Raw genomic sequence first — 115,343 nt, 5'->3', positions numbered from 1 at the left:
AGATGGTTGAAACTGACGTCAGCGGGCGCACCCTAAGGGTTGTTGATAAAATTAATCCCCGCTCGGGAGCAAAACTTTATTTAAGTATTGATGTCAGACTACAAAAGGCAGCATATGAAGCCCTCAAAGATAAACGAGGAGCTGTTGTCATGATTAATTCTAAAAATGGAGAGGTTTTGGCTATGGTAAGCTCTCCAAGTTTTGATCCCAATATTTTTGTAGGGGGAGTAAGTGCCAAAGAATATAAAAAACTATCCAATACCTTACAAAGACCTCTATTTAACCGGGCAGTAAGAGGTGTATATCCACCCGCATCCACAATTAAACCTTTTGTGGGGTTAGCTGGTTTGGATAAAGGTTTTGTCACCACAGCAACAACAATTTATGATCCAGGCAGATACAAACTGCCTACGGCCAGCCACATCTACAGAGACTGGAAAAAAACTGGTCATGGAATGATTAATTTTAAAAGGGCAATCACTGTTTCTTGCGATACTTATTTTTATCAATTAGGAAATAAAATGGGTATTTCCAATATTGAAGACATGCTGGTCAAATTTGGCTTGGGTCATTTAAGCCATATTGATCTGTATGAAGAAGCTTCGGGTATCGTACCCAGTTTACGATGGAAAAAACAAACTAAAGGGGTTCCCTGGTATCCCGGAGATACTCTAATCTCTTCCATAGGTCAGGGTTTTATGCTTGCCACCCCACTACAAATGGCTAATGCAACAGCCTCTTTGAGCCAACATGGCCGACGGTTTAGGCCGCACTTATTAACGAAAACCGTAAACAGCGACAGCGGTGAAATTAACCACTACAAGCCTATTGAAGAGTATCCCATTTATCTGAAAGAGGAAGCAAATTGGGACATTGTTGCAGATGCAATGCATAACGTATTAATCAGTAATGAAGGTACCGGTTATCGGTTTGGACGCAACCCTCCTTACCCGGTTGCAGGAAAAACAGGTACTGCACAGGTATTTAGCGGCAGACAATACGAAAAAACAAAATATGAGGACATTCCGGAAGCATTACGCGATAACTCATTGTTTATTGCATTTACTCCGGTTGAGGAACCGGAAATTGCGCTTGCAGTTGTTGTTGAGAATGATGTTGCCGCATCCATGGTCGCCCGCAAAGTGCTCGATACTTACTATCAACTTTATCCGCTGAAATCTTATGAACAGAAGACACACTAAACCCGTTTATCGCTTTACCGCAAAATCGCTTCATCTGGATTATCCTTTGCTGGGATTATTGCTTGTGCTAATCAGCTTTGGCCTTTTGATATTGTATAGTGCCTCCAACGCAAATTCCGGTATGATTTTACGTCAATCGATGAGACTTGTTTTTGCATCGTTTATTATGATTGTCCTGGGCTTTATTCCACCCCATAAATATAAAATATGGACTCCCTGGATATATACCGTTGGATTAACTCTGTTAATTGCGGTAATGCTTATGGGAAAGATCGGGAAAGGAGCCCAACGTTGGCTTGAACTGGGTTTATTTCGCTTCCAACCTTCCGAAATCATGAAATTGGCGGTCCCCATGATGGCCGCCTGGTACTTTGATCGACAAGCCCGCCCCAGTAGTTTTAAATCTTTGGCTACCGCAGGACTCATTATCTGCGTCCCTGCCCTGCTTATTGCCAAACAACCCGATTTGGGGACGGCCATTATGGTGGCTGCTGCTGGACTTTGCGTTGTATTTTTAGCCGGGATCCGTTTTAAGGTTATTCTATTACTCATACTGCTGGTAGGAGCTGCGATTCCAGTTGTGTGGCATGGAATGCATGATTATCAAAAGCAACGTGTCTACACATTGCTTGATCCGGAACAAGACCCCTTAGGGGCTGGATATCATATTATCCAATCTAAAATAGCTATTGGTTCAGGTGGTCTTTCCGGAAAAGGTTGGTTACAAGGAAGCCAATCCCATCTCAACTTTTTACCCGAACATGCTACTGATTTCATCTTTGCCGTGACCAGTGAAGAATTTGGGTTTGCCGGGGGATTCACCATTATCATGCTCATTGTCCTAATTTCTTTAAGAAGTTTAAACATCGCCTCAAACGCCCAAACTACTTATACTCGCCTCCTGGCTGCAAGTCTTGCCATGTCTTTCTTTATGTCCGGCTTTGTTAATATTGGGATGGTTATGGGGATTATTCCTGTTGTGGGGATTCCTTTGCCTTTAGTGAGTTATGGCGGTACGGCAATGGTTACCTTTTTGGCGAGCTTTGGTATCTTGATGTCCATCAGCTCACACAAGATTCTATTCAACAGTTTATATTAGATTTGGGGCGCAACGCCCCTTCCGGCATATAGCCTGGATGCACATGCTCCCGCTATATGATTCAAGCTACAGCAAGGTTGCTACCTGCTCAAAACTTCGCCGATGAATCATGCAAGGACCAAGTCGATTTAAAGCTTCCCGATGCGCAACTGTCGAATATCCTTTATGTTCTGCAAAACCGTATCCGGGGTAAATCGCATCAAGTGCCCTCATTTCTGCATCCCTGAAAACTTTTGCAAGAATTGAAGCGGCACTAATTTCAGGAATCAAATCATCTCCTTGAACAATTGCCTGACAGGGAATATTCAATTTGGGTAAATGTAAACCATCCACCAGGACTTGGTCAGGCTTGATTGATAAAGCCTCAACTGCTCGTTTCATCGCCAACAAAGTGGCATGATGGATATTCAAGGTATCGATTTCTTCAACCTCTGCCCTGCCAAAAGCATAAGCTATTGCCTGTTCTTTGATTTGAGCAGATAAAATTTCGCGTTTTTTTGGGGTTAACTTTTTTGAGTCTGCAAGACCCTCAATTGGCGATTTTAAAATAACTGCTGCAGTAATCACAGCACCTGCCAACGGACCACGTCCTACTTCATCTACTCCGGCAATAATCATGATAATGTCTCTTTATTAAAATCAGTATAGTCATGGGCTTTAATGTTGGCTAATAATACTCTTTTAAAATTGATTTATCATCCAGAAAATGCGATCATTCGCACAAAAAATTAGCATATAAAGATAATGAGTAAAATTCGTTGCGCAGTAATTGGTGTAGGGTATTTAGGAAGATTTCATGCTCAAAAATATAAACTTCTTCCAAATGCAGAGTTAATTGGGGTCTGCGATCTCAATCAGAAGGCATTGGAAGGTGTATCCCAAGAGTTGGGGGTTCCCGGTTATAGTGATTTTCGTGAGCTTTTTGGAAAGGTAGATGCAGTAAGTATTGCAGCTACTACCAACAAACATTTCGATATTGCAAAGGCTTTTTTAGAGCAAGGAATTCATGTATTAATAGAAAAACCAATCACAGAAACTATAACTCAGGCAGAAGAATTAATTCAGCTCGCCCGGGAGAACCAGGTAAAATTACAAGTAGGACACCTTGAACGTTTTAATTCTGCACGCCTGGCTCTAGATGAATACCTGGATAATCCTTTATTTATTCAATCAGAACGCCTTGCCCCTTTTAATCCTCGCGGTGCAGATGTGAATGTGATCCTTGATATTATGATCCATGACATCGATTTAATCCAAAACATCGTAAAGTGCCCAATTGCCTCAATTCAGGCCCAGGGAACTCCAGTAATTACTGATGCAATCGACATTGCCAATGTCCATATTACCTTTACCAATCAATGTGTTGCCAACCTCACAGCAAGTCGGGTAAGCTTTAAAACAGAAAGGAAGACGCGAATATTTCAACCCAATTCATATCTTTCAATTGATTACCAAAACAAGAAGTTTGCGGTATTTAAAAAAGGAAATGGCGAACTGTTTCCCGGTATCCCTGATATCATTCGTGACGAAAAAGAATTTGAAAAAGGAGATGCTTTATTTGAAGAAATAAAGTCATTTATCAAATGCATTGAAGAAAACAGCACGCCCCTGGTTAGCGGAGAGGATGGACGTCTCGCCCTCGAAACCGCCGAAACCATAACGAAACTGATTCAGAATAACTTAATTGAACGTCATGCAAAAATCTAAACATGTTGTCATTATTGCCGGGGAAGAGTCAGGTGATGTTCATGCCTCAGTTTTAATTCGTCAATTAAAAACCACCTATCCTGATATAGAGATTAGTGGGATTGGCGGCCAACATATGCAAGCAGCCGGAGCCCAGATAATATCGGATTTGGCCCGCTTTGGTGTAACGGGTCTTACAGCCGTTATCCGCCACCTCAATGTTATTCGCAAAGCATTTTTAGCGGTTAAAAAACATTTAAATCAAAACAAACCGGATTTACTTATTTTGGTTGATTACCCAGGCTTTAATTTACGGCTTGCCAAATATGCAAAGCAAAAATTAGGGATTAAAATCCTTTATTACATAAGTCCTCAAATTTGGGCCTGGAAAGCAAATCGCATTCATCTAATAAAAAAATGCGTTGACCAAATGGCAGTTATTCTACCCTTCGAAAAGCCTCTATACGAAAAAGCTCAGGTTCCAGTGAATTTTGTGGGGCATCCTCTAGTAGAAAAAATTACCACCGTAGAGACGAGCCAATCCCAACGTGCAGCACTGGGGCTTCCTCAGGAAGCAAATATTTTTGCTCTTCTTCCGGGAAGCCGTAGCAATGAAATCAAATACCATATGCCTATCCTGCGTGATACTGCGCACATCTTGCAGCAGCGCTACCCCAATGTGCATTTTGTAATTCCTATTGCAGATACAATCAATCCTGACACCATTAAAAATTATTTTTCTAGTGTCAACGTGCCTGTAAGCTTTGTACAGGGAAAAGCGATCAACTGTATGGCTGCTGCAGATTTTATCATAGTTGCTTCTGGTACCGCCTCTCTGGAGTGTGCTTTACTGGAAAAACCCATGTGCATTATTTATAAATCTTCTTTTCTTTCCTACATATTGGCAATGCGATTTATTAAAGTAAAGTTTTTTGGCCTTTGTAATCTTTTGGCCAATAAAATGATCGTTCCGGAATTTTTGCAATATGATTGCAATGCCCATGAATTAACCCGCTACATTGATTATTTTTATACTGATCCTGATCAACCCCAAAAAATGATTTCACAATTGACCCGGATAAAAAAGTCATTGTCTTCAGAAAAATCCGATCGCTCATTATTTAGTCTGGTGGTGAATGAATTGCTCGAAAAAAATGCATAGTTTTCTCTTAAAAATATAGAATATCAATTATCCTTCATGTACAATTAATTTTGCTTTCATTTTAAATGTTAGCAATTGGAATGTGTGATTTAATTAATAATAAGGAAGTTAAGATGACTGTCATTGAAACACCTGATACTACTCAAAGCATGACTAAACAGGACCAAGGTCTACAAGATTTAGTCTACAATTTAGTCACTCGTTTTCTTGCTGAAAACAAAAATAAAAACATTGATGATCTTTACGATATGATATTATCTGAAGTTGAGCCACCTTTACTGCAAGCAGTAATGGAAAAACGCCGTGGCAATCAACTTCAAGCTGCTAAAATGCTGGGTATCAGCCGTGGCACCATTAGGAAAAAACTCCAAAGATATTTTGGAACCAAATATTTTCGTTTAACTGACGAATAATATTTAATTCGGAAAGCATGGGCAGTAAACAATTTGATAGATAGTCAAAATGGCGTAGGTTCTAGAATCAACGATGCAACATACATGAAGTATGTGAATCTCGAAAATTAAATGCTATTTTGGTTAATACTTGAATTGGAAACACCCTACTTCTGTTTAAAGGCTCGAATATCGGGCCTTTTTTTTGCCACTCTTTTCCATAGAATAGCTCCCAAGGAATTTGTAATGAAAAAAATAAGATATCTAACTCCTCTAATAGGCCTGTTGCTCGTCTCCTGTGTCACTGATAAACCTGATGTCATTGCCGATGATGCAGGTAACTTACATTATACAACGCCCTATCAGGATGATACGCGCGGACGCAATGTATTTCCTATGAAGCAAGACGTTCATGGGAAAAAACTTTTTATTTTTGACCCCAAAGCTTATGCATGGGCTGCGTATGATGCCCAGGGAAACAGGGTCATGACTGGCAGCGCTTCGGGTGGGATGGATTATTGTCAGGATATTCACGAATCGTGCAGAACGGTTACCGGAACATACCACGTATTTAATAAAAAAGGGGCAGACTGTAAATCTAACGAATATCCAATTGCTCGTGATGGGCATGTAGTTGGTGGCGCCAAAATGCCTTATTGCATGCATTTCCACGATGGTTATGCGATTCATGCGGCTTATGAAGTACCCAAGTACAATAGCAGCCATGGCTGTATTCGTGTTTTACCTGGGGCAGCAAAATGGCTAAATGAGCATTTTATTGATGTAGGAACCACTGTATTGGTACTTCCATACTCCTAATCGAGGGTACTTAAACTTACATTTTAAAAAGTCCCTTTCAGGATCGTTTTTGTACTAAAAGATACAGGGGTGTAACCAGGAAAATTTAAGAGAAAGAGCCAATGAAACCTGGCTGCAAGCAGCCAGGTTTAAAGAGATCTAATTTACACTGCAGATGAAACGAGAAGCTTATTGACGCGATTTACAAAATCAGCTGGATTATCCAATTGACCGCCTTCAGCTAAAACTGCTTGTTCAAACAACATAGTTACCCATAAGTTAAACAAGTCATCATCTTGAATATCATGCAAGCGTTTAATTAAAGCATGATCCGGATTTATTTCAAAAACAGGCTTGCTCACAGGGACTTGCTGGCCTGCTGCTTGCAGAATACGTTGCATTTCCAATCCCATATCCTGCTCATCAGCGACAACACATGCAGGTGAATCAGTAAGTCTATTTGTTACCAATACATCTTTAACCCGGATATCCAAAACTTTTTTAATGTGTTTCAACAAAGGTTCAAGTGTTTTTTCCTGTTCCTTGATTTGCTCAGAAGACTCCTCATCCAATTCTACTTTACCCTTGGAAATAGATTGGAGCTTCTTGCCTGCATATTCACTCAAATAACTAACTAACCACTCATCAACTTTGTCACTGAGTAACAATACCTCTATTCCTTTTTTCTTGAAAATTTCTAAATGAGGACTATTTTTAGCTGCATTATAACTAGATGCTGTAATGTAATAAATTTTATCTTGCCCTTCTTTCATGCGGCTGATGTACTCATCTAAAGTAGCTTCTTGTTTCTCCGAATCAGTCGCTGTCGTAGCAAACCGCAGTAATTTTGCAATTGCCTCTTTATTTGTGAAATCTTCAATTGGACCTTCTTTTAAAACGAGACCAAATTCATTCCAGAATTTCTGATAAGTTTCTTTATCTTGGGTGCTCATTTTTTCAAGCATGGATAAAACCCGCTTTGTACAGGCTGCACGAATGCTCTCCACTTGCTTGTTGTCTTGTAAAATTTCCCGTGACACATTAAGCGGCAAATCACTTGCATCAACAATACCTTTTACAAAACGTAAATAACGAGGTAAAAACTGGGTCGCATCATCCATAATAAAAACACGTTTCACATAAAGTTTTAAGCCGTGTTTCACTTCCTGTTGCCATAAATCGAACGGTGCATGAGCCGGTATATAAAGTAATGATATATAATCATTTTTACCTTCAACATGATTATGTGACCAAATAAGGGGATCCTGAAAATCATGAGAAATATGTTTGTAGAGCTGGGTGTACTCTTCATCACTAATCTCTGATTTTTGCATCGTCCATAAAGCAGTTGCCTTATTCACTGTTTCATAGTCGTTGGATTCTTTGTCATCCTGAGACATTTTCTTCATTACAATAGGCCAGCAAATATGATCGGAATATTTGCTGACAATACTTCTGAGACGCCAATTACTAAGAAATTCATCATTATCATCTTTGATGTGCAAAGTAATTTCAGTCCCGCGGCTCGGTTTATTTTCAAAGCCAATAGTAAATTCACCTTCACCATTAGATTCCCAAACAATCCCTTCTTCAGGCTTCATTCCGGCACGTCGACTTTTGACAGTTACTTTATCAGCAACAATAAATGCTGAGTAAAAGCCCACACCAAATTGGCCAATTAGTTGGGAGTCTTTGGCGTTTTCACCCGTTAAATGGCTCATAAATTCTTTAGTACCTGATTTGGCAATTGTTCCCAGATTTTCAACAGCCTCATCTCTGCTTAACCCGATGCCATTATCTTTAATGGTTATGGTTTTTAATTTCTCATTGACATCAATAGTAATCTTTAAGTCAGAATCATTTTCATAAAGTTCGCTGTTGGATAACGCCAAGAATCTCAATTTGTCTAAGGCATCGGAAGCATTGGAAATTAACTCACGTAGAAATATTTCCTTGTTGCTATAAAGCGAATGCACTACCAAATGCAACATTTGCTTTACTTCGGTTTGGAAGCCCATAGTTTGTTGCTTATTCGACATTTACCAAATCTCCTATTCGTATTTTTGATTATGTTTGTCATATAGGGTTTGCCTTAGCGAATTTCAAGGGGAGAATGAAGGAAATTATGATTTAATCTATTGATAGCTAAATCCTGGCATTGTTAAGGTACCCCCGGAATGAATAATTAGGGCATTGCCCTTCAATTGGTGCGTATTGATGTATTTCCTTGCTTCATAGAACAGTTTTGCAGCATATATGGGATCGGCCAGGATGCCTTCTTCCCTGGCCATACGTTTGACTTCATTTTTAATAGTTTGGTTCACAGAACCAAAAGCTCTTGCTGTGGTTGGATAGAGGCAAATAAAATTTTGTGGAATAAATCCAAGCCATTGCGTTAATTTGTTACGGAATATAAGCTCGTTCTCAGCGAGTAGGACCACGTAAACTTGCGCCCGATGATTTAACTGAGTCAACCCCTTGATAAGAGCAGAGGCAGAAAACCCCGTACCTGAATCGATAAAAATATGTTGAAACGAAAATCCTAGAGTCTGTTCATTTATCATGATGTCATTAGCAAGAGATATCGCGCCGCTCATAGCCTCGGGAACACTCGCCCCTTCCTGTAAAACAAACCCGGGTTCTTTTAAAGTCAGCAGATGGGTGTGGGCCAATTCATTTACGTTTTGCCATTGATCCCGGCTAACCCATACAATTTCATGCTCTTCAAGAAATAAACGACTCAATTTATAATTTCCTTGTAACTCCAATTTCCAGGGTTCAATTAAAAAAGCGGTCACTTTCAATTGAAACTCACGAGCCAATTGCAAGGCGGCTAGCAAATTATTCGATTGTGGTCCGGCAATAATAATCAGGTGTTGAATTCCCTGCTCTATCAAATAAGGAAAAAGACTCGCATATTTACGTAATTTTGAACCGCTAATGCCGCATCCTAATTCATCGTCTCGTTTAACGAAACAATTCACCCCGGCATCCGGGAAATGGTTTAAGCGATGTACACGACTGGATAAATTCCACATAAAATATAACTACAATTGCATCTACTTTGGACAATACATGTTGACGCTAACGGCTATCTCTTACAAAATCAACGTGAGTTTCAGTTGAGGTTGACTCTTGGAATTCATAGCCTAATTCTTTAAATTGCTTCAGATTTTTTACATCATCAATTTGATTTTGCATGAGAAATTTAGCCATTGTTCCACGTGCTTTTTTAGCATGGATACCAACCATTTTTAATTGCTCATTTTTCTTCTCATAAAAATTGATGGTAATGACCGGATATTTTAAATTTTTTTCGTTAACTACTTTAAAGTATTCCGTAGAAGCAAGATTAACTAATATTGGATTTTTCTGGACTGCCAATTGTTCGTTAAGTGATTGAGTCACTATTTCTTGCCAAAAATCATACAAGTTTTTGCCAGAAGGATTTTCCAGGCGGACGCCCATCTCAAGCCTGTAAGGTTGGATGTAATCAAGGGGTTTCAGTAAACCATAAAGCCCTGATAATATCCGTAGGTGATTTTGAGAATAATCTACCGTCTTTTGATCCCAGTTTGCAGCGTTCAAACCCTGGTACACATCCCCTTGAAATAAAAATAAAGCCGGATAGGAATGCGAAGATCCTTTTTTATTTAAATCAAAAGTTTGATAACGGTGATAATTTAATTCAGCAAGATCTTTGGATAAATCCATCAGTGAAGCTATATCGTTAACTGATTTTGTTTTCATCAGCTTCGCAAGAATATTGGCCTGATCGACTAATAATGGTTGAGATGGAGTTCTGGTATAGGGCTTGGTAATTTCCAATAATTTTTTAGCTGGCGATAATACAATTAACATTATTATTTTCCCCTGAAAACTTAATGCGGTTTAGTACCAGGAACCATACCTACCCGGGGTCTAAAAACATAAATAGTTATAGGCTCACTTGTTTCGAGAACATTTTCATCTGCATCCACAATTTGTACCGCAAAGGTATGCGATCCCCGATACATTCCATTTACTTCAAATAGAGGATTTGTTTGGGGCTTTCCCAGAGGAGCGTTATCATAGATTAATTGCAATTGATCCCCTGGAAATAATTCAGGTTCTACTTCTACAGAGATTTCTACAAAACCCTGATTATTACGGATTGTAGCCCCTGGTTTAGGCTGAGCAATCTCAATTTTCGTATAAGTATGCTTTAACTTTACTGGTTGCTCATCCTCCTCTTTGGGTGTAGAAGTAGATGATGGATTTGGTGATGAATAGCTTTGTTCCTCGGGAATAGTTATGATTTCCGCCCCCTCATGAGGAGTATCGCTGAAATGAACATTTCCCTGACTATCAGTCCACTTGTAAATTTGCGCATAAGAAATGCAGATGCACATCATCAATGATAGTGAAACCAAAAATTTATTCATCACCATTTATCCCTAAAGGCTATAATATAACTCAAACTCGTAAGGGTGAGTCAGGCTCCTGATTTTACTGATTTCTTCTTCTTTCATGCTGATGTAGTTATTGATGAAATCCTGGCTGAATACATCCCCTTGTAACAGGAAGTCATGATCCATCTTCAGGTGCTCCATGGATTGCTCCAGTGAGGCACATACTGTAGGTACATCAACAAGCTCTTCTGGTGGTAAATCATAAAGATCTTTATCCATTGCATGACCTGGATGTATTTTTCTTTGAATGCCATCCAAACCGGCCATCATCATGGCAGCGAAGGCCAAGTAGGGGTTTGCTGTGGGGTCAGGGAATCGTACCTCAATACGTCGCGCCTTGGGATTATTTACATGAGGAATACGAATTGCAGCCGAACGATTTCTTGCTGAGTAAGCCAACAGTACTGGAGCCTCAAATCCAGGTACTAACCGCTTGTAACTATTGGTTGAAGGGTTAGTGAATGCATTTAAAGCACGCGCATGCTTGATGATTCCACCTATATAATAAAGGGCGGTTTCTGAAAGACCGGCGTATTGATCCCCAGAAAATAAATTCACACCATCTTTAATTAAGGATTGATGGCAATGCATTCCACTTCCATTGTCACCAACCAGGGGTTTAGGCATGAAAGTAGCTGTTTTGCCATAATTATGTGCTACGTTATGAACGATGTATTTTAAAATCTGCATCTCATCGGCTTTTTTGGTCAATGTATTAAAGCGGGTAGCAATTTCACATTGGTTTGCCGTGGCCACTTCATGATGGTGTGCCTCAACTACAATTCCTAATGACTCCAGGGTCAAGCTCATAGCAGAACGCATATCATGGGAAGAATCCACTGGAGGAACAGGGAAATATCCGCCTTTTACTGGAGGGCGATGTCCAATGTTCCCCCCTTCCAATTCTTTTCCTGAATACCATTGCGCTTCTTCAGAATCGATTTTATAAAAAGCACCGCCAATACTTGTTTCCCACTGCACGCTGTCAAAAACAAAAAATTCTGGCTCAGGTCCAAAAAGAGCAGTATCTGCAATACCTGTAGATTGTAAATAAGCTTCAGCACGTAACGCCAGGGATCTGGGACAACGCTCATATCCCATCATGGTTTTTGGGTCAACTACATTGCATCGAATGAATAAAGTATTATCTTGAAAAAACGGATCCAGTTTGGTTGTTTCCAAATCAGGCATTAGAGCCAGATCAGATTGATGTATTTTTTGCCAACCCTTAAAGGAAGATCCATCAATCATTTTTCCATTTTCAATAAAATCATTATCCACAGCTGAAACTGGAATCGTTATATGCTGCTCTTTACCACGAATGTCGGTAAAACGCAGATCAATTAATTTGGCATCATGTTCCTTAATCGCCTCAAGTACTGTATTTTTGCTCATTATTGCTCTCCAGGATAGTCTGGTTGTATAGTGTACCTTAAGTGACTTATTAAACCCAATAGATTAAACTACATGTTTTCACATAAACCATAAAAATTATGGGTGCTTATCAATATCAGGCGCTGCAAAAAAATGGCAATGCAACCAAAGGTGTATTGGAAGCAGATTCTGAACGCCAGGCCCGTCAACTTTTGCGTGATCAGGGTTTAATTCCAACTCAAATTCGCGTGCTCACCCAGCAACGATCAGGTAATCATGCCAAAAGTAAAATTTCTGCAGCAGATCTCGCCCTGTTCACACGACAATTGGCCACATTACTTGCAGCAGGCATTCCAGTTGAAGAATCTTTACGGGGAGTCAGTGAGCAAACTGAAAAAGATAAAGTAAGGGAATTGATTATTGGGGTGCGGGCAAAAGTTCTCGAAGGCTATGGGTTAGCGCAAGCCATGGGACAATTTCCCTATGCATTCCCTGAATTATATCGGGCCACAGTAGGTTCGGGAGAACAAACGGGACACCTTGATGTGGTATTGGAGAAATTGGCAGATTATACAGAGAACCAACAGCAAACCCGACAAAAAGTTCAGCAGGCATTGATTTACCCCCTCATCATGATCCTTGTTTCAATTGCCATCATTAGCTTTTTGCTGAGTTTTGTTGTTCCCAAAATTATCGAAGTATTCACCAGTGGAGGCCAAACCCTGCCTGAAATGACGCTTTTACTAATTAATATCAGTCATTTCGTTAAAGATTATGGGCTGTATACCTTGATTGGCCTTATTTTGTTGATTATCAGCTTTCGAAAAAGCCTTGCCAATGAAAAAATTAAATTATTCTGGCATCGCCTGTTATTGAAATTACCCATAATTTCTTACCTGGTCAAAACAATTAATGTTTCACGTTACATCCATACTTTTGGTATACTTTTCGCCGCAGGTGTAAGCGTTTTGGAAACAATGAGGGTAGCAGCAAGCCTGGTAACCAATGTCGTTATGAAACAAACCTTCGACGCAGCTACCATCAAGGTAAGGGAAGGATGTGGTATTAATGAGGCTTTAAAAGACACGGGTTATATTAGTCCTATGGCTATCCACTTAATTGCTAGTGGTGAGAAAAGTGGCCAATTGTCAAATATGATGGAGCGTGCCGCGGTCCACCTCGATAGTGAAGTCAAGCGCTTAATTGATACTTCATTGACCTTGCTGGAGCCCATGGTGATTTTGCTTATGGGTGCAATTGTTTTGTTTATTGTGCTCGCTACTTTATTACCTATTTTCTCAATGGAGCAATTAATTACTTAAAGGGAAAAAACTGTAGTCTGTTGAAACAAAGAATTCCCTGTGTCATCTTATTCAGCCTACGTTTAATTGGAGTTAAAATGAATAGACAAAAAGGTTTCTCATTAATTGAAATCATGGTAGTAGTCGTGATTTTAGGTATTCTGGCCTCTATTGTTGTGCCTAAAATTATGGGTCGTCCAGATGAGGCGCGAAAAGTAAAGGCCAAACAAGATGTGCTTGCAATTCAAAATGCTTTGGATTTATACAAACTTGATAATGGGAATTACCCAACCACCGATCAAGGATTGATGGCGCTGGTTGAAAAACCCTCATCCAATCCGGTACCAAATAATTGGAAACAATATCTTAAATCGTTACCTAAAGATCCCTGGGGCCGGGACTACCTTTATCTAAATCCCGGGCAACACGGTGATGTAGATGTATTTACCTACGGTGCTGAAGGCCAACCTGGCGGTACCGGCATTAATGCCGAAATTGGTAACTGGGATGAGAAAAAATAATCAAGGTTTTACTTTAATTGAAATCTTAATTGTTTTGGTGATTATTGGCATAACCTTTGGTTTTGCCTTAATTGCATTTGGTGATTTTGGAGAAAGCCGGCGCATCCTGTTTTCCGCAGAACAATTGGTAAATACGCTGCGACTAGCACAACAGCAGGCTATTTTAGAAACCAGTACTCTTGGTTTACGTATTGATAATACCAGTTATCAAATTCTCCAACTCAGTAATTCCCAATGGAAACCCCTTTCCGAAAAAGGGGTATTTAAAAGGACTTATTTTCCTCAGGACACACAAATTACCATGAAGACCAGTTATCCCACTTCTACTGGCGCTCCCGCTGTTATTATTTCTGCATCCGGGGGCATGACCCCTTTTGCGATGAATTTTGGCAGCAAGCAGGAGCACAATCTGGTTTTGCTTGTTGGGAAGCGGAATGGGGAATTGCAACTGAATCGGGTACATGCGAAATGAGCGCTCGATATAATAAATCAGGATTTACTCTAATTGAGGTATTATTGGCACTTTCTGTAATCGCGATTGCTTTAACTGCTTTGCTTAAAGCCATATCACAGAATGTAGAAACAACTCGCCGAGTTAAAGAAAAAACAGTGAGTCATTGGGTAGCTATGCAAGGTGTAGCAATGATTCAACTTAATTTATTACAAATTAATCAAAGTCAGGAAACAACCCAGGATACAACCATGCTGAATGAACACTGGTATTGGCGAGCAAAAGTAAGCTCTACTCCCCAAAAAAACATCCAAAAAATAGTTATTTCAGTCAGCACTGAAAAATCAGGTCCCTTTAGAGAGGAGCTGCAAGCATTCCGGTATATCCCATGAATAAAAAAATAATCAATGCGCCTTTTAATGGATTTACCCTGATTGAGATTCTCATTGCACTTGCAGTTTTTGCGATTTTGGCAACAATCACTACCTCCGTCTTGTATAATGCATTCACCACCCGCTCTCGTGTGAATGAACAAAGTGAACGTTTAAGTGAACTTCAACTTGCAATCAGTCTTATCCAACAAGATACCAGTCAAACAGTCGAGCGTCCTATACGCAGTAATGATATGCAATTACTGTCTGCTTTTATAGGACAAACGCATTATGTGGAATTTACCCGTGATGGGGATGTAAACCCGGGCAGTATTGAAAAACGCAGCACGTTAAAACGTGTTGCCTATTCTTGTGAGCAAGGAACTCTAATCCGTAGAACCTGGAATACTCTTGATAGAATCAATCAAAAGGATTATGAAGATAAGATTCTGTTAAATCATATTGCAGAATGTCATTTCGGTTATTTGAATCAAAATTTACAAGTATTACCTGAATGGAGAGAACAAGCCGTAGCGCTAAACCAACGAAGAGAGCCTTTTCCCAAAGCCATACAAGTGAATATGGTTTTACAAGACCAAGGCAAAATAAATTTGCTTTTTATTCTACCAGGCGCACTTTATGTTACGGGCTAAGATCATGAAAGGCAGCGCCCTGCTCACCGCCCTCTTTATTATGACACTGGTTGCCATTGTAGCCACTGCCATGAGTACCAAGGTCCAATTAGATATTTACCGAACAAGACTTATACTCACTCATGACAAGCTCTATTTTGCTTCCCAAGCAGTTACCTTTTGGTCTATGGGCCAATTAGCAGATAAAAAAAATAAATTTACCAAGGCAACGCCTCAAGGTATCGTAGGTCTCTTTCCTTCCAATATGGAACGTATTGACAATAACTTAATCCTTAAAGGCGCACTCTATGATTTACAGGCACAGTACAATCTTAATAACTTACAAAATAAAAAAGCATTGATAGGTTTTATAAACCTCATCGGTACAGCCTTCCCTCAAAATGCCGAGTCCGAAAAAACAAAATTAACCTTGGCGATTAATGATTGGATCTCGCCCTATGATTTGGCGCGAGGTAAAGACAATTATTTATCCTACTATATGAGCCAAAAACCCCCTTACTATCCCAGCCACCAACTGATGAGCAGCAAGTCCGAATTACGTTTGGTCAAAGATGTGAGTTCACCTCTTTATATGGCGCTGGAGCCTTTGATTACTGCATTACCTGAGTCAACGCCAATCAATATTAATACAGCCTCCATTAAAGTATTAAAATCGCTAAGCAGCGCAATGAAGGAAGACCAGCTGAAAGAATTACTTCAAGCGAGAAAGGAAAACGGAATCAAAAATCTGGAAAAAATTGCAGAACTTCTCAAAAAACTTGATATTGCAAACGATCAAATAACATTGGAAAGTACTTACTTTCTGAGTGTAGCGACTGCTGCCAGTGAGAATCTTAATTTCACAGTGTTTACCTTATTGAAACGAAGTAAGGATAAAAATGAAAAGATTTCCGTTAGTGTAATTCGAGAAAGTTTTAACATATTTTGATATCAATGTATCTAACCTGAAAAATCCTTATTGATCAAAGACATTACTCTTCATTTTGAGGTACTTTAAAGTTATTGTTTTGAATGATCTCTTTAGCCAATTCATTGCCTGCCTTTATATCGTCTTCAGAAAGTTTGGCTTTTAACATCTTAAGCTGTTTTGCCGCTTCCTGGTTTTTATTCTGCGCAGCAATTTTAAACAGTGCATAAGCTTTGACCCAATCTTTTTCTACCCCTAAACCGGCAAGATACATATAGCCTAATTTGCCCTGACCTATAGGATTTCCCTGCGCAGCTGATTTGGTAAACCAATATGCGGCCTGCTCGTAGTCCTTATCTACTCCATTTCCTGTGAGGAGTAATTGTCCAATCTCTGCTTGTGCCTCAGATTGCCCGCTAAGCGCTGCGGCTTGATACCAATAAGCGGCTTTTTCAGGATTTGCTTCAACCCCATACCCTTTGAGATAATAATAGGCCAAATAAGTTTCTGCTTTGACGTGGCCTTGATTGGCTGCTTGCGAAAACCAATAAAAGGCCAGTTTATCATCTTGCGCTACACCGGGTTGTTGACCAGTATACAAGAGACCCAAGCTATACTGTGCTCGTACATCACCTTGATCTGCTGCTTTTTGATACCAGTACAATGCTTGATTAACATCTTTGGAGGTTCCTTCACCCATAATATAGTCATAGGCGAGATTCACTTGAGCTTTACTGTATCCTTGTTTTGCAGATTTTTCGAACCATTCGAATGCTGTTTTTTTATTTTCTTTTACTCCATCACCGGCCACATACATAAGACCAATGTTTCTTTGCGCAATTGCATTACCTTGCTTGGCTGATTTCATATACCATTTAAACGCTTCTGGAAAATTTTGCTTCACTCCCTTTCCGAGGTCATACATGAACCCCAAACTCAGTTGTGCCAGTGGATTATTTTTATCTGCAGATTTTTGATACCAATTGATTGCTTCGGTATAATTTTTAGTTACACCCTCGCCATACTGGAACATTCGGCCGATCAAATACATCGCCTCGGGATTTCCCTCTCTTGCCGATTTCATTAAATAAGGGTAGGCAGTAGAGTAATCTCCATTTTGATATGCTGCAAAACCTACGATCTCATCGCCTGCAAAAGCAGTATTCGCTACCAGCAATGCTGCCAAAATAACCCTGCGCATGCCGACTCCAGTTCAATCCCCTTACCTAAAGATTAGAATAAAGAATCAACAAAGCAAGTGAAGCGCTTTAGCTCAAGGGGTATGAAATCCCTTAAGTTTTAGAAAAAAAAGAATAGAATAGTTTAACACTAGCCCCTCCCTGCTTAGCAGGGAGGTCTTCATTATTTTCCTGCAACCATCATCTTTTCAATTAATACAGAACCGCAACGGGTTGCAATATTTGGATTAATATCATTGCCTACGGCAAGAATGCCTTTGAACATATCCTTTAAATTCCCCGCAATAGTGATTTCATCAACAGGATACTGGATTTTACCTCCCTCCACCCAATAACCGCTAGCACCACGGGAATAATCGCCGGTTACTCCATTTATTCCTTGGCCCATTAATTCCGTAACCAATAATCCTTTATCAATTCCTTTTAATAAATCAGCTAAATCACCTGCTGTCGGCTCAATTGTTAAATTATGAACCCCATCAGCATTTGCTGTGGTTTTTAAACCCATGCGGCGCGCAGAATAGCTGCCCAATACATATTGCATCACCCGTCCTTTTTCGACAAGGATATTGGCTCGTGTTGGTACTCCTTCACTATCAAAAGGTGAACTGCCCAAAGCTCCTAATAAATGCGGTTGCTCATAAACACGAATAAATTCAGGGAAAACTTGCTGGCCTATAGAATCTAATAAAAAAGTGTTTCTTCTATATAAGTTGGAACCACTTATTGCATTGATAAAACTTGAAAATAAGCCGCTCGAAATACGTGATGAGAAAATAACAGCGGTTTCCTGGGTAGCAATCTGCTGTGCTCCCAAACGGCTTACTGCCCGCTCTACAGCATTTTTAGCAATTACATGAAAATCAATTAACTCACGGGGATTGCGAGCTGTTGTGTAGTCATAATCCCGTTGCATTTCCTCGCCATCCTTAGCAATTAAAGAACAGCTTAAACCATGACGTGTACTGTGAATAAACCCTGATCCGCCATTGGTATTCGCAAATCCATGATGCGATTCATATGAAGACACATTTACCCCATCTGAATTGATTATCCTTTTATCCAGGGATAATGCGTATTTTTCACAATCCAAGGCCATTTCAATAGCTTGTTGGGGATTTATATCCCACAGATGGAATAGATCCAAGTCCGGATGATTTGGAGACATCAGCTCTTTGTCAGCCAATCCAAAACATGGATCTTCAGCACTAACCCGCGCTATATCGCACGCCGCTTTTACCATGGCCTCCAAGGCAGCAGGAGAAGTATCTGTACTGCTTGCCCCCCCTTTGCGCTGACCAATATAAACAGTCAAACCTACTCCCTTATCTTCGCTAAAAGCAACAGTTTCTACCTCCCCCATACGTACATCGACAGAAAATCCTTTGTCATTATTTACTGCCACCATTGCGTCAGTTGCACCCTCTTTTTTGGCAAGTTGAAGTACATCATTCATCAATTGTGTTAAATCTGTTGTTGACTTATGTACTTCACTATTGTTATTTTGCGTTTTAATTTGCATAAGAGATTCCGTGGTATTGAATGATGTACATAAGGATACAATAACATGTCTTCACAAACCAATGTTTATCCTGCAAACAAATCTTATTTGCTCCATTTATTATTTGTTCTTTGCATCATGTTTATGCCATTCCATTCTTCTTATGCTGAAGGGTATTGGCGTAGATTAAGTTCGGGAATTGACTACCAGGATCTTTCCGGAGGTATTCTTTCGCCCTGGGCCCATATTTATGCATTTCGTATTGACCTCAATAAAAACAAACTCGCTCTGATCAATGCAAAAAAACTATCATTAAAAAACGCCTCTGCAGATCAATTTGCCGAACACAGTAAAGCTCTATTAAGCATAAATGGTGGTTTTTTTGATCATGAATTCAATCCCCTTGGCCTTCGGATTAACAATAAAAAATTGATAAATCCTTTAAAACGTATTAGCTGGTGGGGAATTTTTTATGTAAAAAATAACAAAGCCTACATTTCAAGTTTGAATCATTTTCAACATGATAATGATATTGATTTTGCCATTCAAAGCGGACCACGGTTACTCATAAAAGGAAGAATCCCATCGCTTAAACCAGGCATCGCGGACCGCTCCGCCCTTGGAATCACTGCCGATGGGAGAATCATCATTCTGGTTTCGACTAATGCAGCGATGACTACCAACAAACTTGCTCAATTACTCCGTTCCCCACCCTTATCCTGTATTGATGCAATAAATCTGGATGGAGGGAGCTCAAGTCAGCTTTATGCTCATATAGGTTCTTTTCTATTAAATGTGCATGGATTTTCCAATGTCAGCGATGCAATTATTGTGAAGAAACGAATATAGCTTTCCGGCAAAACTGTGGAAACTGTGTCTGGATAACCCGTTTTCTGGGGTATTTCCTCCCCCAGTCTGCACTATTGTAAGCAACCCACAAGTTATCCACAAAATACTCCCATTTTATTCTATTGACCATAAGCCAAAAACACATTATCTTGTTATGTGACGACGAGAAAAACCCAATATATTGTGCTATAATATGTTTAACAGTGAATAATTTTAACTGACTGTTAATAATAAATAATAATAAAATGCGTGGAGGAAAAATGTCCGCAATTCTTGATCCGGTAAATGATGTGCCGCAAACCAGTCAACTGGAATTGACCGCTAATGCCCCTGGTTTATTAAAAACCATTAAGCGCAATGGTAAAGTAGTAAATTATGATGATACCAAAATTAAAGTAGCAATTACTAAAGCATTCATTGCTGACGAAGGTGGTACAGCCTCTACCTCAGATCGTATTCATCAACAAATTGAAGAACTTACACGCCAAATAACCCAAGTATTTAGACGTCGCTTACCCAGTGGGGGTGCGGTTCATATTGAAGATATTCAGGATCAGGTAGAGTTAGCACTCATGCGAAGCGGCCACTACAAAGTTGCTCGCGCTTATGTGTTATATCGGGAAGAGCACCGTAAAGCACGCGAAAACGAATTAAAACAACAAGCAAGTGATAACAAAATCCTGTTAATTACTATGCCGGATGGTGAATTAAAGCCATTAGATACAGAACGGATGAATACAATTGTTAACGAAGCCTGTCGTGATCTAGAACATGTTCAAGCGGAACCTGTGATTAAGGACGCGATGCGCAATCTGTACAATCAAGCCAAATTTGAAGATGTGCATAAAGCATTGATTATGGCTGCACGTACATTAGTTGAAAAGGAGCCAAATTATACCTATGTCAGCGCCCGCCTGTTATTAGACAGCTTGCGTATGGAAGCATTATCTAAATTGGAAATCCAAAGCGATGCAACCTTTGATGAAATGAGTGCTCTTTACCCTTCTTATTTCAAATTATATATAGCCCATGGCATTAAACAGGGAATGCTGGATGCAAAAATGGCCGATTTTGATTTGGAAAAACTGGGCAAAGCATTATTGCCTGAGCGGGATATGAAGTTTAGCTATTTGAGCTTGCAAACCTTATATGATCGTTATTTCATTCATGAGCATGGTGTCCGCTATGAATTGCCCCAGGCTTTTTTCATGCGTGTTGCTATGGGATTGGCTTTGCGTGAAAAAGATAAAGAAGATAAAGCCATTGAGTTTTATCAATTGCTGTCTTCTTTTGATTACATGTCCTCCACACCGACACTGTTTAATTCAGGCACCATCAGGCCGCAATTATCCAGTTGTTATTTAACCACTGTTCCTGATCATTTGGATGGAATTTACAGTGCCATTAAAGACAATGCCCTGCTTTCCAAATATGCCGGCGGTTTGGGTAATGACTGGACCCCAGTCCGTGCAATGGGTTCCCATATAAAGGGCACCAATGGTAAATCGCAAGGGGTAGTTCCCTTCTTGAATGTTGCTGATGCTACCGCTGTTGCAGTAAATCAGGGCGGTAAACGCAAAGGCGCTGTGTGTGCTTATCTGGAATGCTGGCATAAAGATGTGGAAGAGTTCCTCGAGTTAAGAAAAAATACCGGGGATGATCGACGCCGTACACATGATATGAATACCGCATTATGGATACCCGATTTATTTATGGTACGTGTACGCGAAAATGGCGACTGGACTTTATTCTCCCCAGATGAAGTGCCGGACTTACATGATCAATACGGAAAGGCATTTGAAACACTCTATCGCGAGTATGAAGAAAAAGCGCATCAGGGCCTCATTAAAAATGCAAAAACCGTATCTGCAGTTAAACTGTGGCGTAAAATGTTATCCATGCTTTTTGAAACCGGCCATCCATGGATGACATTTAAAGATCCATGTAATTTACGTTCACCACAGCAACATACGGGTGTAGTCCACAGCTCCAACTTGTGCACAGAAATTACCCTAAATACTTCAGAAGAAGAGATTGCAGTATGTAACCTGGGTAGTATCAATCTGCCTGCCCATATCAAAAAGGGTAAGCTGGACACTGATAAATTAAGACGCACTATCAAAACGGCTATTCGCATGCTGGATAATGTGATTGATATTAATTACTACTCAGTTCCTCAAGCCCGTAATTCCAACTTGAAACATCGACCTATCGGTCTTGGCTTAATGGGTTTTCAAGATGCATTGTATGAATTAAAAATTGACTATGCTTCCCCGGAAGCCGTGGAGTTTGCTGATTCATCTATGGAGTTAATAAGTTATTACGCAATTGAAGCTTCTTGTGATTTGGCTAAAGAACGCGGCAGCTATTCCACCTACGAAGGTTCTTTATGGAGCAAAGGCATACTACCTATTGATTCAATCAGCCTGTTACAGCAAGCACGTGACAAATATCTGGAACAAGATCGTTCACAGCGCCTGGATTGGGAAAGTTTGCGCATTAAAGTCCGTACACAAGGAATGCGTAATTCCAATGTAATGGCCATAGCCCCTACAGCGACTATTTCCAATATATGTGGCGTCTCCCAATCCATTGAACCTACATACCAGAACTTGTATGTCAAATCCAATTTGTCAGGCGAATTCACTGTGGTCAATCCTTATTTGGTTGCGGATTTAAAAGCCTTGAACCTTTGGGATGAAGTAATGGTCAATGATTTGAAATACTTTAACGGCAGTGTACAGCCAATAAGCCGTATCCCTGCTGAATTGAAGCAACGTTATGCCACTTCATTCGAAATTGATCCAATTTGGTTGGTTGATGCAGCTTCCCGTCGCCAAAAATGGATTGACCAGGCACAATCGTTGAACATCTATATGGCTCAACCATCAGGCAAAAAACTCGATCAGCTTTACATGCATGCATGGATGCGCGGGTTAAAAACAACTTATTATTTGCGCAGTTTGGGTGCATCAAATGCTGAGAAATCTACAGTAACTGATGGTGCACTTAATGCAGTTAAAATAATATTGGATGAACCCAAAGTATGTTCCATTCTCGATCCAGACTGTGAAGCGTGCCAATAATCAGGAGTATTAAAATGTCAGAAATCATACAACAACAAAATATAGTTCAAACTGGTGCGACTGGTTATGAGCCTCTTGAAATGGGAGCTGCACGCATCCATGTTGATGATAAACGTATCATTAACTGCCGGGCTGACTTAAACCAACTCGTTCCATTTAAGTATAAATGGGCTTGGGACAAGTATTTAACTGCTTGTGCAAACCATTGGATGCCTAATGAAATAAATATGAGTGCCGACGTGGCACTCTGGAAAGATCCAAATGGACTTACAGAAGCTGAGCGAATGATTATCAAACGTAATTTGGGATTTTTCTCAACAGCAGATTCATTGGTTGCCAATAATCTTGTGCTTGCTGTTTACAGGCACATCACAAATCCTGAATGCAGACAGTATTTACTGCGTCAGGCATTTGAGGAAGCACTGCATACCCATGCTTACCAATACGTTATTGAGAGTTTAGGGCTTGATGAAGCAGAAGTGTTCAATATGTACCGGGAGATTCCATCCGTAGCGACCAAAGCAGCCTGGGCCTTACCTTTTACTCAAAGTTTGGGTGATGAAACTTTCCATACAGGTACATTAGAAAATGATCAGCGTTTATTGCGCGACTTAATTGCATTCTATGTAATCTTTGAAGGCATCTTTTTCTACGTTGGTTTTACCCAAATACTTTCGATGGGTCGCCGCAATAAAATGGTAGGTACATCTGAGCAGTTTCAATATATTTTACGTGATGAATCCATGCATATGAATTTTGGTATTGATGTCATCAACCAAATTAAAATTGAGAATCCGCATTTATGGACACCTGAATTTAAAGAAGAAATGATTCAATTGATTCGTCAAGGAGTTGAGCTGGAATATCAATATGCCAAGGACACCATGCCTCAAGGTATTCTAGGGATGAATGCTGAAATGTTTGAGGAATACTTGCATTTCATTGCCAATCGCCGTTTAAACCAGATTGGACTTCCAGATCAATATCCAGGTGCTACAAACCCATTTCCCTGGATGAGTGAAATGATGGATTTGAAAAAAGAGAAGAACTTCTTTGAAACGCGCGTGATTGAGTATCAAGCAGGCGGTACCCTAAGCTGGGATGAATAATCTGCTGAGTAAGCCATTATTCAAAAAATCCCTAGCACTCTCCGGACCATATGTTGGAATATCTCCTCCAACATATGGTTGATAATTAATTGGACCTGTGATTTCGCTGCAATTTGCCCTGAAAAAAATAATCTAAGTTATACTATAACCACCAAAAATGACACAAATTGTCGAAAAATAACCATTTCACACCATTGTAATTGATCTCTTAATGTACACATAATAATTATTTCGTACAATATTAATAATAGATAATCTTTTTTCTATTGGAGAATGTTATGCCATTGACATTAACTGAATGGTGGAAAAAACTTGACGACGAAACTCGAAGCCTTGCAGGGGTATTTGGAGATATTAATTATCCAGCTTCTTTGACTGTTCCTTACACGAACGTCAAAGCAGATAAAGATATGACTCCTTGGGAAGCTGTACATGCCATGGCAAGCCTTGGCTCAGCGATTGAAACAAATGTGATGAGTGGTCAGGGTATTGCAAGTAATATAGCTACTGCCGCAAAAAACCTTGGTGATCCTATACCCAACTCTCCTCGCCATCTCCCAGCAATTACAGATGAAAAAAGCTTACTGCTCGCTTTGGTATATTATCGGGCACAATGCCGTTTTCAAGAAATTCAATCAAGTAGTAGCCTGGTTCAAAATGGTGCTATGGGCAAACCTGGAGTTCAAAAGAACAAGGAAGGGGTTGCAAAAGAAGCAGAGGTTTTAAGAGTAAAAATAAAAAATTATTGCGCAAGCAATCAAGAAATAGCAGCTGCTGCTGAGTTAAAATTCAAACAACTTTTTCCCCAGGAAAATGAAGTAGGCAGTGAATTCTTTAAAGCAAAAAATTTTATGGACTCCTATACAGATTTTGCTAGCCAATTAATAGGTTCTCTTGTAGAAGACATCAATGAAGAATCCCATACCGAGCTCCACAATAAAACTCTGGAAAAAACCCAGGCGATTATAAAGACCTTAGAGGAGATAGAAGAAGAATTACAATACTTGTATTTATGTAAAAAACTGCAGGAATTCTTGACAGACAATGTTAAAAAATCCTCTGAAGCAACTTTCGAGCGGTTTAAGAGCAGTCTTCCTGCATCATACCAAACAAGTGAAGTAGCCAAACAATTATGGGATGCAGCAGAGCTGCAAGCAAATCAAGGAAAAAAATATTTAGAAATGGCCGCCGAGGGGTGGAACAACCGTATGCCTAATTTGGTTCAAAATTTCATGAATTCACGGTATAACCCCATGGCCTATATTCCCGGCGCATTGGGGGTCGATGAAAATGCTCGTTTTGAACGGTTTAGAGGGCAATTCAGCGCGTTTGTCAGCAGCAAAATCGATGCCTCAAGCCAAACTTTATATGAAAAAACCGGAATAAGTACAGATGATTTTAAGACGGCAAGCTCTCAAAATATCTTAGACTCAATTGAGATGAATCATAAATTAATCCTGGAAATAGAAAGACTTAAAACATCACTCCAATCTTATGTGCAAGAAACCAGCAAGGATAATATCGTTAAATTTTCAACATCCATTTTTTTCGGTTGGCTTACCAAATGGTTTGCCGAATCTAAATTAACCAAAAGTCTGGTGTATGACAATATCCATTATATGAATCTCGCACAAAAATATGCTCAACAATTAGATAAAATTAAAGAAATAAAAGACGAAAAAACTCAAGGCGAAGCGCTTGGGAAGCTCAAAGAAACGATGCATCAGGAAATTGATAACGTTAGAGATGAAAGCCGTTATTTGTTCTTTAAAGAAGATCGGAAATTAGCCCATAAAAAATTAAGTAACATTGTTGACGGTATAAAAAATGAGGATGACATTAGCACCATACAACCTGTGCGTAAGTAATCTCAGAAATTGGTAACGCGTAGTATTTGCACCCACTCTGCTATTTGAAAAAATTAGGATGATCTTTTTCTCTTCTATAGTAGAATCTTAAAACAGTTGAAATGTCTTTTCGACTGCTGCATCACAAAAAAACTCAGGCTAATCTGGTTCAATCACAGGAGGTGACGTATGGCTAAGAAAAATAAGCGACAGGCAGAAGATACCAATTATAGTTTTTTGTTTCAATGCATGGCAGCATTAACCACAGCAGCTATAGTTACGGCAGGGATTATCGCCGCGGCTACATTAAAATCAGCTGCAGTATCTGCAATAGCAGCACAAACACTCCTTGCATCAGCTTTTGTGTTCACACCTGTTTTCCCAATGGCGCTCATTGCGATTAGCCTGGTTTTTGTCTTACCCTTTCTCTTTGGTTGCAACAATAATACTTCCACCGTAGCGAGGACAACCAGGTCTTCAAACTATACCGATAATGGAAATTTTACTTTTTATACTTCTCCCTCTGTTTATACCCCCTATCCTGGTTACCCCATACCCGCCTCTGGCAGTTCTGTATACATAAATGATAACCATTCCCACAGGCATCCTTCCTCCCAAGGTACAGTTCATGGACATGGGGGCGCGAATACCGATAGACATGATGGTGCAATTAATAGACATGGGCATGGACATTTTTAATTAACTTACCCCCAAAAGGGGGAAAAACCAAACAGCAACTCTTTTTATTTAACAAAAATAAAGCATAAAGTCTTTTTTTTAGAATCCATGTGCTATATTTAACCCTTGAAGAAGCATTTTTATGGAAAAATGAAAGAAAAGGAGGGATTTAAAATGCAAAAAACTTTATTAACAGTGCTACTGCTATCATGTGCTACAGCTGCTCTAGCTGATAATGTCATAATCACAGAAACCAAGACCTGGAAAAGCGTTCCCATTACTGTGGATGATCAAGCTCATACTTATACCATCGAAGGAAACGCCACATTACCCGAAGGTGATTTTTATTATACCTATCCAGGTTATCGTTGTTTAAAAGAGAAAAAAGATATTGTCGGAGTAAATGCACTCATATTCCATGCAGGTATTGCAGGTGGAAGCGATATATATTGTTATCCCGAGTAAAATCCCGCTCTAGCAATAACGCATAGCCGGCTGCTGTTTAAAAACCGGTTATGCGTTTTTACCCTTTTTCTGATTCACCTGAACCTGTTCCCTTTGCATTTTATATAACCATTCCATTTACCTGGCTGTCCCAAAGCCTTTTAAAGTAACTTCGCTCATTAGTTACCAACTCATTAAACGATCCCTCTTCAATTATCGCCCCGCCCTCCATAACTACAATTCGATCCATGTGGCGGATAGTAGACAACCGATGAGCAATTGCTATAACAGTAGCATTATTTTGCTCGAGCATGTCATTAATGGACTGTTGAATTTCTTGTTCTGAAAGCGAGTCCAGACTTGAAGTCGCTTCATCCAGAATCACAAGGGATGCATTTTTCAAAAATGCCCGCGCGATTGCAATCCGCTGGCGCTGACCACCCGAAAGTTTTACCCCACGCTCCCCGACCAAAGTCGCATATTTTTCCGGAAACGACTCAATAAAATCATCTATATTAGCCATTGCAGCTGCGCGTTTAATCTCTTCAAGCGTTGCATTTTCTTTTGCATAGCCAATATTCTCTCCAATAGAGCGATGAAAAAGCATAATATCCTGTGGAATTAGGGCTATTTGTCGGCGCAGGGAATCGGAAGTAATCTCCGAGATAGGCTTGTTATCAATAAAAATATCTCCTGAATCAGGTTTAAAATTCTTTAGCAACAAAGAAATCAATGTAGACTTTCCTGCCCCCGAGTGACCAACCAAACCAATCTTTTCCCCAGGTTTAATTAATAAATTCAGATCAGTAAAAACGGGGGCTTTTTCGGCATACCCAAAGGATAGATTTCTGAACTCAATTTTACCGTGTCGGATAGAGTATGCTTGGGCATATGGCGCGTCTACTTCATCATGGGGCATCGATAAAATACCAAAAGATGATTTAAAATCTCCAATTTCTTTTAAAAAAGTACAAAGACTGCTCATAAGCGTCCACAAATCAAAAGAAATGGTAATGGCAGTGAGCATGACAAACAGGAAATCCCCAGTAGAAATTTTCTCATGGGTTCGAAGAAAAATCATAAATAGAAAAACTGTAATCAGCATAAACCAGTAAAGCACCGAACCAACGGTATTAAACTTAAAATCATACTGATAAAGCTCAATTTGCCTGGGGATAAAATCGTTTGACATCAACTGATTAACTCGTTGATGTTCAGCTCGTCGTTTTGCAAAATAAAAAAGAGAAAAGATGTTGGTAATGTTATCTGAAAAAGAACCTATAACCTGGTGTTTGCTCTCAGCCACGTCTTTGGAGAGCTTATTCAATTTAAGTGCCATAGGAAGCATCACGGCCATAACTAACACACACCAGGCCAGCATGAAACAAAATACACTGAAATTAACAATCAGCAGGACAAAAACAGAAACTACCACAATACAAAAATGTTTGCCTACGATATGATGAAGATTAGCAAAAACGCTATCATATCCATCAAGTATCCCCTTCAACTTACTAATTACCATACCGCTTGGGGTATTTTGAAAGAATTGATAAGAATGATGTTGCACGTAATTGTATGCAGAAGATAACAATCTTTGCCGGGCGTAGGGTTCAGCCTTCCACTCAGCAAAATCACTAATACGCCAAACAACATCCAGTACAATTTGCGCAGTAATAAAAAGCACAATTGGAAACACTAATTGAGAATAGGAAGTAATTGTTTGATTAGAAAACGCATCAACCAGTAGTTTAAAGGAATAATTGTTGGCAAATATGTAAAACGCAGTGAGCACTGGCGCCTGCAACATCAAGAGATACCACCAGCGATAAGGCTTAATGACTTGCCATAAAAAATCCCAGGCTGAATGAAATGGATATTTTAAATCTGAAGTGTCCATCAATGCGCACGCCTAACCAAATGATCGCTTGAGTATACCATAATGATCGGTCAGAATGCTCATAATAAGTTCTTTTTTCAGCCTATTAAAAGAGAATACTTTTCATTTAAAGTTGTTATTTTTAAAGGATAACGTTAGACTTACGACGTCAATCAAAGTCCCGGTGGCACAGCTGGATAGCGCAGCCCCCTCCTAAGGGGCAGGTCGGAGGTTCAAATCCTCTCCGGGACGCCAGCAACATAAAGTTAAATTCCCAGTGATATTCCCCACTAGACGAACTTATAAAAAGTTTAAGTATTTTAATGCCCGCTTGATATAAATAAATTATACTGCGTATTTTTTAACTACTAAGTATTAATATGATTCGATACAAATTATATACAGCAGAAGAAATTACTAATTTAGATATAGAAACCTTTAACCAGTGGCTTTCTTTTCTTTATAAATACCCTACCCAAAACAAAAGCCCTTATAACGGGGCACTTCAACCAAGTCCTGATTGGTTACATGAATGTTGGTGTATTAGAACGCAAGCACATTCTCGCGCTTCTTTTTCCAACATTCGTGCTAAATATGAAGAACGCATTTTAAGTGCGGTACAAAGTAATGATAAAAAATCGACCATTCGTTTATTAAGCCTGGGAAGTGGGGGTTTATTTCAAGATCTGATGATTCTTTTAAAGCTTTATTATAATGGTTATAAAGATATTGAGTTGGATTGTATCGAAAACGTTGCGAATCAGGAACAGCAAAAAATTTTAAACGCAATCATTGATCGATTAAATCAAAATGATGCCAATATTCGAGTCCGTCATTTTTCCACTGTAGATGAAAGAAATGAGAATACGGACAGTTCTCAAGTAGAATGCGATGTAGTGTATGCAATCGATTTTGATGATATCGGAAAAGTTTTAGGTAAGGATTTTTCTGAAAGGCAATTGGAAGCCAGGGCGGAAAATAGTTACTCCGATGCGCTTTGTCCTCTTTTTCTGGGTGCTTATGCGCAATTAAGGAAGTCTGCCTCCTCTTTGTTTCTATTGACATTTGGAAAAAATTACATTTCTCACCATGGGGAAAAAGCAGATATTTATTGTAATGAGCTTGATTATCAATTCGAAAAAAGAATTCCTTCTTATGTTTATCATGACTATTACTATATTAATGCAAATATTTTTTCTCTTTTATTGCATCTCCCCTTTATAAAAGCAAAAAACAAAACCCTGCTTATTAATGAGGAAATTTTGAATGAAAGCACTTCAGAATCAATAAAAAAAATATTGGACCAACATAATATTTCTTATTTTATTGCTTCGGCTGATGAAATTGGAAAAAAACTTGATGCGGAAGCAGCTACTGTACTCGTAATTGATGATTCCATATGTAATAGAAAGAACCCAGGAGAAGAATATCTTGATGCAAGTTTTAAACATGGCCATGCACAAGTTACACGTTACGACTTGGATGTCAGGAAAAAGCCGCGCAATGATGTGTTCTTTTCTTTTCATGAAATTAAAGCAAATCAGTTTACCCAAAGAGTTGGGCAATTATCTGCAGATGAATGTGTAGAAAAAGTAAATGAAGGCATCATCAATTATTTAGAATGGTGCAAAAAAAATGCATCGGGAACACGCGGCATAACGCGTTTTTCACATTGGTTTCATGGTGAAAGCGGAATTTTAAGAGCCAAAGGTTTGCAAAAAGCTCTCAGTGAATCCCCTGATGTGGGAAAAGATGAACTTTTGTCTCTCTTAAACAAGCATTTGCAAGGATCTGGAAATACCCATCATTCATTGACTCGTTTTATTCACTCAGCTTTGAGCCGGGACAACGAACTTGAAAACTTACCTGATGCTGATTATAAAGAGGTACGATCTAAAGTCAGAGTAGGATAATAGTATGGATTTACTTTTATAAATTCATTCTTTTTTTAGGACCGTTTTCAATCGCGTACATTAGGTATTTGAAGTCCTGACCCCGATTAGAATAATACCCTTAGTATTTTTTAAGGGGGGCCTTTTCCACTTTTGGGTGCACTCATCACCACATCTTCCAGAGTTTCTTTAGGTTGTGGTAATGGCTGTGCTGATGAGGATTTGAGCGTTGCTAAATGTGTTTTGTAACTTGCTGTATTCTCCGACTTACACATCTTTTTAAGAAAATCGGCTTCAGTATCTTTCGCGATATAAACTGTATTCCCTTTTTGAAATAATAAAGTTTTATTTTGGTAACCCATTGCATCACTAAACGCGCGGGCCTCTTCTTTACTCGCAAAGGTCAGTTGCATAGAGTAGTCTATTACCCCGCGGGTATCTTGACGTATTTTAGTATTTTCATATTTAAGGGTGGGTGCAGATGCTTGAACTCCTTTAACTGCTTTTATTTGGTCCACACATTTTTGCTGTAATTCTTCAATCCTTTGTTTGGAAAGTTTTTCATCGTGATGTCCCTGCATCACATGAGTAAATGCGAGTTTGGGTTGATTGATATTAAGGGTTAAGATCTTGGCTACTGCCCCCTGGGATAAATAAATTTCATTTTCATTTTGGAATAAATTCTTTTTGTCTCTTAAAGAAACATGATTGGTAAATTGCCGCGCTTGTCGGGAATCTTGAAAAATTATCTTTACTGGAAAATCCTGTTGGGTATCTTGCTTAATTTTTTGCCTATAATTACCCGTATGCACCGCTGCGGTTGTAAAAGCAGGACTGTTTTTAAGATTTTTTTGTAGATCAGCTGCTGGTTTGCTTTTTTCTTGTTGCGCTAATTGTTCCTTTTCTTTCTTGCTTTTGTCAAATTGTTCCAGAAATGCTTTATCACAGGTATTCATTTTACGTTGAATTTGAAGCGGGATACTTTTTTCTGTTGAGAAAACAGCATCTACAGCTATACTGGTTCCATCTTTTTTAATAGCCGAACTTTGAACGCTATGCTGATAGCTAAAAGTGGGATTTGTCAGAATATGAGGCATCTCTTTTGGTAAGCCCTTAGGCCCATTATTCATATCCCCAGCCATAACAATATCCAAATCCGGATGCTTTTTTCTGAATTGCTCAAGATCCTTCATTACTCCATTGAGGTCAACACGAGGCGTCTGGTTTAGTGAATCGTTTTTTGGTTTCGTTGACGCATGAACATTAACCAAAAGCCGTTTTTTTCCCTGTTCATCCTCGACTAATGTAACTAAAACCTGCCCTTTTGCTGCGCCTGACTCTTCATATTTTCGTTGTAAATTCTTGATGTCTTGATTTAATGCGTTATCAGGGACAGGCGCGGGATTGCAACTGAATGTGAGATTACCGAAAAGACGTGTACCATTTTGATTATACCTCATGCTCAATTTTTGCTTGGGATCTAAGTACTTCTCAATATTAGCTATTAATTGATTTTGAGAACCGTGGGGGACTTCCTGCAACATACCACTGGTTATTTTTCCTGCATTAATTTGCTGTGCAATAGCATAAGCTTTCATTTCCAAATCATCATTGACATTGTCTTTATCAATGTTCCAGATTAAGGTTTTACCAAATAATTGGGGATGATGATCTGAGTGAAGATTTTGCTCTTTAGTAGTTATCGTTGCGCCTGCTTTAAATTTTATTTTTAGTTTTTTAGCCATGCGTATATCTACCTCTTATCGAAAGACTGACTCTGCAAAAAAGAGTAATAAAAATGGATTACACAACCAGAGACAAAATAAAAATGATTTTTTGCCATTTTTATACTCTCATAATTGAGTTTAGCAGAAGCTACAAAAAGTATGGGGGCAGCTCCATGGTGCTTAGCAGTATTACCTGCCCAATTGATTTGGAATAACAGTCATTAAAAATATTAAGTGGAGACGTTGATAATTTACAACAGAAGAAAAATATAAAAAAAATTATTCAATTATTCTTAAAATAAAATGAAGACAAACAGGGTTATCCTGAAATACTGAATTATTTTGTTATCTAGATAAACTCCTTGCAGTTATTGTTTTATTTGGCATCATTAAAATTTAAAGCTCCAGGTTAACAGGAAGTCATAATGTCCTCTTCACAAAGTACTATTGATTTTATTCTTGATCAAATCTCAGACAGAAATTGGGTCCATGCAAAAAAGATGTTTGGAGACTATGCAATCTACTATCATGACAAAGTTGTAGCTTTAGTTTGTGATGATCAACTATTCCTTAAGCCCACTTCAGCAGGTAAAGCATATCTCAATAACTTTATCGAGGGTGTTCCTTATCTAGGTGCACAACCCTACTTACTCGTATCGGGTGATTTGCTTGAGGACAGCGAATGGTTTACAGATCTCATTAGACTTACTGCATCAGAACTTCCTGAGCCCCATAAGAAGAAGAAGAAAAAATAATCTGGATCAAGGAAACAACAATACACCCTGCTTTAAATCACCAAAGCATAGTTGGATGCCCCAGCCTCAACCTAAGTCATTTGGATTACCAAGATCTGTTGAAGAATAAAGACCATCCTCTTATCCCCAAGCCAGATTTTTCATGCATCATTCTGCTATAATTTAGTCACCATGTGTCAAATTGAATAATTATGGCTACCGATAAGTACGAGAAAAACCTGAACCTTAATAAAAGTAAACTATTTCTTAAATCTGTTTTATTGCCTGCTTTGGAATACAAAAGTTGTATTGAAAATCAAATGATTCTTGAGCAAGTGTTAATTCAGTACGACCCTACCAACTGTGATTCTGAAGAAGACGACATTGAAGTAAGCTCACCTGTCATACCTACCTCAGTAACTGAGGATATATTTTCCAAATCAAAACAAGCCCGCCAGAGCAATTATTTTGTCTGTTTAAATATGGTTGGTATGTACCTTGGAGCAGAGGACATCCCTCCTTATTTCCTGACTATTATTTCCAGAAATAATAAGGCTCATTTAGCTTTAGATCATGAGTTGGATGAAATTGCAACAGATAATAACTACCAATGCGAATTTGAACACGATTTGGAAAGCTATGCTGGGTTCGAATTTCAAAATTGGGTGAGTAAAATTCCCTTAGACAGTAAACATCTCAAATTTCTAAAAGATCTGTTTACTGAGAATGAAGGGGCTCTTGAGTTAATTAATACGGTAGAAGCCAATCTTCTTGCTTATAATGCACGTAATTATGGGTATCAAACATTAATATCTCTTTTAGAAAGGTTGAAAGAAACAAACTCAGTGGCAGTACTTCAAGAGACAGCCTCCTCTAAGAATGTAATTTATTTTGGTTATCCTCCATTAATCGATGTCGAAAAACTAACAGCGAAGGATTTGGTAAACATTCTATCTGAAATGACCTATGCCTATATCAGTATGTCTCAGACAGAGTATGATTTATTAAATCATTATTTTTCGACAATGCGTCGTTCCAGTTCGATTCGGGTCGCGCAAGAAAATCCGCTTGTAGTTGGAATAAAATTTGCCAATGTAAATGAAGCAGGTGAAGTAGTTTGTGATCCTCTGTTTGTGGAAGATGTGAGTTATCTCGATCCCGTTATAAAAGCCACGATTAATAGACAAATTCAGGAATTAAAATTTATTTTTACCCGCTTTTATGAGAGTTATTTTTTAAAATTACAGGAACATTACAAGAATCAATCACTACAGGGAAACGACACCTATATTTTAAGTACTTGTCAAAAGCCGCTAGCGTTCAAAGAAGGATTCCAAAGCAGGGTTACCTTGTATAAAGAACAGTGTAAGATTGGCTTTTTTATTGCGGATCAATTAAAACTTGGGGCAAAAGAAAATATTCAAAAATGTGCTGCACCGATTGACCTCCCTGCCTCTCTGTTCCTGGAACATGGTGATACCATTCTCGCCAATATGCTTGGTGGTAACTCCTCATCAAGAGAAATGCGCCTTATTGACGAAAACCTGTCCATTTATATGGGTTGGGAATATGGGTTAAAATTTACGGATTTGAATCCTGATTTAAAGAAAATTTATTGTGATCGAGGTGAAGATCTTGAAACTGACAACCTTGCATTAGTCATTCCATTAGTCAATTTAACCCTTTATTTTATGTTGCGGTATTTAGAGCAACTTGAAAAAAACAGCCAACCTGAAATTTTTAGGAATACTCTGCAATACACTGCTCAGTTCATTATAGATAACCAACTTGCTCTGCCTGAAAAATATCAATCTATGTTTTACAACTCTAATAATCTTTTCCCAAAAACCAAAGATGCAATTCGTGAAATTTACGATCTACTTTTCCTGGAACAACTGAATACCCGCAAAGAATGCATGGATTTGGAACAAAAACTGGACGAGGACAATGTGGTTTATTTAATTAGTGATGAAGAGGAAGACGAAAAAGTAGTGGAAGAAGAGGTAAAGGAACCACTAAGACGCAGCGGCAGTTATAATTTTTTTGATAGGAAACTCACTGACCAAAATTCAAATCTCCAGGATCAGGAATTATTAAAACCGGATGATATGACACCTCATTGAATGTGCTTTCAAGATCAAAGTACTTACCTAATTTCATTCATAACTCATTGCCTCATGAGAATACGGCGATCTTCGACTAAGTTAATGCAGAAGGCTAATTTATCCATCCTGGATTATGAATTGTGGCAGGTAACAGTAAATCCCTTATCATTAATGCTTTTCTCAATTGCTGCAATTCGTGCCATCTTAATTCTAATTGAGATTTCATGTCCCGTATAATGCAAAGCAAACTCTTTGGTATTTATGGTTTTTGCAGCCTGATAGGCTTGCTGAATCCTTTCTACGAAGGATGGCTCCTGGATACAAAGTTCAAATAGGTGCAAACACTCATTCAAGCGTTCTTTACTGTAAAAAGCCCCAATATTTGTTAATAAATCCAGTAGCTTTTCCGCATCAAGTTCGGGAGCTTGTTTGAATTGAAGCAAATATCTGTTGGTTAGTAATGCCAAATCACGGTATGGGTTGGGTACATTAAATTGCTTGCAGAACTTGAGTATTTCTTCTTTGGTCAGGCCGTGCATCAACACAGCAAAACGTACAGGAGCGGGATCTTTATGATCTGCAGACCGTTGGAGGGCCTCAATAGCAAACCCTGGGAATTTAATAAAGGGGTATAAAGCTGAATCTGCCCCGCATTTATTAAGTGCAGCAAAAAAATTCTCTGGGTAAGCGCCCATAAGTGCACGCTCAAATTCCTTCCATATCCGCTCCATACTGAGCTCATTGAGTTTCTTGTCCGCAACCATTTGCTCCATTAGCGTCATTGTTTCCTCTGCTATTTGAAATCCTAAACAAGCAGCAAAACGGGCTGTACGAATTAAACGAAGAGGATCTTCAACAAATGCAGGGGTTATATGTCGTAATATCTTTTTATCCAAATCCGTTTTGCCATTAAAAGGATCAATTAATTCCCCCAGTTTTCCATCTTCCAGAGGTAAAGCTATGGCATTAATGGTTAAATCTCGTCTTTTTAAATCCTCCGTTATCGTAATCGTAGGAGAAATATCGAACACAAATCCAGTATGGCCCTGTCCTATTCGTTGTTCACTTCGTGCCAGTGCATGCTCTTCTTTGGTTTCTGGATGTAAGAAAACAGGAATATCTTTTGCATGTTCGCTAGTGAGAATAGGCTTGAAACCCTGTTTTATCATTTCCTCTTGAGTTCCTCCAACAACAACCCAATCGTTGTCTTTTGGGTGGATGCCTAGCAATTTATCACGTACTGCGCCACCTACTAAGTATATTTTCATAATTCTAGGATTGATATTAATTTACAAAATGGCTATTTTAAATTCATATAGATAAGATAACAACAATTATGGCCATATTTAAACCTTTTATCGCTTTAATTAAAGCTAATACCTTGAAAAAATGGTCCTTTTGGGTAAGGATTAAAGAAAAGGACTTAACTCTAAAATGAATTTATATGCCGCTGTAGTTGAAAATATTCCAGTAAAAACAGAGGTGGTCCAAACACCTTCACCTTTCTTTGCCTCAGTTTTTATTTATGTGGAAATTTTAAGTATAACCATTGGAGTTGTTCTTCTGTTCGTTGCTTTTTATATGTTGCGCCCAAGAGAAGAAGAGCAAAGACGTATTCAGGATCAATTTCTGTTTTATTTAATCCTGGGCCTTTTTTTAATTTTTTTTCCGTTTGTATTTGAGTATTTTTTTAGTTGAGTATTTTCTACTCTAAAAAAACAATAGAGAAACTCCAGATGTTCAATAAAATTCATCCTAACTTGCATTAAACATTCATTGTGCTTGTGCTCTGCACGCTGATCTATAATTTATTAATAGGCCATTGAAAGGAGCATTTCCATGTTAAGCTCATCCATTAAAAACTACATGAAAAGTCATAACATTCCATATAAAACAATCAGCCACCCCAGAGCATATACTGCTTCCCAATGTGCCCAGGGTGCCCATATTAAAGGAGACCATTTTGCCAAATCAGTAGTTGTCAAACGGGATGGGAAATTTGTTCTTGTGGCAATTCCTGCAAATATACGGCTGAATTTGGAACATTTTAAACAAAAAACCCATGCAAAACACATTGAAATTCCACAAGAATGGGAATTTCAAAACCAGTTTATTGACTGTGAAATCGGCGCTATACCCCTTCTCGGGGAGCTCTATAGTATGGATGTCTATCTTGATGACAGTCTTGCGCATCAGGAATGGTTGGTCTTTAATGCAGGGAATCACAATCAATTACTAAAAGTCAAAAATAAAGATTTTTTAAATCTGGTCCATCCAAAAATTTTTTCTCAATGCTAAGAGTCATTGCAGCAAATGCCATCTCACCGTCAAAAGGGGTGAGCGATTATAAGTTCAAAGAAACTTCCTGAAATGCTATTTCGTCCTCAAAAAACTGGTGAGGAATCTTCCTCACTCTGGACCTGTCCAAAGGTCCTTTTGAATAATCTTCAAGAAATTCTTTAACAAGCAGAGCTATTAATGAGAAAAAGAATGAGGTTAGGAGAAAATTACTGTAATACATGTCCAATTTAAATGCCAAAATTGATGCCAAGAGTACACCCATGCCGCAAGCAACAACGTTTCTAATAGTTTTATTCCAAAAAAATGAGGCATTTTTTTCATGTTGCAATTTTTGTTCATTTCGTAATTGATTTATTTTTTTTTCTTTATAAGCGTGATAATCCGAGGCCTTCTTTCTTACCTTTTTATATTTATGAGGGGAAAAAATACAATTGGCATTTCCGCTCAGTGAATTAAAACGTTTGCAACTTAATGCGACAGAAGTCATATCTTTGGGTGTAAGAATAGACCTCTGATTTTTATTACACGTATTAAAAATTTCTAAAACCATTTCACTGGCAAGTTTATCAAAAGGATTTTGATTTTGTTGATTGGGATTGTGCATCTGCAGCTTCCTTTGTATTACAGATTCTTCCTCTTAAGGATTTCAAAGGTATCCTTTTAAAGGAGTGTTGAATAGCAAGTCTTTAATTTTAAGGAACTTAAGCTCACTTCATATACTATTATTTAGCAAAAATCACAAGACCCCTTCTCATATTCCTGAATAAGAGGAAGACAACTCTTTGACGATTTTTGTTTGCTCTTGTGATAAGTTAATGCTTTTGGCTTATTATTCCAAGTAGGCGTTTTCTATGGACGGTAATGAACTGATTTATGGGGTAAATGACAAACCCCCTTTGCTAAAATTGATTTTACTTGGACTGCAACATACTTTGTTAATGTCAGTCTATTTGGTTCTAATTATTATTGTAGTAAGAACTTCGAAGCTTACAGATGAGATTGCTGTAGATGCTGTCAGAGTAGGTATGATTGCCCTTGCAATGGCTACTACCTTACAAGCTTTAAAACCACCCTTTGGATCAGGGTTTTTAGCAGCGCCGGTGGTATCCGCTATTTATTTCAAAGCCTCTTTATTAGCCGCAGAGTTGGGAGGATTACCTTTAGTATTGGGAATGACTGTATTTGCTGGTTTGTTAGAAATTCTTTTTTCCCGACTGTTATATCATTTGCGAGTAATATTTCCCCCAGGGATTTCAGGGTTCATTATCGTGATTGTTGGGATTGAATTAGGTCTTGAAGGGCTCAGGCAATTTCTAGGGGTTGCAAAAGTAGGAACCCATCACTTCGACATCCATTTTTTTATTGGTTTGTTTACCTTATCCACGATGATTGGACTGAGTATATGGTGGCGAGGAATTATAAAGCTTATATGCTCTTTCATAGGTTTAGTTTCTGGATTTATCGTCGCTTTTTTATTGGGAGCCATTAATCCTGAAAAAATTGCCCTACTTAAAACCATCCCTTATTTCGCTTTACCTAATTTCTCATTTGTTTCCTATCAATTTTCACCAGCACTCATTTTACCTTTTTTTATAGCCAGCATTGCAGCAGCCCTCCGCACAATCGGGGTTATTACCACCTGCCAGAAAATTAATGATCCCAACTGGAAAAATCCGGATTTGAAATCGATTAAAAGTGGTGTCTTTGCCGATGGAGTGGGTTCGGTTATTGCAGGATTATTTGGAATTCCTGGGATCAGTACTGGTCCTAGTTTAGTGGGTATTTCGAGCGCCGCGGGAGCAACAAGCCGTTATATTGCTTTTACAACAAGCATTATTTTACTCATTTTATCTTTATGTCCCAAATTCGTTTCTATTTTATTGATTATTCCTCTATCTGTAGTGGGTCCTGCATTAATGTTTACCGCAAGTTTTATGATTGTTGGCGGATTTCAGGTTATGACCTCCAGAAATATAGATGCCAGAATGACTTATGTTATTGGTTTTGCTCTTTTATTTGGGCTCAGTAAAGAAATTTACCCTAAATTTTATGCTTCCCTGCCTCATGCCCTACAATCCATTGCGAGTACATCGCTTTCCCTTTCCGTATTTGTTGCTCTTGTGCTGCATCTAATTTTTCGACTGGGCATTCGTAAAGATGCAGTGATTACTTTTGAAAAAGAAAAAGACTTATCCAAAGACGAACTGAACTACTTTATCTATCAAAATGGTAAAAACTGGAGTATCAACACCACAATAATGGATCGCATTGCGCTCACCACTGGTGAAGTTGTACAACATCTTCGCCGTACTCATTTAGCAGAGGACGCTGTTGATGTTAGATTAAGTTATGATCAAGTAGACTTTATTGTGCATATCAAATATTTGGGTGACTTACTGTTGCTGCCCTTTGTTAACCAGGGGAAAAAAATCTTTCTTGAAGAGGAATCTTTTTCTTACGGGTTAACCGATTTCTTAACAGGGGTATATCCTGATAAATTTGAACGGTTCATGGTAAAAAATGAAGCACATATCAAGCTTTATTTTATTATCTAAATTTTCTTTTTCATCAGTAAGAACTGGAAGTTTAGGTGATTTTTAATTTTTTTTATAATGCAGTATCTGTTATTTTATACCCCAAAAATTTCCGGCATTTTATTAAAATAGAGAATTTTCCCGAAAAAATGTAAAAAATGCTCGAAATAAATAAGCTAAGTGTAGTAAAATTGATCAAGTTTTTAATGTGCAGGATATATCGTTGAAATCAGTTAATGTTGAAAAAAGCTTACAGGCACTGGAAACTCGCGTGTCCACAGTTGAAAAAATTATTAACAGTGTTTTCCCCATAAAACATTCTAAATCAACTCAAGAAAAAAAAAGTAATACCAGGCAAAAGTCTATTCAAAAACCGATGTCAGGAAATTGGTTAGGATTTGTTGCTGCTGTTTGCTTTATTTTGACTGCTTGTTTCATTGTGAAATTATCTATTGTATCCGGATGGCTAACTCATGAAAAACAACTGGGTGTAGCCACCCTGTTTGGAATGGCCTTATTTACCGGCGGCCTTGTTATTTCAAATGCGGATAGAATGTATGCCTGTTTTCTACCCGCCGCCGGGGCTACAGTACTTTATTTTACCGGTTTTGCAGCCTTTCAATATTACCTTCTTATTTCCTTTCAAACGGTGATTGCTATTACCACGGTTGTCTCGGGAATTTCAATTTGGTTTTATTTGCGTTTTAAGCATGATATTTATGCGATTATAGCTGCATTGGGTGCCTACATTGCTCCCATTGTTGCAGGGGTTGAAAATAATGCCATTTTTTCCTTGTATTATTTTACTATTTGTTCGTTGAATTTCGCGACTCTGGCGATTTGGGTGGAGTCTCGCACCCTAACATTGATTTCAGCATATTTAGCAATCTCCATAACAGCAATAATTGGATTAAAAATTCATCAAGATGTATTGATTGCTGCGGTTCTGGCCATTAATTTTTTGATCTATTCCATTGGTACCTTATTTCATACACAAATCACCAAACAGCAACTTACTGAAAAGGAATCCTGGAGCCTTTTCCCAGTGCTGCTTATCTTTTATGCAATGGAATATTATTTTCTTAGTTGTATCGATCAAACTTTCGCCTCATGTGCTTCATTAGCTGCAGCTGCCCTTTTAGTAAGTTTATATAATTCTGCGAAAAGATGGTCTCCAGGACGTCGCTTCAATAGTAGAAATGTAATTTTAACCTTTGTAACACTTGTATGCTTTCATTCGATCTATCTTGGACTTTTGCCTTTAAGCTTAAGACCCTGGCTTTTTCCACTGATTGTTTCAGGATATACCTTATTTCGGGCCCGACTTAGCTCAATTCAATGGAGCATACCCTTTTTAATACCTTTTGTAGCCCTTTCTGCCATTTTAGGTATTGAATACATCAGTATGTTAAGCCACTTGCTTAGCGGAAGAGAATTATCATGGTCTGCTGTTGCCTGGGTATCCTTTGCCAGCATTTGGCACTTTTTAATTCAAAATCGCAAGGAGTTGGGCGATAAGGAAGAATATTGTTATGTTCTACTCGCAGCCGCCCATCTTCTTGCAATAATGAGCCTTTATCAGATTACTACTGAATATGGAACTTTGGCCGTATCTGCATCTTGGCTTACCTATGTGTTAATCCTTCTTCAGGTTTCAACATTAAGAAATGATGTGCTTATTGCAAAATCAGTCATTATCGTATTATTTTTTGCTGCAGGTAAGGCACTACTTTATGATGCATCATCTACGCCAACACTGATTCGGGCCTTATCACTAATTTTGACTGGTGTTGTATTGTATGCTTCTGGACTTGTAATTAGGAAAAAAACCAACTGGCAAAGTAAGTCAAGCAAGGATATATGTTCTGAGAATGGCAGCAAAATAGTTTAATGCTGTTCAATACAAGCCTGAATGGCGCTTTTATGCGCCATTATCCCAATTCACTACACTGTCGTGTGCAAATCACTAAAACCTCATTTATCCAATAAGAAAAACAGGATGATTTGCATCTCTTGATTGAGCAATATATAATCATATTGATGTATTTTCATCTGAGTAACGAAAAGGAGTTTTAAATGAAGATTAATTCATCAGTAGCAGGATTGATGATTGCTATCGGTATGATTGCAGTTGTAGGAACAACCCAGGCTTCATGCTACAAGCATCAGCCAGGATGGCATATGGTTTCAAAAAAATGTCCTATCAAACCCGCTGATAACTGGCAAGAATACACTAGCGGAGTCTATACTCAGCCAGTAACTGGAAAAAGTCTATTCCAAATGAATCGATAAATCAGTTTTATTTTAATTAATCAATGGGATTTTAATAAGCTAAATCCCATTGATTCAGAGACGAAAACTTAAATAATATTTTAAGAGTCCAAACCTACACTACTTTTCAGGTTTATTAGCTGCCTTCGCTTTTACTTTTGAAATTGTGTGAACAACTCTAAAGTTTTTTCCTTGGATATCTGTCCCACGGTACTTAAATGAGTCATGGCATTTCCTTGTTTATCATAAAAAATCATAGTAGGTATACCATAAACATGAAACGCCTGGCGAATTCTGGCTACTGCGCCTGTTCGTTCGCTTATATCCACACGAAGATTTAATGAGCGCCGCATGGCATTGATGACTTCCGGTTGGTTAAAGACATGCTTATCCATCGCTTGGCAATCACTGCACCAGCCAGCAAAAAACTCAATAAAAACGCGTTGTTTTTTTGCTCTGGCTTCAGCCAATTTTAAATTTACCTCCTCAAGCGTATGAACCTTAACGAAGGGAGTGCGGATTACGGCTTGCGCTGCAGGAGCAGGAGTAAATGCTTGGTAAGCCAAGGCACCGGCTCCCATCATGGATAATAAAGCCAAGCCTTGCAGCAGTTGGCCTATCCAATGATGCTCTTTACGGAAAGCCCCAAAAACCCAGGCATTGACCAGCAAGACAGCAACCCAAAGGACATCGACCCAAACCCGGGATAGCACCCGACTCAGGATCCAGACAGCCATAGCAAACATCATTACTGCAAATAATTGTTTGATACGAATCATCCACGGCCCAGAGTGAGGCAAGAAACGGCCATATCCAGCTCCTACAAATAATAAAGGCATCCCCATACCTAATGCTAAAACAAAGAGCAATAAACCACCTTGAGCTACATGATTGCTCTGAGCTATGTAGGTTAAAATGCCAATTAAGGGGGCGGTTACACAAGGAGAGACCACTAATGTAGATAAAGATCCCATCAAAGTAGCTGAGATAATACCATGTTGGCGTGATCTGCCCAGGGTAAACCGAGCAAACATTGGAAGTCTCAATTCGAAAATCCCTAACAACCATAATCCCATCAGAGTAAATAAAATAGCAAAGCCCCCGATAATCATCGGCTGCTGCATTAGGGTCTGAACGGTTGATCCAAACCAGGCTGCAAGCATTCCGGCAATAGCATAAGTAATCGCCATTCCCATCACATACCCTAATGATAATTTAAAAGCCTGCCGCCCATTACTTGCACCCTGGCCTGTAATAATACTTGAGAGAATAGGAACCATAGGTAAAACACAGGGTGTAAATGCCAACAGCACACCCAGTCCAAAAAATGCCGTTAAATAAAAAAGAGGACTATGATTTTGAATAAACAACATGGCATCCGCAGGATTTGCACTACCAATGCCTTCTGCAAAAACAGAAAACGAGAACAATGTCATCAATAATGACAATATAAGTTTTTTCATTTTGATTCCTTAATAAATAATTTGAATTTTAATAAACGCTGGAATCAAATGGGGGGACGATAAATTTCGTCCATTGGGGAGTTATATTTAGAGTAAATAAGCAAAAAAGCTAATATGCCAATGAGGCTTCGTACACTCCATAATGAACCCAGATGAAATTCATCCTGAATCCAGTAAGAGGCAGAAAAACAGCTGTTATTCATAACTTGCTGCACGGAGCAAGGGGTTAGTGCAACAGAAACAGCAGCCGGAATAGTAACATTTTGTTTTGGGCAAGATGGTAATTTGAGTGGCGCAAGAAACAAGGCACTCATAAGAAACAAAAGGATTAGCGAACGATATTTGTGCATTTGATAACCTTAGCATAAAGATCATCAAGAAATCAATGAGAACGACAGGTCAAAATAAATCATTAATAAATAGTTACGCCCGAAGCAGAAATCCTCTTTCCTTAAATATGTTTCGATTTGTTTTTAATATTTGATTAAACATCGGGCAATTAAAAATTGAGTGAGCTGGTTTTAGTGTACTAATGTTAAAATGCTTTTAGCACTTTTTGAGTCATTTGTTCATTCAAATGAATTACCTAGGTAGAACAAACAGCTAGTAATTCTTCTGAACCCAAATTGATGAGGTTGATTTGGGTACCTACTTCTGCACTTACTGCAACACTGCTGTTATTTTTAATATGAATCAGAGTTCCCTGGCCCACGGAAAGTTTTTTACCATTAACAACACCACTATTTTTAATCACATTAATTTTGATTTTGTTATCTGTTTGATGGCTACTTTGCACAACACATGTAGCATTAAGTGTCCAGAGTGTATTATTTGAAAGAAGTTTCGTTTCATTAGGGCTAAGCTTAATTGTTTTTTGCGCATTCGATTGCGAGCAGTAAAATCCGATAATAATAAAAAGAGAAAAGGTCATGAGTTTTTTCACATTGCATCCTTAATGGCGTTATCACGCATAATGTCTAATCATTGATTATTGAGTTCATATTTTATACACAAAAGCTTAAGGTTTTATTAAGAATAAACTGATGTCTCATGTCTTTGTTTTAATTAACGACTGGAATATATTTTTTTGGAGTTCCCTATACTTCGGCAAACTCATAAATACTATTCTGTTATCAATTGCTTAAATCGAAATAATTGATTTTCCGTATACAGAGGCCTTGAGCGGAGCGTGCGGTGGCTGAAATCTTTAGCGGTAAATTAGCCATGAGTAAAGTACCGCCTTGAGCTTTTTTTGCAAGAGCTCAAGGCGTTGATAATTAAATAAAGTAAACCAGGTTTCGTAAAAGACAAGATAAGGCTTATGCTTGTTGACCTTGACGAACAGCCACATTTGTAATCATACCGGCATCGCTGGAGACTGATTGTGTTTCCTTACACATTCTCACGTATTCTTTATGGGTAATTAATAAATAAAACAAAGCGGATATCACAAGGATATAATATATATTGTGATAAAAATAAATTAACCATAAGTAAGTCATAAAAGGTGTCGATAACACGAGTAATGTACTTGCTTTCATCCGTCGTGTAAGTTGTATCCCTCCATAAATGATCATTAAAATTAATAATGACAGATTCATCTTGAGAAAATCATCAGCTGGCAAAGTACTCATCATCACACCAAGGATACAAAAAACAATAAGCCCAAATATCTTTGTCTTGGGTTTTACTGCACCCATGCTAATCGGAGCGGCCATATAGCCAATTAAATGATAACCGGTAACAATCACCATGAGTGAAGCCCAACTATCAGAATTCCAGAGAAAAATTGCGGTGAGGACAAAATTAATGAGTAATGAACGGCGACATAGATTGTATTTAGGGTGTAATTTGGTAATCGAGCGGCTGGGCATTTGTCCTTCTTTGGCCATGGCATAAAACATCCTGGAAGCACCGCCTAAATATGAATATCCTGTGCCTGAGGGACTAACTATACTGTCTGCAATCAAAAGCATCGCTAAAAAGTGCACTCCCATCAGCATCGCTAAATTAATCAAGGGAGACTGAAAATTAAGGCTGCTCCAGCCTCCTGTCAACATATCATGGGGGACAGCTCCCATAAATGATAGTTGCAGCAGCATATAAACACACATTACGATAACAATAGACAGAATGATGGATAAGGGAATATTCCGTTTGGGATTTTCCATCTCGCTAGCGAAAGCAACTGCCAACTGGAATCCATTGTAAGAATAGATTAATCCAGCCGAGATAATAGCGGTGATTGCTGAGCCAATTCCATATTGGGTGTTAGTGTCTAGACTAAAGTTGCTCGTGTCAAAATGTATGATCAAGAAGATAATAATGGTAAAAATGGGGCTGAGAATTTTTACAACCGTAATGGTGTTATTGATCTTCGTTAATAATTTGATGCCAAAGTAATTAATGAATAAGTAAATGACCAAAATACCCAATGCAAACAATTTACCATAAATAGTGAGAACATTTCCCATCATCAAGGTATCGCTTTTGATTGTAGCTGCTAAATATTGAGTAGTTGCCTGGGCCTCTGTACCAATAGTTACCATCAATCCAAACCAGTTTGCAAACGCAAAAGGCATTCCAAAAATGCTGTTGTGTGACAATGCACTGGAACGTGCTGTAGCTCCTCGGACTGGGAAAATTGAGACCACTTGAGCAAGGCATAGGCCTACAGCCATTACCAGTAATGCTGCTAAAATCCATGCAAGAAAAGCGTAATTTCCTGCAATCTTAGCGTTTAATTGGGCGCTAAAGAGCCAACCTGAGCCAACCATGGCAGTAGCAGAAAGCGCTGTTGCACTAAACAATGAAATTTTTGCATGGTTAGAAGTTGAACTCATAATACAATACCTTAGACGCTACATCTTTAGAATAAGTGAAAATAAAATATTTATTTTGCATATTTTTCGGTCAGCGTCAATAGATCTAATACAAAATGAGTTTAAAAAAATAGGATAAAAATGGGAACTCAAGAGCAAAAATCCCTCACACTTCCATGAAATGAATAGCTTATGTTCTTACTCAAGTTACGGCTTTAATTTGATATTTACGCTAAGTTCGCTTAGCTAAAGCTCTTGATCTACAATTTGATAATGAAATAGGAAGTAGTGATTCAATTGAGACAAAAAAATGAAAACAACACGATTAGAGGCATTTAGTGATGGTGTACTGGCTATTATTATTACAATTATGGTGTTGGAGATTAAAATTCCACACGGTAATACGTTCTCCAGTCTCAGTCCGCTAATACCAATTTTTTCAAGTTACGTACTCAGTTTCATATATATTGGTATTTACTGGAATAATCACCACCATTTGTTTACGGTCACCAAAAGTATTTCTGGCAAAGTTCTTTGGGCAAATTTAAACCTTTTATTCTGGATCTCCCTTTTTCCCTTTGCAACAGGATGGATGGGTGAAAATCACTTTACTGCCACGCCTACTTCATTTTATGGCATAGTGCTTTTAATGGCTTCGATTTCCTATTCGATTCTCGTACATACTCTCATTTCCCATGAAGGTAAAGAATCATTGGTGGCGCAAGCTATTGGAAATGACTTTAAGGGAACCAGTTCTATCCTGCTTTATGCATTTGCCATTCCCCTAGCATACGTTTATGTATGGGTAGCCCAGATCCTTTATGTCATTGTGGCCATAGTTTGGATCATTCCAGACAAGCGAATTGAGAATAAAATAACATAGCTCCATAGCTTAACTAACAAAAAAAGCTGGAGTTCTGGGAATGGTTTGAATTGGGTCTAAAGAGGCAGTTTGAGAAAATTCTTGCTTTAATTTTAAAATATAGACTTCATTGACCATATCTGGTTTTTGACTGCGTACTAATTGGATTAACCAGTTTCCACCAGTATGCATCTCTATTTTACCTTCAGATAACTCTGTGAGTAATTTTCTAACCTGCATGCTTGAAGTTATTGCAGCTTTAACACGGTAATTATAGCGACTCATTTTAACGGTATAATTCAAAAATTCATTTTTTATGTCAGGATATACGTTAGCTAACTCCCGGCTAAAATTTCTAAGCGCTTCATTGTTTTCCTTTTCATCGCAGTTTTGAAGCAAAGCAATTCCCAAATAATAGATACTTTTAAGCAAAGTCTGAGGAAAACCTTGTTTTTTGGAAGAATGAATCGCTGCTTTCTCCTTCAATAATTCATGGGATAGCAAATTTTTTTTTGCACCTTCGCTAAATTCTTTTTGAGTATGCATATTAATAAAAAAGTTTTGTTCAGGTAACGCATTCAACTCTTCAACGTCAAAAGCATATTCATCCAATATTAGAAGCCGATGAGCAGGTATATCTTCAATATGGGTGCCATAAGCAAATGTTTCTTGATTTTTTATTTTTTTAATCGATTTTTTATAATTATTTTTCCAACTGGATTTAATTTTCATTATCCAATAATTCCTATAATCAATTTACTTATCAAAACTTTAGACAGAAAAAGTATAGTGGTTTTAAGACTAACAAAAAAGTTCTTTTTTCCTCCTTACACCTAAACTTTCTAAAATTAATGCTGTAACTCGCATCAAGTTTCTTTGATGCAATAAACGAGTAATCTTATTGATGGGACCCACTGTCAGAGTAACATGAATATAATTAGGATGAGGAGTTTTGTCCGACTTAAGGGATACAGTACCCCAGTAGCTGTGATAGCTCCCCAAAAGAATAAAAATTCGGTGCAAGGCACCGAATTTAAAATGCTCTTATTGTGCAGATTTAGTTTGCTGTTCACAAGTAATCTTTGTACAGTCACGGCAATTTTTCAGGGCAAACTCAAATGCTGAAGTTCCGTTGGCGGCATTATTAGCCATTGTCTTATCAGCTTGATCTTCGGGTGAACCAGAACTCGCACTGCTTGCGTTGGTTGTACATATCCACATACCTGCATTCATATCTGCTTGTTGAGCAGAAGAAGATGTAGAGGAAGTAGTGGAAGTAGTGGAAGATGGGGATGCGGTAGCGTCACTCCCTGCAGCCATTACCTGATTGAACATCAAAAACATACTGCTGCTTAAAATGGCAGCTTTTACTATCCTTTTCATAATTTTCTCCTTATCAGATAATTTTGAGTACCCGTAAAACACAAAAAGTACTCTCAAGCTCATCACTCAAAAATAAGAAATTTAAGTATGATGGCTCCAATTATAGCTTGCTTTTTACTTATGCAATTTAAAGGTTTTCCTTAATCAATCCTCCGAAATCATCGAATTCCCTCACCTACTTCTTGCTTTGAATTTTAATTTTTAATTGTCAACGTCTATACTCAATTCAACACTCATCATGAGTCTGCAGAAGTTATTGCTAAGGAGGGTAATATGTTGGGTTGGGCTCTATTTTTCTTTATCATTGCTATTATCGCAGCAGCTCTTGGATTTGGAGGCATTGCAGGAGCAGCAGTGGGTATTGCAAAAATCCTTTTTTTTCTGTTCATCGTTTTATTTATTATTTTCCTTGTTCTTGGTCGAAGGGGCCCTCCTCCGCCAGTTTAAGGGACTGTGATTTGATTAATCGCTCTTTTATATAAGAGCGATTAAAATTCTTTACCCCACTAAACTAGGAACATCTGCAAAAATTCACACTTTTCTTTTTAATTCATTAAATACGACCAGCTTGTTTTAAATATGACCCAATTGCCTTTTCTTTGCCTCGATGATAGAATGCGGGTGCCTTCATGATTGTTATTACAAATGGAACTCTCCTAGGGATATACTCCAATCACCTTATGTAAAGAAGCTTATGAATATTTTAAATCCTTTTAAAAATCTTATTGAAACCAAACAATATCCCCATGCCAGAACATACCGAACCACATTTTGGGGAAAAGTAGCAGATACCTTTCTCGTATTTTCCGGTCATTTATTTCCTAACTATAGGGAAAAAGAACCTTTCAAAAAAATTCATTTTGGAATTTTTGATTATTTCACTTTAGGTATTCACTTCCTCCTCACTACGTCACTTCTCAGCGCGTTGAGGGGAGCGTCATTGCCCTTGTTAATTCCTGCAGGCATACTCACTTTTCTATTTAATACTCCTCGTCTCCTCTTTGCTGCGGCCATGACCTTCATCTCTCTGCCTTTTGTTTCAATAGCCTGGGCGGTCACCAAAGAAAAAGGGAACAAGATAAAACAAGACATTCTTTCCTATGAGGTGCAAACAACCGATTATATGTTATATTTTGCCCCTTCTACTCTCCCTACAGAACTCAAGAATTATAAAGATTGCTTTTTTTTCATTGAAGGAACAAATCAACTGTATTACATTGATTTTGCCTGTAAGCCCCATACCTGTTCTATTAAGGACATCGATATTTTTCGTAAGGAAATAGGAGTTGATAAACTGATAACATTTATTAAGTTTGGTTTTGGGTATCAGCATAAAATGATAAAACAAGAAACCTTAAAGAGCTTAACGACAGCAGTCCCTACTTTGGGCAGCTACCACTCATTAGGCGAAATTTTAAAAGCTCAAAAAGTAGATTTGGAAGATATAGCCCACGCAACAATTGAGTTGGAAAATGATGCCATTAAGATCTCTTTAACTGGTGAAAAAAAACAACCCCTGGTCAATTTCTCCTTATCCACTCCGAAATCAACAGACTTAACGCTGTTCAAAAATATGAGATGCTTAAACATCGGCGGTATTGAGGAACTCGTAGAAGAAAAAGAAGAATTCTCCCAATTAGTAACCCCCTGATGTGAGATTATTTCCGTATTAGTAAATATAATACGGAAATAATCGGCTTCCTTTTTTAAAAAGTTCTCAATTTTCCAAATTAATACCTATAATTGATAGAAATGGAGGATACAAGGAGGTCTTTATGAAAATTTTTCAAGGATTATTTTTATTCTCTATGTTCATTTGTCAAAATATTTACGCACTCACTTCCCTCTCTGAACCGAGCGGCCCCTCTCAATGTGGGGAAGCCTATGAGAATGCAGGTGAGATTAAAACAATCAATAATGTTTTTAGCACCTTATCCAGTGCATGCCATGATGCTGGGGGAATGAGATTAACTCATCAAATATTATTATCGGAAAATAACAATCAACCGACGGGAGTTTTATTTACCTGTACAGGAACTGATCCCGACTTTGTTGTTCTTTCTTGTGTATTCACAGCAAGTTCAGCAGGTTTATACAATTAGGCTGCCTAAAATTTTATTCGTAACTACCCAATAGTGGGAAAAGATTTGGTATTTTCCCAGTAGAGAATTATTTAAGCTGTATTGCCCAACCCGGTCCTATAATATAAAACCCTAATAAAGTTGGAAGACTTTTTGAATCGACACACAGAACATGAAATGTTAAAATAATACACAGTTTCTACTAAAGTGTGACTATGGATTCGCTCACGATTACCAGTATTTTTATTTATTCTGTGTTTTTTTTAATAAGTGCCGTTATTGAATCAATGTCATTTAATGCCCTGGAGACACTGCACCAAGACATTGTCTCTCATCGAAAAAAGCTTCCCTTTATGACTGATATAACCAGTATAATTAAAGTATTTTTCTTTTCATGCGTGATAATCTACATCTCTCCTTGGGAGATGCGCTATAAAACTTACTTATATCATAATACCCAGGAACTCATTTTTCTTTATCAGGTTTTAATGGTCTTTTCTGTTGTTGCCCTTGTTCCTATAATCAAACATCTCCAAAATGACATAAGAAACGCCTGCTTACCTCAATGGTATCTCAAAAATGTATTAATAGGCGATTATCTCCATTTATGGGGTATTTTACTTGCCTGTTATACATCTATCCCAGATTTTTAGCCTTTTGTTACAGTTTATTCCTCAGCTCTTTATGTGACTGTGCTAAGGGCTCTTCCTCCTCTTTTACAAGGTTAGAAACCCCCGGGAAAAAGCTTAGCCCACTTTGGCGGCTATTTTCCTGGACATTAGTTGATGTTATTGGCATTTTTCTTGGTTTAATTTTTAGCAACCCTAATCCACCATTTCTTTGTAAGGGTTTTTCATAATGAAACCGCAATTCCAAATGATCTTCTTCTGACAGTTCGAATTTGTAGATGGCAAGCATGCGAAATAAAGCCATTATTTCCGTTATTGCAATTCGTAATCCGGGACATCTTCGAGCACCCGTCTTAAAGGTTAATAATCCCCCTTCTTTCTCCATTTTTCCAGGTGAATAAAATGTGGGGGGGACAGAAAAGAAATGCGCGTTATATGGTTCCAGGTTACTTTTTAGAGGTCCCCAACGTTCGGGAAAAATATCATGGGCACTGATCACCTTTTTACCTAGTACTTCCTGTCCTTCTCTGGAAAGAACTATATCGGGAACATGTTTTGCATGAGTGTGTACCCCCTGCATGGGAATAAAAACAAGGGCTCCCTTTGGTAAGGTCAGTACAGTACCATCAAGATCCAGGTGGATTGCTTCATGGATAATTTCAGGGACAATTGGCGCAGGTGGTGATAACCGTAACGCTTCCAGTAAAATAGCCTCTATATAGGAGAGTCCCCCTTTGTCTGCCCTGGAATCCCATAGAGAGTTTAATTCAAAAGGTTCGCCGGTTGAATGTTTTTGCTGAATTTCCTGTTTCATCAAGGTATAGATGCGCTTATCCTGAAGAGCAATTTTTAAAGTGGCAATCAAAGCTGTAGCTGTGGCATCAAACCCCAACAAAGGAATGAACAGGCTTTCATTGATCACATCTCTTATAAGAGCGGATAATTTGGTAGTGTCTCCGTTTTCTATTGCATGCTTCATCAAAAGCTCACATTGATCTGCGGGCAGGTGATCCATTGATGTGATACCCAATTGTTGCAGTTCACTCTCCAGATATGGATTTTTTAATACTCTGGTGACCAATAGAAAATTAAGCCAACTTTGTTCCTGTGTTAATAGTTTTGTAACTTCCTCTGCAGAAAATAAAATTTGACATCCGAGATTGAAAATTTTACTTCTTATAAGGAGCAGATTTTCCCCCTCCTCCTTTTTAATGGGTTCCAAACCAAACAAGCATTCAATTAATTCTTTTGTTAAATTTGGGTCATAATAGGTTTCGAAAGGATTGATAATTTTTTGCCCAAAATAAGTAGTCAATAAAACTCTTCGAGAAAGCATATCCATCACGTCGCCAAGAGGCATCCCATGTTCCCCCTGCTTTGACTCATACTCTTTGAAAAAATCTGCGACCATCCCGATTACTTGAGGTCTGTTTTTTTCATTACGTGACAGTATGGCAGGGCGGATTGTGGAATGTGTTTCTGAACCCAGAACTGAGGACATCAAATTATCAGGACCTAGTATTACTTCTAGGCGCTTAAAAAATTGTTGCTGTCCAAATTTACTTTCATTTTGTTTGGCATAGAGCTGCTGAATCAAGGACTTATTTGATAATACAAATACAGAAGTTAAATTGGGTAATCTGAAATAACCAACACCAGAACCTTGCTCATCAAGTGAACGCGCCCCCAAATCAGCTACAAATGTCATAAAGCGATTTTGTAATTGGGCTTTTGCAGAAGGGTCTGCTTTTAAAAGAGTAAGATCCTTTACTAAGGAAAGATAGCTCGTTGCTGAAGGATACGTAATGTTTTGAATTTGAGCCTGTTGGTATATTTGATATATGCGCACAATCACACCAGCAACTAAAACAAACAAAACATAAAAAAGCATATCTATTCCTCTTAAGAAAGGTATCTTTAACGTGTGCGATTATATAATGAACTCCTGGGTGAAAATAGACCAAACACCCAGGACTCGTTTTGAAAAGATCTAAATACTTAAGAATATGCCTATCAAACTATAAGAGGAATAATTTTATATGGAACCAATTCACAATATTTTTTCCAGTCAGGCCCATATTTTGCAGAACAGCGTTTATCATCACGAAATGCCCTATCAAACAAAAGCACCGTTAAAAAACAAAGATAAAAATAAGGTGCAAAATTATCGAACAATGCAGGTACTGACCAAAAAAATGTCCCGGCAAGCTCTGGAATATAATGAAAATGTCTGGCTATTCCCCACCATCCAGAAGCCAGCAATATGGTTTGTTTTTTATCTCCCTTTGTTGTCTGATATTGGGCAAGCACGGTAACGGGTTTTTTACCCCAAACCTTACATTCGCCTTGTGTAGCCCGGGCAATTAGTCGTTGCTTGTCAGCAAAATAATTAATCATAATACTTGCAAAACCCAAGCCTAAAATAAGAGTTGCCCATACGAAAGATAGATGGATAGGATGAAGAACAAGATACATGCTTGGCGAGGTATACACACACGGTACCCAGACCATACACCCCCAGCAAATATAAAATCCAGCGCGATCATGCATGATATCCAAGGATCGTAAATAACCTTTTTCCCACATGTAAAATTTTGTGAGATAGACAAATTGCAAAATTACGGAAATTAACATCGAATTGGACAAATCACCTAATTCTGCTTGTTTTGCACAATAAGAAATAAGAAATAACCCCCAACTCATCATTCCAAAACGGCAGGTGATAAATTTTTTAATGCTCCATCCTAAAACTTGAGGATAAAGCTCAGTTCCCCAGTAATAGTCGAACAAAATATTATTTGTTATCCCGGAGTCAGTCGATGAAGGAGAGAAGCGGCCTTTGAGATATAAAAACACACAGACAATAAGACTAAACACATTGAGTGCGCCAAAGAGAGCCCCTAGATTGTCATAAAGAATAGACGCCGAAAATAAATTGAAACCAAAAGAGGCAATGCAAAAAGTCGCCATCGTAACAATAAATGCCAAAACGCCATTATCTTTATAAACAGGCACGTTCCCTTTTGGAGTAATGGGCCCATTAAATGTCTTTCCTGGTAAAATGCGCATTAAAGCCAGTTCAAAAACAGTAAAAACTAAAATAATTTTCCAGGCTACTGCAGAACCCCAGAAATAAGGCTGCCATATTGTCAGCACAGTTTGAAAAAAACCATTTTGAATTATTAACTCTCCAAGGGCTGATAAAGATCCTTGAAGTTGGGTGTTGGTATACCAAAACATCATCACAAAAATCGGGCATGTAAGAATAAGAAACAAGGGCCCTAATGTATTCCTGAGATTGAAATTCATAATGCTTCCTTACATTTAAAGAGACTGGTCGGGGATTATGATACAGTAATTTTAAGTATTTGGTATCTATTAATTTATGGGTTTGATTAAAATAAAAATAGGAATTGATGTTTCCTATTTACCCAATAAAAATAGAGGCTTACATTTGCTTTAGCTTCTACTTTACACTTTAATTTATATATGCAGGAACACTCAAAAAGGGAATATCATGCCCCCATACCTTATCGAACGCATGACGCTTGACGAAGTTTCAACTGCGATAGAATGGGCCCGCAAAGAGGGTTGGAATCCAGGCTTAAACGATGCTGAGTGTTTTTATCAAGCAGACCCCCAAGGTTTTTTTGCTGGAAAACTAAACGGACAAATCATTGCTGTTGGCTCTGCAGTAATATATGACGATTATTTTGCATTTTGCGGCTTTTATATCGTAGAAGAAAAATACCGTGCTCAAGGTTATGGGATGGAATTAACCCGTGCACGTTTAGCTTATATTGGCAACCGAAATGCAGGTATTGATGGTGTATTGGATATGGTTGATAATTATGCCAGGATTGGCTATCAATTTGCCCATAGTAATGCACGCTACGCCTTAAAGAACTCCCCTATTACCGCGAAACCAGATTCCCATTTAGTTAATCTAAAAAATGTTTCACTGGATCAGATATGCGAATATGACCGCAGCTATTTTCCAGCACCCAGAGAAAAATTTCTGGCAGCATGGATAAATCAAAATACAGCATTAGCAATAGGTTATATTAAGGAAAACAAAATAGAGGGTTATGGTGTAATTCGAAAATGTTTCGACGGGTATAAAATAGGACCCTTGTTTGCGGATAATCCCTTTATTGCTGAACGATTATTTGAATGTCTGGTTGAACATGCCTATAGTGAGGCAGTTTATCTGGATATTCCCGAAAATAATCCCCTTGCAGCTGATTTAGTTAAGAAATTCGGTATGACTAAAGTATTCGCCACTGCAAGAATGTATTTAGAAGGAGCTCCAAAACTGTCGAACGAAGGGATTTATGGGATTACCACATTTGAATTAGGATGAATATGCGTGATTTAGTGGGTTATGGCCCAGAAGAAAAAAATCTCTTCTGGCCTAATAAGGCCAAGCTAGCCATTAATTTCGTTATTAATTATGAAGAAGGAGCTGAATTAAGTCCTCTCTATGGTGATGCACATGCAGAAACAAGTGGTGCAGACTTTCCATTTGCCCCAAAGGCCAAGGGAAAAAGAAATCTGAGCATGGAATCCTTTTATGAATACGGCAGTCGCGTGGGGATATGGCGTCTTCTACGCTTGTTTGATCCTTATAACATACCGCTTACTTTTTTTGTTACGGGGCAAGCTTTAGTGCTAAACCCTGTATTTGCCGATTATCTTGCTCAACAAAATCATGAGGTGGCAGGACACGCCTGGCGATGGCTCAATTATACCAATATACCCAAGAAAGTGGAGAAGAAACACATGCTTTTATGTGTGGAAACACTAGAAAAACTGACTGGCCGTAAACCCAAGGGTTGGTATACTGGTCGACGCAGCGAAAATACTCGGGAGTTATTGCTAGAACTTGGTGGCTTTTTGTATGACTCGGACAGCTATGCTGATGAATTACCCTATTACATCAATAACCATCTTGTAATTCCGTATTCTTTGGACTGTAATGATTTTCGATTCACTACTTCTCCAGGCTTTCAGGATCCCAGAGATTTTTATGAACGGCTAATGAATACATTTTGCTATCTTTATCAAGAAAAACGCCTTGCCATCATGACCATAGGTTTGCATCCACGCTTGAGTGGGAAACCTGATCGTTGTTTTATCTTAAAACAATTTCTGGATCATTTAACTCAGTACCAGGATATTTGGATAACCAGACGAATGGATATAGCGAAATTTTGGTTGCAAACAGTTCCCCATGGTATGTAATAACTTAGCTTCTGGGGGGCATTTGCAACCAGCATTTAAACTAGATGAAATTAAAAAGTGACAAACCCTGTATCAGTACAAAACTTTGCTGTGCAATTTCTAAATTGTATAACTCCTGTTTGTATTCGGAGGCAGCAACTAAAGGATCAACCTCTTGTAATCGCTTTAGAGTGATTCTACTTTGTTCAATTAAATCAGCGTTTGCTGTATCGGCATGCTCCAATTGATTTAATCTTGACCCCAAATTAGCACGAGCATCTAAAATTGTGGTTAATGCACTTTCTATTTGAGCCAAAATTTGGTTATTCAATGTGGTTGCAGCTGCTTTTTCGGAAGCAGTTGAAAATGGTTGGTTCAGGTTATTAATCATCTCCTGTATTGTTGCAAAAACCGATTCATTTTGCGAAGGAGTAATAGAAAATGCATCACCGGGGGCCGGAGTACCTGAGACAGTCATTTCCATACCGTTAAAATTGACCGTCATCCCCTCTTGATATAAAGGAGCATCATCTGGTAGTCCAGTTGGCGGAATGACGTTTCCGGTTACTGCTCCACTGACCATAACTACCAAATTCCCCTGGGAATTCAGTGTAAAGCTCAACGTGTAATTATCTGCCACATAAGCTGAGGGATTTGATATGGAACCTGGATCTAGTGATGCCGTACCGGTATTGGGTGTTCCTGTTTGTCTAATTGCAAAACTGCCATTTCCGTTAGGTATGCGCATAAAAAGACCATCTCCAGGATCATTGATAGCCATTTGTAAACTACTTCCGACAAGCTGGAAACGCTGCGTATTATCTCCATTATAGACATATTGTCCCAAGGTATTTATTGTAAAGGGTAATGTAGAGGTTTGTCCCCCACCGAACATGTAATCACCGTTAATATCTTTCGTATTGGCGTAATTAAGCAATTCATTCAAAATAATATTTGCCTCAATCGCTAACGCTTTGCGATCTCCTTCTGACAGCGTCGCATTGCCTGCTTTAACCTGAATGTCTCGTAACCTTTGCAAACTGGTTGTGCAATCATTCAGAACGGATTCTTCCATACTTAAAGCATTGTCAGCGCTTTCCCGATTTTTTTGTAAAAGCTCGGTGAAACTGATGCGTTGATTCATGAGCTCAATTTGTGAAAATGCAATGGGATCATCAGATGAATAACGCACTTTAACAAAATTTTCATCGATTCTCTCCTGCAGTTTTGCCACTTGTTCTTGCTTGAGTAATAACCTATTTATGCTATTTTGATAAATTTGATTTGTTGAAATACGCATTTATCACCTCATTATTTCGAAAAGAATATTCATCATTTGATTGGCAATTTCCATGAGCTTTCCCGCAGCTTCATAGGCTTGCTTGAATTGTAACAAGTTCTCCGCTTCTTCATCCAAATTCACCCCACTGATACTTTCCTGGTAATCAACAGATTGCTTATACAAAACTTGAAATGCATCCGCACGATTTTTTGCTTCATTGGTTTGGCTTCCTGTATCGGAAAGCAAATCCGAATAAATATCAAAGAGAGTTTCATTACCGTTAGAAAAAATATCCTTTTGTTGAATTCCAGCTAAAAGTAAGCCGTTACGGTTATCCCCATAGCCTCCTTGATTGTATTGTGCAGTAAATTGATCTCCTGCATTGGGCGCACCCGATAAGGTAATAGAGTATGAAGGATTCACCGCATCAGGAATTTGCACCACATTATCGGTATTAGGTACAAACGTGAGTGGGCCTGTTGTAATTCCATCGGTCACATTGATAAGGTTAAACTGCGTTGGAGAAATAAAATCAATAGTGTATTGTTTGCTAACCTCAGTTGTATTCAAAATGGGTCCCAAAGCGATTTGGCCTTGCCCTGTATTATTCAAAGATGCATTGGTTTGCACTGGTGACGCGAGGGCTAGCTGACGTGGGTCAGTCATGAGCAAGGAAAATTTTGCTGCTGCTCCCCGGGTTGGCATAATTGTAAAAGAATCATTATCAGCCAAATTAGAGAGGTTATCTACAGTAATGGTCATGCCATCTACTACAATTTGTCCTGCAGGCGGAGTTGGTGGATTGCTAGTCCAGTTTAAAGTGACGGCTGAACCGTCAGAGTCTCGAATGAGTGTTACTTGATTTGCCCCTGCATTGGTGACAACTAATTGATAATCACTGGCTTTGACTTGTGAAATATCAGAAATATTGATCGATAATACTCCAGTACCTGCATTGGTTGCTGCTGCAAATGACCGATCCAGCTGCATTGCCAAAGTGTTGTAATCAGTAAAAATATTCTGTCCCAGTTGATTGTTTAAGTCCATTCCCAAGCTGTTCTGGGCATTGAACGTTTGTGCCAAACCGATTGCCATCTGTCCTATGATTTGACTTGATTTAGACAAAATATTTCTTTCATAGTCCAGTAAGCCTCCCAACGTCCCACTTGTGAGTTGATTGGTGATTTCGGTTTTATCCGAATCCGTTCCCAATAAAACCTGAGTACCCTGACCCGTTAAATGATTATAATTAACAGTCAAGGTTCTTTGAGTTGCTCCGATTACCAGCATCTGCCCGCTACCTATCCCTACATTCACCATACCGTTATCTTGTTCCACGACAGTCAGATCAGAAAATTCGGATAACTCCTTAAGTAATTCATCCCGTTGATCCAGTAAATCGGGAGAATTAGGAGAGTTCATTATTTGCGCATTCACTGCTGCAAGATTGGAGGTAATTTGGTTTATTTTATTCGCAGTTTCTTTAATCTGGGATGTTGAGGTTTCTTGATACTGATCAAGATTTTGTTGTAAGAATAAAAATTGACTTGCTAATAATTGACTTTGACTCATTACCACATTACGGGAAGCCACATTGTCTGGTGAATTATTTAATTGGCCTAAGGAATCAAAAAAAGACTGCAAAGAGGCCGAGAGGCTACTACCATCTTGAGAAAGCAATTTATTTATTTGCAGGGCTTGTTGATAAAAAGTATCGTATTGAGATTTAATACTTAAGGTACTGCGCACCTGGGCATTGGCAAATTGATCCGCATTGCGGTAGACGTTATTCACAGCGACTCCGGTGCCAATGAAAGAGCCCGCAAATTGACGTGTTGGGGTTGGGGCAAATTGAATACTTTGTCTTGAATAACCTCGGGTTTTAACATTTGCGATATTGTTCGCTGTAACACTCAATGCATTTTGAAAAGCATTCATCCCTGAATAACCAATACTTAGTATTGACATGGTTTTGTTCCCTCGCCTGATATTCCAATGTCCTCAATAATTTCTCTTCAAAAACTATCGATTGCGATCGCTATTCTTTAAGCTTGCTCTGTTAACTCACACTGTTGTATTGCCTGATTTAATTCATCACCATGATAGATGGATAAAATTTTTGTTCCATACTCTGGATCAGTGGCGTATCCAGCTTTGTGTAATTCATTGATATAAACCTCAGGGTTTCCCACACTGGCCAAAGCATTCTGATATCGTTCCCCATCTTTGATTAGAGAAATATAATCATTAAAACTGTCCTCAATAGATGGGTATTTTCTGAACGATGCATTAACCTTTATCGGAGTATCTGCAATGTATTCTGTAGTTTTAACAGTTACAGAATCATATTGGCCTCTGTCATTGGATTTGATGTTGAACAGGTTATTACTGCTGGTACCCTCGGAATCTTTAGTAATATATTTGCCCCAACCTGTTTCCAAAGCAGCTTGCGCTATTAATATCTTCGGATCCAAACCAATCACCGATGCAGCCTGTTTTGCTTTAGGCCAAATCGATTTTACAAACTCATCAATGGGTGTACTTGGTTTATCGTCTTTGGATTGTTTTGTTTGAACAGCGGGCACAGAAGATGGGCTCGCCATTTTGGCCGCTGCTGTTTTTTGCGGCTGTTCTGTTGTTGATAGATTATGTTCCATTTGCCGGGTGAGCATATCGCCTAAGCCAATTCCTTTCGAATTAGCAATAACACTTGCATATTGGGCATCTAGCATGTCCTGAAATGTTTCGCGATCTTTGCCTCGAAAGGGACTGGATTCTTCAAGAAAATGCTGGCCCATACGCATGCTTTTCAGCATGGCTTGCAGGAATATTCCTTCAAACTGTTTCGCTGCTTCCGGCAATGCTTCTTTTTCATTATTTTGAGCTTTAACTTTCAGCTCATTTAATGCATTAAAATCACTGGTAGCAATTCCATGTACACTCATTTCAATCCTTTTTCTACTGGATTAATCCTTTCAAATCTAAATCCGGATACATCACCTATATCACGATTAAGGTAGCATTTAAAGCACCTGCTTGCTGGAGTGCCTCAAGTATTGCAATCACATCGGCGGGTGTTGCCCCAACTGCATTGATGCCTCTCACAATATCCTTCAAAGTGACCCCAGGAGGTAAAACAAAAGCATGGTTATTTTTTTGTTCAATTGAAACCTGAGATTGCTGGGTTGAAACGGTTCGACCCTGAGCAAATGCATTAGGCTGGCTGATAACTGGGGTTTCCGTCACACTAACCACCAAATTGCCATGGGAAACAGCAGCCGATTTGACAACAACGTTATTAGAAATCACCACCGTTCCTGTACGTGCATTGATAATTATTTTTGCTATTGCTTCAGCGGGTTTAAACTCTATGTTTTCCAAAACGGAAACATAGTCTACCCGTTGCGACATTTTTTTAGGTGCTGTCACAACCACTGAAGTGGCATCCAAGGCTCGAGCAGTACCGGGTCCCATCATTTCATTAATGGCGTCACTCATACGTTTTGCTGTAGTAAAATCCGGTGTATGTAAATTAAACGTCAAATCTTTTGAATAATAAAAAGGATTAGGAATATCAACCTCTATAGTTGCTCCGTTAGGGATTCGTCCTCCACTGGGTACATTTACGGTGACGCTCGTACCGTCACTTCCGCCCGCACTCACACCCGACACAATCACATTTCCCTGGGCTATTGCATAGACCCGTCCATCTGCTCCTTTTAAAGGGGTCAGCAACAAAGTACCACCCAGCAAGCTTTTTGAATCCCCAATCGATGAAATATTAATATCCATGGATTGGCCTTTTTTCATAAAAGAAGATAAGCTCGCAGTCACCATTACTGCGGCCATATTTTTTGAATTGAGTTTGGTTCCTGGCATGATGTTCACTCCCAACTGAGTCAACATGTTTGCAAAAGTGTCTTCTGTATATCTTGTGCCGTTTTTATCACCAGTCCCATTTAATCCTACCACCAAACCATAACCAACCAATTGGTTGGTACGGACGCCTGCCAAAGTAGCAATGTCTTTAATGCGTTCTGCATAAACCTGGTTTGAAATAAGGTTTATCATCACCATCCATGTAATTATCAGCAATCGCCGCATTACAATTCCTCAATTAACAACGTTATTAAAAGGACAGGCCCCGATTTTCAGCTTCTCATGCAGGTTAGGTTGGGAATAAAGGCCCCCACATGAATCGTGCCAACCAGCCTTGAGCATTGGTATTATTTACTTGTCCTGTACCACCGTAAGCTATACGGGCATTGGCCAGACGATCGGAGGTAATGGAATTATCCGCCTTGACGTCTTGTGGGCGTATAATACCTGACAAGCGTACGTACTCTTCGCCTTGATCGATCTTCACCCATTTTTCACCCTGAACGACCATATTGCCATTCGCTAAAACCTGCGACACGGTAACGGAAATGCTCCCCGCCAATTTATTGTTTTGTACGGCCTGTGCGGAGCCATTAAACTGGCGTTGATTATTTAAATCAAAATCCATGCTGTACCCACTGCCAAAAGATATTGGCCTACCTAAAAAAAGTTTATTCTTGACTACATTTGTATCTGTTTTCATCTGTTGCAAGGTTGCATTTTTTGATGCGTTAGTGCTTTCCACCAAAAAAACGGTAATTATATCTCCTGGGTGCCTTGCTCGTGGTGTTTCAAAAAGAGGTAAGGCAGTTTCAGCACTATAGATTGCCCCGGACTCCTTTCTTAACTCCTTTGGATCGGGAGTTGTCGGGTATGTGGGTGCATATTCTGGATCTTTGCCGCGTTGCGGTGGATTTAAAAGTTCGCATCCACTCAAAAAAATGGCAGCCAGACCTAAAACAAGCGAATTAAATAATTTCATTCGTTGAGTCTTCTTAAACAGTTTGATTTAAGTATTGCAACATGTTATCCACAGTCTGGATACCTTTTGCGGTAATCTCATAGCTTCTTTGTGCTTGAATCATATTGACTAATTCTTCAACCACATTCACATTTGAAGCTTCTAAAGAACCCTGTAACAACGTACCAACCCCTGATGTTCCTGGATTGTTCAAAGTTGCTGCGCCACTTGAAGCTGTTTCTATAAAAAGGTTTTGTCCTACAGGTTGAAGTCCGGTCGGATTGGTAAAATTAGCTAACTGAATGTTTCCGAGTACTGTAGGGGTGGTACTTCCAACTACAGTAGCACTTACAACTCCATCAGTACTAATCGTTACCCCCAGGGTTTGGGAAGGAACATTGATGGCGGGCTGCAATGGATAACCATTCATATCTACAAGTTGTCCCGTGTTATCTACTGTGAACGTCCCATCACGGGTATAGGCTTGTGTTCCATCGGGCATCAAAATTGTAAAAAATCCTTGTCCCTGAATCATTAAATCATAAGGATTGCGTGTGTTTTGTACGCTCCCCTGTTCAAATATTTTTTCGGTAGCAACTAAATGCACACCTGTTCCTGCATTAATTCCTGTTGGGATCAAAGAGTTCTCTGATGATTGCGCCCCAGCCTGGCTTGTATTTTGATAAAGCAAATCCTGAAATACAGCTCTATCTTTTTTAAAACCCGTGGTATTGACGTTTGCTAAATTGTTAGCGATCGTAGCAATATGTTTTTCTTGTGCTTCCAAGCCAGATTTGCTTATCCATAATGCTGGTTCCATGGAGACTCCTCCGCAATTATTTCATAAATATTTAACTTAAACGGTTATCATTCGTGCAATACTTGTGCCAATTTCATGAAGTTATCTTCAACTGTAGACATTACTTTCATGTGGGCATCATATTCACGTCCTGAAGTAATCATTTCCACCATCTGATCCACTGCATTTACATTCGAGCTTTCAATTGCCCCGCTTCTTATTTTAACCGTACCATTCGCGGGAGTTGCAGCGGCATTATTTTTTAATTGGAACAACCCCTCTGAGTTCTTGACGATATTATTTTTATCCAGGGTAACCAACTTAATTCTATCCAATATAGCTGCACTGTTAGGATCCCCTCCCAAGGGTACAACGGTTATGGTTCCATCATCTCCGATATTGACTGATTGGGCGGGGGGAATTGAAATAGGCCCCCCATTACCCAAAACAGGGTGACCAGAAGCCGTAGTTAACATGCCATTAGCATCCAAACGTAAATTTCCGGCTTTCGTATAAGCCTCCTTCCCTTGAGTACTACTTACCGCGAACCAGCCATTACCTTCAATGGCAATGTCGAGATTACGTCCAGTTGTGATAATATCTCCCGGGCTTAAATCAAGGGAATTAGAATTTTGAATGGTAAAGGATGTTTTATCGTTTGATCCTCCCATATTTGCATACAAGGTTTGCGCTTGATATAAATCAGCCTTAAACCCTGGAGTATTCACATTCGCCAAATTATTGGCGATTATCTCCTGGCGTTTGAAACCTATTCGCCCACCCCCCGCAGCATTATATAAGATAGGATCCATAAGTTACCTCCTAACGCATATTAATAATTGTTTGTGTGATCGCATCACCCGCGCGAATAGATTGTGCATTTGCCTGGAAGTCACGTTGGGCGCCGATTAAATCAACCAATTCACTGGTTAAATCCACATTAGATTCCTCCAGCATACCGGATTTGATGGCACCAAATCCACCGGATGCACCCACACCCACTAAAGGTTGCCCTGAGGCTGATGTTTGCACCCAAGAAACATTTCCTACATTCTGTAGCCCCGTTGGGTCAGCAAAATTAGCCAATTGAATTTGCCCCATAGCCATTGACTGTCCATTGCTATAAATACCCAAAATAAGACCGCTATCATCAATATTTAAACTGGCAAGACTGCCGGTTGTATACCCATTTGATGAGGTGGATTGCACAGCAAAGGGACTGCCAAACTGGGTGCTGTCTGTTAAATCAACATTTAAACTTATTGGGTCAGCGCCATTATTCAGATTTAGCGATAGCGGGATCAGATTATCCGTTACCGGCACGCCGCCTGGGCCCGCCACACTGACAAAAGTTCCATCAGTATTGAAATTAACCTCATACAGGTTTGAGGAGTTATCCGTCCCCAAATTAGGGGGAACATTTTGATTGTCAATTTGGAAGGCAACATACCATTGATTCTCTGTACCTGCAGGTGTAGAAGCATTAGGTTGACCCGATGCAGCAGCAGAATTTGCTTTAATAAAGTACATACTCAAGACATGGGAGTTACCCAAACTATCGTAAATGGTCAACGATGTTGGATTATTATAAGAACTGCTAAGCGGCGCTGTTCCGCCAATCCAATCCACTGCTGGGGGAGTGCTTTGCGAATTCAAATTCACGCCCGTTTTAACAGTAGTGCTTGCCTGGGGGCTAATATTCGCGGTATTAATCTGTAAGTTTCCTGAAGTTCCCGTAATATTTCCTTTGCCATCTGCAAGTAAACCAGTAAGGTATTGTCCATTGACATTGGTAATATAATTTTGATTATCCAGATTAAACTGCCCTGCTCGTGTGTAAACTGCTCCGCCTCCTGGATTATTTAAAATGAAAAATCCGGATCCGTTTACTGCCAGGTCCAGACTGTTGGTACTGCTCGATAAATTTCCAGACGCAAAGGATTGTTGAACCTTAGTCAACATCACTCCACTACCAATAGAGGTACCGCCGGCACCAAAACTTCCATAACCGCCAAAGGAATATATATCACCAAAATCAGCGCGGGATCCCTTAAATCCTACAGTTGAAGAGTTTGCGATATTATTACCAATAACATCCAAATTGCTTGTTGCTGCTTTAAGTCCACTAAGTGCTGCGTCAAAAATCATATTAGCCTCCTGCTCTTACACTGATATTTGTCTTACCTGATCCAATGATATTGGCCCAATCCCTGCCACATTTAATTTCAAACCCTCACCATTTTGCCCGAGACTTACGCTATCAACATTTGCTGAGGTCATTGTCTTTAAAGAAACCTCTTTACCTCCATAAACTGCATGCACCTCGACTTTGTATTTACCTTCTTTCAAGCGATTGCTATCCGCTCCGGTACCATCCCAACTGAACTGAAAAAATCCGGGTTCGGGCTGACCTAAAGGAATTGTTTTTATTAACTCCCCGGCTTCTGAATAAATAGAAGCATTTAAATTACTAAGACCTGGCGGAATATCCACAGCGGCCTTTACATCGCCCTCTGTACCTAATTGAAGAGCATTACTGTTTACCAAAACTTTGCGTCCCACCAGTGCCGAAGCCTGTAAAGCCTGATTTGATTGGAGAGAAGTTGCCATCTGTTGTAGTGATTCCTGCATTTTAGCCACACCATCATTGGTACTAAATTGGGCTAACTGTGACAAAAATTCGCCATTTACCTGGGGCTGCATCGGGTCCTGATTTTGAATTTGGGCGACCATTAACCGCAGGAAGTCCTGTTGACCCAAATTTTTTTTTACCGAAGAATCGATTTGATTATATGATAGATTGGATGTGTTTGTTCCATTAACTGAATTCGCTGCCATTCCCTTTCCCCCATTATTCACCTAGTTCCAAGGTGCGTTGCATCAGCTGTTTTGTTGTATTAATCAATTCAACATCTATTTGATATGACCTTGAGGCAGAAATCACATTTGCCATTTCCTCTACATAATTTACATTCGGCGTATATACAAATCCATCTTTATCCGCTATGGGATTATCAGGTGCATAACGTTTTACGGGATCTGAAGAGCTCTCAAAAGTACCCTTGAGTTGGACGCCTCCTGATATTTGCTCTCCCATCCACTGATTTGCATGTTCCTGAACCGCTTTGAAAATCGGATACTTTGCTTTATAAACTTCACTCGCATTCCCAGACTCTACATTAGCATTACTCATGTTCTCAGCACTAGTCGATAAACGTGCTGTTTCAGCAGTTAATGCCGAGCCTGCAATATTAAAAATTGCTTTTAATGACATAGTCACTCCCCTTTTAGCGCAAGCATCATGGATTTGATTTTACCATCAAGAAAACTTAGGCTGGCTCTGTAATTAAGTGAATTTTGTGCAAATTCAGTAGTCTCCAAATCTTTATCTACCGTGTTTCCATCTAATGACATTTGCGAGGTAACCCGATATTTTAAATTCGCAGTAAAATCAGCATTTGTATTAATATGATTGGGAGAGGTAACTTCCATTTTTTGTGCACCGCCAGCCATACTCGCTGCTAAAAATTCGTTAAAATCGATATCTTGAGCTTTATAATTTGGGGTATTGGCATTCGCCAGGTTATTGGCCAATTGTGAGGCTCTTTGGTCCCGTGCTACCAAAGCTTTAGCATGTATTCCAAAATAAGAATCCAAATCCAGCGCCATATTTCCCTCCTAAAATAAGTACAACAATAAAAGCAAACATTGTGCCAATTTCAAATAAATGAGAAAATAAGTCAGTTAAAAACTGGGGAGCTCCGCCATGTTAAAGAACCACACTCTTCCTGAAAACGCCATAGAACAAGTTAAAACCTACCTACTCCAATTACAAAATTCAATTTGTTCGAGACTTGAAAATCTGGATGGTACAGCTCAATTTGTCGAAGATGCCTGGGAACGCCCCAGTGGTGGTGGCGGAATGACCCGTGTTTTGGCACAAGGCTCTGTCTTCGCAAAAGCAGGCGTCAATTTTTCTCATGTATCCGGCACTCATCTTCCTGCCTCAGCGAGCGCGCATCGTCCTGAACTGGCAGGCAGAAATTTCAATGCCCTAGGTGTATCCCTGGTAATTCACCCCGATAATCCCTATGTACCTACATCCCATGCAAATGTACGCTTTTTCCTGGCAGAAAAAGAAGATGCTGAGCCGGTTTGGTGGTTTGGCGGAGGATTTGATTTAACCCCCTATTATGGATTTGAAGAAGATTGCATCCATTGGCATCAAACCGCTTTGAATGCCTGCCAACCTTTTGGCGAAGGAATCTACCCCAAATTCAAACAATGGTGTGATGATTATTTTTTCATCAAACATCGAAATGAAGCACGGGGGATTGGAGGCTTGTTTTTTGATGATTACAATGAAATAAGTTTTGAGCATAGTTTTGCGCTGATGCAAAGTATAGGCAATCACTATATTGAAGCTTATGCACCCATAGTGGCTCGTCGTAAATCCCACCCTTTTGGGGAACGAGAAAAAGCGTTTCAAAATTATCGAAGAGGACGCTATGTGGAATTCAACCTGGTATACGATCGGGGTACTTTATTCGGGTTACAGTCGAACGGCAGAACAGAATCCATTTTAATGTCCTTACCCCCCGAGGTTACCTGGGAATACAATTGGCACCCTGACGCCCAGAGTGCAGAAGCTAAGTTATATACTGATTTTCTGCCCCCACGCAATTGGTTAGAGTAAGCAGTTATCTTGTTGCCTTGATTAACCTGCCGCCTGGTGCCATGAAGCCCAGGCTTTAGGCAGCGTTTATTTTTCAGGCAATGCCACTTTCTTTAAGTAAAGTCTCGCGAACACCGCAACCACAGCATTTAATGCGCTTAAAATCAAAAAAATTTGGGGAATTTCGACATTAATATCTAATAAACCGATAACCATAAAGGTTCCTGCTACCATAAATAGAGAATTATAAATATTATTGGTTGCAATAATTTGAGCTCTGGTATGAGGCGGACTCATTACTTGTAAATAAGTATACAAAGGAACAATAAACAAACCTGAGCTAAACGCCACCATAAACAAATCAAAAGCAATCCGCCAATGGTTTGCCTCAGTGAAAAAATTTCCTAAAGAAACTAATATATCAGGTCTCTCTATCAGAGGTGTAGCCCAATACAAATCCAGCGAAAAGCAGGTAAATGCAAACATGGCCCAAGGGACCATAAAAAGATTAATTCGTCCTTTAAAAATAAAATTAACGGTTAATGAACCCAACGCAATACCCATAGAAAACAATGCAAGAAATAATGCGAAGACACTATTGTTTGCTCCTAAAACATAGTTTGTGTAATCAGGCAGCTTTGTCAAAATAACGGTACCTAGCAACCAAAACCAGGATAAAATTAGAATAGACAAAAACATTCCAAAATGATTCTTTGCATCCTTCAACAATTTATAGGTTCCGCGCCATATCTGAGGATCCACTTTAATGGATGCAGATGTATAACCTCTTGGGATAAACAAACTGGCAGTCAAACCTGCAACTGCTATAAAAACAGTTAAAAACACGGCGATATAAGGCTTGGTATTAGTTGCTCCAATGGATAAGGTACCCATTGTAGTACCTAACAAAATAGCAATAAAAGTACTTGCATCAATTAAGCCTGTAGCACCCAATAAATCTTTCTTGGGTAAATGATCAGGTAGTATGGCGTATTTTATAGGACCAAAAAAAGTTGAGTGTACACCCAAGCCAGTCAGAGTCACCATCATTAGAAAAATATTACCCCAATATAAGGAAAAGCTGCCTATTATCATTAACACTAACTCTAATGCTTTAATGACTCGCGTTACTATGGCTTTATCGTATTTATCCGCTATTTGACCAGCTGTTGCTGAAAGCAGGAAAAAAGGGATTATAAATAATGCACCTGCGACCGCCTGGTAGAACTCGGATTGAGTCTGGTCGTGTGTCAAATGGTAACTAATCAAGGTAAGCATTGCCAGTTTGAATGCATTATCATTAAAAGCACCAAAAAATTGAGTAAGAAAAAAAGGCAGGAAAACACGTTTCTTTAAAAGGTAAAAAGCACCAATACCCATCAGATAAACTCCATAGAGCAAGTAATAACCGTTCATTAATATCTTCAAGGATGAATACTACACTGAACGGTTATTTAAATCTGCATACAGGATGATTAATAAATAACTTGCAAGCCCAAACGGCTTGTCCTTAATGCCGAGGGAAGAAAGTGATTATATTTTAAAATTAAGTCTTCAAGATTATCATGGGCTTCTGCCTCTCGCACAAGCTGAGACAGGCCTGTATCGGAAATTTTATTATCTGATAAATCAACATATTTTAAATTAATATTCGTCTTTAATGATTGGGCAATAAGCTCAGCGCCCATATCTCCAATCTTGTTACTTCTGAGATTCAAATGGGTCAATGACCGTGATTCAGTAATCATTGCAGAAATTTCTTCTGCACATTGTTCATTGAGGTTGTTATAAGAAATATCCAAAATTTTTAATGAAGGATGACTCAAAACAAAATGATGCAAGGCTTTCATTCCTTTCAAACCAAAGTCATTACAACTGAGTACTAACTCACTTAACTCCATATTGTGCTCCAGAGCATCGAGTAACCTTTGCACGCCAATATCACGCAACCAATTCAATGAGAAATCCAGAACCCGAAGTTTTTTATTTTGCAAAAACGAAAAAAAATCAGGTGAAATTTTATCTCCAATCCAGTTATCTATGAAACTGATTCTATTAAGGTTTTTATTGGGCAAAGAATCAAATAAATAAGTAACTTGATTCGCTTCAATATGATTGGCATAAAAAGAAATTTCATTCACTTTTGACGATAATTTCAGAATATCGTGGAGGGCAATAAAATCTTTTTCATTTAAACTGGAATGACTCACACTTATTCTTTTAATGAGCTTGCAATGTTTTGAACCTTTTACCTGCAAATAATGTTTGAGGCGAGAAATCGCCAAGTGATGTTGTAACTGAAATAGCTCTATTGCCTCTAACTTTCCTTGTGCATGTTTGAGTCTGATCGTCATCTTACATCCTTTGTAAATTGAACCGTTATTTAAGTGTAGATGATATTTTTCTTTTGATGTAAAGAATTGAAATTTCATTTACTTACAAGAGGTTCCATTTCCAATATGAGATGATTGAACTGTATGCCCCTCTAATTTAAGAAGGGCTAGCAATCAGATTTTTCCTGACATGAGGAGACATTCTTGTCTGCCCAATAAACAAGGTTTATTTTTAAAATTGCATAAAAAAAGGAAGTTTTATGCAACATTGGGTTTCAGAGTTTTATTAAATTTGTGCAGCCAAACGAGTCAGAACATTTCCTGGTCCCACTTCGATGAACACTGTTTCGCCCTGGTTCTTCAAATAACGGATTGTTTCAGTCCAACGAACAGGATGGGTAATTTGTTTCACTAAATTATCCTTAACCATCGGATCACTATAAGGTTCTGCTGTAACATTCGCAATCACTGGCGCTTGGAGGGCTGAGAATTGGAAGGGAGCTATGAATTTAGCAAACTCATCAGCGGCTGACTGCATGTAGCGGGAATGGAAAGCCCCGCTGACTTTTAAAGGCACACACATTAGGGCCTCACAAGCAAGCAATTCATTTGCTTTGCCAATATCAGCAGCAGGTCCTGAAAGAACAATCTGTTTCGGCGAGTTGAAATTGGCAAAATCTACTGAATCCAACCCATTGGCTCTCAGCAGATATTTAATTCGCTCCTCAGTTAAATTAATTACAGCGAGCATTCCACCGCCACTTGCTTGAGCCATCAATTCACCGCGTTTTTGCACCAGTTTCAACCCTGTGCCAAAATCAAACACTCCAGCTGCAAATAAAGCGGCGTACTCTCCCAAGCTATGTCCAACCAGACATTGGGGCATGGGCTCCTCTTTGGCCCTGGCTAAGAAAGAAAGTGCCTCAATAACATATAAAGCTGGCTGGGTGTATTCGGTATTACTGAGCTGCTGTTTTGGATCATCCAAACATAATTCTTTAACAGAGTATCCCAGAATCTCATCAGCTTGTTCCATTTGCTCAGGGAAATATGAAAATAATTCGATTCCCATTCCTTTTGCCTGGGAACCTTGCCCAGGAAACATATAGACAGTCATAGAGCTCCTTTTCAGCATGTATAATCCAATATCTCATGATAATTAGAACACGGTATAAAGTCATTAGATAAATGTGTGATTCGGTGTAAAATTACGTTCTCTGAAGGAGTTTATTGGGTCTTGCTATGGGCTATTCTGAACAGATAATGCTTCGCCAAAGAATTGACAGGATCAATTTTAGGATGAAGAAAATCACCCTTCTCATCCCGAATCATTCCAAGTTTTTCCATAACTCGCTGGGAACGTATATTATCAGGCACGGTAAAAGCAACCAGTTCTTCTAATTTTAACTTCTGAAAAGCATACTCCCTAACAGCCCGAGCCCCCTCGGTTGCGTAACCTTTTCCCCAAAAAGCATATGCAAGCCGCCAACCAATTTCGACACAAGGAGTAAAATGTGCCTGCCAAGCCGGGCTATTTAAACCAATAAACCCCATAAAGTGTTTTGTACTTTTTTCCTCAACAGCCCATAAAGTATAATTTTTCTCAATGAGCTGGGCATTCATGCACTGGATAAAATGAACAACAGTATCTACAGTCCAAAGTGCGGGGATGAATTCCATTACTTTGGGGTCCTGGTTCATTGATAAAAATGGAGCGATATCTTCCTCGTTCCAGGCCCTTAACAAGAGCCTTGGGGTTTGTATCGTGTTCATGGCAGATAAATGGTCCCCCGCATGTATAGATGGGTTGTTCCATATAGAAAAACTCGGCCTTCTTTAACCTCGCATTCCAATTTACCCTGACGCGCACCACCTTGCATCGCCTTTATGGAGGATTTATTGAGTTGCTCACACCAATAAGGGGCTATCACGCAATGAGCAGAGCCAGTTACTGGGTCTTCGGGGACATTGCACCCTGGATAAAAACATCGTGAATACACATCAGAGTTTTTTCCCGGGGCAGTTAAAATCAAACCTCTATAAGCCAAACGCGCCACCGCATCCAAATCTGGTTGGGCTTCACGCACATCTTTTTCATTCTCATAAACAAACATCAAATCAAACTGACTTTTAATAACTTTCTGCGGTTTTTTAAGATTTAATTGCTGCAATTCGGGTGTAAGTTCAATGGGATGATAAGGTAATGCCGGAAAATCCATCATTAACCCATTACCATGTCTGCGAACAATAAGGGTTCCGCTTTGGGAATTAAACTTGATTTCGTCACCTTTAAATTTTAATTCTTCAAAAATGACATGAGCCGTTGCAAGGGTAGCATGCCCGCATAATGCAACTTCTTCATTAGGTGTAAACCATCTTATATAAAATCCCTCTCCCTCAGGAACAAAAAAAGCCGTTTCTGATAAATTATTCTCTAAAGCAACCTTTTGCATTTCCTGTTCAGTTAACCACTTATCTAAAGGACATACTGCTGCGGGATTACCTTCAAAAAGAGTAGAAGCAAATGCATCCACTTGATACATAGGCAAATTTTTCATACACATACACCTCAAAACAAATTTTTAGAGCACGAGAGGTATATATGTAGATAAATTCAGGGAATTCAAGAGTCTTTAAAAATAATTTCTTTACAGGACAGATGTATAAGGGAGAATTTCAGACAAAAAAATAGTATTGCTACCGAAGAACCTCTTGAGTTAAAAAGTTCAGGTTCGGTAAACATACTTTTCCCTAAACAAAAAAATTCGAGGTCGTAGTAACAACCATATACAGTGCATGAGAAGCAACCCGGGTTAATTTTAGCCCAGGTTCAACTTAACACGCAGCGATAGCTGAGAATATATAATTCGTTACTCTAACTTATTCAGTTATAATTGTAACGTCTTGTGCTTTCAGTCCTTTTGGTCCTTTATCAAGCACAAAGGAAACTGGATCATTCTCATGAAGGGTTTTGAATCCGACACCTTGAATATCTTTATAATGAACAAAAATGTCATCACCATTTTCGTTAATAATAAATCCAAATCCTTTTTTCTCATTGAACCATTTTACATGGCCCGTTTCTCTTTGCGACATTAGCTATCCCCTTTGTCTTAAGCTTTACTATCCAACAATTACATATGTTTATTTTTCAGCATTAAAATATTCATGATTTGAACGCTGAGTTATAATAAACATTTACTCATGTAGGAAAAAATTTTCCTACATATAGATTAGCATAGCAGTTTTTTATTGATTGTTAAGGATTTTTTTAAAAAATCAGGATCTTTATACTTTTTTTTTCTATTGGAAATACATAATGAATCAGATGAAATCAGCTTTTATAAAATTAGCACTTGATTGCCAGGTATTAAAATTTGGTGAGTTTACCTTGAAATCAGGTCGAACCAGCCCTTATTTTTTTAATGCAGGATTATTTTATCAAGGAGAGGCCTTAAGGCAGTTAGGTCAGTTTTATGCAAAAACCCTAATCGAACATCAAGCCTGCTTTGATCATTTATTCGGACCTGCTTATAAAGGTTTACCCTTGGCCACAGCAACAGCAATCGCTCTAGCGGAATTAGGCAAAGACACCACCGTTACTTTTAATCGTAAAGAAGTAAAAGATCATGGAGAAGGAGGTCAATTAATTGGTGCACCTTTAACTGGAAAAACAATTATTGTTGACGATGTCATTACGGCAGGAACTGCTTTTAGAGAATCACAGGCTTTAATTAAAGAAAATGGAGGCCAATTAACCGGTGTCATCATTGCGTTGGATCGATGTGAACGCGGTTTAACCCAAGAATCCACCCTCACTGAAATCAAATCTCAAGGCATTGAGGTTTATTCGATAATCACTTTGTTTGATTTAATCGATTATCTAAAGAGCATGAATCAAAACGAACAAGTTATAAAACTTGAAGATTATCAAGCCGAATATGGGTGTTAGTTCCATAAAAGTTTATAAAACCAACCACTGGGAAAAACCGGAATTAATCATTAATAATATGAAATGATTCCGGATTACCCTGCTTAACGCAAACACGCATCCCCTACCCTGTATAAATAATTGCTTTTAACCAAAAACCCATTCCGCAATTTTAGTATTGACAGCATTTGAAATATCGCAGTATCATTGCGCTAATGTTCTATTACGTTAATACATTATTATGAAAACACATGCCACAGTAAAGCATTCAGCACTTCCTGATTTAATGCATGCGATCAGTTTGCTCGAGAATAAAGAAGAAGCGTTACAATTTTTTACTGATTTATGTACTCCAGCAGAATTGGAAGCAATGTCAGACCGTTGGCAGGTTGTTCCTTTATTACGACAAGGAATTCCCTATCGCACAATACATGAGCAAACAGGTGTCAGCGTGACGACTATAACCCGTGTTGCACGTTGTTTGAGTTTTGGTACAGGCGGTTATGAGCTAATCGCCAAAAGATTGGAGTTGTCGTGAAAAATCGTTTACGTTTGGCCTTGCAAAAAAAGGGGCGTTTAGCAGAAGAGTCCATAAATCTGTTACAACAATGCGGTTTAAAATTCCGTATAAAGCCCAATAGCTTGCTCACTCATGTTGATAACTTTCCTATCGATTTACTTTTCGTTCGGGATGATGACATACCTGTTTTAGTCTTTGATGGTCTATGTGACGGAGGAATTGTTGGTGAAAATGTCCTGTTAGAAGCATTTCTTGCCAATCCTGGCAAGCAGTACAAGGTTTCGGCCGCATTAGGAACATGTACGTGTCGTTTATCTATCGCTGTTCCTGAATCTCTCGATTACCAGGGTCCAGGAAGTCTCGAAGGTAAACGAATCGCTACGAGTTACCCTAATCTCCTGAACCAATATTTACGCGATAAGAAAATATGTGCAGACAGCCTGGTATTATCGGGTTCAATTGAGGTTGCTCCGCGAATGGGTATGGCTGATGCAATTTGTGACCTGGTATCAAGTGGCCAGACTCTGGAAGACAACAAGCTTTGCGAAGTCGATACTGTGCTTTCAAGCCAGGCTGTATTGATACAAAGTGATCAGGGCTCTTCATATGCATTTCAAGATTTATTCGATATGCTGGCTCGCAGAATTCAAGCGGTCCAGCAAGCACAAGAAAGGAAATATATTGTTTTTCACGCACCAAAGTCGGCTCTTGAAGCAATTGCAGAGAAATTGCCTGGTGCTGAGTCCCCGACCATTCTGCCTTTACCAGGAAATATAAATAAAGTAGCCGTTCATGTGGTTTCCAGCGAACGGGTATTCTGGAACACCTTAGAAACCATCCAAACTCTTGGAGCCAGCTCCATATTGGTTTTACCTATAGAGAAAATGTTGGAGTAATATGATGTTATCAATTAAAAATTGGCAATCCCTGTCCGAAGCTGAGAAAAAACAGACTCTAACTCGCCCTTTGCAAATATCCTCAGTAAAAAACAAAGTGCAGGAAATTATTAACCAGGTGCGGACCTATGGAGATCATGCATTATTTTCTTTCACGAAACAATTTGACGGCGCCGCTTTAGACAGTTTGCAAATTCCAAGGCAAAAAATTGAAAATGCCTGCATCAATAAGAAATCACTCAATGCAATCCTTGATGCCATAAAAACAATTACCCTTTACCACCAATCCCGTTTACCTGAAATAAGAAAAACAAGCACAGCCCCAGGGGTGAACATTTACACTGCCTATAGACCTATTCAACGAGTCGGTTTGTATGTGCCTGGGGGCAACCAAACTCCGTTGGTTTCTTCATTATTAATGCAAGCAATACCTGCACTCGTAGCTGGATGCCCTGTTAAAATATTGTGTACTCCGCCAGATGCATCAGGTTCAATTAATGAACATCTGCTTGTGGCAGCACGATTATGCGGCATAAATACCATATATACACTTGGAGGTGCACAAGCAATCGCTGCTATGGCTTATGGTACACAAACCGTGACCAAGGTAGATAAGATTTTTGGACCAGGCAACAGTTATGTCACCGAAGCTAAAACTTTAGTTGCCATAGATCCTCAAGGCGCAGCTATAGATATGCCTGCCGGCCCTTCTGAAGTAATGATCATTGCCAATGATCAAACAAATCCAGCATTTGTCGCGGCTGATTTATTGGCACAAGCGGAACATGGGGTCGACTCTCAGGTCATGTTGATCTGTGATACGCCGCAATTTGCAGAACAGGTGAACCAACAACTACAAGTTCAATTTAATACCCTATCAAGAAAACAAATTATTACCCAATCGCTGGCAAATAGCCTGATTATTGTCTGTGCCGAGAAAGCAGAACAATTAAGTATAATTAATTCATATGCTCCGGAACATTTGATTATAAATCGCGAAGATGCTGAGTCCTGGGTAGAAGAAATCCGCTCTGCAGGTACTCTTTTTCTTGGCCCCTGGGCTGCGGAAACACTGGGGGATTACGTTACCGGGTCCAATCATGTTTTGCCCACCAATGGGTTTGCCAAAAATCATAATGGCCTTAGTACAGAGGATTTTTTAACTTGTTTTAATGTTCAATCAATTAATAGGGAGGGCATTATAAACTTAGGGTCCTCAGCAATTGCTTTGGCTCAAATTGAAGGCCTGGATGCCCATGCGCAAGCAGTAGAAATTAGATTAAATGCTCTGGAGGATTGAAATGACGGTACTTAACTTGATACGCCCTGAATTATTGAATCAAAAACCCTATGTTACCCGGAGTACTCCAATTAAACACCGATTGCACGCAAATGAACTTCCCTGGTCTGCATTAGACATGGATATTCCTTTAAATTATTATCCTGATAAATGCCTCAAAGACCAGCTGCAGGAACAATTAGCAGATCGATATAAAGTGAATAAAGAGCAAATAGCTCTTACTCGAGGTTCAGACGATGGTATTGATTTAACTACCCGATTATTTTTAAGGGCGGGCAAAGACGCCTGCATGCAATTTCCACCTACTTTTGCCATGTATTCTTTTTATGCATTATTACAACACGCCGCAATTATAGAATGTCCCTTAGATCCTTTATGCCAGTTTCAAATTTCATTAGAGGATATTCGTAACAGGTGGCAAACAAATTGCAAAATTATTTTTTTATGCAATCCAAACAATCCTACCGCGAATTTATTCGACCTGGATTTTATCGCTTCGCTTTGCAATGAATATCGGGATCGTTCTGTAATCATTGTTGATGAAGCATATATTGAGTTTACCGAGGCACAAAGTGCAACCTGTTTAATTCCCGAGTTTGATAATTTAGTGGTTTTACGTACCCTATCGAAAGCTTATGGGCTTGCAAACCTTCGTTTGGGAGTCTTAATGGCACAAGAAAGAGTAATTCAGGCCTTTAATGCAATTATGTCCCCTTTTCCTCTTTCCAGTGTAGTGCTCGACTTGGCACAACAGACTTTGGAAAAATCCGAGTGGTTTCTTGAATCAATAAACCGGATTAAGGAGGCGCGCTCGCAGTTAATTAAAGAATTGCAGTTATGTCCGCTTATTGAGAACGTTTATCCCACAGAAACAAATTTCATTCTCGTTAAAACAAAAGATTCCATGGGATTAGTCTCCTGGCTTGCCAGGCAAGATATCGAGGTCAAAAGTTTTCCACCTGATTCATCATTACAGCATCATTTACGAATTACAGTAGGTGATGAGTTACAAAATGAGATTTTGCTTAATGCTTTATCCTCCTTTCAAAATAATTACTTGGGAAATTGATATGCAAAAAACATTATTTATTGATCGCGATGGAACCTTAATTGAGGAACCTTTTGATTTTCAAGTAGACTCTCTCGATAAAATCAAACTCACACCCCATGTAATCCCTGCATTGCTGCTATTACAAAAAGAAGGTTTTCGCCTTGTTATGGTGAGTAATCAAAATGGTATTGGCACTCCCTCCTTTCCTGAAGAAGATTTTATGATCTGTCATGAATTTACTTTGGATCTTTTTTCTTCGCAGGGAATATTTTTTGATGAAATATTTATTTGTCCTCACATGCCTGAAGACGATTGTTCCTGTCGAAAGCCTAAAACTGGCCTTGTGAATCAATTTTTGGCAGATACTGTGATCAACAAATCCTCTTCCTGGGTTATCGGTGATCGGGAAACCGACCGGGAGTTTGCAAACAATTTGAATCTCAATTTTTTATTGATCTCTAAAGAACAAGGATGGGGGCAGATTGCTCAAACAATCCTGAACTCCAAACGTTGCGCAAGCATTAAAAGAAAGACTAAAGAAACTGAAATCAATCTGGTTTTGACCCTCGATACTGATCAATGCGGCACTATAGAGACTCCATTGCCTTTTTTTAATCACATGCTGGAACAAATAGCCAAACATGCCGGGTTTAATCTGGATTTATATGCTAAAGGTGATGTGGAGGTGGATGATCATCATTTAATTGAGGATACCGCAATTGCACTAGGTGAAGGAATAAAAAAATCCCTGGGTGATAAATGGGGAATAAATCGTTATGGTTTTACTTTACCCATGGATGAGGCTTTGGCTTCTATAGCAATAGATATCAGTGGCAGAAGTTTTTGTGAATTTAAAGGTCAGTTTACACGAGAGTTTGTTGGGGGCATGGCAACCGAAATGGTTCCCCATTTTTTTAATTCATTAGCCGCCGCTTTGGGTGCAACCATTCATATTGAAGTAAAAGGTCAAAATCACCACCACATGATTGAAGCCTGTTTCAAATCTTTGGGTCGAGCTCTAGGCCAGGCATGTACGAAAACAAATAATGCCATGCCATCAACCAAGGGGATTTTATGATTGCTGTCATCGATATTAGTGGCACTAACTTGACTTCCATATGCAATGCTCTAAAAAGATTAGGGTTTAATTATCAATTAACCCATGAAGCTGAAGAGATCAGAAAAGCAAGTCATGTGATACTCCCGGGAGTAGGTACTGCAACTTTTGGTATGAATGCCCTGCGCCAATATGGTCTGATTGATGTAATCACGTCACTAAAACAGCCCTTACTGGGAATTTGTCTAGGAATGCAATTGCTTCTTGAGAGCAGTGAGGAAGGAAATGTTCGCTGTTTAGGGTTGATCCCTGGAAAGGCTCAACGTTTACGTCATAAAGAAGGATATCCAGTCCCTCATATGGGCTGGAACCAATTGCATTGGAACAGCGCAACTTCATTACAAGAGGGACTAAATGAACAAGAGTATGTTTATTTCGTTCATAGCTATGCGCTTGGTGAAAGTAAATATGCATTGGCTCATTGTGAATATAGCGAATCATTCACTGCGATTATTCACAAAAACAACATTTGGGGGATGCAATTTCATCCAGAAAAATCTGCAGAAGCAGGGATGACCCTGTTAAAAAATTTTTGTAACTGCTAACTGTTTAAATGGAGGCTGTATGATCCTGATTCCAGCAATAGACATTCAAGGGGGGCGTTGTGTACGTTTGCGCCAGGGACAATTTGATAAAGTCACCCAATTCGAGATGCAGCCTGTGGAACGAGCTGCCTATTTCGCTCGCCTGGGCGCTAAAAAGCTTCATATTGTGGATTTGGATGGTGCCAAAACCGGGTCTATGCAGCAGCTCTCACTAATTTGTACCATGCAGAATGCAGGAGTCACTGTACAAGCGGGCGGCGGAATACGATCTTTAGAGCAAGCAGAATTATGTTTTGCATCCGGAATTTCCAATCTGGTTATAGGCAGTATTGCCATTACCGATCCGGAGTTAACGGCGGATATTATCCAACGAATTAACCCTCAACATATCATTTTGGCTATAGATGTTCGCTTGCAACATAAAATTCCTGTACCTGCTATCCATGGGTGGCAAACTACAACAGAAAATAATTTATGGGATGTAGTTTCTCATTATCAGCAATTAGGGGTAAGGCAAGTCCTGTGTACTGATATTGCTTGTGATGGAATGATGCAAGGACCTAATTTTCAGATCTATAAAGAAGCAGTTGAGCGCTTTCCACAAATTGGATGGCAAGCTTCTGGAGGTATCCGGGATACAGAAGATATCAAACATCTTGAGGGATTAGGAGTCAATGCAGCGATCCTCGGACTAACCCTTTATCAAGGTACGTTCGATCTTCGTTCACTGTTATCTGAGGTGGAAGGCAGATAACAAAGGGGGCCGTTATACTGCCTTTTGCTGTTTCAATTTATAGGTAAAATTATGCTGACCAAACGAATTATTCCCTGTCTGGATGTGCGCAACAATGAAGTGGTCAAAGGAGTAAAATTCCGCAATCATCGCGTTGTTGGTAATATTCTCGAACTTGCAGCACATTATTCTGCATCAGGGGCAGATGAATTAGTGTTTTATGATATAACCGCAAGTTCCGAACACCGGACTGTTTGTCCAGATTGGGTACATCAGGTAGCATCAACCCTTAATATCCCCTTTACTGTGGCAGGTGGAATTCGTTCTGTTAATCAGGCAAAATCGATATTAAATTCCGGAGCAGATAAAGTATCCATTAACAGTCCTGCTTTGGAAAATCCTGATTTAATCAATCAATTAAGTCGAAATTTTGGAAGTCAGTGTGTGGTTGTAGGAATAGATAGTCAATGGATTGATGATGATTATTATGTCTATCAATACACAGGGGATGAGAACAAAACCCTGAATTCCCGGCGCAAAACAAGGGAATGGATTACGGAAGTCCAGGACCGTGGGGCTGGAGAAATTGTTTTGAATTGCATGCAAGCGGATGGGGTGCGTGGAGGATACGATTTACAGCAACTCAAACTGATGCGTTCTTTATGCCAAGTACCATTAATTGCATCAGGAGGGGCTGGCGCTTTGGATGATTTTACTCGTGTCTTTCTTGAGGCTCGAGTAGATGGGGCTTTAGCCGCAAGTATTTTTCATGACAAAATTTTAACAATTAATGAAATTAAAATAGCACTAAAAAAACAAAAATTTGAGGTACGATTATGATTCATATGGAAATTAATTCTTTGGATTGGAAAAAAATGAATGGCTTATTACCAGCCATTATCCAAAATGCAGAAAATGGTAATGTCCTGATGCTGGGTTATATGAACCAGGAGGCTTTAATTGCTACGCTCACCACCGGTCAATTAAATCTGTACAGTCGAAGCAGAAAACGTTTATGGCGCAAGGGAGAAAGTTCGGGAAACAGTATGTCCATTCAGCATATCAGTGTAGATTGTGACAACGACAGCTTGTTAATACAGGTATTGCCTAAAGGCCCAGCGTGTCATCTGGGTTATACGAGCTGCTTTCAACCGGAACAAAGCACTAATTTGGGTTTTATACACGATTTAATTGAACTGATTCATGATCGGGCAGATGCAAATAATGAAAACAGTTATACCGCACAATTACTCGAATCCGGGGTTTCCCGATGCGCGCAAAAAGTAGGTGAAGAAGCGGTAGAAACGGTCATTGCAGCTGTGAATAATGATCGTGAAGAATTGGTGAATGAATGTGCTGACTTAATTTTTCACTTGTTTGTTTTATTAAAAGCATGTGAATTGAGCTTTTATGATGTATTGCAGTGTTTGCAAGACAGAGACAAGACGATCCATACTTAATAATGCAGCCCGGATTAAACAGCTAATCCGGGCTAACCAACATGAATGCCAAATTACTTTAGACCACAGCCAACAAAATTGCGGTAAGATAATTTCCCTCCGGAAAGGAAGTTAACGTAGGATGGCAACTTGCTGGACCATATACACCTAAAATTCGCGCTTGTTTTCCTACAGCCCCAGCTTGAGCACTTACCAGGGAACAAAACTCAGATGAGGAAAGTGCAGAGGAACAATTGCAGGTCATTAGTAAAGAACCCGCTTTCATGTTCTTAAATACTTCCCGGTGTAAAAAACGATAATAGTTTTTCGCCCGCTCAACATGTTGTTTTGATGGAACCAGTTTAGGGGGATCCAGAACAACAAGATCATAATCCCCTGCTTTTGTTAAATAGTCACGGGCATCCGCTTCAATAAACTCAATCTGGGTTACCCCATTTAAGGCAGCATTATTTTTCGCCTGGGCTATAGCCTGGGCAGAGCTGTCTACTGCGGTAATTTTTGTGGCCCCGGCGCGAGCGGCATGCAGAGCGAAACCGCCGCTGTAGCAGTAAAGATCCAGTATTTTTTTTCCTTTGGACAATTGGGCAATCCGTTGATGATTCTCCCGCTGGTCAAGAAATAGGCCTGTTTTTTGGGCCTGAGCAAATTCAACTTCATAAATAACCCCTGCTTCAAGAACCTTGGTATTGTAGTGTTGTTCCTGCACAGAGATTTGCTTCCATCCATCCTGGCTTAATGGTTTGCTTTGAGGCATCCAGATTATTTGATCTGCAGGAAATAAATTTTTTAATGCATTTATGATTACTTCCCGATTGAGCTCAACCCAGTAAGCTGAGCTTGCGACAACACAATTCTGGTTAAAGCGATCAATCGTTAAACCCGATAGACCATCTGCCTCGCTATTAAATAACCTGTAAGCAGTAGTTTCCTCATTTGGCAAACTTAAACAGTCCCTTACTTGCTTTGCCTGGTTTAGACGATGTGTAATCAAGGTGTGTAGATTGCTGGTGTCCAAGGATTCATTGCTAAGGGCCAATACTCTGACTCTGTAGAGAGAATGCTCGTTATAAATCCCAACGCCAATGAGCTCTTCTTCTGCACTGTAAATATCAATTAAATGACCAGTAATCAATTTCCCATGAGTTTTTGCAATGGCCTTGGGGAATATCCAGGGATGACCGCGTAATACCGTATTTTGTTTTGCCTTAAGCAAAATAACCTTTGCCTTCACTTTTCTATTTCCCCAAGATCAAAAATCGGCTAATCTACACAAAGAACGTTAGACCTGCAAGTGTTCATAATTTATAAACCCTAAAAAACTATATCTGTTTTGAAATGTGTTAGGGGCAGTACAAAACAAAATAACTCTGTATCCTCTTGATTAATACTATATTATATATTTAGTAAGGCATTCTGGTAATAAATATGGAAAATAAACAAAAGTTCTCTTATGGCCTCACGCTTGGTGCTTTAGGAGTTGTTTTTGGTGACATAGGGACAAGTCCATTATATGCATTGAAAGTAACTTTAAATAATATCTCAATTACTCAAGCTCATATATTAGGAGTACTCTCTCTTATTTTCTGGTGTTTAATCATTGTTATTTCATTTAAATACCTGATTTTGGTTGTGCGTGCAGATAATGATGGTGAGGGAGGGATTCTCGCCCTGTTAGCTTTAATGAAATATAAAAGTACCCGCTACACACCCCTATTTTATATTCTCGCCATTTTTGGAGCCGGCTTACTCTTAGGTGATGGAATGCTCACACCGGCCATATCTGTAATCAGTGCGGTAGAAGGCCTCAGTACCCTTTCAAATGCATTCACACCTTTTATTCTCCCTATTACGGTAGTGATCCTTATCCTTCTTTTCATGCTGCAAGCAAGAGGTACAGGAAAGATAGGCATTCTGTTTGGTCCGGTAATACTGATTTGGTTCATAACCATTGCTATTCTGGGAATTGTACAAATAGTAAAAGCTCCCATTGTGCTTACGGCAGTTAATCCTTATTATGCATTTGATCTAATTCGCGATACCGGATTAAATGGATATTTATTGTTAGGGGGAATTTTCCTTGTTGTTACAGGTGGGGAAGCCCTTTATGCCGATATCGGTCATTTCGGGAAAAATCCCATTCGAGCCAGTTGGTTTGCAGTTGTTTTTCCTTGTTTACTTCTCAATTATTTTGGACAAGGAGCCAATTTACTCTTAAACCCTGATGCTATCAGCAATCCATTTTATATGATCGCGCCTGAATGGTTTTATATTCCTTTAATTATTCTGGCAACGATTTCCACTATCATTGCTTCACAAGCGGTTATCTCCGCAACGTTTTCATTGACAAAACAAGCTGTTTTACTCAGTTTGTGTCCTCGTATCCCTATTATTCAAACATCCAAGGAGTTCTCTGGACAAATTTATGTGCCTCAAATTAATTTCATCCTCTTTATTGGAACCTTGACCTTTTGTTTCGCCTTTCAGACCTCCGATAGACTTGCTCATGCTTATGGAATTGCCGTGAATGCAGATATGCTTCTCATTGATGCGATGGTTGCTTATGCTGCAATATCCATTTGGAAATGGCCCAAATATAGAGTTTTTCTAATCTTCGGTTTATTTTTTATTGTTGATACATCGTTTCTGGGATCGAATTTGCATAAATTCCTAACAGGAGGCTGGGTTCCCGTAATTTTTGCACTGTTCATCGCCACCATTATGTATACCTGGAAATTTGGCCTGGAATACCTGCGCGAACATTATTATATGAATAAAGATGATATTTCCAAGATTCTCAAACAATTGGAATATAAAAGCTTAAATCAACTTACGGATTTAACTGCTGTATTCATCACCGATGTGTATGATAAGAGCGGCGGAAGCTTTCTTCATTTTCTTAAACTAAGCCGCGCAGTCCCCGAACGAGTGCTTATTGTAAATTACGTGGTAGAAAATATTCCCTATATTCATTACAGTCAACGTTATGAAATAACATGTCTGCATGAGAAGGTGTTCAATCTCACCTTGCACTATGGGTTCATGGAAACAATTTCCATACCAAGGGCTTTAGAGCGAGCATCCAATAAAAATCTATTTCCTTTTAAATTGAATGTCGATAGAGCAACCTATATGGTAGAAATCCCAAATATTACTGCTTCAAAATCTAAAAAATCATTAACTTTCTATTGGCAAGAAAAACTATTCGCATTTTTAATACGCAATTATTCGGCTAATTTGAATATAGAATTTTACAAATTACCGTACAATAGAACCATGGCTATTGGTACTTATTATATTATGTAATCTCAGGAGTTTTTATGTGGTTTAACAACGCACTAATCTATCAATATGAACTTGATGAAGCTTGTGATTTAGCTGCTTCACTAGCTGAAAACATTTTAAAGCCCTGCCCTCCTCATGCACGTTTTGTTTATGGATGGCTTCCAGCTTTTGCAGATGAAATGGTTCAGGAAGTCGCTGGAAGTTCCCTTATTTGTATGGGCAAAGAGGAGCGTTTATTACCACGTGGCGTGATCAATAAAATGCTTGCTGAAAAAATACAAATGCTGGAAACCCAACAAGGCCGCAGTGTAAAACGCGCCGAAAAAGCGCAAATGGCCGAAGATCTTGAATTTGAATTATTACCCAAATCTTTTTGTATTCAAAAGAAAATGTTTGCCATCCTTGATAGCGCCAGCAAAAGAATAATAGTCAATGCTTCCAGTAATACCCAGGCAACACAACTCACCTCCCTCTTACGAAAATCAGTGGCTGGAATTTCCATTGAGCCCATTACTCTCACTGAAAATCTCGCAGTGCGCTTTGCTGAATGGATTCACTCTCCTGACACGCTTCCCAACCAATTTCAACTCGCGTCCGATTGTCTGCTTTTTTCTTTGGATGATGAAAAAAAACGGGTTCATTGTAAAGGTTATGAGTTACCCGCAGAGGAAGTTTTAACTCTATTATCTCAAGGCATGGGAACCGCTGAAATTTCATTAATCTGGAAAGAGCGGATTCAATTGACCCTTACCCATGATTTTAGTTTTAAAAAGCTTAAAAGCCTTGATTTCTTAATTGATGATTTTAATGAGATTAAACAACTTGATGAGGAGTATCAGCAACGTGATGCTGCGCTTGCTTTGTTATCCGGTGAACTACGCGAATTAACTCAGGATCTATTAGCCGCACTTACAGTAAAAGAAAAAGAATCTGAATTGGAAGAGATCGCATAAAATAGTATTTTAGGAGCATTGGAACAATGCTCCCTTTAGTAATTTTTACCACTTAACTTCATAACAGGAGGGATTTTCGGGAAGAATTTCCCCTGTAGCATATTGCTCTCCCCTGGTAGGAATCCGGAGAGGATGCCAGTTCTCCACTGCTCTTTGGTGAAGATGATAAGTAAAAAATTTTTTTTCTTTAGAAAGATCCTCAATAATCTTCTTTCGATAATCCGCTAAAAATTGGATTTGCTGTGGGGATAGTTGTGATGTGGGGAATTCTTCATCTAATCTTTTTTGAAAATCTAAAGCTAATTTCTGATAATTTTTCCAACTGGATTGGATACTTTGATAAACCAATGGGTGATTTGGATTGGTTGTTGTTATAAATTTTAGCAAGTTTTGCAAGCGCACTTCTCTAGTGTTGCTCCACTCAGTACTTATTTCTAAAAATAACGCTTCGAATCGTCTCATGTGTATAAATAATTAAAATTTGAAGCATAATTTAACCATGGATTACAAGAAAAGAAAATATGCGGGAGACGTAAACAATAAGACCAATTATTAGATTTGAATCCTTTGCATCTGGAATAAATATGGGGGGATATTTTTATGAAGAAAAGCGAAACCCAGTTCAATTGAACTCAGCTTCGCTCTCATGAAACAAATTCGTACTAGACAATCCTATCCATTTTAGTTGTGTGATAAGTTGCCTTGTAAACAGTAAAAGCTTCTTCAGCAGCCTTTTTGAAACCTAGAGCCAAATTGGCCTCATACATTATCACCAATGCTTTTTTTGCACTTGGTGCCTGAGGGTAGTTTTTAACAACATAGCTTGCTCTATTGAGTGCTGCAACATACATTTTGCGTTTAAAATAGAAGGTTGAGACGTTTAACTCATGTTGAGCAAACATATTCCGTAAATAAATCATGCGTTGTAATGCATTTGGCTTGTATTTACTATCCGGAAATTTTTGAATCAAAATACCGAAATCGGAATAGGCTTGTGTTTGGGTTCCAGGATCTCTCCAGGACTCATCCAGAGGCAGGAATTTTGCAAACACACCCCGGTTTTGTTGGAAATTTGCCATGCCTCGCATGTAGTACGCATAATCCACATTTTTGGCTCGTGGATAAAGATGGATGAATCGCTCAGCGGTAGCTGCAGCTGAGGGATAATCTTCATTTTTATAGTAGGCGTAAATTAATTCCATTTGTGAGTTCTCTGTATAGTCACTAAACGGATACATTGTTTCTATCGCTTCGAGATGTTTTATTGCAGTTGAATATTCTTTTTTTCGTAAATCTTTCTGAGCTTCAGTATAAAGTTGTTCCGCTGTCATTCCTTTATAAGGATTATTATCTTCATCATCTTTTCCCCACCAGGTTTTACATGCAGATAAAGATACAATAAGACCTAAAAGGACCAACACTTGAATTCGTTTCATATACTACACCTATTAAATATATTTCTGCTGCATCCACAACAACAGTCACAAAATTGGGAACATTATACCTAGGACTCTATAATTTGCGAACATTCTAACGCTTTTTTTAAAAAGTGGAAAAACAAAAGTATCATTATTAAAAAAGTAATCTTTGTACATCAGAAAATTAAAAAAATATTTGCAAAACCAGAGGCGTTAGGATAGTATTCTCGGCTGTCGGAGAGATGGCAGAGCGGTCGAATGCGGCGGTCTTGAAAACCGTTGAAGGGCAACCTTCCCAGGGTTCGAATCCCTGTCTCTCCGCCAAATCACTCTAGTCCTTATTTTCATTTCTTATAGTTTCTATCTTTACTCCTTCAATGTAAGTTATTGAAAATTCTTGATATTGCAATTATTTAAGCCATTGGTATAGTAGCAGCATCTATCATTTAAGGAGATCTGCATGCTAAGGAATACAATGAATCGATTTGGTAGTATCACAAAAGTGCTGCATTGGTTGATCTTTATTTTAATTACCGCCCAGTATTATCTGGTTTGGTCTCTTGGTGATAACTCCCCGCTGACCCCGCTTTATATCATGTTGCACAAATCAATAGGAGTAACTATTCTAATTCTTGGGATCCTTTTTTTAATTTGGCACCTCATAAATATCAAACCCTTACCGCCAAAATCTCAACCAAGATGGCAATACGTGTTATCAAAGATAGTTCATCACACTCTTTTTATGCTTATAATCCTTATGCCCATTGTGGGGTATTTGTTAACTTGCGCTGATGGTAAGCCAATTAATTTTTTTGGTTTGTTTACCCTGCCTTGTCTCGTCGAAGCAAATGAGCAGTTAGGTAATGTGATGTTCGCAACCCATGAAAAGCTTGCTTTTGTCATTTTATTATTCGTAGGAATCCACGCACTCGCAGCGCTGTATCATCATTTTATTCACAAAGATTTTGTGTTGAGGCGGATGCTTCCTTTCACATCTAAAGAATAAGCGTTTTTATAGTTCATATTCAGAATTGATAAAATAGATTCCGAGTAAAGAATGCTCTTTACTCGGTAAATAACTAGGTATATCAGGTAAAATTATACGATGTGGATTGTGGATAATCATATGTTGGTTGCAAATAAGCAGGAGGAGCGCTAGGAGTTACTCCATTAATCCCTGTAGCCTCTTGGTATGAAGGAGGTGAGTACGGTACTTGATAAGAAGGTTGATAAAAAACGGGCATATATACCATGGTAGGAACTCGGCAATCAAAATGGAGGCCCCCCGCGTCAATAGTATCCACTTCGCCTTTACGCAGTTGTCTTAATGTAGTGAGTAACTTCTGAATTTTCTCGTTGTCTTTATTAAAATATCGACTGAAAAACGAAGGAATTGGTTTTTCACTTCCTAATACTGTTGCCATTTCACCCCGTAAGGCAACCATAGCACATTTCACTGCTATGGGGTCTATTCCTTTCTTTTTCAATGCATCTTCTTCAGCTGCGGTTAATCTGAAACGTTCGGGATCAGTTTGATCTAACGGCTCCGGATTAGCTGATTTATTCACCGAATCATACAGCATTCCCATTGCAAAACATCCTATGCCGGCCCCAATAATACTAAGTAATACCGTCCCCATAATCACTACACCCACAGGATTTAAACCTGCTGCTACAGCAAGGGCAATCAAGGGGGCAGATGCGAAATTAATCATTAGATAAGATGAGCCTGCACCGAAAGCAATGGAGGAAGCAAGCATTAAGGCCCCTTTTAACCATCCTTCATTGAAGCAAAACCTCTCAATGGTGTTTGCTAACTCATTAAGCATATAAGCCAGAGCAATGAACGCCAAAACTGCAGCGATAAGAGCTAAAGCAATGACTAATAAGGCGACCATTAATTTGACACAATCCTCATTTGAAGAGGAGTCATGACCGTGACGGTTAGAGGATCCCCAACAACCACTGCCCGTGTGACGGGGATAATAATGATCATGATGGGAATGCAGCATGGAATCTAGAATCAACCAATTTAGCAATGTTTGGTTAGTGTCGTAATAATTATATTTAGTTACTTTATATACAACTTTTGGGTTAAATTGAGGGACTGATGGCTTAAAATTCTGCTGTTGCTCGACTGGCATTTGGCGGTATAAAGGGAAAGCGTAGAAAATTGCATTAAAAGCAGCATATGCTTTCATTTTTTCTTCACGGCTTAATTTAGCCAGTGGACTCATACTGTAGGGAGAATCTAAGGTATACTGCATAGCAAGAGACATTTCAGTGTATATTTCACCAATACCTAAGCCGCGCTGTACACAATCTTTATAATGGTTTAATAAATGACCATACAATTCTTTTAACTTAAGGTCAGTAAATGTAGTACTCAAATCAGGCATAGAGATAACTCCTATAGATTTAGGTTATATAGGCAAACTCTGCTATTCCTGACTATGGATATTAATTTTTAATAAAAATCAAAAATCTTGAACGCAAGTTAACACGTTTGTCTATAAAACCTAGTGTCTTTCAATTTGTGCTCGATTAATTAAACTTTTTACATATAAGTCATAATCCATCATGCCATAGCTTGCTTCAATCTGTTGAATTAAACTATCTTGTTGCTCCCTATCTAAAGTACTGAGTTTTCCATCATGAATTTGTTTTAACCTTACTACTACATAATCTCCATTCGGCAGTACAAGGCCGCTTCGATTTTCAGGACGTAATAAATTAAACGCTACATCATTAATATCAGTCTCTACTTTGTCATTATCACGAGTAGATTTAACTACAGATTTCCAACTTAAATTATTAGTGTGAATTAATTCTTGTTGTTGCTTATCTTCGACTGGATTCAACAAACTCATGCCAATTTCTTTTGCTTTGGCTTCTGCAGTTTTTTTAACTAAAATTTTATTAATTTGATCTTCAACATTTTCCAGTGGTTGCTCTTTTTCAGCCCAATGCTGATTGACTCTAATAACGACAACTGAATCATTGTCAATTTGTATCGGTTCGCTATTATTTCTTAAATCGAGCACATCATGACTAAATGCTGTATTAATTATTTGTTTGTTTTTGGTAATAGCATCAATACCTGCAGATCTTGAGAAAGGCTGGGTTTGCTCAATTTTTAAATTCAATGCTTCCGCTACAGGTTGAAGTGAATCTGGAGTCTGATAGCTTAAATCAGATAATTGTTCCAATGCTTGAGTATATTTAGTTTGCGCTGCTTCATTGATCAGTTGTTCTTTAATTGCAGACGCCACCTCGGAAAAAGATTTTTTGGAAACAGGTTTATACGCAACTAACTTGAAAATTTCATATCCATGTTTCGTTTTTTCAGGAGGAGAAATTTGCCCTGGTTTAGTTAAACCAGATAAAATTTGATTATAATTATTTTGCCCGCCTGCAGTAATCCATGGTAGAACTCCTTTATCAGCGACTGAGAGCTTATCGTCTGACAGGGTTGCAACCAGGTGGTCAAATTGATCAGGTTTTTTTAGTAATAGTTGATATGCGTCATTCGCTTTTTTCTGGGCTTTTTCCAAATCAGCCAGGCTGGCATCCCCTGGAACAGCAAATAAAATATGAGCTACTTGCCAGCTTGCTGGTATCAAATAGCTGCTTTGATTATCTTCATAGTAGCGTTTTGCATCATCTTCAGAAACCTTAATTTGGTTCTTGATGTCATGCATGGATAAAGTAACATAATCCAAACTGACTTTTTCCGGACTCATAAAGTCTTTTTTATGTTCTTTATAATAAGAGGCAATTTCCGCAGGAGAAATATGGACATTTTTTTCAAAAGCAGAAGCAGGAACAGTTAAATAATCATAGTCTCTACTTTGCATATATAAACTAACAAAACGATCTATTTCATCAGGTAAAGCAAACGAACTACCCATAAAAGCAAATCGTTGTTGATTTAAAAGCATTCCCTGCTTTACTTCATTTTGAAAACTTGATTGGGTAAATAAAGCTGCGTTTAGTGCTTGCTGGTATTTTTGAGCTGAGAAATGTCCGTCTTCCTGAAATTGAGGAATGTTTAAAATGGCGGCATTGGCTTGGTTTGAGCTGACGTCGAAACCATTTTTAAGTGCAGCTTGAACTAAAACTGCATTAGTAACCATTTGATCTAAGACCTGATTTTGCAATTTCTTTTCATCAGCGGCAGTCATTTGCTCAATGTCTTGCATGGAACGAGCACGTCTATAATTATTTTCGAAGGATTGCATTGTTACAGGCTCACCATTAACGGTCACCTTGGCATTTGTCGTTTGACGTGATTGTAGATAATAATCCACACCAAAAAGTGTAAACGTAATACCGATTAAAATAACTACTAACCAAGCTACAACACCCTGTATACGTTCATTTAACTTTTGTAACATGTCCCGAGATCCATATAGTATTTAAAGCTTTATTAAATTTAGCGAAGGCCGATTATAACCCAGACTAAAAAAAATCAAAAGTTCACTTTTTCAGCATAGTTTTACCCGAAATTCAGGCAGAAAATTAAAAATGAAGTGAACACATAACTTCTATTTCATATCTTCACTAGACATTCCTCTAAATGTGAAAAGTAAAAATCTGGAGAAAATAAGAATTTGAAGTAAACAATACTTTCCTGATAAAAAAAACGCGCCTTTCGGCGCGTTAATCTTGGCGGAGTGGACGGGGCTCGAACCCGCGACCCCCGGCGTGACAGGCCGGTATTCTGACCAACTGAACTACCACTCCATTTCTTGGTGGGTGCTGTAGGGATCGAACCTACGACCCTCGCCTTGTAAGGGCGATGCTCTCCCAGCTGAGCTAAGCACCCTGAAAACTTAAGCTTCTTGCACCGCTTCTTTCAGGTTTTTACCCGCTTTAAACTTGGCTACTCGTGACGCTTTAATTTGAATAATTTTGCCAGTTTGTGGGTTTCTACCAGTACGTGCTGAACGATTGCCTGTAGAAAATGAACCGAAACCAGGTATTACTACTTGATCGCCACTTCTTAAAGCATCAGTAATAGTACTAGTAAAGGTCTCGAGAACTCTGCTTGCGTCAGCTTTTGTTAAACCCGAACCACTTGCTATAGCATCAACTAATTCGCTCTTATTCATTGCTTCCCCTATACAGTTAATCTTCCATACTTCAAGTTAATTTAATTAAACTCATCAAATTAACCGGTCAAGTAGTTACTTCCTTGCAGTGCCCGCTAGTGGCGGGCTACGAAACGAAATATACATCTAATTAATGGGTATGTAAATCATTATTTTTAATTTTTTTTGATTTTCTTCCCACTAAAGCCTCAGACTGTACATTTGTTGGCTGATTTATCCAAGGACTGCGTTGTAAAGCGAGTTCCAGCACCTGTTCTATGCTCTTAACTGGATGTATTGTTAGCTTGCGCAACACATTATCGGGAATCTCTTCCAGGTCTTTTACATTTTCCTCAGGTATTATGACATGCTTGATTCCGCCACGGTGTGCCGCCAGTAATTTCTCTTTCAGACCTCCAATGGGCAAAACCTGTCCTCTTAAGGTTATTTCCCCTGTCATTGCTACATCTGCTTTAACCGGGATATGGGTAACGACAGAAACCAACACAGTACACATACCAATCCCCGCGCTAGGACCATCCTTGGGCGTCGCTCCTTCAGGAACATGGACATGGAAATCGTTCTTATCATAAAAGTCATCAGGTAAACCAAAATTTTTGGCTCGGCTGCGTACAACAGTCATGGCGGCATGTATAGATTCCTGCATTACCTCGCCCAATTGACCCGTATGCGTTACCTTGCCCTTACCTGGCATCATGGATGCTTCGATAGTTAGCAACTCCCCGCCTACGCTTGTCCAGGCCAAACCTGTAACCTGTCCCACTTGATCAAATTCTTCAGCAAGGCCATATCGGAACTTTTTCACGCCCAAATATTTTTCGATATTGCTTGTAGTGACCGTCATTTTTTTGATTTTCTTACTAGAAAGGATTTCTTTGACTACTTTTCTGCAAATACTAGCAATATCGCGCTCCAGACTGCGAACACCTGCCTCGCGAGTATAATGACGAATTACCTCGCGGATTGCTCCTTCACTAATATGAATTTCCTGATTGGTCAGACCATTCAAGATGACTTGTTTTGGAACCAGATATTTTTCAGCAATACTCACCTTTTCATCTTCTGTGTATCCGGCAAGACGAATTATTTCCATCCTATCTAAAAGTGGAGCTGGAATTTCAAGCGAATTTGCTGTGGCTATAAACATAACATCACTCAGATCATAATCTACTTCTAGATAATGATCGTTAAAAGTATGGTTTTGTTCCGGATCGAGGACTTCAAGTAATGCAGCCGCTGGATCACCACGGAAATCCATTGCCATTTTATCCACCTCATCCAACATGATAAGGGGATTTTTTACTCCTGCCTTACATAGTTTCTGAATAATTTTTCCAGGCATGGAGCCAATATAGGTTCTTCTGTGGCCCCGAATTTCCGCTTCATCACGTACACCACCCAGAGCAATACGGATAAAAGTACGGCCTGTTGCATTGGCAATGGATTGCCCTAATGAAGTTTTACCTACTCCAGGAGGTCCAACGAGACAAAGTATTGGGCCTTTTAATCTTTTTACACGTTGCTGAACAGCCAGATATTCGATAATACGTTCTTTAACTTGCTCAAGACCATAATGTTCTTTATCCAATAACTTTTCTGCCTTGAGTAAATCAAATTGAATTTTATTTCTTTTTTTCCAAGGGACTGCAAGCATCCAGTCAAGATAATTACGAATAACTGTTGCTTCTGCAGACATGGGTGACATCATTTTCAATTTATGAAGTTCAGCTAGCGATTTTTCCTTGGCTTCCTTGGGCATCCCAGCTTTGTTAATGGAATTTTCCAATTGTTCAATTTCATTTCCTTCTTCACCCAATTCGCCCAATTCTTTCTGAATTGCTTTCATTTGCTCATTGAGATAATACTCGCGCTGGCTTTTCTCCATTTGACGTTTCACTCGACCCCTTACGCGTTTCTCAACGTGTAACAAGTCAATTTCATTTTCAATGGCCGACATTAAACGTTCAAGGCGTGTACCTACATCCAAGGTTTCCAGTAACTCTTGCTTGTCATCAACTTTCAAAGTTAAATGAGCTGCTATCGTATCAGCTAAACGTCCTGGTTCTTCTATTCCGGCAAGAGGCGATAAAACCTCAGGTGGAATTTTTTTGTTCAATTTTATATATTGTTCAAACTGCGACATTAAGGAGCGCATTAAAATACCGATATCAGGTTCTTGCACGGCTGCGTTTGCATCTTGCAATACCTCAAGATCAGCTTCTAAATATCCTTGAGTCTGGTGGTATTCTTTTGCTCTGGCTCGTTGCTCCCCTTCAACTAAAACCTTAACGGTCCCATCGGGTAGTTTTAGTAACTGCAGGACACTGGATAATGTCCCCACTTGAAAGATATCAGCGGCAGTTGGATCGTCATTTGACGATTTTTTCTGTGCCACTAAAAAGATTTGCTTACTATCAACCATTGCCGCTTCCAGGGCTTTAATTGATTTTCCTCGCCCGACAAACAGAGGAATAACCATATGAGGGTAGACCACTACGTCTCTTAATGGTAACACAGGTATTTTCGACAGTTTCTCTGTCTCATTCGAAGTCTCTATAATTTCAGTGGACATAATGAACCCTTATTCAAACGAAAAACTTTATTAAATATTCACGGGACTACTAATAATAATTTAAAAGGAAGGGAGAGTTATTGCAAGAAATCAAGGCGTTATAATTAAGAAGTTGCCTAAAGAATCTCTCCCACATTAACTGCAGGAGAGTTTGGAGTAGAATTTCTACTCTTGCCCACCTGCTGCACTCTTCATCCCATCTTGTTCATAAATAAGGATGGGTTTGGATGAGCTGTTTACAGCACTCTCATCAACCACTACCTTAATTACTCCTTCAAGAGAAGGTAATTCATACATGGTGTCTAAAAGAATATTTTCAAGTATAGCACGCAAACCACGTGCTCCCATTTTTCGTTCCAGAGCTTTTTTGGCAATGGCCACTAATGCATCCTCTCTAAACTCAAGCTCCACCCCTTCCATTTTAAAAAGAGATTGGAATTGCTTGGTTAAAGCATTTTTGGGATTGGTTAAAATATCAATAAGGGCTGATTCATCGAGTTCCTGCAAAGTAGCAACTACAGGCAATCGACCCACAAATTCGGGTATTAACCCATATTTAATCAGATCATCTGACTCCAATTGATTTAATACTTTCGAAATCTCATCACTGTTTTCTTTTTTATTTTTTAATTGAGCCGAGAACCCAATGCCTGACTTGTCACTTCGCTCTCTTATTACTTTTTCCAATCCTGCAAAAGCTCCACCACAAATAAATAAAATATTTGAAGTGTCGACTTGTAAAAATTCTTGTTGAGGGTGTTTGCGGCCGCCTTGAGGTGGAACAGAGGCAATTGTCCCTTCAATAAGTTTTAAAAGTGCTTGTTGTACTCCCTCACCAGAAACATCGCGTGTAATGGAAGGATTATCGGATTTACGTGAGATCTTATCGATTTCATCAATATAGACGATACCATGTTGCGCCTTGTCAACATCGTAGTCACATTTCTGTAACAATTTTTGAATGATGTTTTCGACGTCTTCGCCCACATATCCCGCTTCAGTAAGTGTTGTTGCATCAGCCATAGCAAATGGAACATTAAGGATTCGAGCTAGGGTTTGGGCTAAAAGAGTTTTTCCACTTCCAGTTGGACCAATTAATAAAATATTACTTTTTCCAAGCTCCACCCCATCTTCACTTTTATGTTGTAATCGCTTGTAGTGATTATAAACAGCCACGGATAAGACTTTTTTTGCATGGGATTGCCCAATAACATACTCATCCAGAAAGGTTGATATTTCTTTGGGTGAGGGCAAGCGTACTTCTGCCTCTTCATGAGATTCATGTGTTTCTTCGCGAATAATGTCGTTACACAGTTCAACACACTCATCACAGACAAATACAGAAGGACCAGCAATCAATTTTTTAACTTCATGTTGGCTCTTTCCGCAAAAAGAACAATACAAAACTTTATCGCCACTTCCGTTACCGGATTTACTCATAACCAAACCCCTTCTTACAACGATTATCAAAAAAATAGATAATATATGTAAAATATTAGTCAATCAGAAAAAGATATGCCACTGTTTTTCACGTAACTCTTTGTTTAAAAACAAATGAAATACGGAAGTAACAGTGCTCAATATAAAAGGACCCCCTAATTGCGTCCTAGCCTGGGTGCAGCGAAGCAGAACCCCGATCTGAACTTCAAACCCGGGTTCGGCTTCGCATCTCCCAGGTTAGAATACATTATAGTTCAGTTTTTTGGATTTAAAGTATTATTTACTCTGCTTTATTCACAGACTCTCGATCGTAAAGCACCCTATCAACCAAGCCGTACTCAACAGCTTGAGTGGCACTCATAAAATTATCACGTTCAGTATCACGCATAATTTGATCAGGGGTCTTTTTAGTATGCTTTGCCATAATTGTATTTAAGCGTTCTCTTACGGCTAAAGTCTCACGAGCATGAATCTCAATGTCAGTAGCTTGACCTCGATAACCACCTAATGGCTGGTGAATCATTACACGCGAGTTTGGCAAACAAAATCTTTTACCTTCAGCTCCCGCACAAAGCAATAAAGCAGCAGCACTTGCTGCTTGCCCTATACACAAAGTACTTACATCAGGTTTTATAAACTGGATGGTATCGTAAATAGCCAAGCCGGCAGTTACAACTCCTCCAGGAGAATTAATGTAGAGAGAAATATCTTTTTCAGGGTTTTCAGACTCAAGAAACAACAATTGGGCAACAACTAAATTAGCCATATGATCTTCAACTTCACCCAAAAGAAAGATAATACGTTCTTTTAATAATCTTGAATAAATATCATACGAACGCTCACCGCGTGAAGTTTGTTCAATAACCATGGGGACTAATCCACTGGCATTGCGAATTATGTTCTCCGAATATCCTGACATAAAATTACTCTCCTTTATTCTCAGTCGCTTCAGTTGCAGGCTTAGGATTCATTACTGAATCATAATCTTTGTTTTTATATTTGATTTTTGCATCTTCAGCAATTTTATCTGCGACCATCTCTTCCATAACCAGGGCTTCAATCTCAGCCATATGCTCTTTGCTGCTTTGATACCAAGCACGTAATTCGTCAGGATTCTCATAAGCGCTGGCAAATCGCTCAATTACTGCATTAACTTTATCTTTATCTGCAACAATCTGGTGCTTTTTAACATATTCAGAAAAGAGGAGTCCAAGATGAACACGGCGTTTAGCTTGCTCTTCAAAAAGTTCACGAGGGAAATCAGGAATTTTTTCATTTTCATGATGCTCGTGACCAAAAAGTCGATGGTACATATCATGTTTCAAATGTTCGATTTCTTTATCAATTAAAGCCATTGGCAATTCAACTGTATTTATTTCCATTAATTTATCGAACAGTTTTTCTCTGTTCATCATACTGACTCGGCGCTCTAATTCACGAGACATATTTTCTTTAATGTCTTTTTTCAACGCGTCGATGCCGCCTTCTTTAATATTAAATTTTTCTGCAAAGGCTTCATTGAGTTCTGGCAGCTTACCTTCCATCACATGATGAATTGTAGTTTTGAACACAGCTTCTTTACCTGCCAAATCTTTATGCCCATAGTCTGCTGGGAAAGTGACCTTGATGTCGAAGGGTTTTTCTTTCTTGTTACCAATGATACCTTCTTCAAAGCCAGGAATCATTGAGCCAGAACCAATAATTAATTCATGTCCTTTAGCGCTGCCGCCATCAAACAATTTGTCATCAAGGTAGCCCTCAAAATCAATAACAACTTTGTCACCATTTTTAACGGCTCGAGAAACATCATGCCATTCTTTATTTTGTTCACGAAGTTTTTCCAACATGTCTTCCACATCTTTATCTGTAACTTCTGAACGAGCCAATTCAACAGCTGCCTGGTTTAATTCAGCGACTTCAAAAACAGGCATTACTTCAAATATGGCAGAATATTTAAAATCTTTACCTTCTTCAATTTGCTCAGGCTCAACTTGAGGGAAACCAGCAGGAACCAATTCATTTTTTTGTAATGCTTCGAATAAAGTTGATTGCACCATATCTCGGGCAACCTCTTCACGAACACTTTGGGAATAACGACTGACAACAACATGGAAGGGTACTTTACCAGGACGAAAACCATCAATCTTAACTTTGCGAGCAAGATTCCGGAGACGTAAGCTCACTTCTTCCTCAACTTTATCTGAAGGTACAGAAACTGTTACCTTACGTTCCAAACCATTTAGGGTCTCAACAGAAACTTGCATCAATATCACCTCTTGGAATTTATATGATAAATGGTGCGAAAGGAGAGACTCGAACTCTCACGGGTCGCCCCGCTGGAACCTAAATCCAGTGCGTCTACCAATTCCGCCACTTTCGCAAATCAGGTTGGATTATCAATCAGTAATTCGGTCTTGTAAAGACTCAGATAAAATCTTTAGCGATAAACCTTTTCTTTCTTCTCAAATGGGGTGAACGATGGGACTCGAACCCACGACAACCGGGATCACAACCCGGGGCTCTACCAACTGAGCTACGCTCACCATAACTTTTTCAGAAATTCATTTGACAAGATGTTGGGCTGGCACGCCCGGCAGGATTCGAACCTGCTACCCTCGGCTTAGAAGGCCGATGCTCTATCCAGATGAGCTACGGGCGCATCTTGGTCGGGGTGGAGGGATTCGAACCCCCGACATCCTGCTCCCAAAGCAGGCGCGCTACCAGACTGCGCTACACCCCGTAAAACCCGTCCCAAGGACAGAGCGCAGATAATACTAGGTGCTTTCACCAAGGTCAATATCTTAATTCATTAAATTTAATTTATTTTTCTTTATTGCTCCAGATACTTATTTTAGGTTAACCAAATCGATTTTTTTTCTTCCATTTAGCTGCGTGTACATACAAGTTCTTCATTGAGTATCTCGAATCTTACTTGCTTTTCAGCTAGCATTGATGATTATCACTTATTTTCCATTCGATCTATGAAATTTAAATTGCTACCTATCTTCGATAATATGAATTACTTGCATAGAAATCATGAAAACGTAGTACTTCCTACTCCGCGTTTTCAAAATGATTTTAACTATGCTTTAAACTTTTTAAAAAGTTATACTGGCAGTCAAGGCACCTTCAACAGTTACCGTAGAGAAACAGAACGTCTGTTGCAATGGTCCTGGTTAATCAAAAATACAACACTTAATGAGTTGAAACGTGAGGATATAGAGCAATACATTCATTTTTGCCAAAATCCTCCCAAAAGCTGGATCAGTTTAAAAAAAGTTCCTCGCTTTATTGAAAAAGAAGGTCTCCGTATCCCTAATGAAGAATGGCGCCCTTTTGTAGTTACTTTAAGCAAATCGGCAATAAAAAATGGTCACAAACCTGAAATTGATCAATTCAATTTATCCCAGGGCGCTATTCAGGAAATATTCGCTATATTAAGTACGTTGTTTAATTTTTTAATTGCTGAAGAATACCTTGTTTCCAATCCTGTTGCCTTGATTCGCCAAAAAAGTAAATTTATACGTAAAAGACAACATAATGCACCCATACGCAGGTTAAGCCTGATCCAATGGAGTGCCGTTCTGGATGCAGCTGAAACTCTTGCAGAAGAATCTCCCATGAAACATGAACGAACTCGTTTCATGCTGAGTTTGTTATTTGGCATGTATCTTCGTATTTCCGAACTGGCGGCAAACGACAGATGGATCCCCAGTATGAATGATTTTGCCAAAGACAGTAATGGTCATTGGTGGTTTACCACTGTAGGAAAAGGAAATAAAGAACGTCAAATCGCTGTCAGCGAAGCCATGCTGGAAAGTTTGATGCGATGGCGCAATTTCCTGGGATTATCCCCTCTACCCTCCCCCGCGGATAATAGTCCGCTCCTACCCAAAATTCGCGGGAATGGTCCAATGAGCGATACAGCCCCAATACGTAGAATTATTCAGCGCTGTTTTGATCTGGCAGGAGAACAATTACGCAGGAAAGGCCATGTCGAGGAGGCAGATAATTTGGCCGCAGCGACTGTACACTGGTTAAGACATACCGGTATTTCCGAGGATGTTAAAATTCGTCCTCGGGAACATGTACGGGATGATGCAGGCCACAGTTCGAGTGCAACAACAGATCGCTATATTGATATTGAAAAGCAAGCCCGGTATCAATCCGCCAGGAAAAAAACTATTGAACCCGAGCCAAGTTAAGGGGACTATGTTAGAATTTAGATAAAGCTCATATTTCGTAGTTTGCGTTAAACCCTGCTGAACCCTGGAAAATATAAATCCCACTTCACTGCGGCACCAGACAACGATTTCATAAGTTTTATAAACCAACTCTATTTATGGCTTAAGATTTATCATGCTTACTCTTCGTCAAATTACTCTAAGTCGTGGCAATAAAATTTTATTGGATAAAGTCAATGCCACTTTATATGAAAAACAAAAAATAGGTCTTATTGGCCATAACGGTTGTGGTAAATCAACGCTGTTTGACTTTCTGCTAGGAAATTTATCTCATGATACCGGGGAATTTTTAATTAATCCCCAGCTCACCATCAGTCATTTATCACAGCAACTACCTGACAGTAATGAAAAGGCACTGGACTTTGTTTTGGGTGGCGATGAAAATTACACGAAGTTGCTTCAACGTTTGAATGATGCAGAAGCAAATGGAAATGACGTTGAAGTATTAGCCTGCCATGAAGAATTAAGCCACAGCGGCGGCTACAGTAAACCAGCTCAAGCCGCAACAATTATGTCGGGACTAGGTTTTAAAGGGGAACAACAACAGGCCTCGGTCAATAGCTTTTCTGGTGGTTGGCGGATGCGCTTAAGTCTGGCACGCTGCTTAATGAAGCCTGCTGATTTGCTTTTACTGGATGAACCAACGAACCATCTCGACATGGAGGCGATTTTTTGGCTTGAACGATTCTTAAAGCAAAGCCCAAGTACCATTATTCTCATATCTCATGATCGTGAATTTCTTGATGCATTTGTTACTCATATTTTACATATTGAGAAACAAAATCTAACTCTTTACTCAGGGGATTACAGTTGTTTTGAAAAAACACACGCCCAACAACTGGCTTTACAACAAGCCATGTATGAAAAGCAACAAACAAAAATCAATCATATGATGTCATTTGTAAACCGCTTCAGGGCAAAAGCTACCAAGGCCAAACAGGCACAAGGACGCCTTAAAGCGATAGAGAGAATGGAAATTATCGCTGCAGCACAAGCTGACTCCCCTTTCTCATTTGATTTTTTCCCATGCCCCCGTGCAGGAAATCCACTAATTCAATGCAATATGGTGGATGCCGGATATCAATCTGAAAAACCCATATTAAAAAGAATCAATTTCTCACTCAATCCAGGGGACAGGATAGCTTTGCTAGGACCTAATGGAGAGGGAAAATCAACGCTCATCAAAACATTAACCGGATCTTTAACTCCGTTAAATGGGACAATTCACCGTTCAGCGCATTTAAAAATTGGCTATTATGCACAACATCAATTAGAACAGCTGGATTATAATCTAAGTCCTGTAGAGACAATTCAAGCTCTATCGCCAGAAGTCCGGGAACAAACCATTCGCGACTTTTTAGGCGGCTTTAATTTCACTGGTGATATGGCAGTACAGCCAATAACCCACTTTTCCGGTGGTGAAAAAGCGCGTTTGGCTTTGGCCAAACTTGTTTGGCTCAAGCCTAACCTGCTCTTACTTGATGAGCCAACAAACCATCTGGACCTGGGAATGCGGTCTGCTATTGAACTTGCATTACAAAGTTACGAAGGGGCTTTAATTCTTATATCTCATGACCGTCATATGCTCAAAACCAGCGTCGATAACTTCTATCTGGTGTACCAACAAAAAGTGCAACCTTTTGATGGGGACCTGGATGATTATTATTCCTGGTTGCAAATGAAAGATGGAGTTAAAGAAAATACTGTTACTACAACTGCAATTGATTACAAGGAAAAGAAAACTTTGCAAAACCGCCTGAAAAAATTGGAACAACTGATTGAACATTATCACAATGAACTGACTCAATTAGATTCCCTGCTAGGCGATACTAACCTATACGAAGACAAGACGCAGCAAAATAAACTGGAGCAACTAATAAAAAAACGTGAACAATCTCATTCTTCTTTAAATCAGGCTGAGGAAGAATGGTTAGAAGTAGGCAGCAGTTTGGAAGATTTAGTTTAGCTTGAATACAACGAACGGAATCCGTGCTGAGAAAGAAAACACAACTCCCGGATCCCTTCATCGCGTGACTACAGCAACTTTAACCTAACTTATGGCCTGCATGAAGCTGTCTGCATAGACAAACAGACAGCTAATAATTCCGTAGCATCACTTTCATATATCTTATTCATTAAAAATTCATTATCCAACAAACTACTGATAATACCAGGTTGACTGGTGTAAATTTCAGTTAAATTATCAGCTGTGAGCCATTTATTTAAATCACAACCCAAAATAAGGCTTGCTGCTTGATCATTATACTTGGCAAGAGCTACCAAAGTAGTTCCATAACCGTTTGTTGTGACAAACTCAAAAAATTTGTTGGGATTGCTTACGACGCCCCTTACCAGAGCAACAACTGAATTTGGATGAGCATTCATAAGTGTTTCCAGCCACGGAAGGTTTATTGCAGGATGATTCACAATTATAATGGCAAGATCAGGATTTTTCACAAGAATTTCAGGATATGCATTTATAATTGCCATAATATCGTCACGCTCTAGTTTCATAACCAATCTTTGCTGACTTAAAATAATTTTCGCAATTTTTTCATTTGATAATGCAAGTTGGTATAACTCCTGAGCATCAAATTGAGCAGCAAACTCGGTATTTGCAAAAATAGAAGCGATGGCTGCAGGATTACTTTTGGCTTGTTCTAGTAATCGACTCATAACTTTTTTATTAAGCTCATCCTGACTTAATTTCAGCCTACAATTATTATTATTGGGATCTGTATCCAGGAAAGACATAAATACAGTTTCTTTAACTGAATCAGAGGTTAGTTGTTTGTTAATATCGCTTTTACCCGCACCTTCATTAGCCTGTTTAAAGAAGCAGGTAGTTAAATACTTAAGTGAAGGAATTCTATTATCTTGAATAACACGAATTAGTCCATCCAAATGTTCCTTCAACGCCGGCTTTTCTGTTACTTTTGCTTTTTCAATAACTGCAATATCAAGAATGAAATTGACGAATAAAGGTTTAATGGCGTGAGTTTTAACTTGTTTAATAAGTTCTTCTCGAAGTTTATCTAAAGCAATAAGATCAACTTTATCTATCGCTCTCTTGAAAGAGTAGATGAAATGGTATGGAAAAGGCAGGTGCAGCATATCATCAAAAAATAATGCAAGGCCTTGGTTTTGAGAAATTTGATAGACAAGATTTAAAGCAATTGGAACAGGTATTAACGCTAATAGTTCGGGGAATCGTGACCGCACTTTATCGCTCTTGAATAATCTTTCACAAAGAAAACTGTTTGAATTGGCTTGGGTTATCCTGTTTGTTAATCCAGCTTGATTTTTATGAGTGATGTCCCAAATAAAATCATTGAGTTCTGCTGATAGGATATGCTGAATCAATAATTCCACACTATGATTAAGTAATGGATATTTTTCACCTCTATCTATTTCGGGCTTTAATTCAAAAGCATAGTCGCCATAAGTACAAATTGCGTCACTTGAACACCAATAACCTCTTGCCCATTCGAGTTCAGTATTTGAATATCTTCCGTCATGCATACTGACAATAAACAACAGATCACTTAGGTTTTGATTATCAATAATAATCTGGTTAAAGAGTTCCTGTTCCTCAAGAACACGAGAAAATAATTTTTTTGCAAGCTCTTCCGGTAAAATTTGCAAAAGCTCAATGAGTTCAAATAAGTTGTTAACTCGTAACTTTAAAATCTCACTATCGGAGACCAATAAATCCTTCGTAATTTTATTCAAAGTCTCTTTTGAAAAGATTGCGCTACTTGCTTTATAAAATTCAATGAAACTCATCCTTTCATTTTTATTTAAAAGACGTTCCTGTAATTGGCCTGGCACAGGCAATAATAGGTCTTTTTTTCGGGTTTCAGATAACAACTTGTCTTTTTCAATTATTTTTACAAGTTCAATTATTTCCTGAATTGAGTTACAGTCTTTAATCCCTTTTTCAACCAATTTGTTGCAAAATTCCAGATTTTTTCGAGCAAATTGAATTAATTCTCTTTTGGTTCCAACGAGTTCAGCAAACCTTGATCGACTCATGTTTATTACTTTATCAATTAAGCTTTTTTTGTATTCAGGATAGATTGAATATTCATCCTCAAGAAAGATCAAAAAATTTATGAAATCGGATCTATTCTTAAAAAAATTATCAAACACATTCTGATTGTCCAGAATGTGTTGAAATAGTGCATGAGCTGAACTCTCATCAAGACACAAAAGAGTATCCTGTAAATCAGGACTCGTGGGGATAAGTCTTTCAAATAACCCACGATCAGCAAGAGCATGCGCTATTATTCGAGCCGAAGCGTGGGAGGAAATAGATGAGTTTAAAAAGTCTCTTAGAGATTCACCTTCTGAAATTATATCAATTAAATCCGAATGGCTCAGTAATTCGGAAACAAGCTCTTCTTTTTCTACCTCAGATAAATCATCTATTAACTGGATCAAGGTTCTTGCATCGTGAATTTCTAAACTATTTTTATTAATTGTTAACCACATACCATTCCTTAAACTGTGTGAGGAAAATTTCGGCAAGGATACATTGTTATGAGCTAGTGAGTCAAAGAGAAAACATCTCTATGTAACTGATTTTTTTGACTATTTCAAAGTAGGAAGACAACCGTGATTTTGATATTGGGGAATGAGTAATTAAATTGATTCAAATTACAACGGCAACTTCATGAAATGAATTTAACCGTTGTGAGACTGATGAGCAGATATATTATCGAGAACGCAATTGTTCCAGCATAGCTTTGGCAGCTAATTGCTCTGCTTTACGGCGATTAGAGCCTTGGCCAAAAGTTTTATGCTTGGCACCATTGACCGTGCAGGTGATGTAAAATATTTGATTGTGTTCATCACCTTCAATCTTAGTCAAAGTATATTCTGGAAGAGCAATTTTCTCAGCCTGGAGGTATTCTTGTAATTGAGTTTTGGAATCTTTTAAACAATCATTTAAATTGGAATCTTCAAGCCTGGATTGATACAAACTTAAAATAACTTCTTTTGCAGGCCCGATACCCCCATCAAGAAAAATGGCTGCGAAAACAGCTTCCATCGCGTCAGAGAGAATTGAAGCCCGACGAAACCCACCACTCTTAAGCTCGCCTTGACCCAAATAAAGAAAATCACCCAACTCAATTTCTTTAGCTAACTCCACCAGCATCTCACCCCGAACCAAAAAGGAACGCAAACGGCTTAATTGACCTTCGCTCTGCATTGGAAATCGGTGAAAAAGTTCATTAGCAATTACAAAGCTCAATATGGAATCGCCTAAAAACTCAAAACGCTCATAGTTTTCACTACCAGCACTGCAATGAGTCAAGGCTTGCTTGAGATAGGCAATTTTTTTAAATTGATAATTTAATCGCCTGCATAATCTTTCTAAATCAACTTTCACTGCCTGCCACAACCTCTTCAGTATGATCAAAATCAAATAATAAGCTCATATTGTATACCAAAGGCTTGATAACCTGATATTTCAATTTCACTCTAAATTTATGAGAACCTTTTGGTTCGATACTTAATTGATTCTCTTTCAAACTCGGTACCCCATTAATATCAAGACGCTTATCAAGGGTACTCTTCAAAACGTTAATATCTGTAACCGGATCACCGGTTAACGAAGATGGAGGAATCGAATTTAATCCTTTGACCGACTGCAGCACTGAGTAATATTGCAAATAAACTGGAATAATACGCATTATCACAACAGCAGCCATTATAAGAACAACGACAGTAAATAATGTCCCTATAAATGTCATCCCTTTCTGTTTTAGCATTCTTTATTCCTTCTATAATATATTCCAACATACAATCTGTAGCTTCTTTCAATCCCAAACTTAAGGGATCAATTTCCCTATTTTAGACCAGCGTACATTATCTGTTTTACCATTCCAACTCATCCACACCAAAAAGGCCTTGCCTCTCAAATAGGACTCAGGTACAAAACCCCAGAATCGGCTATCGGCACTGTCATCGCGGTTATCGCCCATCATAAAGTAACTTCCTTCCGGGACTACAATATCAAAATCTACAGCGGGAACATCTGTTCTGATGAAAATATCATGCACCCTTCCATTTAAATCTTCTTTATATTTGGTTACCGCTTTTCCGGAACTCTCATCAATCGTGTATTCAACAAAAGTTTGCTTGGCTTCTTTTCCATTGATTGTGAGTACTTTATTATGATAGCTCACTTTATCGCCTGGAACCCCTATAACCCTTTTAATGTAATCAAAGGAAGGATCTGGCGGCCAGCGAAAAACAGCAACCTCCCCTGTTTTAGGATCTGAAATGGGTATTATTTTCTTTTCCCAAACTGGAAGTCTTAGACCATAAATAAACTTGTTTACAGCTACAAAATCTCCGACCAGTAATGTAGGCTCCAGGGAACCTGAGGGTATGCGGAAAGGTTCAATCAGAAATGAACGCAAGATTAAGACAATGAAAAAAACAGGAAAGAAAGAACGTGAATATTCAATAATCCGGGTAGGTTTTTCATCCTGTGAGCGTTTTTTTGCCCAGAAAAGAACATCTAACAGGTAAATTAACCCACTGATAAAAGACAGGACAACCAATATTAAAGCAAAATTCATAAATTTATATCCTAATTAAGCTTAATTCATCTAATTCAATGGCATCAAAGTCATTGGATTATTTCTTTATAACTGTTCACCCCAATTTAAATTACCTAGGGTTAAGCCAGGTTGAAAGGGGCCGATACATCAAACACTGTCTTTTTACTGGGGTGAACGGTTATTATTTCTTTTTATCTGTCTGAAACACAGCCATAAATGCTTCCTGGGGAATTTCTACATGCCCCACTTGTTTCATACGCTTCTTACCCGCCTTTTGTTTCTCCAACAATTTGCGTTTTCGTGTCACGTCACCACCATAACATTTTGCAGTAACATTCTTTCGTAAAGCTTTTACTGTTTGTCGGGCAATAATATGACTTCCCAAAGCCGCCTGGATTGCCACATCAAACATTTGCCTTGGAATCAAATCACGCATTTTCTCAGCGATTAATTTTCCACGGCTGTGTGCAGAGGAACGATGGACAATTACGGAGAGCGCATCAACTCGCTCACTGTTTATCAAAATATCCATTTTAACCAAATCAGCTTCCTGGAAACGTAAAAAATTATAATCCAAGGAAGCATATCCACGACTCACTGATTTCAATCGGTCAAAAAAATCAGATACCACTTCACTCATGGGAATGTCATAGGTTACTGAAACCTGACGGCCGCTATAAGTCATATTCACCTGAACACCACGCCGCTCGACGCATAAACTGATGATAGAACCCAAATAATCTTGGGGTACAAGGATGTTTGCCCTCACAATGGGTTCATACATTTCTTTAATTTGTGGAAGCGGCGGAAGAAGGGACGGATTATCGATTAACATCGTCTCGCCTTTCTGGGTTAAAATTTGATAAACCACAGTAGGTGCGGTCGAAATCAGATCAAGATTATATTCCCTTTCAAGACGCTCTTGAACGATTTCCATATGCAGCATGCCCAGGAAACCACATCGGAAACCAAATCCCAAGGCTTCAGAAGATTCGGGTTCGTAAAATAAAGAAGCGTCATTCAGGCTTAATTTAGCTAAAGCTTCACGGAATGCTTCAAAATCATCAGAGCTTACTGGGAATAAACCCGCATAGACTTGCGGCTTGACGCGTTGAAACCCGGGTAAGGGTTTTTCCGCAGGAATCTTTTCCAGGGTAAGCGTATCTCCAACTGGAGCACCCTGAATTTCTTTAATCCCAGCTACCACATAACCTACTTCCCCCGCATTGAGCATGTCGAGTTTGGTGCGTTTGGGAGTGAATATACCTACCTGATCGACCTCATAGGAACGACCGGTAGACATTACTCTCATCTTGTCCCCTTTACGTATGGAACCATTTACGATACGCACCAAAGAAACAACGCCAAGATAGCTGTCAAACCATGAATCAATGATCAAAGCCTGTAATGGTTCATTAATATCACCTTTTGGCGGAGGAATACGGGTTACCAGAGCCTCAAGTACATCTTCGACACCCAAGCCGCTTTTTGCACTGACTCTTATTGCTTCATGGGCATCAAGGCCAATAATGTCTTCAATTTCTGATATAACACGCTCAGGCTCGGCTTGCGGCAAGTCAATTTTATTAAGCACTGGCAAAACAGCCAGGGATTGATCAATAGCGGTGTAACAAACTGCCACCGTCTGTGCTTCCACACCCTGAGCCGCATCAACAACGAGGATTGCCCCTTCACAAGCAGCCAGGGAGCGCGATACCTCGTAGCTGAAATCGACATGTCCCGGTGTATCAATGAAGTTCAAGAGATAGCTCTTGCCATCTTTTGCAGTATAATTTAAAGAAACACACTGAGCTTTAATAGTGATCCCTCTTTCTCGTTCTATATCCATAGAATCAAGAACCTGAGCACTCATCTCACGCTCGCTTAAACCGCCACAAATCTGGATGAATCGATCTGCCAAGGTAGATTTACCATGATCAATATGGGCAATGATGGAAAAGTTACGAATTCGCTTTAAATCACTCAACTGAAATACCCTTTTAGCAAATAGCGCATTTTAGCTTAAATAAGCGCAGCCTTAAAGTATTTGCTAATGTACTGCATTTTTAATAAGATTTATCCTTTCGTTTTACATAAATTAAGGTGTGCCATGCAACGAATTCCAGGCTTGGGGTTTATAGCAATAATACTACTGCTTTTTTCATTCTCAACTTATTCTGATAACGCATTTACACAAAGAAAAGATGTGCAATTATTTATCCAAAGCATGGTTAAGGAACATCATTTTAATGCCAGAGAACTCACAGCAATAATGAATCAGGTAGTTATTCGACCTGATATTATCGAATCAATGGAAAAGCCTTATGAAAAGAAAAATTGGGATGTTTATAGAGATATATTTCTAACTCCTGCTCGCTTAAAAGGTGGACTGGACTATTGGGCGGCTAACAGGCAAGCATTAGAAAAAGCCCAAAAAAAATATGGAGTTCCTCCTGAAATTATTGTAGCGATTCTCGGCGTTGAAACTTTATATGGAGAGCGGCAAGGCGAGCATCGAGTTCTTGATGCATTAGCCACTCTCGCCTTCAACTATCCAAAACGTGCACCTTATTTCACGAGAGAATTAAAAGAATATCTGCTTCTTTGCCGCGAACATGGAGTCCCTGCAACCCAATTCAAAGGATCATACGCAGGTGCTATAGGTCAACCACAGTTTATGCCCAGCAGTTATCGTAATTTTGCGGTTGATTTTAACAATAAAGGAAAACGCGATATTGTAAGTGATAATGCTGATTCTATAGGAAGTATTGCCAATTACTTCCACCACCATGGTTGGAAAACAAATGATGGAGTTGCCCAGAATGCTAAAATAGTAGGAACACGCTATAAAAGAATTCAGGTAAATCCCAAAAAACCTAATTATTACTATTCACAATTGGTTGCCCATGGAGTTAAACCGATAACCGCAGCGCATAACCACCCTTCCCGAGCGGCTTTGATTGAACTGGTAACTGCCAACGGAAATGAATACTGGATTGCCTACCACAACTTTTTTGTAATAACCCGCTACAACTCGAGTCCTCAATATGCCCTTGTGGTTTATCTGTTGTCACAACAATTAAAACAACAGTGGACTGCCATGAACACTAAAAAACATAGAGCTTATGCTTAGGAATGGATACCCTTTTTCTTTTTGTAAAAAATATAGATGAGGCAGGATGTTTCTGCCTCAAAATGAATGCTGATGGAGCAGTAATTAGTCCACCTGCACTACGAAGTTTTGTTGAAATTAAAACCTTACAAAATGACTGCAACACCTTAGTAATTGAAACATGTGAACATGCCACCCTTCTCAATCTTGAGCTTTCATGGCTTCCTGAGAGAAAAGCACGGGTTGCAATTCCTTATGCTTTAGAAGATAAATTAGCCCAGCCCGTAGATGAACTTCATTTTGCATTTGATAAAACTCGCTATCAGAACAATCAATATCTGGTTACAGTAATTAGCAAACAGCGAATTCGCTATCTGATGCAATGCCTCAATGAACAAGATATTGCTTTTTCCGGGATTACTGTAGACTGGTTTGCCTTGGCACCTGAGGAACTATGCATCTGCGGAACAACTTTATTGATTAATACAGATGAGTTCAAAGGCGCCCTTTCCGGGGATTTAGCTCATATTTACCTAAAAAGCCATCCGCAACATCAACCTTTGCTTTTTGAAGACAGTTCAATCCCTGCAGACTTTAACTTGACCAAAAGACAGGAAACGTCCTATGAATGGATTGCACAAAGAATACTAAAGTCGAAATTAATGAACCTCTGTCAGGGGGAAATGCAACATGGATATAAAAACGATTTACTAAAAAAGGGATACCAGCTAAGCATCGTTCTGTTTTGTATCTGGTTACTCTCACTCCTTGTCGTTAATTGGATTAAATTGCATCAGTTAAATAAAGAAACCCAGAAAATTGATGAACAAACAGCAGTGATTTATCATGAGTTTTTCCCTGATGCAAAACAAGTAATCAGCCCTAAATTTCGTATTACACAACTATTAAAAAGCAATAATGCAGAGGAGCAAAATCGTTTCTGGTTCTTACTTAATCAATTTTCTAAAGTAATGAAAAATGATCACCATACCCTGGAGCAATTACGTTACCAGAACAAAACTTTATCTGTCACCCTGGTGAGTACGGATTTTACCAGTTTGGAAGAATTGGAAAATGAATTGAAAAAACTACAATTAAAAGTGAAACAAACCCAGGCCTCAACGCGTGAGCAACAAGTTGTGGCCACTTTGGAGTTAACGTGAAAGCCTACCTAAGTTCACTCAATGAACGAGAAAAATGGATGTTGATTGGAACAGGGATATGCCTTTTCCTTTATGTGTATTATTTATTCTTATACACTCCGTTAAGTCAACGGGTTAACCAGAAATCCACCCAATTAGTTGAAAAAACAGCTACCCTTGAATGGATGAAAAGAATAAGACAACAAAGTCATGTGAAACAAACGAAAAAACAAATCCTGGATAATAGTCAATTGCTTACTACGCTAGCTACGAAACTAAAAAACGATCCGGCATTAAAATTTCCTTATCAGATGCAACAGACCGGCTCAGGAGATATTCAGCTTTCTTTTGATGCTGTTGCTTTTGATTTATTTATTCATTGGCTGGAAAAAATAAATCAAAACTATGCGATAACAGTGAAACAATTTGAAGCAGACCGCTTAAAAACTTCCGGCATAACACGCTTAATGATTTTGATCAGTGCTGCTTCTAAAAACCCTTAGACTTATAAAAAAAGGAATTATTATGTCTCAAACATCAGTCAAAATTGTTCGCTTTCATGAAACTGGCGGAGCAGAGGTATTAAAGCTTGAAAAGGAACCTTTGCCAGAACCCCTAAAAGGAGAAGTTCGCTTACGGGTTCACGCGATTGGATTAAATCGGGCTGAAGTTATGTTTCGCACTGGAAAATATCTGGTACAACCGCATTTTCCCTCCAAAATTGGTTATGAAGCCTCCGGTATAGTAGAAGCGGTGGGGCCTGATGTAGATAAAAAAATAATTGGCAAGAAATTCAGCACCGTACCTTGTTTTGATTTAGGTAAATACGGTGTTTATGGAGAAGTTGCTATTGTCCCTGCTTTTGCGCTTGCAGCATATCCTGAGAAACTATCCTATGAAGAAGGAACTTCAATCTGGATGCAATACTTAACTGCCTATGGGGCTCTGGTTCATTACGGAAAGCTTTCTAAAAATGATTATGTTTTAATTACTGCGGCAAGCAGCAGTGTTGGGATAGCAGCAATTCAAACTGCTCGTGCTCAAGGAGCTATCAGTATTGTTACTACTCGTACCTCCAAGAAAAAGAAAGAGTTACTCGCTTTAGGCGCCGATCATGTCATTGTAACTAATGAAGAAAATCTTGTTGACCGCGTCAATGAAATTACTCAACATGCAGGGGTAAAGATTGTTTTTGATCCCATAGCCGGCAAAGGCATTGAGCTCCTGGCAGAAACACTTGCTCCCGGCGGAACCCTTTTTGTATATGGAAACCTGTCTCTTGAGCCGATTACACCCTTTCCACTTTTTGCCGCCTTAAACAAAGGAATCTCGGTTCGGGGTTATACGCTCTTTGAAATTTCTTCTCAACCGGAAATACGCAGGGAAGCTGAGAAATATATATATAACCATTTACAAAATGGGTCCTTTCACCCTCAAATTGCTCAAACCTTTTCTTTGAGCGATATAGTTGACGCACATAGATACATGGAGTCAAACGAACAAATCGGTAAGATTGTAGTAACACCTTAATCAAAGCAAAGCCTGGATGAAATTCTATATCCAGGCTCAATTTTTGATACTACTGTTGGACGCTACTCCAGTTAACCACTGATGCCCCACTTTTTATTTCGGGAGGTAACGAATTTAATGCTTTTTGCGCTTCTTCAGCAGTACTGTAGGTTCCGTAAACACCTTTGTAGCGTGTTTTTCCATCTCTGTCATATTTTACTTGGGCTACACGATCATTCTTAGGGGTTTTATAAAGTACTTGGGCAACTTGAGATGCTTTCTCCCCTTCCGTCAACTCTATAGTATAGCCTTGGGGGTTTTGTTTATTTACCCACACTTCATCCCTGTCTTTAAAAGAAACAGGAGAATGTAATTCTCCTACATGATAGGAATCTGGAACCCTTACTTCCTGTCTTTGCTGATATCGATAATCATAATTAACCATCGTGTTGTTATTTATGGAATAAGGCTCTGTGATGTCCATGTATGAATAAGCTGGATAGGAGAGGTAATTATCGTCTTTTGTACAGGAAGACATCACAAGAGCACTAAGAAGCAGAAGCGCGAGGTTTATTTTTTTATTCATTGTCATCCCCTGTTTTAGTTCTTCTTATTTACTTCTTGTCTACTATATCTACACAATTAGAAAAAACTTTAGAAATTTGTGTTGTTCAAGGACAAATTATGTCTTACAGTAATTCTCTATTTATTTAGACAGTAAAAAATTATGTGGACACATCGACGTTCTGGACAAACAAACCAAAGAGGAAATCTGGATCATCGGGATCCTTATGAGCGTGATCGGACCCGTGTAATCCACTGCCCGGCATTTAGGCGGCTGCAAAGAAAAACACAAATTTTAGGTACTGATGAAGGGGATTTTCACCGCACACGCCTCACTCATTCGCTCGAGGTCGACTCAATTGGGCGCAGCATTGTCCACAATCTCTTGATGAATCAAGACAAGCATATTGGCTTAACGGGGTTATTGCCCAATGATGATTTAATTTCCGTAATTTGTTTGCTGCATGATATTGGTCACCCTCCTTTTGGTCACGGCGGTGAAGTGGCGCTCAACTTCATGATGCGAAATTATGGGGGGTTTGAAGCGAATGGACAAACACTCCGACTTTTAACCAAAGTTGAAAGCAGTTATGGGACCTATGGACTTGATTTAACCCGACGGGCACTGCTTGGCATTTTAAAATATCCGGTAAAACACTCCAGTGTTGTCGCCCCCAAACAACCTCCTGTCCATGAATCCATTCATAAAACCATCAAGATCACTGATTGGTTACCACCTAAAGCGTATTTTGATTGCGAACAACCTGAGATTGATTGGTTATTATCTCCTTTTTCGGATAAAGACAGAGAATTATTTCAATCCTTATCGCAGATGCCACGCGAAACCAAATCAGGAAAATCAGCATACCATAGTTTTGATTGTTCTATTATGGATATAGCCGATGATATTGCCTACGGAGTCCATGATCTCGAGGATGCCATTCATTTA

107 protein-coding genes and 8 tRNA genes (2 of these 115 running past the window's edge) are annotated in these 115,343 nt (G+C 38.9%); 56 read left to right on the top strand and 59 right to left on the bottom strand.

Annotated elements, in window-relative coordinates; genetic code table 11:
• Both mrdA and rodA read left to right on the top strand, forming a co-directional pair.
• On the top strand, positions 1–1,202 hold the 3' portion of the coding sequence (gene mrdA / locus KYQ_RS03815; RefSeq protein WP_010653889.1) for a penicillin-binding protein 2. 664 nt of this gene lie to the left of the window's left edge; the window shows 1,202 of its 1,866 coding nt (coding positions 665–1,866); its start codon lies beyond the left edge, outside the window; its stop codon occupies positions 1,200–1,202.
• Positions 1,183–2,301: a rod shape-determining protein RodA gene (gene rodA / locus KYQ_RS03810; RefSeq protein ID WP_010653890.1), complete on the top strand. Its 1,119-nt coding sequence runs from the start codon at positions 1,183–1,185 to the stop codon at positions 2,299–2,301. The genes mrdA and rodA overlap by 20 nt, the downstream gene beginning before the upstream one ends.
• A gap of 66 nt (positions 2,302–2,367) precedes the next feature.
• Here rodA and rnhB read toward each other — a convergent pair whose 3' ends face one another.
• Positions 2,368–2,919, bottom strand: a complete 552-nt coding sequence (gene rnhB / locus KYQ_RS03805) for a ribonuclease HII (protein WP_010653891.1) — start codon at positions 2,917–2,919, stop codon at positions 2,368–2,370.
• Between the two features lie 126 nt (positions 2,920–3,045).
• Here rnhB and KYQ_RS03800 point away from each other — a divergent pair, with 126 nt between their 5' ends.
• From KYQ_RS03800 to KYQ_RS03785, 4 genes are all read left to right on the top strand, one after another.
• On the top strand, positions 3,046–4,008 hold the full coding sequence (locus tag KYQ_RS03800; RefSeq protein WP_010653892.1) for a Gfo/Idh/MocA family protein: 963 nt from the start codon (positions 3,046–3,048) through the stop codon (positions 4,006–4,008).
• Positions 3,995–5,149, top strand: coding sequence for a lipid-A-disaccharide synthase (gene lpxB, locus KYQ_RS03795; protein ID WP_010653893.1), 1,155 nt, complete (start codon positions 3,995–3,997; stop codon positions 5,147–5,149). The genes KYQ_RS03800 and lpxB overlap by 14 nt, the downstream gene beginning before the upstream one ends.
• A gap of 113 nt (positions 5,150–5,262) precedes the next feature.
• Positions 5,263–5,562: a helix-turn-helix domain-containing protein gene (locus tag KYQ_RS03790; protein WP_010653894.1), complete on the top strand. Its 300-nt coding sequence runs from the start codon at positions 5,263–5,265 to the stop codon at positions 5,560–5,562.
• Positions 5,563–5,787: 225 nt separating this feature from the next.
• Complete coding sequence (locus KYQ_RS03785; RefSeq protein WP_010653895.1) at positions 5,788–6,360, top strand: L,D-transpeptidase; 573 nt, start codon at positions 5,788–5,790, stop codon at positions 6,358–6,360.
• A gap of 143 nt (positions 6,361–6,503) precedes the next feature.
• Here KYQ_RS03785 and htpG read toward each other — a convergent pair whose 3' ends face one another.
• The 5 genes from htpG to glnA form a co-directional block, all read right to left on the bottom strand.
• A complete protein-coding gene (gene htpG, locus KYQ_RS03780; protein ID WP_010653896.1) occupies positions 6,504–8,378 on the bottom strand; it encodes a molecular chaperone HtpG in 1,875 nt (624 codons plus the stop codon).
• A gap of 96 nt (positions 8,379–8,474) precedes the next feature.
• Entirely contained in the window at positions 8,475–9,377 is a 903-nt protein-coding gene (locus KYQ_RS03775; protein WP_010653897.1) for a pyridoxal-phosphate dependent enzyme, read from the bottom strand.
• Positions 9,378–9,423: 46 nt separating this feature from the next.
• A complete protein-coding gene (gene yaaA / locus KYQ_RS03770) occupies positions 9,424–10,200 on the bottom strand; it encodes a peroxide stress protein YaaA (protein ID WP_010653898.1) in 777 nt (258 codons plus the stop codon).
• A 20-nt stretch (positions 10,201–10,220) separates the two neighbouring features.
• Entirely contained in the window at positions 10,221–10,763 is a 543-nt protein-coding gene (locus KYQ_RS03765) for a DUF4124 domain-containing protein (RefSeq protein WP_010653899.1), read from the bottom strand.
• 12 nt (positions 10,764–10,775) lie between these two features.
• Complete coding sequence (gene glnA, locus KYQ_RS03760; RefSeq protein ID WP_010653900.1) at positions 10,776–12,185, bottom strand: type I glutamate--ammonia ligase; 1,410 nt, start codon at positions 12,183–12,185, stop codon at positions 10,776–10,778.
• A 98-nt stretch (positions 12,186–12,283) separates the two neighbouring features.
• On the opposite strand from glnA, the gene lspF reads away from it, so the two are divergent.
• From lspF to gspK, 6 genes are all read left to right on the top strand, one after another.
• Positions 12,284–13,486, top strand: a complete 1,203-nt coding sequence (lspF, locus tag KYQ_RS03755; RefSeq protein WP_010653901.1) for a GspF family T2SS innner membrane protein variant LspF — start codon at positions 12,284–12,286, stop codon at positions 13,484–13,486.
• A 77-nt stretch (positions 13,487–13,563) separates the two neighbouring features.
• On the top strand, positions 13,564–13,986 hold the full coding sequence (gene lspG / locus KYQ_RS03750; RefSeq protein WP_010653902.1) for a GspG family T2SS major pseudopilin variant LspG: 423 nt from the start codon (positions 13,564–13,566) through the stop codon (positions 13,984–13,986).
• A complete protein-coding gene (gspH, locus tag KYQ_RS03745; RefSeq protein WP_010653903.1) occupies positions 13,973–14,458 on the top strand; it encodes a type II secretion system minor pseudopilin GspH in 486 nt (161 codons plus the stop codon). Before lspG ends, gspH begins: the two co-directional genes overlap by 14 nt.
• Positions 14,455–14,829 (top strand): GspI family T2SS minor pseudopilin variant LspI, encoded by a 375-nt coding sequence (gene lspI / locus KYQ_RS03740; RefSeq protein ID WP_010653904.1) that lies wholly within the window; start codon positions 14,455–14,457, stop codon positions 14,827–14,829. Before gspH ends, lspI begins: the two co-directional genes overlap by 4 nt.
• Positions 14,826–15,461, top strand: a complete 636-nt coding sequence (gene lspJ / locus KYQ_RS03735) for a GspJ family T2SS minor pseudopilin variant LspJ (protein WP_010653905.1) — start codon at positions 14,826–14,828, stop codon at positions 15,459–15,461. Before lspI ends, lspJ begins: the two co-directional genes overlap by 4 nt.
• Entirely contained in the window at positions 15,448–16,389 is a 942-nt protein-coding gene (gspK, locus tag KYQ_RS03730) for a type II secretion system minor pseudopilin GspK (protein ID WP_010653906.1), read from the top strand. The genes lspJ and gspK overlap by 14 nt, the downstream gene beginning before the upstream one ends.
• Positions 16,390–16,432: 43 nt before the next feature.
• Here gspK and KYQ_RS03725 read toward each other — a convergent pair whose 3' ends face one another.
• Complete coding sequence (locus tag KYQ_RS03725) at positions 16,433–17,569, bottom strand: tetratricopeptide repeat protein (RefSeq protein WP_010653907.1); 1,137 nt, start codon at positions 17,567–17,569, stop codon at positions 16,433–16,435.
• 161 nt (positions 17,570–17,730) lie between these two features.
• Positions 17,731–19,089: a metalloprotease PmbA gene (pmbA, locus tag KYQ_RS03720; RefSeq protein ID WP_010653908.1), complete on the bottom strand. Its 1,359-nt coding sequence runs from the start codon at positions 19,087–19,089 to the stop codon at positions 17,731–17,733.
• A 45-nt stretch (positions 19,090–19,134) separates the two neighbouring features.
• Here pmbA and KYQ_RS03715 point away from each other — a divergent pair, with 45 nt between their 5' ends.
• From KYQ_RS03715 to KYQ_RS03690, 6 genes are all read left to right on the top strand, one after another.
• A complete protein-coding gene (locus tag KYQ_RS03715) occupies positions 19,135–19,917 on the top strand; it encodes a phosphodiester glycosidase family protein (RefSeq protein WP_010653909.1) in 783 nt (260 codons plus the stop codon).
• A 260-nt stretch (positions 19,918–20,177) separates the two neighbouring features.
• Positions 20,178–23,003, top strand: coding sequence for a ribonucleoside-diphosphate reductase subunit alpha (locus KYQ_RS03710; RefSeq protein ID WP_010653910.1), 2,826 nt, complete (start codon positions 20,178–20,180; stop codon positions 23,001–23,003).
• A 14-nt stretch (positions 23,004–23,017) separates the two neighbouring features.
• Positions 23,018–24,112: a ribonucleotide-diphosphate reductase subunit beta gene (locus tag KYQ_RS03705; RefSeq protein ID WP_010653911.1), complete on the top strand. Its 1,095-nt coding sequence runs from the start codon at positions 23,018–23,020 to the stop codon at positions 24,110–24,112.
• Positions 24,113–24,390: 278 nt separating this feature from the next.
• Positions 24,391–25,980, top strand: a complete 1,590-nt coding sequence (locus KYQ_RS03700) for a hypothetical protein (RefSeq protein WP_010653912.1) — start codon at positions 24,391–24,393, stop codon at positions 25,978–25,980.
• Between the two features lie 168 nt (positions 25,981–26,148).
• Positions 26,149–26,658, top strand: coding sequence for a hypothetical protein (locus tag KYQ_RS03695; protein ID WP_010653913.1), 510 nt, complete (start codon positions 26,149–26,151; stop codon positions 26,656–26,658).
• Positions 26,659–26,811: 153 nt separating this feature from the next.
• The gene (locus KYQ_RS03690; protein ID WP_231294599.1) at positions 26,812–27,102 is read left to right on the top strand and encodes a hypothetical protein; all 291 of its coding nucleotides are present in this window, start codon (positions 26,812–26,814) and stop codon (positions 27,100–27,102) included.
• Positions 27,103–27,202: 100 nt separating this feature from the next.
• Here the strand turns inward: KYQ_RS03690 and KYQ_RS03685 are convergent, their stop codons facing one another.
• Positions 27,203–28,981, bottom strand: coding sequence for an ABC transporter ATP-binding protein (locus KYQ_RS03685; protein ID WP_010653915.1), 1,779 nt, complete (start codon positions 28,979–28,981; stop codon positions 27,203–27,205).
• Positions 28,982–29,138: 157 nt separating this feature from the next.
• On the opposite strand from KYQ_RS03685, the gene KYQ_RS03680 reads away from it, so the two are divergent.
• Positions 29,139–29,215 (top strand) — tRNA-Arg (locus tag KYQ_RS03680).
• Positions 29,216–29,340: 125 nt separating this feature from the next.
• A complete protein-coding gene (locus KYQ_RS03675) occupies positions 29,341–30,873 on the top strand; it encodes a hypothetical protein (protein WP_010653916.1) in 1,533 nt (510 codons plus the stop codon).
• 110 nt (positions 30,874–30,983) lie between these two features.
• Here KYQ_RS03675 and KYQ_RS03670 read toward each other — a convergent pair whose 3' ends face one another.
• Positions 30,984–32,597 (bottom strand): hypothetical protein, encoded by a 1,614-nt coding sequence (locus tag KYQ_RS03670; RefSeq protein WP_010653917.1) that lies wholly within the window; start codon positions 32,595–32,597, stop codon positions 30,984–30,986.
• A 407-nt stretch (positions 32,598–33,004) separates the two neighbouring features.
• Here KYQ_RS03670 and KYQ_RS03660 point away from each other — a divergent pair, with 407 nt between their 5' ends.
• A complete protein-coding gene (locus tag KYQ_RS03660; RefSeq protein ID WP_010653918.1) occupies positions 33,005–33,334 on the top strand; it encodes a TfoX/Sxy family protein in 330 nt (109 codons plus the stop codon).
• A 191-nt stretch (positions 33,335–33,525) separates the two neighbouring features.
• Complete coding sequence (locus KYQ_RS03655) at positions 33,526–35,436, top strand: hypothetical protein (RefSeq protein WP_010653919.1); 1,911 nt, start codon at positions 33,526–33,528, stop codon at positions 35,434–35,436.
• Between the two features lie 113 nt (positions 35,437–35,549).
• Here the strand turns inward: KYQ_RS03655 and KYQ_RS03650 are convergent, their stop codons facing one another.
• Positions 35,550–36,686 (bottom strand): tRNA nucleotidyltransferase/poly(A) polymerase-related protein, encoded by a 1,137-nt coding sequence (locus KYQ_RS03650; RefSeq protein WP_010653920.1) that lies wholly within the window; start codon positions 36,684–36,686, stop codon positions 35,550–35,552.
• Positions 36,687–36,852: 166 nt separating this feature from the next.
• Here KYQ_RS03650 and KYQ_RS03640 point away from each other — a divergent pair, with 166 nt between their 5' ends.
• Positions 36,853–37,116: a non-structural protein NS4A gene (locus KYQ_RS03640; protein WP_010653921.1), complete on the top strand. Its 264-nt coding sequence runs from the start codon at positions 36,853–36,855 to the stop codon at positions 37,114–37,116.
• Positions 37,117–37,257: 141 nt separating this feature from the next.
• Positions 37,258–37,716, top strand: a complete 459-nt coding sequence (locus tag KYQ_RS03635) for an aminoacyl-tRNA deacylase (RefSeq protein WP_010653922.1) — start codon at positions 37,258–37,260, stop codon at positions 37,714–37,716.
• Positions 37,717–37,762: 46 nt separating this feature from the next.
• On the opposite strand, the gene KYQ_RS03630 is transcribed toward KYQ_RS03635, so the two are convergent.
• On the bottom strand, positions 37,763–38,323 hold the full coding sequence (locus KYQ_RS03630) for a hypothetical protein (RefSeq protein ID WP_010653923.1): 561 nt from the start codon (positions 38,321–38,323) through the stop codon (positions 37,763–37,765).
• A 247-nt stretch (positions 38,324–38,570) separates the two neighbouring features.
• Here KYQ_RS03630 and KYQ_RS03625 point away from each other — a divergent pair, with 247 nt between their 5' ends.
• The 3 genes from KYQ_RS03625 (at position 38,571) to KYQ_RS03610 (ending at position 42,545) form a co-directional block, all read left to right on the top strand.
• Positions 38,571–40,274, top strand: a complete 1,704-nt coding sequence (locus tag KYQ_RS03625; RefSeq protein WP_019349658.1) for a uracil-xanthine permease family protein — start codon at positions 38,571–38,573, stop codon at positions 40,272–40,274.
• Between the two features lie 202 nt (positions 40,275–40,476).
• Positions 40,477–42,144 (top strand): DUF2339 domain-containing protein, encoded by a 1,668-nt coding sequence (locus KYQ_RS03615; RefSeq protein WP_019349656.1) that lies wholly within the window; start codon positions 40,477–40,479, stop codon positions 42,142–42,144.
• A 185-nt stretch (positions 42,145–42,329) separates the two neighbouring features.
• The gene (locus KYQ_RS03610; protein WP_010653926.1) at positions 42,330–42,545 is read left to right on the top strand and encodes a hypothetical protein; all 216 of its coding nucleotides are present in this window, start codon (positions 42,330–42,332) and stop codon (positions 42,543–42,545) included.
• 131 nt (positions 42,546–42,676) lie between these two features.
• On the opposite strand, the gene KYQ_RS03605 is transcribed toward KYQ_RS03610, so the two are convergent.
• The 4 genes from KYQ_RS03605 to KYQ_RS03590 all read right to left on the bottom strand — a co-directional run bounded on the left by KYQ_RS03605 (position 42,677) and on the right by KYQ_RS03590 (position 46,830).
• Positions 42,677–43,987 carry a protein-disulfide reductase DsbD family protein gene (locus KYQ_RS03605; RefSeq protein WP_010653927.1) on the bottom strand — a complete coding sequence of 437 codons (1,311 nt, stop codon included), beginning with the start codon at positions 43,985–43,987 and terminating at the stop codon, positions 42,677–42,679.
• 44 nt (positions 43,988–44,031) lie between these two features.
• The gene (locus tag KYQ_RS03600; protein ID WP_010653928.1) at positions 44,032–44,337 is read right to left on the bottom strand and encodes a hypothetical protein; all 306 of its coding nucleotides are present in this window, start codon (positions 44,335–44,337) and stop codon (positions 44,032–44,034) included.
• 236 nt (positions 44,338–44,573) lie between these two features.
• On the bottom strand, positions 44,574–44,918 hold the full coding sequence (locus KYQ_RS03595; protein ID WP_010653929.1) for a hypothetical protein: 345 nt from the start codon (positions 44,916–44,918) through the stop codon (positions 44,574–44,576).
• A gap of 388 nt (positions 44,919–45,306) precedes the next feature.
• Positions 45,307–46,830 carry an APC family permease gene (locus KYQ_RS03590; RefSeq protein WP_010653930.1) on the bottom strand — a complete coding sequence of 508 codons (1,524 nt, stop codon included), beginning with the start codon at positions 46,828–46,830 and terminating at the stop codon, positions 45,307–45,309.
• Positions 46,831–47,119: 289 nt separating this feature from the next.
• Between KYQ_RS03590 and KYQ_RS03585 the strand changes: the two genes are divergently transcribed.
• Positions 47,120–47,692 carry a TMEM175 family protein gene (locus tag KYQ_RS03585; RefSeq protein ID WP_010653931.1) on the top strand — a complete coding sequence of 191 codons (573 nt, stop codon included), beginning with the start codon at positions 47,120–47,122 and terminating at the stop codon, positions 47,690–47,692.
• Between the two features lie 9 nt (positions 47,693–47,701).
• Here the strand turns inward: KYQ_RS03585 and KYQ_RS03580 are convergent, their stop codons facing one another.
• Both KYQ_RS03580 and KYQ_RS03575 read right to left on the bottom strand, forming a co-directional pair.
• Positions 47,702–48,403: a hypothetical protein gene (locus KYQ_RS03580; RefSeq protein ID WP_019349654.1), complete on the bottom strand. Its 702-nt coding sequence runs from the start codon at positions 48,401–48,403 to the stop codon at positions 47,702–47,704.
• Positions 48,404–48,715: 312 nt separating this feature from the next.
• On the bottom strand, positions 48,716–49,054 hold the full coding sequence (locus KYQ_RS03575) for a hypothetical protein (RefSeq protein ID WP_010653933.1): 339 nt from the start codon (positions 49,052–49,054) through the stop codon (positions 48,716–48,718).
• Between the two features lie 273 nt (positions 49,055–49,327).
• Here KYQ_RS03575 and KYQ_RS18820 point away from each other — a divergent pair, with 273 nt between their 5' ends.
• From KYQ_RS18820 to KYQ_RS03555, 4 genes are all read left to right on the top strand, one after another.
• Positions 49,328–49,501 carry a DUF1328 domain-containing protein gene (locus KYQ_RS18820; protein WP_010653934.1) on the top strand — a complete coding sequence of 58 codons (174 nt, stop codon included), beginning with the start codon at positions 49,328–49,330 and terminating at the stop codon, positions 49,499–49,501.
• 247 nt (positions 49,502–49,748) lie between these two features.
• On the top strand, positions 49,749–50,705 hold the full coding sequence (locus KYQ_RS03565) for a hypothetical protein (protein ID WP_019349653.1): 957 nt from the start codon (positions 49,749–49,751) through the stop codon (positions 50,703–50,705).
• A 124-nt stretch (positions 50,706–50,829) separates the two neighbouring features.
• Entirely contained in the window at positions 50,830–51,156 is a 327-nt protein-coding gene (locus KYQ_RS03560; protein WP_010653936.1) for a hypothetical protein, read from the top strand.
• Between the two features lie 194 nt (positions 51,157–51,350).
• On the top strand, positions 51,351–51,788 hold the full coding sequence (locus KYQ_RS03555) for a hypothetical protein (RefSeq protein WP_010653937.1): 438 nt from the start codon (positions 51,351–51,353) through the stop codon (positions 51,786–51,788).
• A 7-nt stretch (positions 51,789–51,795) separates the two neighbouring features.
• Here KYQ_RS03555 and KYQ_RS03550 read toward each other — a convergent pair whose 3' ends face one another.
• Together KYQ_RS03550 and KYQ_RS03545 are read right to left on the bottom strand one after the other, a co-directional pair.
• On the bottom strand, positions 51,796–53,655 hold the full coding sequence (locus tag KYQ_RS03550) for a cytochrome P450 (RefSeq protein WP_010653938.1): 1,860 nt from the start codon (positions 53,653–53,655) through the stop codon (positions 51,796–51,798).
• Between the two features lie 122 nt (positions 53,656–53,777).
• Positions 53,778–55,073: a phosphatidylethanolamine N-methyltransferase family domain-containing protein gene (locus KYQ_RS03545; RefSeq protein ID WP_010653939.1), complete on the bottom strand. Its 1,296-nt coding sequence runs from the start codon at positions 55,071–55,073 to the stop codon at positions 53,778–53,780.
• Positions 55,074–55,281: 208 nt separating this feature from the next.
• Between KYQ_RS03545 and KYQ_RS03540 the strand changes: the two genes are divergently transcribed.
• Together KYQ_RS03540 and KYQ_RS03535 are read left to right on the top strand one after the other, a co-directional pair.
• Entirely contained in the window at positions 55,282–56,127 is an 846-nt protein-coding gene (locus KYQ_RS03540) for a GNAT family N-acetyltransferase (RefSeq protein ID WP_010653940.1), read from the top strand.
• 2 nt (positions 56,128–56,129) lie between these two features.
• Positions 56,130–57,008, top strand: coding sequence for a polysaccharide deacetylase family protein (locus KYQ_RS03535; protein WP_029488973.1), 879 nt, complete (start codon positions 56,130–56,132; stop codon positions 57,006–57,008).
• Positions 57,009–57,048: 40 nt separating this feature from the next.
• Here the strand turns inward: KYQ_RS03535 and flgL are convergent, their stop codons facing one another.
• The 11 genes from flgL to flgB form a co-directional block, all read right to left on the bottom strand.
• Positions 57,049–58,287: a flagellar hook-associated protein FlgL gene (flgL, locus tag KYQ_RS03530; protein ID WP_010653942.1), complete on the bottom strand. Its 1,239-nt coding sequence runs from the start codon at positions 58,285–58,287 to the stop codon at positions 57,049–57,051.
• A gap of 3 nt (positions 58,288–58,290) precedes the next feature.
• On the bottom strand, positions 58,291–60,237 hold the full coding sequence (gene flgK / locus KYQ_RS03525; RefSeq protein WP_010653943.1) for a flagellar hook-associated protein FlgK: 1,947 nt from the start codon (positions 60,235–60,237) through the stop codon (positions 58,291–58,293).
• 77 nt (positions 60,238–60,314) lie between these two features.
• Entirely contained in the window at positions 60,315–61,214 is a 900-nt protein-coding gene (flgJ, locus tag KYQ_RS03520) for a flagellar assembly peptidoglycan hydrolase FlgJ (protein ID WP_010653944.1), read from the bottom strand.
• A 55-nt stretch (positions 61,215–61,269) separates the two neighbouring features.
• Positions 61,270–62,373, bottom strand: a complete 1,104-nt coding sequence (locus tag KYQ_RS03515) for a flagellar basal body P-ring protein FlgI (RefSeq protein WP_010653945.1) — start codon at positions 62,371–62,373, stop codon at positions 61,270–61,272.
• Positions 62,374–62,437: 64 nt separating this feature from the next.
• On the bottom strand, positions 62,438–63,130 hold the full coding sequence (locus KYQ_RS03510; RefSeq protein ID WP_010653946.1) for a flagellar basal body L-ring protein FlgH: 693 nt from the start codon (positions 63,128–63,130) through the stop codon (positions 62,438–62,440).
• 13 nt (positions 63,131–63,143) lie between these two features.
• Positions 63,144–63,929 carry a flagellar basal-body rod protein FlgG gene (gene flgG / locus KYQ_RS03505; RefSeq protein ID WP_010653947.1) on the bottom strand — a complete coding sequence of 262 codons (786 nt, stop codon included), beginning with the start codon at positions 63,927–63,929 and terminating at the stop codon, positions 63,144–63,146.
• Positions 63,930–63,976: 47 nt separating this feature from the next.
• The gene (gene flgF / locus KYQ_RS03500) at positions 63,977–64,720 is read right to left on the bottom strand and encodes a flagellar basal-body rod protein FlgF (protein WP_010653948.1); all 744 of its coding nucleotides are present in this window, start codon (positions 64,718–64,720) and stop codon (positions 63,977–63,979) included.
• Between the two features lie 10 nt (positions 64,721–64,730).
• A complete protein-coding gene (flgE, locus tag KYQ_RS03495) occupies positions 64,731–66,056 on the bottom strand; it encodes a flagellar hook protein FlgE (protein ID WP_010653949.1) in 1,326 nt (441 codons plus the stop codon).
• Between the two features lie 15 nt (positions 66,057–66,071).
• Positions 66,072–66,746: a flagellar hook assembly protein FlgD gene (locus KYQ_RS03490; RefSeq protein ID WP_010653950.1), complete on the bottom strand. Its 675-nt coding sequence runs from the start codon at positions 66,744–66,746 to the stop codon at positions 66,072–66,074.
• A gap of 13 nt (positions 66,747–66,759) precedes the next feature.
• The gene (gene flgC / locus KYQ_RS03485) at positions 66,760–67,182 is read right to left on the bottom strand and encodes a flagellar basal body rod protein FlgC (protein WP_010653951.1); all 423 of its coding nucleotides are present in this window, start codon (positions 67,180–67,182) and stop codon (positions 66,760–66,762) included.
• A gap of 2 nt (positions 67,183–67,184) precedes the next feature.
• Entirely contained in the window at positions 67,185–67,577 is a 393-nt protein-coding gene (gene flgB / locus KYQ_RS03480) for a flagellar basal body rod protein FlgB (RefSeq protein ID WP_010653952.1), read from the bottom strand.
• 97 nt (positions 67,578–67,674) lie between these two features.
• Here flgB and hemF point away from each other — a divergent pair, with 97 nt between their 5' ends.
• Positions 67,675–68,604 (top strand): oxygen-dependent coproporphyrinogen oxidase, encoded by a 930-nt coding sequence (hemF, locus tag KYQ_RS03475; protein WP_010653953.1) that lies wholly within the window; start codon positions 67,675–67,677, stop codon positions 68,602–68,604.
• Between the two features lie 66 nt (positions 68,605–68,670).
• On the opposite strand, the gene KYQ_RS03470 is transcribed toward hemF, so the two are convergent.
• From KYQ_RS03470 to KYQ_RS03445, 6 genes are all read right to left on the bottom strand, one after another.
• The gene (locus tag KYQ_RS03470; protein WP_010653954.1) at positions 68,671–69,963 is read right to left on the bottom strand and encodes an MFS transporter; all 1,293 of its coding nucleotides are present in this window, start codon (positions 69,961–69,963) and stop codon (positions 68,671–68,673) included.
• A gap of 95 nt (positions 69,964–70,058) precedes the next feature.
• Positions 70,059–70,937: a leucine-rich repeat domain-containing protein gene (locus KYQ_RS03465; protein WP_010653955.1), complete on the bottom strand. Its 879-nt coding sequence runs from the start codon at positions 70,935–70,937 to the stop codon at positions 70,059–70,061.
• Between the two features lie 265 nt (positions 70,938–71,202).
• Entirely contained in the window at positions 71,203–72,033 is an 831-nt protein-coding gene (gene fabD / locus KYQ_RS03460) for an ACP S-malonyltransferase (RefSeq protein ID WP_019349651.1), read from the bottom strand.
• A gap of 110 nt (positions 72,034–72,143) precedes the next feature.
• Positions 72,144–72,689, bottom strand: a complete 546-nt coding sequence (locus KYQ_RS03455) for a GNAT family N-acetyltransferase (protein WP_029488972.1) — start codon at positions 72,687–72,689, stop codon at positions 72,144–72,146.
• Positions 72,686–73,474, bottom strand: coding sequence for a PhzF family phenazine biosynthesis protein (locus KYQ_RS03450; RefSeq protein WP_010653958.1), 789 nt, complete (start codon positions 73,472–73,474; stop codon positions 72,686–72,688). Before KYQ_RS03450 ends, KYQ_RS03455 begins: the two co-directional genes overlap by 4 nt.
• 322 nt (positions 73,475–73,796) lie before the next feature.
• Positions 73,797–74,012, bottom strand: a complete 216-nt coding sequence (locus KYQ_RS03445; RefSeq protein ID WP_003631957.1) for a cold-shock protein — start codon at positions 74,010–74,012, stop codon at positions 73,797–73,799.
• A gap of 223 nt (positions 74,013–74,235) precedes the next feature.
• Here KYQ_RS03445 and pyrE point away from each other — a divergent pair, with 223 nt between their 5' ends.
• The 10 genes from pyrE to hisIE all read left to right on the top strand — a co-directional run bounded on the left by pyrE (position 74,236) and on the right by hisIE (position 82,469).
• The gene (gene pyrE, locus KYQ_RS03440; protein WP_010653959.1) at positions 74,236–74,868 is read left to right on the top strand and encodes an orotate phosphoribosyltransferase; all 633 of its coding nucleotides are present in this window, start codon (positions 74,236–74,238) and stop codon (positions 74,866–74,868) included.
• A 220-nt stretch (positions 74,869–75,088) separates the two neighbouring features.
• A complete protein-coding gene (locus KYQ_RS03435; RefSeq protein ID WP_010653960.1) occupies positions 75,089–75,385 on the top strand; it encodes a YerC/YecD family TrpR-related protein in 297 nt (98 codons plus the stop codon).
• On the top strand, positions 75,382–76,263 hold the full coding sequence (gene hisG / locus KYQ_RS03430) for an ATP phosphoribosyltransferase (protein ID WP_010653961.1): 882 nt from the start codon (positions 75,382–75,384) through the stop codon (positions 76,261–76,263). The genes KYQ_RS03435 and hisG overlap by 4 nt, the downstream gene beginning before the upstream one ends.
• A 4-nt stretch (positions 76,264–76,267) precedes the next feature.
• A complete protein-coding gene (hisD, locus tag KYQ_RS03425) occupies positions 76,268–77,563 on the top strand; it encodes a histidinol dehydrogenase (RefSeq protein ID WP_010653962.1) in 1,296 nt (431 codons plus the stop codon).
• A 1-nt stretch (position 77,564) separates the two neighbouring features.
• The gene (gene hisC / locus KYQ_RS03420; RefSeq protein ID WP_010653963.1) at positions 77,565–78,632 is read left to right on the top strand and encodes a histidinol-phosphate transaminase; all 1,068 of its coding nucleotides are present in this window, start codon (positions 77,565–77,567) and stop codon (positions 78,630–78,632) included.
• Between the two features lies 1 nt (position 78,633).
• Positions 78,634–79,692: a bifunctional histidinol-phosphatase/imidazoleglycerol-phosphate dehydratase HisB gene (gene hisB, locus KYQ_RS03415; RefSeq protein WP_010653964.1), complete on the top strand. Its 1,059-nt coding sequence runs from the start codon at positions 78,634–78,636 to the stop codon at positions 79,690–79,692.
• On the top strand, positions 79,689–80,276 hold the full coding sequence (gene hisH / locus KYQ_RS03410) for an imidazole glycerol phosphate synthase subunit HisH (RefSeq protein ID WP_010653965.1): 588 nt from the start codon (positions 79,689–79,691) through the stop codon (positions 80,274–80,276). Before hisB ends, hisH begins: the two co-directional genes overlap by 4 nt.
• A 19-nt stretch (positions 80,277–80,295) precedes the next feature.
• Positions 80,296–81,030, top strand: coding sequence for a 1-(5-phosphoribosyl)-5-[(5-phosphoribosylamino)methylideneamino] imidazole-4-carboxamide isomerase (locus tag KYQ_RS03405; protein WP_010653966.1), 735 nt, complete (start codon positions 80,296–80,298; stop codon positions 81,028–81,030).
• 51 nt (positions 81,031–81,081) lie between these two features.
• Positions 81,082–81,849, top strand: a complete 768-nt coding sequence (gene hisF / locus KYQ_RS03400; RefSeq protein WP_010653967.1) for an imidazole glycerol phosphate synthase subunit HisF — start codon at positions 81,082–81,084, stop codon at positions 81,847–81,849.
• Complete coding sequence (gene hisIE / locus KYQ_RS03395) at positions 81,846–82,469, top strand: bifunctional phosphoribosyl-AMP cyclohydrolase/phosphoribosyl-ATP diphosphatase HisIE (protein ID WP_010653968.1); 624 nt, start codon at positions 81,846–81,848, stop codon at positions 82,467–82,469. The genes hisF and hisIE overlap by 4 nt, the downstream gene beginning before the upstream one ends.
• A gap of 58 nt (positions 82,470–82,527) precedes the next feature.
• On the opposite strand, the gene KYQ_RS03390 is transcribed toward hisIE, so the two are convergent.
• Complete coding sequence (locus KYQ_RS03390) at positions 82,528–83,700, bottom strand: class I SAM-dependent rRNA methyltransferase (RefSeq protein WP_010653969.1); 1,173 nt, start codon at positions 83,698–83,700, stop codon at positions 82,528–82,530.
• 194 nt (positions 83,701–83,894) lie between these two features.
• On the opposite strand from KYQ_RS03390, the gene KYQ_RS03385 reads away from it, so the two are divergent.
• Positions 83,895–85,772, top strand: a complete 1,878-nt coding sequence (locus KYQ_RS03385; RefSeq protein WP_010653970.1) for a potassium transporter Kup — start codon at positions 83,895–83,897, stop codon at positions 85,770–85,772.
• A 14-nt stretch (positions 85,773–85,786) separates the two neighbouring features.
• Positions 85,787–86,704, top strand: coding sequence for a recombination-associated protein RdgC (locus KYQ_RS03380; protein ID WP_010653971.1), 918 nt, complete (start codon positions 85,787–85,789; stop codon positions 86,702–86,704).
• A 45-nt stretch (positions 86,705–86,749) separates the two neighbouring features.
• Here KYQ_RS03380 and KYQ_RS03375 read toward each other — a convergent pair whose 3' ends face one another.
• Together KYQ_RS03375 and KYQ_RS03370 are read right to left on the bottom strand one after the other, a co-directional pair.
• Entirely contained in the window at positions 86,750–87,166 is a 417-nt protein-coding gene (locus tag KYQ_RS03375) for a hypothetical protein (RefSeq protein ID WP_231294598.1), read from the bottom strand.
• Between the two features lie 200 nt (positions 87,167–87,366).
• Complete coding sequence (locus tag KYQ_RS03370; protein ID WP_010653973.1) at positions 87,367–88,140, bottom strand: outer membrane protein assembly factor BamD; 774 nt, start codon at positions 88,138–88,140, stop codon at positions 87,367–87,369.
• A 218-nt stretch (positions 88,141–88,358) separates the two neighbouring features.
• Between KYQ_RS03370 and KYQ_RS03365 the strand changes: the two genes are divergently transcribed.
• Both KYQ_RS03365 and KYQ_RS03360 read left to right on the top strand, forming a co-directional pair.
• Positions 88,359–88,446, top strand: a tRNA-Ser gene (locus KYQ_RS03365).
• Positions 88,447–88,582: 136 nt separating this feature from the next.
• A complete protein-coding gene (locus KYQ_RS03360; protein WP_231294597.1) occupies positions 88,583–89,128 on the top strand; it encodes a cytochrome b in 546 nt (181 codons plus the stop codon).
• An 82-nt stretch (positions 89,129–89,210) separates the two neighbouring features.
• Here KYQ_RS03360 and KYQ_RS03355 read toward each other — a convergent pair whose 3' ends face one another.
• From KYQ_RS03355 to KYQ_RS03295, 13 genes are all read right to left on the bottom strand, one after another.
• A complete protein-coding gene (locus tag KYQ_RS03355; RefSeq protein ID WP_019349649.1) occupies positions 89,211–90,521 on the bottom strand; it encodes a YoaK family protein in 1,311 nt (436 codons plus the stop codon).
• A gap of 120 nt (positions 90,522–90,641) precedes the next feature.
• Complete coding sequence (locus KYQ_RS03350; protein ID WP_010653976.1) at positions 90,642–92,519, bottom strand: SurA N-terminal domain-containing protein; 1,878 nt, start codon at positions 92,517–92,519, stop codon at positions 90,642–90,644.
• A gap of 272 nt (positions 92,520–92,791) precedes the next feature.
• Positions 92,792–92,868, bottom strand: a tRNA-Asp gene (locus KYQ_RS03345).
• A gap of 6 nt (positions 92,869–92,874) precedes the next feature.
• Positions 92,875–92,950, bottom strand: a tRNA-Val gene (locus tag KYQ_RS03340).
• A gap of 7 nt (positions 92,951–92,957) precedes the next feature.
• Complete coding sequence (locus tag KYQ_RS03335; RefSeq protein WP_010653977.1) at positions 92,958–93,236, bottom strand: HU family DNA-binding protein; 279 nt, start codon at positions 93,234–93,236, stop codon at positions 92,958–92,960.
• 130 nt (positions 93,237–93,366) lie between these two features.
• Entirely contained in the window at positions 93,367–95,808 is a 2,442-nt protein-coding gene (gene lon / locus KYQ_RS03330; protein WP_010653978.1) for an endopeptidase La, read from the bottom strand.
• A gap of 165 nt (positions 95,809–95,973) precedes the next feature.
• Positions 95,974–97,248 carry an ATP-dependent Clp protease ATP-binding subunit ClpX gene (clpX, locus tag KYQ_RS03325; RefSeq protein WP_010653979.1) on the bottom strand — a complete coding sequence of 425 codons (1,275 nt, stop codon included), beginning with the start codon at positions 97,246–97,248 and terminating at the stop codon, positions 95,974–95,976.
• 280 nt (positions 97,249–97,528) lie between these two features.
• Positions 97,529–98,167 (bottom strand): ATP-dependent Clp endopeptidase proteolytic subunit ClpP, encoded by a 639-nt coding sequence (gene clpP, locus KYQ_RS03320; protein ID WP_010653980.1) that lies wholly within the window; start codon positions 98,165–98,167, stop codon positions 97,529–97,531.
• A 4-nt stretch (positions 98,168–98,171) separates the two neighbouring features.
• On the bottom strand, positions 98,172–99,512 hold the full coding sequence (tig, locus tag KYQ_RS03315) for a trigger factor (RefSeq protein WP_010653981.1): 1,341 nt from the start codon (positions 99,510–99,512) through the stop codon (positions 98,172–98,174).
• Positions 99,513–99,543: 31 nt separating this feature from the next.
• A tRNA-Leu gene (locus tag KYQ_RS03310) sits at positions 99,544–99,628 on the bottom strand.
• An 87-nt stretch (positions 99,629–99,715) separates the two neighbouring features.
• Positions 99,716–99,791, bottom strand: a tRNA-His gene (locus KYQ_RS03305).
• A 39-nt stretch (positions 99,792–99,830) separates the two neighbouring features.
• Positions 99,831–99,907: transfer RNA gene (locus tag KYQ_RS03300), tRNA-Arg, on the bottom strand.
• A 4-nt stretch (positions 99,908–99,911) separates the two neighbouring features.
• Positions 99,912–99,988, bottom strand: a tRNA-Pro gene (locus KYQ_RS03295).
• Positions 99,989–100,229: 241 nt separating this feature from the next.
• On the opposite strand from KYQ_RS03295, the gene KYQ_RS03290 reads away from it, so the two are divergent.
• Positions 100,230–101,453 carry a tyrosine-type recombinase/integrase gene (locus KYQ_RS03290; protein ID WP_029488970.1) on the top strand — a complete coding sequence of 408 codons (1,224 nt, stop codon included), beginning with the start codon at positions 100,230–100,232 and terminating at the stop codon, positions 101,451–101,453.
• 154 nt (positions 101,454–101,607) lie between these two features.
• Positions 101,608–103,458 (top strand): ABC-F family ATP-binding cassette domain-containing protein, encoded by a 1,851-nt coding sequence (locus tag KYQ_RS03285; protein WP_010653983.1) that lies wholly within the window; start codon positions 101,608–101,610, stop codon positions 103,456–103,458.
• An 89-nt stretch (positions 103,459–103,547) separates the two neighbouring features.
• On the opposite strand, the gene KYQ_RS03280 is transcribed toward KYQ_RS03285, so the two are convergent.
• The 5 genes from KYQ_RS03280 to lepA all read right to left on the bottom strand — a co-directional run bounded on the left by KYQ_RS03280 (position 103,548) and on the right by lepA (position 110,054).
• Complete coding sequence (locus KYQ_RS03280; protein WP_010653984.1) at positions 103,548–105,986, bottom strand: hypothetical protein; 2,439 nt, start codon at positions 105,984–105,986, stop codon at positions 103,548–103,550.
• 223 nt (positions 105,987–106,209) lie between these two features.
• On the bottom strand, positions 106,210–106,887 hold the full coding sequence (gene rnc / locus KYQ_RS03275) for a ribonuclease III (RefSeq protein WP_010653985.1): 678 nt from the start codon (positions 106,885–106,887) through the stop codon (positions 106,210–106,212).
• Positions 106,877–107,269, bottom strand: coding sequence for a DUF4845 domain-containing protein (locus KYQ_RS03270; RefSeq protein WP_010653986.1), 393 nt, complete (start codon positions 107,267–107,269; stop codon positions 106,877–106,879). The genes rnc and KYQ_RS03270 overlap by 11 nt, the downstream gene beginning before the upstream one ends.
• Before the next feature lie 60 nt (positions 107,270–107,329).
• Complete coding sequence (gene lepB / locus KYQ_RS03265) at positions 107,330–108,085, bottom strand: signal peptidase I (protein ID WP_010653987.1); 756 nt, start codon at positions 108,083–108,085, stop codon at positions 107,330–107,332.
• Positions 108,086–108,248: 163 nt separating this feature from the next.
• Positions 108,249–110,054, bottom strand: a complete 1,806-nt coding sequence (lepA, locus tag KYQ_RS03260) for a translation elongation factor 4 (RefSeq protein ID WP_010653988.1) — start codon at positions 110,052–110,054, stop codon at positions 108,249–108,251.
• A gap of 123 nt (positions 110,055–110,177) precedes the next feature.
• Here lepA and mltB point away from each other — a divergent pair, with 123 nt between their 5' ends.
• Genes mltB through KYQ_RS03240 form a run of 4 tightly spaced genes read left to right on the top strand, consistent with a single transcriptional unit; the run spans position 110,178 to position 113,851 of the window.
• A complete protein-coding gene (gene mltB, locus KYQ_RS03255; RefSeq protein ID WP_019349648.1) occupies positions 110,178–111,200 on the top strand; it encodes a lytic murein transglycosylase B in 1,023 nt (340 codons plus the stop codon).
• A 2-nt stretch (positions 111,201–111,202) separates the two neighbouring features.
• Positions 111,203–112,342: a type II secretion system protein GspL gene (gene gspL, locus KYQ_RS03250; RefSeq protein ID WP_010653990.1), complete on the top strand. Its 1,140-nt coding sequence runs from the start codon at positions 111,203–111,205 to the stop codon at positions 112,340–112,342.
• On the top strand, positions 112,339–112,824 hold the full coding sequence (gene lspM, locus KYQ_RS03245; protein ID WP_010653991.1) for a GspM family type II secretion system protein LspM: 486 nt from the start codon (positions 112,339–112,341) through the stop codon (positions 112,822–112,824). Before gspL ends, lspM begins: the two co-directional genes overlap by 4 nt.
• A gap of 22 nt (positions 112,825–112,846) precedes the next feature.
• Positions 112,847–113,851, top strand: coding sequence for a zinc-dependent alcohol dehydrogenase family protein (locus tag KYQ_RS03240; protein ID WP_010653992.1), 1,005 nt, complete (start codon positions 112,847–112,849; stop codon positions 113,849–113,851).
• Positions 113,852–113,900: 49 nt separating this feature from the next.
• On the opposite strand, the gene KYQ_RS03235 is transcribed toward KYQ_RS03240, so the two are convergent.
• A complete protein-coding gene (locus KYQ_RS03235) occupies positions 113,901–114,416 on the bottom strand; it encodes an SPOR domain-containing protein (protein WP_010653993.1) in 516 nt (171 codons plus the stop codon).
• Positions 114,417–114,557: 141 nt separating this feature from the next.
• On the opposite strand from KYQ_RS03235, the gene KYQ_RS03230 reads away from it, so the two are divergent.
• Positions 114,558–115,343: the 5' portion of an anti-phage deoxyguanosine triphosphatase gene (locus KYQ_RS03230; protein ID WP_010653994.1), read on the top strand. It continues 540 nt past the right edge of the window; 786 of the gene's 1,326 nt are visible here — the first part of the coding sequence; its start codon is at positions 114,558–114,560; its stop codon lies off the right edge, out of view.

Origin of the sequence: Fluoribacter dumoffii NY 23 (genome assembly GCF_000236165.1) — a bacterium.
Classification (GTDB): Bacteria; Pseudomonadota; Gammaproteobacteria; order Legionellales; family Legionellaceae; genus Legionella; species Legionella dumoffii.
The sequence above is the reverse complement of the archived record's forward strand: the minus strand, read 5'-3'. Positions and strand labels throughout refer to the sequence as shown.

Excerpts from the sequence above, each read along its gene's own strand:
- rodA (WP_010653890.1), top strand. The coding sequence starts at position 1,183 with ATGAACAGAAGACACACTAAACCCGTTTATCGCTTTACCGCAAAATCG.
- rnhB (WP_010653891.1), bottom strand. The coding sequence starts at position 2,919 with ATGATTATTGCCGGAGTAGATGAAGTAGGACGTGGTCCGTTGGCAGGT.
- KYQ_RS03800 (WP_010653892.1), top strand. The coding sequence starts at position 3,046 with ATGAGTAAAATTCGTTGCGCAGTAATTGGTGTAGGGTATTTAGGAAGA.
- lpxB (WP_010653893.1), top strand. The coding sequence starts at position 3,995 with ATGCAAAAATCTAAACATGTTGTCATTATTGCCGGGGAAGAGTCAGGT.
- KYQ_RS03790 (WP_010653894.1), top strand. The coding sequence starts at position 5,263 with ATGACTGTCATTGAAACACCTGATACTACTCAAAGCATGACTAAACAG.
- KYQ_RS03785 (WP_010653895.1), top strand. The coding sequence starts at position 5,788 with ATGAAAAAAATAAGATATCTAACTCCTCTAATAGGCCTGTTGCTCGTC.
- htpG (WP_010653896.1), bottom strand. The coding sequence starts at position 8,378 with ATGTCGAATAAGCAACAAACTATGGGCTTCCAAACCGAAGTAAAGCAA.
- KYQ_RS03775 (WP_010653897.1), bottom strand. The coding sequence starts at position 9,377 with ATGTGGAATTTATCCAGTCGTGTACATCGCTTAAACCATTTCCCGGAT.
- yaaA (WP_010653898.1), bottom strand. The coding sequence starts at position 10,200 with ATGTTAATTGTATTATCGCCAGCTAAAAAATTATTGGAAATTACCAAG.
- KYQ_RS03765 (WP_010653899.1), bottom strand. The coding sequence starts at position 10,763 with ATGAATAAATTTTTGGTTTCACTATCATTGATGATGTGCATCTGCATT.
- glnA (WP_010653900.1), bottom strand. The coding sequence starts at position 12,185 with ATGAGCAAAAATACAGTACTTGAGGCGATTAAGGAACATGATGCCAAA.
- lspF (WP_010653901.1), top strand. The coding sequence starts at position 12,284 with ATGGGTGCTTATCAATATCAGGCGCTGCAAAAAAATGGCAATGCAACC.
- lspG (WP_010653902.1), top strand. The coding sequence starts at position 13,564 with ATGAATAGACAAAAAGGTTTCTCATTAATTGAAATCATGGTAGTAGTC.
- gspH (WP_010653903.1), top strand. The coding sequence starts at position 13,973 with ATGAGAAAAAATAATCAAGGTTTTACTTTAATTGAAATCTTAATTGTT.
- lspI (WP_010653904.1), top strand. The coding sequence starts at position 14,455 with ATGAGCGCTCGATATAATAAATCAGGATTTACTCTAATTGAGGTATTA.
- lspJ (WP_010653905.1), top strand. The coding sequence starts at position 14,826 with ATGAATAAAAAAATAATCAATGCGCCTTTTAATGGATTTACCCTGATT.
- gspK (WP_010653906.1), top strand. The coding sequence starts at position 15,448 with ATGTTACGGGCTAAGATCATGAAAGGCAGCGCCCTGCTCACCGCCCTC.
- KYQ_RS03725 (WP_010653907.1), bottom strand. The coding sequence starts at position 17,569 with ATGCGCAGGGTTATTTTGGCAGCATTGCTGGTAGCGAATACTGCTTTT.
- pmbA (WP_010653908.1), bottom strand. The coding sequence starts at position 19,089 with ATGCAAATTAAAACGCAAAATAACAATAGTGAAGTACATAAGTCAACA.
- KYQ_RS03715 (WP_010653909.1), top strand. The coding sequence starts at position 19,135 with ATGTCTTCACAAACCAATGTTTATCCTGCAAACAAATCTTATTTGCTC.
- KYQ_RS03710 (WP_010653910.1), top strand. The coding sequence starts at position 20,178 with ATGTCCGCAATTCTTGATCCGGTAAATGATGTGCCGCAAACCAGTCAA.
- KYQ_RS03705 (WP_010653911.1), top strand. The coding sequence starts at position 23,018 with ATGTCAGAAATCATACAACAACAAAATATAGTTCAAACTGGTGCGACT.
- KYQ_RS03700 (WP_010653912.1), top strand. The coding sequence starts at position 24,391 with ATGCCATTGACATTAACTGAATGGTGGAAAAAACTTGACGACGAAACT.
- KYQ_RS03695 (WP_010653913.1), top strand. The coding sequence starts at position 26,149 with ATGGCTAAGAAAAATAAGCGACAGGCAGAAGATACCAATTATAGTTTT.
- KYQ_RS03690 (WP_231294599.1), top strand. The coding sequence starts at position 26,812 with ATGCAAAAAACTTTATTAACAGTGCTACTGCTATCATGTGCTACAGCT.
- KYQ_RS03685 (WP_010653915.1), bottom strand. The coding sequence starts at position 28,981 with ATGGACACTTCAGATTTAAAATATCCATTTCATTCAGCCTGGGATTTT.
- KYQ_RS03675 (WP_010653916.1), top strand. The coding sequence starts at position 29,341 with ATGATTCGATACAAATTATATACAGCAGAAGAAATTACTAATTTAGAT.
- KYQ_RS03670 (WP_010653917.1), bottom strand. The coding sequence starts at position 32,597 with ATGGCTAAAAAACTAAAAATAAAATTTAAAGCAGGCGCAACGATAACT.
- KYQ_RS03660 (WP_010653918.1), top strand. The coding sequence starts at position 33,005 with ATGTCCTCTTCACAAAGTACTATTGATTTTATTCTTGATCAAATCTCA.
- KYQ_RS03655 (WP_010653919.1), top strand. The coding sequence starts at position 33,526 with ATGGCTACCGATAAGTACGAGAAAAACCTGAACCTTAATAAAAGTAAA.
- KYQ_RS03650 (WP_010653920.1), bottom strand. The coding sequence starts at position 36,686 with ATGAAAATATACTTAGTAGGTGGCGCAGTACGTGATAAATTGCTAGGC.
- KYQ_RS03640 (WP_010653921.1), top strand. The coding sequence starts at position 36,853 with ATGAATTTATATGCCGCTGTAGTTGAAAATATTCCAGTAAAAACAGAG.
- KYQ_RS03635 (WP_010653922.1), top strand. The coding sequence starts at position 37,258 with ATGTTAAGCTCATCCATTAAAAACTACATGAAAAGTCATAACATTCCA.
- KYQ_RS03630 (WP_010653923.1), bottom strand. The coding sequence starts at position 38,323 with ATGCACAATCCCAATCAACAAAATCAAAATCCTTTTGATAAACTTGCC.
- KYQ_RS03625 (WP_019349658.1), top strand. The coding sequence starts at position 38,571 with ATGGACGGTAATGAACTGATTTATGGGGTAAATGACAAACCCCCTTTG.
- KYQ_RS03610 (WP_010653926.1), top strand. The coding sequence starts at position 42,330 with ATGAAGATTAATTCATCAGTAGCAGGATTGATGATTGCTATCGGTATG.
- KYQ_RS03605 (WP_010653927.1), bottom strand. The coding sequence starts at position 43,987 with ATGAAAAAACTTATATTGTCATTATTGATGACATTGTTCTCGTTTTCT.
- KYQ_RS03600 (WP_010653928.1), bottom strand. The coding sequence starts at position 44,337 with ATGCACAAATATCGTTCGCTAATCCTTTTGTTTCTTATGAGTGCCTTG.
- KYQ_RS03595 (WP_010653929.1), bottom strand. The coding sequence starts at position 44,918 with ATGACCTTTTCTCTTTTTATTATTATCGGATTTTACTGCTCGCAATCG.
- KYQ_RS03590 (WP_010653930.1), bottom strand. The coding sequence starts at position 46,830 with ATGAGTTCAACTTCTAACCATGCAAAAATTTCATTGTTTAGTGCAACA.
- KYQ_RS03585 (WP_010653931.1), top strand. The coding sequence starts at position 47,120 with ATGAAAACAACACGATTAGAGGCATTTAGTGATGGTGTACTGGCTATT.
- KYQ_RS03580 (WP_019349654.1), bottom strand. The coding sequence starts at position 48,403 with ATGAAAATTAAATCCAGTTGGAAAAATAATTATAAAAAATCGATTAAA.
- KYQ_RS03575 (WP_010653933.1), bottom strand. The coding sequence starts at position 49,054 with ATGAAAAGGATAGTAAAAGCTGCCATTTTAAGCAGCAGTATGTTTTTG.
- KYQ_RS18820 (WP_010653934.1), top strand. The coding sequence starts at position 49,328 with ATGTTGGGTTGGGCTCTATTTTTCTTTATCATTGCTATTATCGCAGCA.
- KYQ_RS03565 (WP_019349653.1), top strand. The coding sequence starts at position 49,749 with ATGAATATTTTAAATCCTTTTAAAAATCTTATTGAAACCAAACAATAT.
- KYQ_RS03560 (WP_010653936.1), top strand. The coding sequence starts at position 50,830 with ATGAAAATTTTTCAAGGATTATTTTTATTCTCTATGTTCATTTGTCAA.
- KYQ_RS03555 (WP_010653937.1), top strand. The coding sequence starts at position 51,351 with ATGGATTCGCTCACGATTACCAGTATTTTTATTTATTCTGTGTTTTTT.
- KYQ_RS03550 (WP_010653938.1), bottom strand. The coding sequence starts at position 53,655 with ATGCTTTTTTATGTTTTGTTTGTTTTAGTTGCTGGTGTGATTGTGCGC.
- KYQ_RS03545 (WP_010653939.1), bottom strand. The coding sequence starts at position 55,073 with ATGAATTTCAATCTCAGGAATACATTAGGGCCCTTGTTTCTTATTCTT.
- KYQ_RS03540 (WP_010653940.1), top strand. The coding sequence starts at position 55,282 with ATGCCCCCATACCTTATCGAACGCATGACGCTTGACGAAGTTTCAACT.
- KYQ_RS03535 (WP_029488973.1), top strand. The coding sequence starts at position 56,130 with ATGCGTGATTTAGTGGGTTATGGCCCAGAAGAAAAAAATCTCTTCTGG.
- flgL (WP_010653942.1), bottom strand. The coding sequence starts at position 58,287 with ATGCGTATTTCAACAAATCAAATTTATCAAAATAGCATAAATAGGTTA.
- flgK (WP_010653943.1), bottom strand. The coding sequence starts at position 60,237 with ATGTCAATACTAAGTATTGGTTATTCAGGGATGAATGCTTTTCAAAAT.
- flgJ (WP_010653944.1), bottom strand. The coding sequence starts at position 61,214 with ATGAGTGTACATGGAATTGCTACCAGTGATTTTAATGCATTAAATGAG.
- KYQ_RS03515 (WP_010653945.1), bottom strand. The coding sequence starts at position 62,373 with ATGCGGCGATTGCTGATAATTACATGGATGGTGATGATAAACCTTATT.
- KYQ_RS03510 (WP_010653946.1), bottom strand. The coding sequence starts at position 63,130 with ATGAAATTATTTAATTCGCTTGTTTTAGGTCTGGCTGCCATTTTTTTG.
- flgG (WP_010653947.1), bottom strand. The coding sequence starts at position 63,929 with ATGGAACCAGCATTATGGATAAGCAAATCTGGCTTGGAAGCACAAGAA.
- flgF (WP_010653948.1), bottom strand. The coding sequence starts at position 64,720 with ATGGATCCTATCTTATATAATGCTGCGGGGGGTGGGCGAATAGGTTTC.
- flgE (WP_010653949.1), bottom strand. The coding sequence starts at position 66,056 with ATGATTTTTGACGCAGCACTTAGTGGACTTAAAGCAGCAACAAGCAAT.
- KYQ_RS03490 (WP_010653950.1), bottom strand. The coding sequence starts at position 66,746 with ATGGCAGCGAATTCAGTTAATGGAACAAACACATCCAATCTATCATAT.
- flgC (WP_010653951.1), bottom strand. The coding sequence starts at position 67,182 with ATGTCATTAAAAGCAATTTTTAATATTGCAGGCTCGGCATTAACTGCT.
- flgB (WP_010653952.1), bottom strand. The coding sequence starts at position 67,577 with ATGGCGCTGGATTTGGATTCTTATTTTGGAATACATGCTAAAGCTTTG.
- hemF (WP_010653953.1), top strand. The coding sequence starts at position 67,675 with ATGTTAAAGAACCACACTCTTCCTGAAAACGCCATAGAACAAGTTAAA.
- KYQ_RS03470 (WP_010653954.1), bottom strand. The coding sequence starts at position 69,963 with ATGGGTATTGGTGCTTTTTACCTTTTAAAGAAACGTGTTTTCCTGCCT.
- KYQ_RS03465 (WP_010653955.1), bottom strand. The coding sequence starts at position 70,937 with ATGACGATCAGACTCAAACATGCACAAGGAAAGTTAGAGGCAATAGAG.
- fabD (WP_019349651.1), bottom strand. The coding sequence starts at position 72,033 with ATGACTGTCTATATGTTTCCTGGGCAAGGTTCCCAGGCAAAAGGAATG.
- KYQ_RS03455 (WP_029488972.1), bottom strand. The coding sequence starts at position 72,689 with ATGAACACGATACAAACCCCAAGGCTCTTGTTAAGGGCCTGGAACGAG.
- KYQ_RS03450 (WP_010653958.1), bottom strand. The coding sequence starts at position 73,474 with ATGAAAAATTTGCCTATGTATCAAGTGGATGCATTTGCTTCTACTCTT.
- KYQ_RS03445 (WP_003631957.1), bottom strand. The coding sequence starts at position 74,012 with ATGTCGCAAAGAGAAACGGGCCATGTAAAATGGTTCAATGAGAAAAAA.
- pyrE (WP_010653959.1), top strand. The coding sequence starts at position 74,236 with ATGAATCAGATGAAATCAGCTTTTATAAAATTAGCACTTGATTGCCAG.
- KYQ_RS03435 (WP_010653960.1), top strand. The coding sequence starts at position 75,089 with ATGAAAACACATGCCACAGTAAAGCATTCAGCACTTCCTGATTTAATG.
- hisD (WP_010653962.1), top strand. The coding sequence starts at position 76,268 with ATGTTATCAATTAAAAATTGGCAATCCCTGTCCGAAGCTGAGAAAAAA.
- hisC (WP_010653963.1), top strand. The coding sequence starts at position 77,565 with ATGACGGTACTTAACTTGATACGCCCTGAATTATTGAATCAAAAACCC.
- hisB (WP_010653964.1), top strand. The coding sequence starts at position 78,634 with ATGCAAAAAACATTATTTATTGATCGCGATGGAACCTTAATTGAGGAA.
- hisH (WP_010653965.1), top strand. The coding sequence starts at position 79,689 with ATGATTGCTGTCATCGATATTAGTGGCACTAACTTGACTTCCATATGC.
- KYQ_RS03405 (WP_010653966.1), top strand. The coding sequence starts at position 80,296 with ATGATCCTGATTCCAGCAATAGACATTCAAGGGGGGCGTTGTGTACGT.
- hisF (WP_010653967.1), top strand. The coding sequence starts at position 81,082 with ATGCTGACCAAACGAATTATTCCCTGTCTGGATGTGCGCAACAATGAA.
- hisIE (WP_010653968.1), top strand. The coding sequence starts at position 81,846 with ATGATTCATATGGAAATTAATTCTTTGGATTGGAAAAAAATGAATGGC.
- KYQ_RS03385 (WP_010653970.1), top strand. The coding sequence starts at position 83,895 with ATGGAAAATAAACAAAAGTTCTCTTATGGCCTCACGCTTGGTGCTTTA.
- KYQ_RS03380 (WP_010653971.1), top strand. The coding sequence starts at position 85,787 with ATGTGGTTTAACAACGCACTAATCTATCAATATGAACTTGATGAAGCT.
- KYQ_RS03375 (WP_231294598.1), bottom strand. The coding sequence starts at position 87,166 with ATGAGACGATTCGAAGCGTTATTTTTAGAAATAAGTACTGAGTGGAGC.
- KYQ_RS03370 (WP_010653973.1), bottom strand. The coding sequence starts at position 88,140 with ATGAAACGAATTCAAGTGTTGGTCCTTTTAGGTCTTATTGTATCTTTA.
- KYQ_RS03360 (WP_231294597.1), top strand. The coding sequence starts at position 88,583 with ATGCTAAGGAATACAATGAATCGATTTGGTAGTATCACAAAAGTGCTG.
- KYQ_RS03355 (WP_019349649.1), bottom strand. The coding sequence starts at position 90,521 with ATGCCTGATTTGAGTACTACATTTACTGACCTTAAGTTAAAAGAATTG.
- KYQ_RS03350 (WP_010653976.1), bottom strand. The coding sequence starts at position 92,519 with ATGTTACAAAAGTTAAATGAACGTATACAGGGTGTTGTAGCTTGGTTA.
- KYQ_RS03335 (WP_010653977.1), bottom strand. The coding sequence starts at position 93,236 with ATGAATAAGAGCGAATTAGTTGATGCTATAGCAAGTGGTTCGGGTTTA.
- lon (WP_010653978.1), bottom strand. The coding sequence starts at position 95,808 with ATGTCCACTGAAATTATAGAGACTTCGAATGAGACAGAGAAACTGTCG.
- clpX (WP_010653979.1), bottom strand. The coding sequence starts at position 97,248 with ATGAGTAAATCCGGTAACGGAAGTGGCGATAAAGTTTTGTATTGTTCT.
- clpP (WP_010653980.1), bottom strand. The coding sequence starts at position 98,167 with ATGTCAGGATATTCGGAGAACATAATTCGCAATGCCAGTGGATTAGTC.
- tig (WP_010653981.1), bottom strand. The coding sequence starts at position 99,512 with ATGCAAGTTTCTGTTGAGACCCTAAATGGTTTGGAACGTAAGGTAACA.
- KYQ_RS03290 (WP_029488970.1), top strand. The coding sequence starts at position 100,230 with ATGAAATTTAAATTGCTACCTATCTTCGATAATATGAATTACTTGCAT.
- KYQ_RS03285 (WP_010653983.1), top strand. The coding sequence starts at position 101,608 with ATGCTTACTCTTCGTCAAATTACTCTAAGTCGTGGCAATAAAATTTTA.
- KYQ_RS03280 (WP_010653984.1), bottom strand. The coding sequence starts at position 105,986 with ATGTGGTTAACAATTAATAAAAATAGTTTAGAAATTCACGATGCAAGA.
- KYQ_RS03270 (WP_010653986.1), bottom strand. The coding sequence starts at position 107,269 with ATGCTAAAACAGAAAGGGATGACATTTATAGGGACATTATTTACTGTC.
- lepB (WP_010653987.1), bottom strand. The coding sequence starts at position 108,085 with ATGAATTTTGCTTTAATATTGGTTGTCCTGTCTTTTATCAGTGGGTTA.
- mltB (WP_019349648.1), top strand. The coding sequence starts at position 110,178 with ATGCAACGAATTCCAGGCTTGGGGTTTATAGCAATAATACTACTGCTT.
- gspL (WP_010653990.1), top strand. The coding sequence starts at position 111,203 with ATGGATACCCTTTTTCTTTTTGTAAAAAATATAGATGAGGCAGGATGT.
- KYQ_RS03240 (WP_010653992.1), top strand. The coding sequence starts at position 112,847 with ATGTCTCAAACATCAGTCAAAATTGTTCGCTTTCATGAAACTGGCGGA.
- KYQ_RS03235 (WP_010653993.1), bottom strand. The coding sequence starts at position 114,416 with ATGAATAAAAAAATAAACCTCGCGCTTCTGCTTCTTAGTGCTCTTGTG.